Origin of the sequence: Aeromonas enteropelogenes (assembly GCF_000819845.1) — a bacterium.
In the GTDB taxonomy this organism is placed as follows: domain Bacteria; phylum Pseudomonadota; class Gammaproteobacteria; order Enterobacterales; family Aeromonadaceae; genus Aeromonas; species Aeromonas enteropelogenes.
In genome coordinates this window covers 181,521-296,863 of record NZ_CDCG01000037.1, presented here as the reverse complement: position 1 = coordinate 296,863, position 115,343 = coordinate 181,521, and the positions used below count along the sequence as shown (strand labels likewise).

Below are 115,343 nucleotides of genomic sequence, written 5' to 3'. Positions count from 1 at the left end.
AGGAGAGCAGGAAGGGCTCGATGCCCATGTCCCGCATTCGGGTGATGGCGCCGATGGCGGTGTTAGTGTGCAGGGTCGACATCACCAGGTGACCGGTCAGCGACGCCTGCACCGCGATCTGGGCGGTCTCGAGGTCACGAATTTCCCCCACCATCACCACGTCCGGATCCTGACGCAATATGGCGCGCAGGCCGCGGGCGAAGGTCATGTCCACCTTGCTGTTGACCTGGGTCTGGCCGACCCCTTCCAGGTCATATTCGATGGGGTCTTCCACCGTGAGGATGTTGCGATCCCGCGAGTTGATCTCGGAGAGCGCCGCATACAGGGTGGTGGACTTGCCCGAGCCGGTCGGGCCGGTCACCAGGATAATGCCGTGGGGCTTTCTGATAAGCTCGCTGATGATGGTGCGGTTGCGTTGGGTCATGCCAAGCTGCTTGAGCTCGAGGCGGATGGTGTTTTTGTCGAGCAGACGCAATACCACCCGCTCGCCGTAGCTTGACGGCATGGTGGAGACCCGCACGTCGACGGCGCGCCCGCCAATGCGCAGGGAGATGCGGCCATCTTGGGGCACCCGCTTCTCGGCAATGTCCATGCGCGACATCACCTTGATGCGCGATACCAGCAAGGAGGCGAGCTTGCGATGGGGGCGCAGGATCTCCCGCAGCACCCCATCGATGCGAAAACGAATGACCAGGGCGCGCTCGAAGGTCTCGATATGGATGTCCGATGCCTCCTCTTTGATCGCCTCGCTCAGCATGGCGTTGATGAGGCGGATGATGGGTGCATCGTCGTCGGCGTCCAGCAGATCTTCGCTTTGGGGCAGCTCTTCGGCGAGGGTGAAAAAGTCCATCTCGTTGCCGAGATCTTCCATCAGCTGGCGTGCCTCGGAGGAGTCGCGCTGGTAGTGGGCCATCAGCAACTCTTCGAAGGCGTCGCCATCGAGCATCTCCACCGCGAAGGGGACGCCGGCGACCCGGCGCACTTCGAGCAGGGCCTGCGGCGTGACCCCCTGACGGCACAGCAGCAGGGGGGCGCCATCACGCTCGGTCAGGATCACCCCGAAGTTGCGGGCAAACGCAAAGGGCAGCTCGGGCAGTGGCGGCGGCAGTTCGCTGTCGTCCAGCTGGTAGGCGCTCATCAGGGCTTGCTCTGCACAAAGGGAGTGGTGCTCTCGACCGTGCTTTGCTGACGAAGTTGCATCTGCTGGAGCTGCTTTTTCACCTCGGGGGAGACCATCACATCCTGACCGTATTCCGGCAGCACCTGGCGCTTGGGCGAGGTGAGGTAGGCATCCTGAGCGGCGGCTTCCAGCTGCTCGGCGCGGAACAGGGAGTACTTGTTGTTGGAGATGCCGGAGTAGACATTGGCATCACGCAGTATGGTTGGCCGGATAAAGACCATCAGGTTGCGCTTGGAGGTTGAGCTGGAGGTGGAACGGAACAGGTAGCCCAGTACAGGGATATCTCCCAGCAGGGGCACTTTCGAGACGCTCTCACTGGTTTTTTCGTCCATCAGGCCGCCCAGCACCACTGTCTCACCGCTTTTCACCAGCACGGCGTTTTTCACGGTACGGGTATCGAATGTAGGACCCAAGGTGGAAGTGCCTTCGGCTGGTTTGGTTGCCACGCTGGAGACCTCCTGCTCTATGCTGAGCAGCACCGAGTCCCCCTCGTTGATCTGGGGAGTGACCACCAGCTTGGTGCCCACCGTCTTGCGCTCTATGGTGTTGAAGATGTTGTCACCCGAGGTGGAGCTTTGCGAACCGGTCTGGACCGGCACCTCCTGACCCACGTTGAACGACGCCTCCTTGTTGTCCATGGTGACTATGCTCGGGGTGGAGAGGATATCGTTCTTGGTATTGGAGGCTATTGCTGTGGCCAGCATGCTCCAGTCGCCATGGTAGAAACCGGCAGCCATACCTGTGATGTTCTTCATTAGCGCAGCGCTGAGCTCTGGTTTACCCAGATCAAGCGCCTTGTCGGCAGCCACCTTGCTAGTGATCGGCACGTTGGTGCCGGGGAACTGCACCGTACCGTAGTCGGCGTGGTTCCACTGCACACCGAGATCGAGGCCGTCACCATCGGCCATCTCGACGATGATGGCTTCGACCAGCACCTGGGCACGGCGGATATCGAGCTTGGCGATCACCTGCTCGAGCTCCGCCATCACGTCAGGCTGGGCGGTGATGACCAGGGCATTGGTGGTCTCGTCGGCGGAGATGGCAAGCTTGCCACCGCCGATGCTGGCGCCCCCCGTGGTGGCCGCCGTGCCCCCCTTCTTGTCGGCCTCGATGCTGGAGCTGACCCCCTTGAGCACCTCGACCATATCCTTGGCCTTGCCATATTTGAGGTAGAAGACCCGGGTGTTGCCCTGGCTCTGGAGATCCCGATCAAGCTGGCGCACCATCTGGATGATGCGGGCGCGCGCCTTGGGTTCGCCGCTGACCACCACCGAGTTGGTGCGCTCGTCGGCCACCACCTTGGGGCTCAGCAGCAGGCTGGCGGTGCTTCCCTGGGGGTTGCCATCCTTGTTGAGGTTGGTCACCAGGCGCACCATTTCGCCGGCAGAGGCGTATTTCAGCTTGATGATGTCGACTTCCTGATCCCCGGCGCGGTCAACCCGGTTGACCACTTCCACCAAGCGATTGACCACGGCGGCGCGACCTGTGATGAGCAGCACGTTGGACGGGTCGTAGTGGACCACGTTGCCACCGCCTGCATTGTCGTTGAGCTGACGCAGCAGGGGGGCGAGTTCGCGCACCGAGACGTTGCGCACCGGCACCACTCGGGTCACCATTTCGTCGCCGGAGCCCGGGTTGCTGCCATCCACCACCGGAATGGCGGAGGTCTTGGCATCCCGTGAGCGCAGCACCTTGAGCACGCCGTTGTCCATGGGAACCACGGCAAAGCCGTAGACGTCGAGCACGCTCAGGAAGAACTGGTAGTACTGATCCTCGTTGAGCAGGTCATAGCTGCGCACGTTGATCTTGCCCCGCACCGACGGCTCTATGATGACGGTCCGGTTGAGGTTCTTGCTCACCGTGTTGATGAACTCTTCGATTTCGACGTTTTTGAAACTGGCCGCGTATTCGGTGGCCCAGGCACTGCCTGCCATCATCAGTGCCGCGGCCATGGTAGCCAGACGCCAGCCTTTCCCTTTAGTGCTCATTCTTGGTACGACTCCAAAATCATTATTCTGCCAGGCTCACATAGACGTCGAGCTGTTCGCCCTGACGCTCTATGGTTACCGTCATTTCCGTGGCGCCAGCCATCTGTTGCATCGCCTGCATGGCTTGCATGTTGTCTCGTAAATCCAGCCCGTTGATGGCGATGGCCAGATCATTGGCCTGCAGTCCGCTCTGGTTGAAGAGGGCCGGATTGCTGCCCGGATTGAGGCGATAGCCCGTCATCCGGCCATCCACCTGCACCGGTGAAACATTGAGGTAATCAGTGATCTTGCCCGGGTTGGCCATCAGCTCCTGGCGCAGGTCGGTGAGGGTATTGCCCGGTTTCTCCGGGGTCGGCAGCGGCTTGCCGTACTCTTCCCCGTCCAGCATCAGGGTCTCGTCACGGCCGTTGTGGGCGATGATGACCCGATCGGCAAAGATCTGGCGGATCTTGGCCTGGGTGCCGTCGATCATATCCCCGACCCCGTAGGAGTTCTGGCGCCCGGAGATGGCGATGATGGCGATCGATCTGGCCGGATCCGAGCTAGCCAGCACGCCGTTGAGCTGGGCATTGAGTTGGGTGCGGGGGGCATTGGCGGCCACGGCAGTGTTGTCCTGCGCCCTGGGCAGGGGCTTGCCAAAGAGGGCCAGCCGGCTGATGTCATCGAGCTCGATGCGCGGGCTGTCCGGGGTGGTAGTGGCGACCATGGCCGGTTGCCAGGGTTCGCTCTGCTGGGGGCTTGCCAGGGTGAGCAGACGCCAGGTCAGGCTGGCACTCTGCTGGGCCAGCATGAGCAGCAGCACCAGGAATACCAGCTGGGCAATCCTGGTCATGGGGAGGCGCCGGCACTGGACCAGCAGCCTGGTAAACATGTCGTCCCTGAATCGTAGCGTCATATTAATCAATCACTTCCAGGTTCCGGTGTGGTTGCGTATTGTGAACGGCCCGTTTGCATGACACAACAGGCATATGCATACAGGTGAGTATTTAATCATTTCGTCGCAAGGAGACACGGCGCCACTTGTACGCCAGGCGTCAGGGGTTGTCAGTTGTGACCCGTTTGGCATCCTCTTCATATCACAGCCCCGCGACCCGGGGTGAACGGTTTGCTTCATCACTCTGCTAACCATGCCAGTCCTGCAGTGCCTTGAGGGTGACGCTCTGCCCGCCCACATCCAGCACTATGTACTCCTGCGCGATGGCGACGAGGCGTACGCCGGGCGCCAGGTCACTTCCCTCCCGGTATTCACGGCCATTGAGCAACACGGTGCGTTTGGCCGGATTGGAGGAGAAGACATGGGAGCCGTACATCAGCGGCGGCACCTGCTGGCGCACCGCGGGCGGCGCCGCATTCAGGCTCATCAGCTGGCTCGGGGCGACCGCTGGCCCGCTGGCCCGGGGTTCCTGCAACGGTGTCTCATTGAGGGCGCGCAGCAACTGTTCGGCCAGACTCGGGGCCGGGTTGCCATTTTTAGCCACCGCCCTGGGTTGCTGCACCACGGGCTCCGGCAGGGGAGGCGGCAGCGGGCGGGTTATCATCGCCTTGGGCTCGACTCGCACGAAGGGGGGCCTGACCACTTCCTTTACCTCGACCTTCTCCTCGATGGGGCGATTGTGCAGTAGGTGCCAGCCATAGTTGGCGCCGGCGCCCAGCAGCAGGGCCAGCGGCGCGAGCAGCCAGCCGATGCGGCGAGGGTGACGCTCCTCCTCCCGGGGTAGCGGCAGCCCCATGGCGGGGATATGGGCCGGGATGGCCGGTTGTTCGGCGCGGCGCAGCGCCTTGAGCAGGGTAGACATCAGGAGGCCTCCTCCAGTCTGGGCATGGGCTCGCCGGAGAGGGCGTTGAGACGCAGTATGGTATTGCTGCCGGCGATGCCGTCTGGGGTCAGCCCCTGATCCCGCTGGAACTGCTGCAGTTTTTGCTTGAGCTCGCCATCGAAGCGGCGCACCTTGCGTTCCGGTTGTTGCAGGGCGCGGCTCAGGGCATTGTCGAGCCACTGGAGCTGGGATTGGCCGGCGTTGCTGCTGATGAGGCCCACGCCCCCTTTGGGCATGCGCCACAAGAGGGTGTAGCTGCCGCCCCAGTTATCCTGGAGCCATTGGCGCTCTACTTCCCAGCTCTGATCGCCGATCATCAGGCTGGCCTGCTTGGGACCCAGGGTCACCAGGGTGGCGTAGTAGATCCCGCCGGTCTCGTCGGTCAGGGTGATCATGGCGGGGTGCTGCAGGGCGCGCAGCTCCTCGAGGCTTGCTTCCCCCTCCTGGCAGCGCAGGCCGGCACGGGGGGCATTGGCACAGGTGGCGTCGTCCAGTTCGGGTTCATATCCCCATACCCGGTAGAGATTCTGCATAGCGCCGTCGGGATCGAGCGCCTGGTTGATCGCCTCGGTCAGCTGCTCCTGCTGCTCGGCGGTCTCGTCTATGGTGACCGGCACCTCGACCTTGACCACGGGGCGCTCGGGAAAAACGCCGAAAAATTGCCAGCCCCACCAGCCGGCAGCCACCAGCAGGGCGCCGGCCAGGGTCACGGTCAGCCCCGAGAGCCAGCTCCCTTCGTCCCGCACGCCGGTCACCTCGAAGGCCGCCTGGCTGATGTCGGCAGGGGCGACTTTGTAGCTGGCGCGGGCGAAGGCGGCGATCAGGGCGCGATCGCAGATGAGGTTGATGAGGCGGGGCACGCCGCCGCTCAGGCGATGCAGGGTCTGGATCGCACCCGGGGTAAAGATGGGCTGCACGCAACCGGCCACCTGCAGGCGGAACCTGACATAGGCATCCACGTCAGTGGCGGAGAGCGGCAACAGGTGGTAACGGGCGGTGATGCGCTGGGCCAGCTGGCGCAGCAGGGGCTGACGCAGCATCTGCTGCAGCTCCGGCTGGCCTATCAACACCACCTGCAACAGCTTCTTGTCGTCGGTTTCGAGGTTGGTCAGCAGGCGTAGTTGCTCCAGCACACCGGGCAGCAGGTGCTGCGCCTCGTCCACCAGTACCACGCTGCGTTTGCCCGCCGCCAGGTTGGCCAGCAGGTGATCGCGAATGAGGTCGAACAACGCCTTGATCCCGGCCTCTGCCCCATAGGCAAGCTGGAACTCGTCGCAGATGGCGGCCAGCAGATCCCGTTCGGTCAGGGAGGGGTTGAGGATGTAGGCGATCTCGGTCTCCTCCGGCAGCTGTTGCAACAGGCAGCGGGAGACTGTGGTCTTGCCGGTACCCACCTCGCCGGTCAGCAGCACGAAGCCGCCCCCATCCTGCAATCCGTAGGTGAGGTGAGCCAGGGCTTCGCCGTGGCGTTCACTCATATAGAGGTACTTTGGATTGGGGGAAATGGAGAACGGAGGTTCCGAGAGGCCGAAGAACTGTGTGTACATGGGTATTCTTTTGTGACCGGCGGCAGGTGATAAAGATTCAGGGATGATAACAAACCTGGCTCTGATTGGCAGTCATGATTGGCTCCTTTGGCCCCATATCGTCACTTTTATATCGCCTTGTGATCCAGGTTCCATAATTCTCGGGACCAAATGGCCAAAAAATGACACATTATTTAAAAATAATATATTTATCAGCTGGTTGTGTGTGAGTGAGGAAAACGTTAGCGCGCCTCTGAGGGCCATCAACCGCAGTGAATGAAGGGGATTATGGCGGCTGCGAAAGGGGAATGATGCCGGAGGGGGAGGGCCGCCATGTTGGCGGCCCCTTTGTCAGTGGCTGTCCTGAAAGCGGGCGGCAATCTGCTGGAAATTTGCCTCACAGGCGAGGAAGGCATCGACGATGGCAGGATCGAAATGGCTGCCGCGGCCCCGGACTATGATCGCCTTCGCCTCCTCATGGCTGAAGGCGGGCTTGTAGACCCGCTTCGAGATGAGGGCGTCGTAGACATCCGCCACCGCCATCAGTCGGCCGGAGAGGGGGATCGCCTCGCCGACCAGGCCGCTCGGATAACCGCTGCCATCCCACTTCTCGTGATGGGTGAGGGCAATTTCCCGCGCCAGGTGCAGGAAGGAGTTGGAGCCGAGCTGGGCCTCGGCGCTCGCCAGGGCATCGGCGCCTATCTGGGGGTGGCGCTTCATGATGGCGAACTCCTCGTCGGTGAGCTTGCCCGGTTTGAGCAGGATGGCATCGGGAATGCCCACCTTGCCCACATCGTGCAGGGGGGCCGACTTGAACAGCAGATCGATGGTGGCGTCGTCCAGCGGGTAGCGGGCCCGTTCGTGACGGCTCAGGTATTCGGCCAGCACCTTGACGTAGTGCTGGGTACGGATGATATGTGCGCCGGTCTCGTTGTCCCGGGTCTCCGCCAGGGAGGCGAGCCCCAGGATGGCCACATCCCGGGTCAGGTGCAGCTCGTCATGGCGCGCTTTCAGCTCCCCGATCATCTGATTGGTGCTGGCGGCAATCAGACCGAACTCATCATCCCGGATAACCGGCACCCGGGCATTGAGATCGCCGCACTGCACCCTGGCCATGGTGCGGGTCTGGTGCATCAGGGTCAGGGAGAGGTTGCGGCCATAGCCGTGAATGATCAGGGAGAGATAGCCGAAAGTCACCGCCATCACGAAGGCGATTTCCAGCAGTATGTAGTGCTGGGCTGCGAGGTGCGGCAAGGTCTCCCCGACCGTGATCAGCCACTCCAGATCCTTGTTGAACAGCAGGAAGAAGACGGCTCCCAACAGGGTCAGGGTCGCCAGGGCAAACAGGGAGAGCTTGCGCGAAACCGGCATCGCCAGCGGATGGCTCAGGGCAAAGGAGCCCTGCTGTTCCCGCTGTTTGGCACTGAGCCAGTCCCGGGCCAGGGTCAGGTCCGCCGCCACCAGAAAGCCCAGGGTCGTCATGCCCAGCAGGATCTTGAGATGACTCTCCAGCGGGAAGGTGTGCACCAGGGCATTGTAGGTGGAGATCATCAGGGCGCCCAGCAGGAAGAAGCCGACCTCGAGCCCGAAACCGCCCAGCCCCCGGGCGGTGAGGCGGCTGCGTGGCAGCAGCCAGTTGCGCATGACGAACATGAAGGTGAAGGCCACCAGGGTGGGCATAACCAGCTGGGGCAGGGTCAGGCTCTCGAGAAACGGGCAGACCTGCAGCCCGTAGAGACAAAAGAGTGACAGTGTCACGCCGTAGTGAAGGGCACAGCGCCCCGTGATCTTCTGCATAATGTCGCCCAAACAACGGATGATTGTTATGAGGGGCCAGGCCCCTTTTTACAGGCGCCGCAGCAGCAGGCTGCCGATGGAATAACCGGCTCCGAATGAGCAAAGCACACCGCAGGCCCCCGAAGGAAGGTCGCGATTGTACAGATGGAACGCGATAATGGAACCCGCAGAGCTGGTATTGCCGTAACTGTCGAGGATCACCGGGGCCTCCTGCTGGCTGGCATCGTGCCCCAGCAGCTTGCGGGCGATGAACTGGTTCATGGTGAGGTTGGCCTGATGAAGCCAGAGCCGGTTCAAGGCATCCGCCCTCCAACCCTGCTCGTCCAGCTGGTCGGCGATCAGGTCGCACACCATGGGCAGCACCTCCTTGAACACCTTGCGCCCCTGCTGGCGAAACAGCTTGTCATCGCCGTAGCGGGTGCGCGGGCTCAGCCGGTTTAAAAAGCCGAAGTTGTTGCGGATGTTGTTGGAGTACTGGGTCATCAGCTTGCTGGCCACCAGTTGCCAGGGGTTGGTCACCTTGCAATCGGTCTCCCGTTCCAGCAGCACGGCGGTGCAGGCGTCGCCGAAGATAAAGTGGCTGTCCCGATCGCGAAAGTTGAGGTGGCCCGAGCAGATCTCCGGGTTGACCACCAGCGCCAGTTTGGCTGTGCCTGCCGTCAGCATGTCCGCCGCCGTCTTGATGCCGAAGGTGGCGGAGGAGCAGGCCACGTTCATGTCAAAGGCCATGCCGCTCGCCCCCAGATAGTGTTGCAGCTCGATGGCGAGGGCCGGATAGGGGCGCGGCATATTGGAGGCAGCCACTATCACCAGATCTATCTCCCCCGGCTCGCGACCGGCGGCGATCAGCGCCTGCTCGGCGGCAGCCACCGCCATCTCCACCATGATGGAGGGCTTGTCATCGGGGCGCTCCGCCATCAATGGCTGCATGATGTCGGGATCCAGCACACCTTCCTTGCTCACCAGATAACGGCTCTTGATGCCGGAGGCCTTCTCGATGAATTCGCAGCTAGAATGCTGCCTGGCCGGCAGCTGGCCCGCATCGATGGCGGAGGCATTCTCCTCGTTGTAGAGATCCACATACTGGTTGAAGGCTGCCACCAGCTCTTCATTGCTGACGGCAAAGGGTGGGGTATAGAGGCCTGAGCCACTGATCACGATAGGGGTCATCTTTGCTCCTCGCCGGGTGCACTCCCGGCTTGTTGTCCGTTCGAGTAGAGAGGTTCATTACAGCTGGTCGATAGCTTGGGTGAGACCGGCCAGGGTCAGCGGGTGCATGCGCCCGCCGAGCAATTCGTTCATCAGCTTGATGGAGGGGTGCCAGAGCCACTCCCGGCGCGGTGTGGGGTTGATCCACACCAGCTTGGGGAAGTGCTGCTGCAGCCGGGCGAGCCACACCTGGCCGGGCTCCTCGTTCCAATACTCGACGCTGCCGCCGGGCCAGGTTATCTCGTAGGGGCCCATGGTGGCATCCCCCACCAGGATCACCCGGTAGTCGCTGCCATAGGTGCGCAGCAGCCGCAGGGTGTCGAAGCGCTCCTCGTGCCTGCGCGCGTTGTCTCGCCAGACAAAGTCGTAGAGACAGTTGTGAAAGTAGAAGTACTCCAGGTGCTTGAACTCGTGGCGCAGGGCGGAAAAGAGCCGTTGCACCTCGACCACGTGGGCATCCATGGAGCCCCCCACGTCGAAAAAGACCAAGAGCTTGACCCCGTTGTGACGCTCGGGGCGCAGCTTCACATCGAGCCAGCCTTGCCTGGCCGTGCTCTGGATGGTGTCGTCAAGATCCAGCTCGTCGGGGCTGCCCTGGCGCACCCAGCGCCTGAGTTTGCGCAGCGCCAGTTGGATGGCCCGCTGGCCCAAAGGCGAGTCGTCGCTGAAGTTGCGATAGTGACGCGCCTCCCACACCTTGACCGCCCGGCCGTGCTGTCCCTCTCCCCCCATGCGGATCCCTTCGGGGTGAAAACCGCCGTGGCCAAACGGGCTGCTGCCGCCGGTGCCGACCCACTTGTTGCCGCCGGCGTGACGCTCTTTCTGCTCCGCCAGGCGCTGGTTGAGGGTCTCCAGCAGCTGGTCGAGTCCGCCGAGGGACTTGAGCAACGCCTTCTCCTCGGGGCTCAGCAGCCGTTCGAACTCCTTGCGCAGCCAATCGTCGGGTAGCGCTTCGGGCAACAGGGGGGTGGCCTGCAGGCCGTCGTAGTATTCGGCGAAGGCGCGATCGAAGCGATCGAAATGGGCCTCGTCTTTCACCAGCAGGGTGCGGGCAAGCAGATAGAAGTCATCCATATCGACGCTGGCCAGGCGAGCCCCCAGGGCAGCGTGCAGGTCAAGCAGTTCACGCAGGTTGCAGGGAAGCTTGTGGCGGCGCAGGTGGGTAAAAAAATCGATCAGCATCTAGCTACCACGGCGGGCCAGAAAGGCGAGCTTCTCAAAGAGATGCAGATCCTGCTCTGTCTTGAGCAGGGCGCCGTAGAGAGCGGGCACCAGCTTGCCGGGCTCGTGGGTGCGCATCGCCTCCGGGGCGATATCGTCGGCCAAGAGCAGCCGGATCCAGTCCAGCAGCTCCGAGGTGGAGGGTTTCTTGCGCAGTCCTTCCACATCCCGCAGCTCGAAGAAGAGCGCCATGGCCTCTTCCAGCAACGCATCTTTCAACTTCGGATAGTGCAGCCTGACGATGGCCTGCATCTCGGCCTTGTCGGGGAAGCGGATGTAGTGAAAGAAGCAGCGGCGCAGGAAGGCATCCGGCAGCTCTTTTTCGTTGTTGGAGGTGATGATGACCACGGGGCGCTGGCGGGCCTTGACGCGCTCGCCGGTCTCATAGACGTCGAACTCCATGCGATCCAGCTCCAGCAGCAGATCGTTGGGAAACTCGATGTCTGCCTTGTCGATCTCGTCGATGAGCAGCACGGGGCGCTGGTCGGCGGTAAAGGCCTGCCACAGCTTGCCGCGGCGAATGTAGTGGTCGATGTTGGCGACGTTCGGATCGCCGAGCTGGGAGTCCCGCAGCCGGGCCACCGCATCGTATTCGTAGAGCCCCTGCTGGGCCTTGGTGGTGGACTTGATATGCCAGGCGATAAGTTCAGTGTCCAGATGGTCGGCGACCGCCTCGGCCAGCACCGTCTTGCCGGTGCCCGGCTCGCCTTTGATGAGCAGCGGCTTCTCCAGCACGATGGCGGCATTGACCGCCATGCTCAGTGCATCAGAGGCAAGATAGTGGCTGCTTCCTGAAAATCCCATAGCGTCCGATCCTTTGACGAGGGGAGGCCCGTGGTGATGGCGGGACTCAGTGAGAGAATAAGCTCTATATGTTGTAATAACATATTGTTATAACGATTCGTCACTTCTCATTCAGAAACCACAGGGTAATCTTGTTTCATCGCCTTAACAAACACAGGGATAGCACCATGAGCAAAATTTTCGAGGACAACAGCCAGACCATAGGCAACACCCCGCTGGTTCGTCTCAACCGTGTTACCAAGGGCCGCGTGCTGGCCAAGATAGAGAGTCGCAACCCGAGCTTCAGCGTCAAGTGCCGGATCGGCGCCAATCTCATCTGGGATGCCGAGAAGCGCGGCGTGCTGACCAAGGGCAAGGAGATCATCGAGCCCACCAGCGGCAACACGGGTATTGCTCTGGCCTTTGTGGCCGCTGCTCGTGGCTATCCCATCACCCTGACCATGCCGGCCACCATGAGCCTGGAGCGTCGCAAGCTGCTCAAGGCACTCGGTGCCAACCTGGTACTGACCGAGGGGCCGCTCGGCATGAAGGGTGCCATCGCCAAGGCCAACGAGATCCTCGAATCCGAGCCGGGCAAATATGTCCTGTTGCAGCAATTCGAAAACCCGGCCAACCCGGAAATCCATGAAAAAACCACTGGCCCCGAGATCTGGGACGCCACCGATGGTGAGGTGGACGTGTTCGTGGCCGGCGTCGGTACCGGCGGTACCATCACGGGTGTCTCCCGCTATCTGAAACAGACCAAAGGCAAGGCCGTGGTCTCCGTGGCCGTCGAGCCGGCCGAATCTCCCGTCATCAGCCAGAAACTGGCGGGGGAAGAGATCAAACCGGGCCCCCACAAGATCCAGGGCATCGGCGCCGGCTTCATCCCGGGCAACCTGGACCTGACCCTGCTGGACCGAGTCGAGCAGGTGACCAGCGACGAGGCCATCGAGATGGCGCGCCGTCTGATGGAAGAGGAGGGCATCCTGGCCGGGATAAGCTCGGGCGCCGCCGTGGTCGCAGCCAGTCGTCTGGCCGAGCTGCCGGAGTTTGAAGGCAAGACCATCGTCGTCATCCTGCCGAGCGCGGCGGAGCGTTACCTCTCCAGCGCCCTGTTTGCCGGGGTGTTCACCGAGCAGGAACTGCAGCAGTAAATGTACGGATCTTTTCAAAACAACGGCGCTCCTCGGAGCGCCGTTTTGTTATGGACTAGACTCAGCACTTGGCCGTGACGCGAGGGAGCGTCACTCGACCCTTATTTTTTGGGGTAAAATAACAAGCGTTGCCGCGACAAAAAAAGCAGACATTCTGTGATAAATCTCATATCCTGTGCGGCGTCACGCGGTTTTTGATGGCTAGGTATCACAAAGTAACAAAGTGTTATTTTTCGTTATAAATTAATTTCAGGCCAGTCCTGATGCGGCTTTCAGCCGGATAACGGAAAAACACCGGCCAACAAACCGATTACTGCACAGAAACTTGACCTGGATTAAACCATTGCGGGTCTGCTTTCGTTACTTTACAACATATCCATACTGACACGGTGGGGCGAATCGTTTGATAAACGCTCAATCCATCAAAAAATATCAATAATATGGGGTGAAACCATGTACGAGAAGTCTGTTGTTATTACTGCTGAAAACGGCCTGCACACCCGTCCGGCAGCTCAGTTCGTGAAAGAAGCCAAAGAATTCCAAAGCGAGATCACTGTGGTCTCCGGTGGCAAGTCCGCCAGCGCCAAGAGCCTGTTCAAGCTGCAGACCCTGGGCCTGACCAAAGGCACTAACGTGACCATCCAAGCCGAAGGTCCGGATGCTCAGCAAGCCGTTGAGAAGCTGGTTGCCCTGATGGACGAGCTGGAGTAATCCAGCTTTATTCCTCCCCCACAGTCGTTTTAATAGGAAGGATTATGATATCTGGCATTCTTGCGTCCCCCGGTATCGCATTCGGTAAGGCGCTTCTTCTGAAAGAAGATGAGATCGTTATCAATCAAGGCAAGATTTCCGCCGATCAGATTGATGCCGAGATCAACCGTTTCCTCGAAGCTCGCACCAAGTCAGCTGCCCAGCTGGAAGCCATCAAAGAGATGGCCGGTCGTACCTTCGGTGAGGAAAAAGAGGCCATCTTCGAAGGTCACATCATGCTGCTCGAAGATGAGGAGCTGGAAGGGGATATCAAATCCTTCATCAAAGACAACAAGGCTTCCGCCGACAAGGCGATTTACGAGGTTATCGAACAGTACGCCAAGATGATGGCCGAGCTGGACGACCCCTACCTGCGTGAGCGCGCCACCGATTTCCGTGACATCGGCACCCGTCTGGTCAAGAACGTACTGGGCATCGCCGTTGTCAACCTGAGCACCATCGACGAAGAGGTTATCCTGGTCGCCAAAGACCTGACCCCGTCCGAAACCGCTCAAATCAACCTGAAGTACGTGCTGGGCTTTGTCACCGACATCGGTGGCCGTACCTCCCACACCTCCATCATGGCCCGCTCCCTAGAGCTGCCGGCCATCGTGGGTACCAACGACATCACCGAGCGCGTCAAGAATGGTGACGTGCTGGTGCTGGATGCGATCAACAACCAGATCGTGATCAACCCGACCGCCGAGCAACTGGCCAAGTTCAAAGAGATCCAGGCCCAGTTCCAGGCCGAGAAGGACGAGCTGGCCAAGCTCAAGGATCTGCCTGCCATCACGCTGGATGGTCACCAGGTCGAAGTGTGCGCCAACATCGGTACCGTGAAGGATACCGAGGGTGCCATCCGTAATGGCGCCGAAGGCGTGGGTCTGTACCGTACTGAGTTCCTGTTCATGGATCGCGATGCGCTGCCGACCGAAGACGAGCAGTTCAAAGCCTACAAAGAAGTGGCCGAAGCGATGCCGGATCAGCCGATCATCGTGCGTACCATGGACATCGGCGGCGACAAAGAACTGCCGTACATGAATTTCCCGAAAGAGATGAACCCCTTCCTGGGCTGGCGTGCCGTGCGTATCTTCTTCGATCGCGCCGACATCATGAACGCCCAGCTGCGGGCCATTCTGCGTGCGTCTGCCTTCGGCAAACTGCGCATCATGTTCCCGATGATCATCTCCGTCGAAGAGTTCCGTAGCCTCAAAGCTACCGTAGAGACGCTGAAGGCCGAACTGCGTGCCGAAGGCAAAGCCTTTGATGAAGCCATCGAAGTGGGTATCATGATCGAGACCCCGGCTGCTGCCGTCATGGCTCATCATCTGGCCAAGGAAGTGGATTTCTTCAGTATCGGTACCAACGACCTGACCCAGTACACCCTGGCTGTCGACCGTGGTAACGAGATGATCTCCGCCATGTACAACCCGCTGTCACCCTCCGTCCTGACCCTGATCAAGATGGTTATCGATGCGTCCCACGCCGAAGGCAAGTGGACCGGTATGTGTGGTGAACTGGCTGGTGACGAGCGTGCCACCCTGCTGCTGCTGGGTATGGGTCTGGATGAGTTCTCCATGAGCGCCATCTCTGTACCGCGTATCAAGAAGCTTATCCGCAACACCAACTTCGAAGATGTGAAGGCGATGGCTGACCAAGCACTGAGCTTCGCCACTGCCGCAGAAATCGAAGCCTGTGTAGATAACTTTATTAAGCAGAAGGCAGTCTGCTAAGATCGGCTGCAAACAGCGACAAATCATCTCTAGGAGCTTTACTATGGGTCTGTTTGATAAACTGAAGAAACTGGTTTCCGACGATAGCTCTGATACCGGTGGCATCGAAATCTTTGCTCCGCTGTCAGGCGAAATCGTGCCGATCGAAGATGTGCCCGATGTTGTCTTCGCCGAGAAGATCGTGGGTGACGGTATTGCCATCAAGCCGGCTGGCAACAAGATGGTTGCTCCGTGCGACGGTACCATCGGCAAGATTTTCGAGACCAATCATGCGTTCTCTCTGGAATCCGACTCTGGTATCGAGCTGTTCGTTCATTTCGGTATCGACACCGTTGAGCTGAAAGGTGAAGGTTTCACCCGTATCGCTCAGGAAGGTCAACAGGTCAAGCGTGGCGACACCATCATCGAGTTCGATCTGGCCGTTCTGGAAGCGAAAGCCAAATCTACCCTGACTCCGGTGGTCATCTCCAACATGGACGAGATCAAAGAGCTGGTGAAGATGACTGGTGCCGTTGTTGTGGGCGAGACCCCGGTTATCCGCATCAAGAAATAATGCAGCGCTGGCCTGTGCCAGCCATTGCAGCAAAAAACCGAAGCCTTGTGCTTCGGTTTTTTTATGGCCGCAGCTCTGTGGTGCAGGGCGCTTTCAGCAAAGGAGAAGTGCGTTATTTCATCAGCCAGGTCATGAGTGTGAAACAGGAGGTCGCACTGACAGCTGCTCTACGTTCTACGTGAGCGCTCAGCGGCCTATGGTCTACGGTTGGCAACGGATCATATCCATAAGCGGGTGGAAGGCGTTGGCACCCTGATAGGGTGAGCAGAAGGCTACCAAGGGAGGTAACGCATCTGGCTGGCTCATTGCAGCTATGGGTTGTCCTCTTGTGCAGAACACAGAGAAGGGGTCTTGTCGTGGCCCTCCTCTGCCTTAGCAGGCATAAAAAAGCCGCTCACAGGGTGAGCGGCTTTTGTCATCGGCATGGCCGGCAAGAATTATCAGGCTGGCTGCTGGCCGGGCTCTGCAGGCGGCAGGCTGGAGTGGGACTCCAGCTTCTGCTCCTCTCCCTGCATGTTCTTGATGTAGACATCCATCTGGTTGAAGGCGATCTCGATGCCGTTTTCGCGGAACAGGGCATCGATCTTGCGGTTCAGTTCGTCGATGGCCGGGTTGCGATCCCCCAGTTCGCTCACGAAGAAGCGCAGCTCGTGATCCAGAGTGCTGGCGCCAAAGGTGAGGAAGAAGACGATGGGTTCCGGATCCTTGAGCACCCGGCTGTTCTCCATGGCCGCCTGCATCAGCAGGGTACGGGTCAGCTCGAGATCGGAGCCATAGGCCACCCCGACCCGCACGATGACGCGGGTGATGGTGTCGCTCAGGGACCAGTTGATCAGCCGTTCGGTCATCAACTGCTGGTTGGGGATGATCACCTCCTTGCGGTCGAAGTCGGTCAGGGTGGTAGCACGAATGCGGATCCTGGAGACGGTGCCGGAGAAGCTGCCGATGGTGACGGTGTCACCGATCCGTACCGGACGCTCGAACAGGATGATGATGCCGGAGACGAAGTTGGAGAGGATCTCCTTCATGCCAAAACCGATACCGACTGACAGGCCACCCGCTACCCACTGCAGCTTGTCCCACTGGACGCCCATCATGGAGAGGGCGGTCAGCGAGCCGACCCCGATCAGCACATAGTTGAGCATGGTGGTGATGGCGTAGGCGGTGCCCTGGGCCAGATTCAGCTTGGAGAGTACCAGCACCTCCAGCAGACCCGGCAGGTTGCGGGCCAGCGACCAGGCGCCCCCCAGCAGGAGGAAACCGATCAGCACATCGCTCAGGCTTATCGGGAAGAGCACGGCATTGGCGCCAGTCCCTTCACTGCGATGCCACAGCACCATGCTGTCGAGGTAGGCGAAGACCGCCACCAGATCGGACCAGAGCCAGTAGAAGGCGACGCCAAAGATCAGTAGCAGCACGGTGCGAGTCAGACGCAGGGACTGCTGGCTGACCTCTTCCAGATCCATGGGTTGCTCTTCAATGGATTCTCCCCCTTCCGCATCTTCTTGGGCCTTGTGCTCCCGCTTGGCCACGGCACGGCGGTAGGCCAGGCGGCGGGCCGCCAGCTCGAGGCCACGCAGGGCGGTGCGATAGACCAGGCTCCAGAGGATGAGCATGTAGAAGGATTCGATCAGGCGACCGGTCAGTTTCAATGCCGTGTAGTAGTAGCCCAGACCGACCAGTATGATCAGGGCCACGGGGGCCAGCGCCAGAGCCATGGCGACGATGGACTTCTGCATGCTCGTCTCGCCCTTCATGCGGGCGCGGGAGATGGGGAAGACCAGATAGGCTGTCAGGCCCAGTAGCGCCAGAGTGAGCGCCTGGCCGATCACGTCGTTGCCAAGGGTGGAGGGTTCAACTACCGCCTTGGTCGACAGCATGATGAGGGGCAGCAGCGGCAGCCACAGATAGTGCATGCTGTTGCGCTTGGCCTGCAGCTCGGCTTTCGGTATGCGGAAGTGGCTCTCGGCGATGCCGCCCGGACGCATCACGGAGAGGTAGACGCTGAACACCAGATAACCCAGTGCGAGGTTCAGGGTGATCTGGAAGATAAGCTTGGGCGTGAGCAGACCACAGTAGGTCAGCAGCAGGCCGATGGCGAGGATGAACAGGCTGCCCGGCAGGCGCTCCAGCACGGTATATAAGAGGGCCGCCGGGGTATGCCACTGGCTGTCCTGGCGGAAGCGGCCGAGATCCTTGGCGATCTTCTTCTGGCGCTCGATCAGGGTCGGGCGCTTCCAGATCAGCAGACCGGCGACCAGCATCAGGGGAAGGGAGAGCAGCGAGATGGGCAGCACCATTTCCCCCCAACCCTTCCAGTCAGGTTTCAGCACCCAGTCGGAGGCCTGTTTGAAGGCCTGGGCCGGCCAGCTGATGAACCACTTGCCGTCGATGGGCTTGTTGCTGCTTACCCAGAAGATATGTTGATGCAGGGTAAACTCGACCGAAGCATAGACCCGGCTCAGCTGCTGCTGGGTCAGCTGCAGGCTGATGGCATTGGTGAGCTGGCTGTCGAGCTGGCGGTTGAGCTGATCCAGCAGATTGATGCGGGTATCGAGCAGCTTGGAGAGGCTGGCCCTGTCTTCGGCAGTGACGGGATCAGGGCTCTGGGCGATGAGGTTGTCCAGATACTGGTTCTTCTGGAACAGCTGGTCGCGTTGCTGGCTCAGCTCGAACTGGGCCAGATGCAGGTCGGCAATCTGCTCTTCCAGGTTCTTGACGGCGACGGTCGGTGCCGCCTCCAGCTGCTGGTAGAGCTGATAGAGAATGCGCGAGAGCAGCAGATTGCCCTTGAGCATCTGCACCTGTTCATTGAGGTTGCGTTCGGTCTGGGTGCCGCGCTCCAGCCAGCTCTTGGCCTGCAGATTCTTCTGCACCAGCGAGTTGAGGTTGGTGGTGGCGCTGATTAGTTGCTGGCTGAGCTGGTGGTTGATCTCCTGCTCTCTTTGCACCAGCGGGCTGTCTTCGGTGGCCACCAGCTCGCCGGTCTGCTCGGCGGTTTTCTCGGTGTCACCCAGGCGCTTGGCGCTGCTCTGCTCCTGCAGCAGTTGCAGCTTTTGCTCTTCGCTGGCGAGACGGGCGCTCTGGTAGTCGCGCTGCTTGATCGCGAGATCCTGCATGCTGGTACGGTTGTCCAGCTCCTTCTGCAGATTGGCCAGCTGCAACTCGAGCAGTGCCAGCTCGGTATTGAGCTTCATCTTCTCGGCACTGCTGACACCCTCGCCGGTATTGAGGCGGCTGCGGATCTCCTGGCTGCGCAGGTAGACCCGGCTCATGCTGGTCTGGGCGCGCTCCGGCAGGGTCTGCAGGTTGGTGAGCTGGCTGGCGATGGCACCGAGGGCCTCCTGGGCGTTTTGCATGTTCGCCAGCACATCGGGCTGGCGGCTCTCCAGCTCGTTCAGGCTCATGCTGGCGTATTCGCTCTTGATCTGCTCCGCACTCTTGCCCTCGTTCAGGGCGTTGAGTTTGGCGCCGATGTCGCGGATCTCGGCCGGAAGTGCCCGGATCCGCTGAGCCTGGGCCTTGGCCTTCGCCTCTTCCTTGTCGATGCTGTCGAGCAGGCTGAGGGTGTCGGTCAGAAATTTCTGATCGGCTTGTTGCGAGACGGTGAGGGTCTCGGATTTACCCAGGCTGTCCAGGGCACGCTGGACGCTGGCGCGCTGGGGAACCTCTTGTGCCATGGCCTGCGCAGTGCAGAGGCTGGCGAGTAGACAGAGCAGCGGCAGCAGAGTGGCCGAGGCTCTTTTCAATCGTATTGAGAGCATAAAACTTCCGGGTTATTACTCGATGTACGGGGGATATCCCGCTTAAATTAAAACCGCGTGGATTCTATCATCGGGTTTGTCAGGGAAGCAGGGGGAGGGATAAAAAAAACGGCGCCCGCAGGCGCCGTTTTCAGCAGTTCGGTACGGATTACAGTACGTGAACAGAAGCGGTGTTGGTGGTGCCGCTCGGTACCAGAGCACCGGAAACCATGACAACCACGTCACCCTTCTGACCCATGCCGCTCTCCAGCGCCACTTCTTTACCGATGCGATAGAAATCGTCGGTAGAGGCGATGCTGTCAACCACGTGAGTCATGACACCCTTGGTCAGTACCAGCTGGGCAGCAGTCTTCTTGTTGGTGGTGATGGCCAGGATCCAGGCTTTCGGGAAGTACTTGCGGATGGCCTTGGCGGATTTGCCGCCTTCGGTGGCAACCACGATCAGCGGGGCATCCAGCTTCTCGGTGGTCTCTACCGCGCCCTTGCACACGGCTTCGGTGATGCGCAGCTTGTTGCTGTCGTTGGACGCAGACAGGTTGGACGGCATCACGGCATCGGTGCGCTCGCAGATGGTGGCCATGATGGTCACGGCTTCCAGCGGGTATTTACCCTTGGCGGATTCACCGGACAGCATGACCGCATCGGTACCGTCCAGGATGGCGTTGGCCACGTCGCCGGCTTCGGCGCGGGTCGGACGCGGGTTCTTGATCATGGAGTCCAGCATCTGGGTCGCAGTAATGACCACTTTGCGGGCCTTGTTGCACTTGGCGATGATCATCTTCTGGGCGAAGATCACCTCTTCAACCGGGATCTCTACACCCATGTCGCCACGAGCAACCATGATGCCGTCGGAAACAGCCAGGATGTCGTCGAAGTTGTCCAGGCCTTCCTGGTTTTCGATCTTGGAGATGATCTGGATGTTCTCGCCACCGTGGGCCTTCAGGTGCTCACGGATTTCCAGTACGTCTTCTTTCTTGCGGATGAAAGAAGCAGCAACGAAATCAACGCCCTGCTCGCAACCGAAGATCAGGTCGCGCTTGTCTTTCTCGGCCAGGGCCGGCAGCTTGATGGAGACGCCCGGCAGGTTGACGCCCTTGTTCTCGCCCAGGTCACCGTTGTTCAGCACTTTACAGACAACTTCGCGCTCGGTGATTTCGATGACGTCCAGACCGATCAGGCCGTCGTCAACCAGGATGCGGTTGCCGACGCGCAGGTCGTTGGCGAAACCCGGGTAGGTCACGGCGACCTTGTCCTTGTTGCCAACCACGGTCTGGTCGGTGGTGAAGGTGAAGGTCTGGCCGGCGACCAGGGCGACATCGTTGCCACCTTCCAGCTTCATGGTGCGGATTTCCGGACCCTTGGTGTCCAGCAGGATGGCGGCTTGCTTGCCGGTTTCGGCCATCACGGCACGCAGGTTGCTGATACGGGTACCGTGCTCTTCGTAGTCACCGTGGGAGAAGTTCAGGCGCATGACGTTCATGCCGGCATCCAGCATCTTGGCCAGCATTTCTTTGGATTCGGTCTTGGGACCGATGGTGCAGACGATTTTGGTCTTTTTCATGTCAGTCTTCATGGTTAAGGAGTTTCCGCCGAGCAATATACACCAGTTTTTGGATTCTTTTTATGATCCAGAAACAACGTTTTGACCAGATAACGTTTTCTTTTCAGGGATAACGTTTTCCTGATTGTCACTTTTCAGGGTATACACCTACTGGTCTGAGCTGACAGGGGACAAGTGTTTCCATCTGTGTCTTGGCGGCCGATTCGGGAGCAAATGTTGTAAAATGACAACTTGCTCAGTGTCACCGTCCTGTCACCCGCATGGGCAAGAATGTTAGTTCATTCGTCGGCATCTGAAGGGTTTCGGGATGAAAAACAGTGGATGGGCGGGGCCCGGGCTGTTTCTGCTGGGGGCCAGCCTGCTGGTGATGCAGGCGCTGCCAACGCGCTTTTGGCCAGGCAATCAAGGCTGGCTAAGCGGAGAGCCACGGCTCGAAAGTGCGCTGACACTGGGCTGGCGGGAATGGCAGGATCAGCAAGTTGCCACCAGGCTGGCCAGCCGTCTCCTGGTTGTGGGGGAGAGGGGCGCTGGTACCGATAAACGAAATGCCCCCTTGCCCACAGATCGGCAAGAGTGAAGCAGGGTTTTAGCTCCCGGTGATTATCAATAATTGGTAAACAGTGCTTATCCATTTCACCTGATTGTTAACCTGAAAGCGTGGGCAGATAATGTACTCCAACGGCGTTATTCCTTGTGAATAGCGCCACCCGATACCTTGTTGGAGTGACTGTCATGTCCCTTGCCCCTGTCTGGTTTATCTCCCACGGCGCCCCGGATCTGGTGCTGCGGGATCGCCCTGCCACCCGTTTCCTGAGCACCCTGCGACTGGGGGAACTCAAGGGGCTGGTGGTCATCTCCGCCCACTGGTTCAGCCGCGAGCTGGAGCTCAACGTCGAGCCGGCTCCGGCCCTGATGTACGACTTCTACGGCTTCCCCGAGCCGCTCTACCATATGCGCTGGCCTGCCAGCAGCCCGGCCTGGCTGCAGCAGGCCGTGGGTGACGAGCTGGCGGTGGCCGGATGGCAGGTCAGTACCGTGCGGCGGGAGCTGGACCACGGGGTCTGGTCACCCATGTTGCTGATCGACCCGGACAGCGAGATCCCGTTGGCGCAGGTATCCATCCCCGTGAACTTCACCCCGGCGCAGCTGTGGCAGCTCGGGGAAGCGCTGGGCCGGCTGCGCGAGCAGGGGATCGGCATCCTTGCCTCCGGCGCCATCACCCACAACCTGAGGGCACTCGGACCGGATCACTCCCCCACGGCCCCCTGGGCCCGGGAGTTTGTCCGCTGGCTCGAGCAGATGATGGCGCAAGGGGACAAGCAGGCGCTGCTCGACTATCGCCGGCTGGCCCCCGGGGCGGTGGAGTCCCATCCCCACGACGATCACCTGCGTCCCCTGTTTGTGGCGCTGGGGGCCGCCAGGGGGGCGAGCCCTGTCCGGCTGCACGAAAGCTGGGATCTGGGCAGTCTCTATATGGGGGCCTACCGCTTCGACTAAGGTGTTCGCTGTGGGCATGAACGACAAGGCCCCGCCATTTGGCGAGGCCTTTGTTGTGCAATCCCGGTACCGGTAGTGCCAGTCAGGGCACGATCACCCGGCTTTCGCCGCCGCCGAGAGCCTCGACTCTCACCTGCACCCCGATCCGCTCCACCAGGGTCTGTACATGGGAGATGACCCCGATCTGGCGACCGGCGGCCTGCAGGGAGTCGAGGCTGGCCAGCGCCAGATCCAGGCTGTCCGGATCCAGGGTGCCGAACCCCTCGTCGATGAAGAGCGACTCGACCTGGGTCTGGCGCGACGACAGGCTGGAGAGGGCCAGCGCCAGGGCCAGTGACACCAGGAAGCTCTCGCCACCGGAGAGGGAGTCCACCGAGCGCACCTCGTCCCCCATGTCGAGATCCACCACCTGGAGCGCGAGATCGGTGCCGGGCACCCGCTCCAGCCGGTAGCGGGGCGACAGCTCGCCGAGCTGGGCGTTGGCCTCCAGCAAGAGGCGCTCGAGCGTGAGGCTCTGGGCGAAGGTACGGAACTTGGCACCGTTGGCCTGGCCAATGAGATCGCACAGTTGCTGCCAGTGATCCGCCACCGCCTGCTGGCTCGCCAACTCCTCTTGCAGGCTGCCCGCCTTGAGGGCGGCGGCCTCCGCCTGGGCAAGGGTGCTGCGGCACTCGAACAGCTGCTCGTCGAGGGTGCGACACTGGTTCTCCAGCGCTGCCAGCCGTTCGCCGAGTGCCTGCTCGGTGAGGGCGGCCAGCTCGGGGTGATGTTCCTGATAACGCTCCCGCTTGCTCTGCTCCTGTGCCAGCGCTCGTTGCCGTTCGGTGAGGCGGGTACGGGCCTCGGCCAGGGCATCGTCCAGTGACTGCAGGGCGGCGCGGCGGGCCTTGAGTTCTTCCTGGCCGATAGCCAGCAGACGGCGCAGATCATATTCGGCGATGCCGAGAGTAGTGGCGTGAGCGGCCCAGCGACCAAGTACCTCGCGTTTGCGGCGGCTGCTTACCTGCTTTTCCTGCTCCACATGGGCAAGGCGGGTCTTGAGCTCGGTCAGTCGCTCCCGCAGGGTGCGCCCGGCACCGGCTGCTTCGTCGAGCTGGCTGGCGGCCAGCTGCAACCGCGTCTGCCAGCGAGCCTCGACCTGGGGGATCCCTTCACCTTCCAGACAGGCTGCACGGCTCGCCAGCAATCCCTGACGCTGCTGTTCGTGCTCCTTATAGTCACGCTCCAGCTTGTGCAGCCGCTCGCGCTGGGTCTGCAGGCGGGCCTCCTGGGCACTCAGGGTCGGGGTCAGGCTGGCAATCTCGCCGGCCAGTCGCTCCCACTCGCTCTGGCCGTGCAGATAGGCCTCGCAGGTCTGCTGCCACTCGCGCCACTGCTGACTGCCGAGCCACTGGCGCCAGGGTTGGCCGCCCATCTGCTCGTCGAGCCGGTTGGCCCCCTGTTCGAGGCGCTGGCGCAGGGTGCTCTCCTGCTCGCCCATCGCCTTCACTTCCCCTTCCCAGGCGATGCGCTGGCGGTCGGCCTCCTGCCACTGCTGATAAAATTGTTGATGGCGGGTGGCCAGCTGGCTGAGTTGCTGGCGGATGCCCTGCAACTGCTGCTGCCCCTGCTGGGCCTGACGCAGGGTCTGCTGGCTCTGGGCCAGCCCCTGTTCCAGCGCCTGGCCACGACCGAGGAGGGTGTCCAGCAGGTGCTCCCATTCGGCAGGGCTCTGGCGCAGCGGCAAGGGGGGGCCGAGCAGCGCCTCCCCACCGAGTTGTTGCCAGTGCTGGGTCAGCTGCTCGGATCTCGCCGCCAGCTCGGGCAGATGCTGACGACGCACCGCGAGCTGGCGGGTCAGCTCCTGGCGCTCCCCTTCGCCCTGCATGTGCTGGTGGTTGAGCCGCTCCCACTCCAGCTCCAGGCTGCGAGCTCGCTCCGCCAGCTGACCCAGGATCCCTGCCACCTGAGGCTGACTCTGGCTGTAGGGGTGCTCCTCGGCGCCGCAAAGGGGGCAGGGGGTGCCATCGCTCAGCACGTGGCGATACTGCTCGAAGCTCGCCACGGCGCGGGCCTGCTCCAGGGCGTGGCGCGCCTCGTCACGTTGCACCGCCAGCCGCTCCAGGGCGGGGGCCAGCTCCTGGCCCTGGCTGGCGAGCCGGGTCAGCGCTTGTTCCAGCTGGGCTATCTCTTGTTGCAGGCGATCGTGCTGCTCGCCGTGGTTGCGGCCATAGTTGGCGAGATCCAGCAGCTGGCGCAGCTGGCCCAGCTGTTCTGTCTGCAATTGCCACTGCTCCTGCGCCTTGGCAAGGCGGCTCTCCCACTGCTCCTCCTGCAGATCGTCCTGCAATTTTTGCAGCCGCTCCTGCTCCTGGCGCCAGTAGTCACGCTCCTGCCGGCCTTGCTCCAGCTGGTGTTGCAACTGCTGCAGCGCACGCACCTTGTGCTCGCGCAGGGTCAGCAATTGCTGCAGCTTGTCGGCATCCTCGGCCCAATCCTGCATCGCGGTGAGCAGGGGTTGCCACTGGCGAGCCTGGGGAGCCAGCTCCCTGTGCTCCTCGAGCCAGGCGCCCCACTGCTGATACTGGCTCTTGAGGGCGGTTACCTGTTGGCTCAGCTCCTGCCAGCTCTGCTCCAGGGTGAGCTGCACCTCGCGCTCCAGGCTTCCCTCCTGCTGGATCTTCTGCAACTGCTGCTGTTTTTCCAGCAGCCGGGTGTCGAGCTCCTGCGCTCGCTTGAGCTCGGGTTGCAGGGCGCCCCACTCCCGCTCGGCAGCGATCTTGTCCGCCAGCAACTGCTGCTCATGGAGCGCATTTTGTCTGGCCTGTTCCTCGAGGCGGTCCAGCTCCGGCCCAAGCTCGGCGATCACCTTCTCCTGCTGCTGCACCTCCAGGGTGAGGCGCGCCAGCTCGTCGTGATCGGCGCGAGCCACCTGGGCCTGCTCGGCCCGGGTAAACTCCTCCCGCTCGGGAGCTGCGGCATCGTGAGCCTGCCGGGCGGCGGTCAGCGCCTCTTCCCCCTCGTGGCACCCCTGCAAATGGGCGGCGATGCGGCCATCCAGCTCCCGCAGATCCTGCATCAGCTGGCGCTGCTGTTGTTCGTGCTTGAGGGTGGTGGAGAGGGTGAGCTGGCGAGCGATCCACGCTTCACGGGTCGCCTCGTCCATCAGCGCCACGTCGCCGAGGCGCTGCGCGATGGCGGCGAGCTTCTGCTGTTCTTCCCGCGCCCGTTCATAGGTCTGGATGGAGATGGCGGAATAGAGCTCGGTGCCCGTCATCCGCTCTAGCAGGGCGGAGCGCTCGTTGGCATCGGATTTGAGGAAGGCGGCAAACTCCCCCTGGGGCAGGATCACCGCACGGCGAAACTGCTCCCAGGAGAGCCCCACCAGCTCGTCGATGCGCTCTTGCAATTCCCGCTTGCTGCCAGAGAAAACCTGGTCCGACTCGACGTCGGTCAGGCTGCGCTCCTGGGCCTGAAAGCGCCCCTCGGCCCGGTTGCGGGCCCGGCGTACCGCCCAGCGGGCCAGCCAGGTGCGGCCGTCACAGCCGCGAAACTGCACCTCGGCAAAGCCGCTGGCGTGGCCGCGGCTGAGGATGCCGCGCACGTCGTTGGCCTTGAGCTTCTCCTCGTCGTCCGCGCGGCCCACTTCGGCCACGTTCTTGCGGTTGGCGACAAAGCGCGGCATTTCGTCATAGAGCGCCAGACAGATGGCGTCGAGCAAGGTGCTCTTGCCGGCTCCCGTGTTGCCCGTGATGGCGAACAGTCCGGTGGCGCCGAGGGCCCCTTTGGTAAAGTCGATAGTGAAGGGGCCGGTCAAGCTGGCCAGATTTTCACCTGACAGGGATAAAATTTTCATGCGTCGGCCTCCTTCACCTGCTCCAGGATCTCTTCAAACGAGGCAACCAGCCCGACCTCGGGCTCACCTTCAAACTGGCGTTGATAACAGAGACGAAATACCTCGGTGGGGGAGAGTTCATCCAGCCTGCGCCGCTCACGGCCATCGGCCAGCCCCTGTCCCGACCCCTGATACTGGGTGTTGATACGGGCGAGGCGCACCGGCTTGCCCGCCAGCGCCGCCAGAATGCGCTCGCGGATACGGGCCTCGGGCTTGGGCAGCAGCAGTCGCACCTCAAGGAAGGGTTGCGCCTCCTGCGGGCGATCCGGCAACTCAAGCGCGTCGATGGCGGCCAGTGCCTCGTCAAGGGAGCCCAGTGGCAGGCGGATCATCTCGACGCTGCGGGGCACCGGGATGGCTTCTACCGCTGCGAGCTGGCCGGCTTCCAGTGTCACCTCAAGTACCTGATGGCGGTAGCCGGTCTCGGTCAGCGACAGGGGCAGCGGCGAGCCGCTGTAGTGAATGCCTTCAGCCAGGCGCTGGGCCAGATGCAGGTGGCCCAGCGCCGTGTAGTCGGCGCCGGTGAAGGTGTCGGCGGGCAGGGCGTGCTGGTTGCCACCAAGCACCCGTCGCTCTGACAATTCCGAGAGCTGGCCCGCCGCCAGATAGGCATGGCCCATGGCGATCAGGGCCTGATCCTGCTCGCAGCGCTTGCGCCCCTCGGCGAGCACTTCTGCATAAATCTGACGCACCCCCTCGATGAGTCTGTCCTGCCCCTCGGCCAGCGGTTCGACCCGCAGATCGCTGCTGCGCAGAAACGGCACGGCGGCGCACCAGGCGGCCACCTTGCCTTCGTTGTCATGCAGCGGCACCAGCAGGCGATCGGTCTCAAGCTGGCCATCCTTGTCCCGGCTGATGCTGCCCACCAGATGCAGATCGAAGGCTCGCAGCAGTTCGTGGGGGGCATCGAGCTTGGAAGGGGAGTCGTGGTTGCCCCCGATCAGCACCATGTCGAGGTTGGGCATCTCGGCCCGCAGCCGCGCCAGAAAGCGGTAGAGCTGCTGCCAGGCGCTGGCGGGGGGATTGGCGGTATCGAACAGATCGCCTGCGACCAGCAGGGCGTCTATCTGGCGTGCCTTGAGGGTGTCGGTCAGCCAGTCGAGGAAGGCATCGTGTTCAAAACGGCGGTCATGGCCATGGAGTTGATGGCCAAGATGCCAGTCGGCGGTATGGAGGATTTTCATGAGAAAGCAACCCGGATCCTGGGACGGTGCCAGCGGCACCCGATGGAGACAAGATGAGGATCCCCCTCGCTTTTTTCAAGGGAAACTGGGCACCAGCTTGGCGTCAGGCGGGTATGCAGCGCATCCGGTATTGCGGGTGGCCGGTAAAGGGATCGGACTCCTCGCCCTCGATCATGAAGCCGTGGCGGCGGTAGAAGCGCACCGCTGGCTCGTTTTCCACGAACACCCTGGCATAGAGCGAAGCCCCCTGGCGTTTGGCCTCCTGCAACAGGGCATGACCCACGCCGCGCCCTTGCCGATCGGGGCGTACGAACAGGGCCGCCAGGTAGTCATCCACCAGCGCGATAAAGCCAAGCAAGTCACCGCGCTCCTCAAACACCCAGATGCGGGCACGATCCAGATAGCGGGAACGCAACTCCTCCTGGGCCTGCCACCAGCAGGAGGCATCGACGAAATCGTGGGCCTGCAGGGAGGCCAGCAGCCAGATTTCGACGATCTCTTCCATGTCTTTCGGGCTACTCGGCCGCAACATGCTTTGATCCTTGTTAACAATTCAAACATTCGCAGTCTAGGGGAGTTTGCCGATCGAGTCGGGGGCGAACATGACTCCCTGTGACGTCGATCGTCCTTTATTTAGCGAGAATGATTGGCTGATCACAAAGCGCCTCTCTAGTACAATGCCCGCCGGACAATCTAGAGACCGAGGACGCCATGTGGTTTAAAAACCTGCAGATTTATCGCTTTACCCGCCCCTTTGACCTGACCGTGGATCAGCTGGAGACCCAGCTCGAGGCCTGCGCCTTTACCCCGTGCGGCAGTCAGGATATGTCCCGTTTCGGGTGGGTCAAGCCTCTTGGCAAATTCGGTTCCACCCTGACCCACAGCGCCTCCGGTCACATCCTCATCTGTGCCCGCAAGGAGGAGAAAATGCTGCCGGGTACCGTGGTCAAGGAGATGCTGGCGGAGAAGGTAGAGGCGATCGAGTTCGAGCAGGGGCGTGCCCTCAAGAAGAAAGAGAAGGAAGCGCTCAAGGAGGAGATCCTCCACACCCTGCTGCCGCGCGCCTTCAGCCGCACCAGCCAGACCTTCGCCTGGATCAACCCGGCCGACAACCTGATGGTGGTGGATGCGGGCTCCGCCAAGAAGGCGGACGATCTGCTGGCTCTCTTGCGCAAGTCTATTGGTTCACTGCCGGTGGTGCCGGTGGCCCTGAAGAACCCGCCCGAGATCACCATGACCGAGTGGCTGAACGAAGGTAATCTGCCGGCCTCCTTCACCCTGGAGGACGAAGCCGAGCTGCGCAGCGCCATGGAGCACGGCGGCATCATCCGCTGCAAGCAGCAGGATCTGATGACCGACGAGATCAAGAACCACCTGGCCAACGACAAGCTGGTGACCAAGCTGGCCCTCAACTGGGGCGAGACCATCAGCTTCGTGCTGGGGGACGATCTCTCCATCAAGCGCCTCAAGTTCAGCGAAGAGCTGCGAGAGCAGAATGACGACATCACCAGCGAGGATCCGGCAGCCCGTCTGGACGCCGATTTCGCCCTGGTGACCGCCGAGCTGGCCCAGTTCATCCCGGCGCTGTTTGCCGCCATGGGCGGGGAAGAGCAGTCCATCTGATGCACTCCTTGTCAGCAAGAACCGCCTGCGGGCGGTTTTTTTATGGCCGCATGAGTCGGCTCAATCTGTTGATAAATGAGTAAAATATTGATTTGGCTAGGTAACTTGAGTCATCAGCGCCAATCGTGACATAGTCGTCCTTCATGGTCATAAAACAGACAAGGAGAGTGTCATGTTGCGCAAACCCCTGGGGCTAGCCATCGCCCTTGCCCTGCTGGCCGGCTGTGCCAGCGAACCGGGCTTTCACTATGCTGCGCCACCCCAGACCCTGATCGCTCCGGAGGCGGCCAGCGGCTGGCAGGAGAAACAGGGTTGGCAGGGCCGTGACTTCATGGTGGCTGCCGCCAACCCGCTGGCGGTGGATGCGGGCTACCAGATCATCAAGGCGGGTGGCAGCGCCGTGGATGCTGCCATCGCGGTGCAACTGGTATTAACCCTGGTGGAGCCGCAATCCTCCGGCATCGGTGGCGGCTCCCTGCTGCTGGTGTGGGATGGGAGCCAGGTCAGCGCGGTGGATGGCCGGGAGACGGCCCCCGCTGCGGCCACGGATCAGCTGTTCATGAAAGATGGCCAGCCGATGGCCTTCTACGATGGCGTGGTGGGCGGCCGCTCAGTCGGAGCGCCCGGCACTGTGCGTGCCCTGGCGCTGGCCCACGAGCGTTATGGCAAGCTGCCCTGGGCAAGTCTGTTCACGCCGGCCATCACCCTGGCGGAGCAGGGGTTTGTGATAAGCCCGCGCCTGGTCACCCAGCTGGCAAAAGATCCCTATCTCGCCAAAGACCCACAGGCGCGCGCCTACTTCTACCAGCCTGATGGCAGCCCCAAGCCAGCGGGTACACGGCTGACCAACCCGGCGCTGGCCAAGGTACTGAAAACACTGGCAGATCAGGGGGCTGATGCCTTCTATCAGGGGCCGCTGGCCGATGCCATGGTGGCCAAGGTGCGCGGTCATGCCACCAATCCCGGAGTGCTCAGCGCCGCCGATCTGGCCAGCTACCGGGCCCGGGTGAGTGACGGCCTCTGCTTTGACTATCGCCAGAGCAAGGTGTGCGGCTTCCCGACCCCCTCGTCGGGTACCATCGCGCTTGGCCAGATCTTCGGCATGCTGGAGAGTCGCAATATGGCGGCCCTCAAACCCGTCACCACCCCGGCAGGGGAGCTTGCCGCCTCGGCTGACGCCATCCATCTCTACAGCGAGGCAGCGCGCCTCGCCTTCGCCGATCGCAACCGGTATGTGGCCGACAGTCGTTTCGTATCGGTACCGCTGGCCGGCCTGCTCGATAAAGGCTATCTGGCCGAGCGCGGGCGGCTTATCGGCGAGCGCTCCATGGGGATAGCTCAACCGGGCACGCCGCCGCAGGCGCTGGCCATGGGCCGCGATGCCACCCCCGAGCTGCCGTCGACCAGCCACATCTCCATCGTCGACCCGAGCGGCATGGCGATCTCTATGACCAGTTCCATCGAGGATGGCTTCGGCTCGCGCCAGATGGTCAACGGCTATCTGCTCAACAACCAGCTCACCGACTTCTCCTTCACCTCGGTGGATGCTGCCGGCCTGCCGGTGGCCAACCGGGTGGAGCCCGGCAAGCGGCCGCGCTCCTCCATGTCGCCCCTGCTGGTGTTTGACAAGGCAAGCGGCGAGCTGGAGATGAGCCTGGGCTCCCCGGGTGGTTCGGCCATCATCAACTACGTGGGCAAGACGCTGCTGGGGACCCAGGATTGGGGGCTCAATTTGCAGCAGGCGATCAATCTGCCCAACTTCGGCAGTCGCAACGGTCCTACCGAGCTGGAAGCGGGGCGCACCCCGGATGCCGTGGTCGAGGGGCTGAAGGCGAGGGGGCACGAGGTGGTGCTCAATGAGCAGACTTCTGGCCTGCAGGGGGTAGAGCGCAACAAAGAGGGATGGTTTGGCGCCGCCGATCCGCGCCGCGAGGGGATCGCCAAGGGGGAGTGAGGTGTTCCCATCGCAACCGTTCCATCACAACAAGGCCAGCATGATGCTGGCCTTGTTGTTGGTGCGTGACGGGCTCGAAGAATGCGTTACTGGATGCCTGGCAGCTCCACGTCGAAGATCAGGACAGAATTGCTCAGCGGGATTTTGCCGGTGATGTGATTGCTACGGGCCAGCTTGTTATCGGTCCCGGAAGAGGCGTCACTGGATGCCTAGCAGCTCCACGTCGAAAATGAGTACCGAGCCGGGCGGGATCTTGCCAGCCGCGCGATCGCCATAGGCCAGGTTGGCGGGAATGTAGAAGCGGGTCTTCTCACCTTCCACCATCAGCTGTACCCCTTCGGTCCAGCCCGGGATCACCTGGTTGAGGCCAAATTCGATGGGCTCGCCACGAGCTACCGAGCTGTCAAATACGGTGCCATCCAGCAGTTTGCCCTCGTAGTGCACCTTCACCTTGCTGGTGGCGGTGGGGTGAACCGTGCCGCTGCCCTTGGTGAGCACCTCATACTGCAGGCCGGAGGCGGTGGTGGTCACCAGCGGGTTTTCCTTGTTGCCGGCCAGGAACTCGGCGCCGATGCGCACGTTTTCCGCGGCCAGCTTCTTGTTGTTGCTGCTGGTGTAGAAGTAGTAGGCGACACCGGCAACCAGCAGCGCGATCAGGACGAATTTCATCGATTTTCCCTTGTGAGAACGAGAGCGGCATCTTATCCCAGCCGGGGCGTCAGGGCGAGTCGGGGCGGGGCAGGATGTGACAGAACAGGCAAATGAGAAGGGGGAGGAGCCAGGCTCCTCCCCCTCGTCTTCATGATGAGCGTTACTTGGCGGCCACCATCATCAGGGCGGGCAGGGCGAAGAAGAGACCTGCCACGTAACCCAGAGCCAGCAGCTTGTTCTCGCTGCCAACCCGGGCCAGCCACTCGGCGGCGCGCACCGGCAGGTCGCGCAGGGCCGGGATGCCGTAGATGAAGATGACGGCGAAGACATTGAACAGCACGTGAACCAGGGCGATGGTCAGGGCCAGCTGGGCACCGGCGCCGCTGATGGCAGTGGCAGCCAGCAGGGCCGTGATGGTGGTACCGATATTGGCGCCCAGGGTGAAGGGATAGAGCTGACGGGTGCTGAACACGCCGCCGCCGGCCAGCGGGATCATCAGGCTGGTGGTGGTGGAGGAGGACTGCACCATGATGGTCACCAGGGCACCGGAGGCGATGCCGCTCATGGGGCCACGGCCCAGCGCCTTGTGCAGCACCTCTTTGGCGCGGCCGACCAGCACCTGTTGCAATACCTTGCCCAGATAGGTCACGCAGCCCAGGATCAGCAGGATACCGATGATGATGGTGGCGATGGAGGCACCCTTGCCCGGCAGGAAGGCGACGGCGCTGTCGATCAGCTGCTGGGCCGGGGCGGTCAGCGGCTTCATGAAATCCATCCCCTTCATCGACATGTCGGCGGAACCGGTGAAGAAGGTGGCCAGGGTCTCGGCGCTCTTTTGCAACAGGCCGAACATCAGCTCCAGGGGCAGGAAGATGGCCACGGCCATGAGATTGAAGAAGTCATGGACGGTGGCGGCGGCGAAGGCGCGGCGAAACTCCGCCCGATCCCGGATATGACCCAGGGAGACGATGGTGTTGGTGATGGTGGTGCCGAGGTTGGCGCCCATGACCATGGGAATGGCCATGCTGATGGGCAGGCCGCCGGCCACCAGGCCGACGATGACGGAGGTCACTGTGCTGGAGGATTGCACCAGGGCAGTGGCCAGAATGCCGAGCAGCAGGGCGACGAAGGGGTTGTTGGCAAACGCGAAGATCTGGGCGGCACCCTCGGCACCGCCGGAGAAGCCTTTGAAACCATGAGAAACGGCGCCGACGGCGACCAGGATCAGATAGACCAGTACGATAACACTCATCCAGTTGAACAGGGCGCGGGTCGCGGTCTGCTGCGGCAAGGAGTCATTGTGTTGCATAAAGCCTCTTGGGACGGTCGTTCCGTCTTGGGTAGTTGATGACAGGCGCATTTAAGCAAGGCTCCATGACAGAAATATGACAAAGTGACACTTTTATGATGGTTTGATGACATGACCCCGTGCGCTGGTTGACCGCCCGGGGAGATCTTTTTTGGCGAAATCGGTCAGAAACTGTCGGCTCCTCTTCCTGGGCCTGATGATGAAGGGCTCCGTTCGTATTCGTGCTTGTGCTTGGCCACCAGCGTTATATGCTGGCTGCTGTTTCTTCCATCAAAGAGAGTGGTGCTGTCATGCGTGCATGGATACTGTTTGTTTCCCTGGGGTTGCTGTCTGCCGGCGTGCAGGCCGAGTGCAATCTCGAAAAAGCGGCCAAAAACGAAGCCCTCAACGCGACCCTGGGGGTCAAGGGACGCTGTGATACCGACAAGCTGGTGGAGCAGAAGACCAAGGACGCCAAGAAAGAAGTGAAAGAGGTGAAGAAGAACACCGCCGAGACGATCGACAACAAGACAGATGGCCTCAAGGAGACGCGCGACGATATCAAGCAGACCAGCAAGGACGTGAAGAAGGTGGTGAAGGATCCGGTCAAGTCGGCCGCCACCGCCGTGGTCAACAAGGGCTAAGTGGCTGGGAGTCGCCAGCGGTATGCCGTGTAGCGCAAGAAAGGGAGCCAATGGCTCCCTTTTTGTTTGGCAGGTCATCGGCGCGTTAAAAACTGACGGAGAAAGCGGGCTCAGAGGAGCCTAAAGAGCATAAAGGAGCTATCCGGTGCCAAGGCCGGGCCTGGGAGGGTACACTGCTGCGTCATGTTATTAGCAATGGTGAGTCTGTCATGAAGCACTCTGTCATAAAACATTGGTCCCTTCTCCTCCTGCCTCTGGCGCTGGCCTCCCTGCCGTCCCAGGCCAATCTTCTTTCCTCCGGTTGCAGCGCCAAGGATGTGGCGATAGGTTCCGCGGTCAACAGCGCGACCGGCGTCAACAGCCGCTGCTCGGCGGCCAGCACCAAGCAGCGGGTCGAGAATGCGGTAGAGAACCCGGGGGATTACGCCAAGCGCAAGGCGGCCGAGGCGACCGGGGTCGATGAAGCCTACAACAAGGCGCGCAACACCAAGCAGCGGGTCGAGAATGCGGTAGAGAACCCGGGGGATTACGCCAAGCGCAAGGCGGCCGAGGCGGCCGGGGTCGATGAAGCCTACAACAGGGCACGCAACACCAAACAACGGGTCGAGAATGCGGTAGAGAACCCGGGGGATTACGCCAAGCGCAAGGCGGCCGAGGCGACCGGGGTGGATGAGGCCTACCACAAGGCACGCAACGCCAAGGATCGGGTCGATAACGTGGTGGATGATCCGCTCAAGGCGGCGGGCAAGGCAGTGCTGCGCCACACGGGAACATACTGACGGATAAGAGGCCGGGGAGCGCCGTCACCCAGGCCAGCGCATTAAAAAGGGGAGCCAGTCGCTCCCCTTTTGCTATCCGGTATCCGCGCCATTATTGAGCGTCGGTCGCCTCTTCGTACTGGCGGAACGGGATGCGGAACACCGCCAGACGCAGGAACAGGTAGGTGACGCCGAGGCCAGCCCAGATCAGACCCAGCTCCAGGGAGCTCTGCTCCAGGTTGATCCACAGGGCGCCGATGGTGGCGGCGCCAAGCAGCGGCAGCAGCAGGTAGATCAGGTGATCTTTCAGGCTCTTGTTGCGCTTTTCGCGGACCCAGAATTGGCCGATGACCGACAGGTTGACGAAGGTGAAGGCCACCAGGGCACCGAAGTTCACCAGCGCCAGCGCCATGTCCAGATCGAACGACACCGCGGAGAGGGCCAGGGCGCCCACCAGTAGCACGTTGATGGCCGGGGTGCGGTATTTGGGGTGAATGTAACCAAACACCCGCTCCGGGATCATGCGATCGCGGCCCATCACGTAGAGGATGCGGGAGACACCGGCGTGGGCCGCCATGCCGGAGGCCAGTACGGCGACCGTGGTGCACACCAGTACGATGCTCTGGAACAGGGTGCCGCCCACGTAGAGAGCGATCTCGGGCAGCACGGCGTCCGGCTCCTTGAAGCGGGCCAGATCCGGGAAATAGAGCTGCAGGCAGTAGGAGACCACCACGAAGATGACGCCACCGATGAGGGCGGTCAGCACGATCGCCTTGGGGATCACCTTGCCGGCGTTCGGGGTCTCTTCACTGAGGGAACTGAGGCCGTCGAAACCGAGGAAAGAGAAGCAGAGGATGGTCGCACCGGTAAAGAGTGGCACCATGCTGGCGCTCTCGAAGTGGAACGGCCGGCTGCTCATCAGGGTGGCGGCACCCTCTCCATGGTAGAGGCCCCAGCCCATCAGGCCAATGAAGACGACGATGATGGCGAGCTGGATAAAGACGATGGCGCCGTTGAAGTTGGCCACCAGGTTGATACCGCGCAGGTTGAGGAAGGTCATCACGGTCACCAGGCCGAAGATGAAGATCCAGGGATCGACACCCGGGAACATGGCGGTCAGGTAGATCTTGGCCAGCAGGATGTTGATCATCGGCATGAACATGTAGTCGAGCAGGGATGACCAACCGACCATGAAACCGACGTAGGGGTTGAACACCTTCTGGGCATAGGTATAGGCAGAGCCCGCGGAGGGGAATTTGCGCACCAGGTGGCCATAGCTGAGGGCGGTCAGCAGGATGCCGCCCAGCGCCAGCAGGTAGGCGGTGGCGACCCGGCCTTCGGTGATGTCACCGACGATGGCGAAGGTGTCGAATACGGCCATGGGGGTCAGATAGGCGAGACCCATTACGATAACCTGAGTCAGGGTCAGGGTCTTGAGCAGCTTGGCGCCTTGAGATGCCATTACGCTTTCTCCTCAATCAGTGCCGGAGCACATGCTTGCAACGCGCACAGGGAGACGAAAAATTCGCAGACCTGTACATCAAGGGCGCCGGGGAGGCGCATACCGGTGTTGGCCGGCAGGAAAGCATTGAAACGCCCCATTTTTTTCCTCTTAACGTCGGGAGATTGTTGGCAATCTCGGTATCACTTCCGGAAGGTTTCCGGCCTCTGTGGTTGGTTTGGTGTTCTGCCCAAAAGAAAGAACCGATGTTGCAAGGAACATCGGTTCTTCAATTGGCCGCGTATTTTGCATTCGTGGCCCCCCCGTGACAAGCAATAATGGGCGCCGGATCGCATTTTTTTGCACTCTGCTTTGACAGGTAAGCGATCACTCTCCCCCTGTTGCCATCATGCAGCCTTTCTCCCCGTTTTTCAGGTCACGTTGGATGAGGGAACCTCGCTCTCATCCAGTACGGAATCTCGCCATTTCGCCGCTGCAGGGCGCATTGACACAGGAAGAGGCGCCCGGGCCGGGTGGCCTCTTCCGGTTTGTTGGCAGGGGGCCTGTCTGGTGCATGGCCCCCGCTCTGGCGACCGGCACAAGGGAGGAGAGAGGCGCGAATAAATGGTCACTTTATCCGGGTGAACACCGTTTCTGGTCATGGGTGGTGGGGGCAAGAGGGGCAAGCCAGGGAATTGAGTACAAAGGGATTTTTTATCAGGCTTTCAATCAGGCATGAAAAAAGGAGCCTAAAGGCTCCTTTTGATTCAGTACATTCATGCTCGCACAGACTTACTGGGCCACCTCGACCTTGTCGGCGGTGTGCAGCGGAATGCGGAACACCACCAGACGCAGGAACAGGTAGAGGGCACCGAGCGCCGCCCAGATCAGCCCCAGCTCGAAGGAGGAGGGCTCGAGGTTGAGCCACAGTACCCCGATGCAGGCGGCGCCGCACAGGGGCATCACCAGGAACAGCAGGTGATCCTTCAGGGTCTTGTTGCGACCGAGCTTCACATAGAAGTGGGCAATGACCGCCAGGTTGACGAAGGTGAAGGCCACCAGGGCGCCGAAGTTGATCAGGGCCAGGGCGATCTCCAGATCAAACGACACGGCGGAGAGGGCCAGGGTGCCCACCAGCAGCACGTTGAGCGCCGGGGTCTGCCACTTCGGATGGATATAGGAGAAGAAGCGCGCAGGCAGGGCGCGATCCCGACCCATCACGTAGAGCAGGCGCGACACGCCGGCGTGGGAGGCCAGCCCCGAGGCCAGCACTGCCACTGTCGTGCACACCAGCACCACCGCCTGGAACAGCTTGCCACCCACGTAGAGGGCAATCTCGGGCAGGACCGCATCCGGTTGCTGGAAGCGGGAGATGTCCGGGAAGAACAGCTGCAGGAAGTAGGAGGTGGTGACGAACAGCACGCCGCCGATCAGCGCGGTCAGCACGATGGCGCGGGGGATCACCCGATCCGCGTCCGGGGTCTCTTCCGACAGGGTGCTGATGGCATCAAAACCCAGGAACGACAGACACAGGATGGAGGCGCCGGTCAGCAGGGGGTTGATGTGCATCTGCTCGGAGAAGAAGGGACGGCTGCTGGCCACGGTTCCCAACCCTTCACCGTTGTAGACGCCCCAGGCGATGAGGCCGATGAAGACGGCGATGATGCTGAACTGCATCATGACGATCAGGCTGTTGAAGTTGGCCACCAGCTTGATGCCGCGCAGGTTGAGGGCCGTCATCACGGCGGCCAGACCAAAGATGTAGGTCCAGGGCTCCACGTTCGGGAACAGGGCCTCCAGATAGATCTTGGCCAGCAGCATGTTGATCATCGGCATGAACATGTAGTCGAGCAGGGAGGTCCAGCCCACCATGAAGCCCACATAGGGGTGAAACACCTTCTGGGCATAGGTATAGGCAGAACCGGCCGACGGGAACTTGCGTACCAGATGGCCATAGCTCAGGGCGGTGAACAGCATGCCCATCAGGGCAAACAGATAGGCCGTCGGCACATGGCCGTCGGTGATCTCGGTGACGATGCCGAAGGTGTCGAACACTGCCATGGGAGTGAGGTAAGCCAGGCCCATGACCACGACCTGCCAGAGTTTCAGGGTCTTTTTCAGACCAACCGCCGGGGTTGTCATCATGCCTGTTCCTCACGCAGTGCCGGGGTGGCACGGTCCATCAACGAAACCGGGAGAGTGGCCCGGGGATCAAGGGCGCCAGGGTGGCGCGCACCGGCCAGGGCCGGCAGGAAAGCATTGACATGCCCCATGTTGTTCCTCACTAAGACTTGGTGTCGGGAGATTGCTGCCAATCTCGCTATCTTTTCCGGGGGTGATCCGGCCTCGTTTATGGATTTGTTCACTGTGAAAAAAGTACCGATGCCGCTGGGCTGCACCGGTACTTTCAGTGGCCGCGCATTGTGCATTTGCAGGGCCCCCTTGACAAGCGATAAAAGGGGCAAAATTGCATTTATTTGCACTGGTGAGCGGTCACTTTCATGCTGGTCAGTCCAGCACGGCCTCCAGTGACTTTTCAAGGATTTGCAGCCCTTCGTCAATCACGGACGCAGGGGCGGTCAGGGGGGCGAGAAAACGGATGACATTTGCGCGCACACCGCATGACAACAGGACCAGACCGCGCCTGCCCGCCTCGGTCACCAGACGCTTGGTGAGGTCGGGATCCGGCTGGGCGGCATCGCGCTGCTTCACCAGCTCCATGGCCACCATGGCGCCGGGGCCGCGAATTTGACCTATGCAGTCAAAACGCTCGGCTATGCGTTGCAGTCCTGCCTTGATCTGCTCGCCCTGGGCCTGCGCCTTCTGGTTGAGCTGCTCCTCTTCGATCACCTCCAGGACCGCCAGGGCGGCGGCGCAGGCGATGGGGGAGCCGGCATAGGTGCCGCCCAGGCCACCCGGCTTGGCCGAGTTCATGATGTCGGCCTTGCCTACCACGGCGGAGAGGGGGAAGCCGCCGGCCAGGCTCTTGGCCAGGGTCATGATGTCCGGCTCGATGCCGGCATACTCGGTGGCGAAGGTCTTGCCGGTGCGGCAGAAACCGCTCTGGATCTCGTCGCAGATCAGCAGGATGCCGTGCTGATCGCAGATGCGGCGCAGGCTCTGCATGAAGCGGGGGGAGGCGGGATAGAAGCCACCTTCACCCTGAACCGGTTCGAGGATGATGGCGGCCACCCGGTTCGGTTCGATGTCGGCGCTGAAGCAGAGGTCGAGGGCCTGCAGGGCATCCTCTTCACTCACCCCCAGATAGTCGGCGGGGAAGGGGATGTGGTAGACCTCGCCCGGGAAGGGGCCGAAGCCGGTCTTGTAGGGAACCACCTTGCCGGTCAGAGCCATGCCCATCATGGTGCGGCCGTGAAAGCCCCCCTTGAAGGCGATGGTACCGCTGCGGCCGGTGTGGGCGCGTGCGATCTTGATGGCGTTCTCCACCGCCTCGGCGCCGGTAGAGAGAAACAGGGTGCGCTTCGATGTGGAGCCGGGCACCAGGGCATTCAACTTTTCCGCCAGCTCGATATAGCCGGGGTAGGGGGTGACCTGGAAGCAGGTGTGGCTGAATTTCTCCAGTTGGGCCTGCACCGCCGCCACCACTTTCGGGTGGTTGTGGCCGGTGTTGAGCACGGCGATGCCGGAGGCGAAATCGATGTAGCGGTTGCCCTCGATGTCCCACAGCTCGGCATTCTGCGCCTTGTCGATAAAGACCGGTAGCAGGGTACCGACGCCGTTCACCACGGCGGCTTCACGGCGGGCCTGCCAGGCCTGGTTTGACTGGTTGTCTGAATGACTCATTTTTCCTCCCTGCGGGGGCGTTTGCCCCCTCTCTTGAGTGTTGGCGAGGCTCCCGGGCGGGAGCGCTCACTTCGTCCTTGAATAGTGTGGTGGCAAGCCTTGGCAGGCTGGCCAGACCCCGCCCATGCCCTTCCCATGGGGGGGAGGGCTGGGTTTGCTCCTTCCCTTGTGAAGGGAAGGTCAGTGGGGTGATCGTTATCCTGTCTAGCGGATGGCGCCAAAGCAGAGGTATTTGGTCTCGAGGTACTCCTCCAGCCCCTCGGCCGCCCCTTCGCGGCCCAGACCCGACTCCTTGATGCCGCCAAAGGGGGCCAGTTCGGTGGAGATGATCCCCTCGTTGATGCCCACCATGCCGTATTCGAGCCGCTCGGCAACTCGCCACACCCGGGCGATGTCGCGGCCATAGAAGTAGGCGGCCAGGCCATAGGGGGTGTCGTTGGCCAGCGCAATGGCCTGCTCTTCGCTGTCAAAGCGCACCAGCGGTGCCACCGGGCCGAAGATCTCCTCCTGCAGGATGGGGTTGTCCCTCTTCACCTCGCCGAGGATGGTGGGCTGATAGAAGAGCGGGCCGGCGGGGTGGGCTTCCCCCCCCAGCAGCACCCTGGCACCGGCGTCCCGGGCCTGGTTGACCAGTTCGGCCACCTTGCTGGCGGCGGCGGGGTTGATGAGGGGGCCAATCTGGGTGCCCTCGCTCATGCCATCCCCCACCTTGAAGGCTTTGACGGCGGCGGTCAGCTTCTCGGTGAAGGCGTCGTAGACGCTCGATTGCACCAGGATGCGGTTGGCGCAGACGCAGGTCTGGCCCGCATTGCGGTATTTGGAGGCCAGCGCCCCTGCTACGGCGGCATCGAGATCTGCGTCGTCAAAGACGATGAAGGGGGCGTTGCCGCCAAGTTCCAGCGACACCCGCTTCATGGTGTCGGCGCACTGGCGCATCAAGAGCTTGCCGATGCGGGTCGAGCCGGTGAACGAGAGCTTGCGTACCACAGGGTTCTGGCACAGCTCGTCACCCACCGCTGCCGCCTGATGGGAGGTGATGATGTTGATGACGCCGGCCGGGATGCCCGCCTCTTCGGCCAGTGCCGCCAGGGCGAGGGCGCACAGGGGGGTCTCGGCGGCAGGCTTGATGACGATGGTGCAACCGGCGGCCAGCGCCGGACCCGCCTTGCGGGTGATCATGGCGATGGGGAAGTTCCACGGGGTGATGGCGGCAACCACCCCCACTGGCTGCTTGATGGTGGCCAGACGGCGATCGCCGCTAAAACCCGGGATGGTGCGGCCGTAGGCGCGTTTGCCCTCCTCACTGAACCACTGGATGAAGCTGGCGCCGTAGGCCACTTCCCCCTTGGCTTCGGCCAGCGGCTTGCCCTGCTCGCAGGTCATGATGCGGGCCAGCTCGTCGGTGTGGGCAGTGATGGCGGCAAACCAGGCGTAAAGTTTGTTGCTGCGCTCCTTGGCGGTCAGGGCGGCCCAGGCCGGTTGGGCGGCCTTGGCGGCGTCGATGGCGCGGCGGGTATCCTCGGCATTCATGTCGGGCACCTGGGTAATCACGGCACCGCTGGCCGGATTGGTGACCTCGAAGGTGCGGCCGCTGGCGGCATCGCACCAGTGACCATCTATATAGGCGCGGGATTTGATCAAGCTGCTGTTGGGTGTAGTTCCTGACATGGGAAGCCTCGAGTGTGGATCCGGGCAGCAGGGGGCCGGTTACCCGACCCTCCCTGTGGTGCTGCCGTATAAAATAATAAGCACAGGGAGAACATAAAGTGAGCCGAAATGTTTTTCAAGTGTTAAATATATTTGAATTGTTGGTGTTTGGCATGCTAGAAAATGGGCTGTGACGCACGGTATATCCCATATGGTGCCACAGGATGGTATCAAGGGTGTGCAAAATAATGAACGCTCGCGCTGTGTAACATAGCAAACAGCCGGGGGGATGATTGGTCCGCTATTTTAACCAGCGGCGACAGGGAGGTTGATCATGTACCAAAGAGGCAAGAGCGAAGATACCCGGGGACTGCCATGAGCGGGTTGCCATACCAGAGCATGGGGGAGCGGCTGGCGGCGGTGCGCCATCAGCTGGGGCTCTCCCAGCGGCGAGCCGCCGAGCTGAGCGGCCTGACCCACGGCGCCATCTGCATGATAGAGCAGGACAAGGTGAGCCCGTCGGTGGCCTCCCTGCAAAAGCTGCTCACCGTCTACGGCCTGCCACTGTCGCGCTTTTTCGCCGAAGAGGAGCAGAGCGTGCCGGGCGTGGTGATCAAGGCCGAGCAGCTGATCGAGCTGGGCAGCCAGGGGGTCTCCATGAAGCTGGTGCACAACGGCAACAACCGCCGCCAGCTCGGCTTCATGCTGGAGACCTATCCCCCCGGCACCGACACCGGTGGCCAGGTCAAGCACCAGGGGGAGGAGGTCGGCACGGTGCTGGAGGGGTCGGTGACCCTGACGGTGGCAGGACAGAGTTATCAGCTGGAAGCGGGCGACAGCTATGTGATCGACACGGGCGAGCCCCACAGCTTCAGCAATCCGTCGGGGCAGACATGCCGCATCGTCAGCGCGCATACCCCGGCAAATTTCTAGTGACAGGCGATGCCTCGCTAGGGAAAAGAACCGGTAAGGAAACAGGGATCATGACCGAGCATGTAAACAGTTACTACGCAGCCAGCGCCAATCAACATGCGCCTTTTGCCACTCTGACCGAGCAACTGGAGTGCGATGTCTGCGTCATCGGGGCGGGTTATACCGGCCTCTCCAGTGCGCTCCACCTGGTGGAGAAGGGATACAAGGTGGTGGTGCTGGAGGCGGCCCGGGTCGGCTTTGGCGCCAGCGGTCGCAACGGCGGCCAGATCGTCAACTCCTACAGCCGTGACATCGACACCATAGAAGCGAACTGCCCGCCGGATCAGGCCAGGCTGCTCGGTTCCATGTTGTTTGAAGGGGGCCAGATCATCCGCGATCGCATCAAGCGCTACAACATCCAGTGCGATCTGCAGGAAGGGGGAGTGTTCGCCGCCGAGACCGAGAAGCAGCTGCACGAACTCAAGGCCCAGCAGGCCCGCTGGCAGAAGTGGGGCAATGACAAGCTGGAGCTGCTCGATGCCAAGGGGGTGCGTGAAGTGGTGGCGAGCGATCGCTACGTCGGCGCCCTGCTCGACAAGAGCGGCGGCCATATCCACCCCCTCAACCTGGCGCTGGGGGAGGCGGAGGCGATCCGCATGCAGGGGGGGCTTATTTTCGAACAATCCGCCGTCACCAGCATCACGCCGGGCCAGCCTGCGCTGGTGAAGACCGCCAAGGGGGCGGTCAAGGCGCGTTTCGTGATGGTGGCCGGCAACGCCTATCTCGGCAACCTGGTGCCCGAGCTCGCCGGCAAGAGCATGCCCTGTGGCACCCAAGTGATCACCACCGAAGTGCTGGGGGAGGAGCGGGCCCGTTCACTGCTGCCGCAAAACTACTGCGTGGAAGACTGCAACTACCTGCTCGACTACTACCGCACCAGCGCCGATCACCGGCTCATCTATGGCGGCGGTGTGGTTTACGGGGCGCGGGATCCGGCGGATATCGAGCGGCTGATCATCCCCAAGATGCGCAAAACCTTCCCCCAGCTTGCCGACGTCAAGGTGGAGTACACCTGGACCGGCAACTTCCTGCTGACCCTGTCGCGCCTGCCGCAGTTTGGTCGTATCGGCCCCAACATCTACTACATGCAGGGCTACAGCGGCCACGGCGTCACCTGTACCCATCTGGCGGGCAAGCTGCTCTCCGAGGTGTTGAGCGGTCAGGCGGAGCGCTTCGATGCGTTTGCCAAACTGCCCCACTACCCCTTCCCGGGGGGCCGCATGTTCCGCATTCCCTTCACCGCCGCCGGCGCTGCCTGGTACACCCTGCGCGATCGCCTGGGAGTGTAAGCGGCCCAGCGGGAGGCGATGCAAGGGCAAGGCTCTATCGTCAGCCCGGAATCACCCGAGGGAGGCATCATGCCTCCCTCATTGTTTGTTCCCCATAAAACCAGCCTCTCACACTCGGTCTGACTAGAAGCGGTAAGGAAAACGGATCCCGATACTGTAGTCGGGAGCATCCGTGGTGAGCCCTGCCGACCAGTTGACCACCATGGAGAGCCGGTCGGTGATGGCCCATGTCGAACCCATGCCAAAACTCGCCGCGTTGGCATCCGAGCCGATGACCTTCTCCATCCCGAACCCTTCCGCCCCCTGCTCGGACTCGCGGGTGATGCGCTGGTTGATGTTGAAGGAGAGGCTGAAACGCTCGTTTAGGGCGAATGCGACCCCGAGCCCGTATTCAAACCAGTCACCCAGTTGGACGCTGCCCGGTTGCTGCCCCGGTTGATAGGAGATGTCGTCAAAATCCTCCTTGAGGCTGTGGCCATAGTTGATGTTGGCGAACAGGATGGCGGGATCCAGGGTCCTGACCAGCGAGAAACCGGTCGACAGCTGCCAGAGCCCGTTGCCGGTGGCGAGCTCCTTCGGGGTCATCAGGTTGCCCGATGCCGAGGTGTCGAGCTCGATGCCATAGGGGTCCTTGCCGGTCGGTGCCTTGACCCTGACATTCCACACCAGATCCGGCCACTCCTCGTCTTCGGCCATGACCCGGTAGTAGACGGCGAGGCTGAGATCGCCGAGGCCCCCGTCGCTGACGCTCTGCTCCTCGAAACTGCGGCTGGAGTTATCCTTGCCGGTGCTCTGGTAGTTGCTGCTGCGAAACAGGTAGGGAATGGCGAGCTCCAGCTGCCAGCGATCGTTGAGGGTGTAGCGGGTCACCAGATCGGCACTGATCTGATCGGATCGCACCCTGTCCAGATTGATCTCGCCAAGAAAGATGGCATCCAGCGCGAGAAAGCCGCGCAGGGCGAGATCCTTGCGGTTGTAGTGCTGGTAGGAGAGGCCGAGGTCGAAGGTCAGGGCGCGATCGAAGACGTTGTGCTGCTCCAGCAGCAGATCTTCGGTGCTGCGACCGGGCTCCGGGCTGCGACGGTCCGGCTCCTGCGGTGCCTTGGCCGGTGTCACGGCAGCCGTGCCGGTGCCCGTCGCGGTTACTCCGCTGCTCTTGACGGCTTCCAGTCTGGCCTGCAGCTGGTGGAGCGCCTGGTTTTGCTGGATCAGCTGCTGGCGCAACTGATCCAGCTGTTGTTGCAACGCCTCTTCTTCTGCGGTGGCACCCCAGCAAGTCAGCGGGGTCAACATCATCAACAGCAGGGGGGACTGTTTCATGGGAGCGGATCCTTGTTGTCGTTTATCGTCCTTTTTTCGTGCCGTCAGGGGAGCAGAGGCTAGCGGGAGAACCAGATCCTCGTCTGGTTGAGGGTCTGCAAACCATCCCCCCTGACCCGATTGAGTTGCAGCAGGCCGCGACTGAAGTCCGTGCCCCGCAGGCTCTGCTCCAGCCGGACGCTGCCATCCGGGGTATTGAACTGCAGACCCGCGTAGTTGCCCGAGACGCTGTAACTGGCGGTGCCGAGCACGCTCTGCTGCTGATAATGGCCGGCGGAGACAAGCTCCCCGGCCATCTCGGGGGGCGTCGTCCCGATGCCGGTGAGGTTCACCGAGCGGTTGCCGCGCCCTTCCAGCTGCATCACCTGCACCAGCCCGGCCCCCTGCACAGGGGCGCTGGCCGGGGCCGTGGCGACCGCGCTGGCCCCCTCCTTGATGCGGATCTCCAGCCTGGGGGTGTGCTGCTCAACGCTCAAAGCCAGATTCATGGCTGCCGTCTGCCGGGATTGGGCCGTGGTCAGGGTGGAGATGAACTCGATGCCAAAATAGTGGATGCCGTGAGCGCTGACATAACGCCCCCGCAAGCCTTCCAGCTCGCCATCGGAGAGCTCCGGGGCAAACTGATCCGACAGCTGTGCCAGGGGATCGGATGTCGCCAGTAGCGGGAGGGGCAATACCCCCAGGCTGCAGACGAGGTAGAGGGCGGGTCGGATGTTCATGGTGACCTCACATTAGCTCTTTGTGCTGGAAGCCGAAGTCCAGCAGGGATGTTTCATTGACCGGGGCGAACAGCCCATCCCTGCCTCTGGCCGAGAACGGGGGGGAGGGGTTGGCCAGGGGAGCGTCCGGGCGATAGCCAGCACCGATCACGGCCAGCAGGATCCCGTTCCAGCTCTCCTTGAACTCCCTGAACGAGATGATGCGGTTGCCAAGGGCAGGGTCTGCCAGATAGACGCGGTCACGGCGGTCGATGGCGCGCAGCACGGCGAAGTGCTGATAGCCGCGAATGTTGAGCAGCACTATGGTCGGCACCCTTACCTGGCGCAGCTTGGTATCGCTCAGGCGGTAACCCCGGGCACGCATCCCCAGCATCTGCACGTACTGCTTCATGTCCAGCATGGAAAAGCCGTAGCGTTTGACCTGCGCCGGATCGGCCATGGCCATCATGCCGTCCATCACCCAGCGTTCATTGGTCGCCTGGCCATAGGCATGGCGCAGTATGGTGGCCACCGCCGCCGCGCCACAGCTGAAGTCGGTATGCTGGCGCTCGAGATTGGCATAGCGGCGCTCCTGGATGCTCTGTACCGGTTTGGCAAGCCCCCCCAGCGCCGGGAGATGCTCTCCCATCGGCAGGGTCGCCGACCAGACGACGGGGCTGAACAGCAACGGCAATAGCCAGCGCATTGACACCTCCTTGTGGGCAAAAAATGGGGGGCACACAGGCCCCCCAAGGGTGGATCACTTGGCAAATCCGGCTGCCAGCGAGAGGTTGTTCGCTTGCAGATTGTTGGTGCCAGACGCGACGTTCACCCCGATATTGCCCACGGCGCCATTGAAGGAGCCGCCGTCTATGGTGGCATGGTTGAAGGTCTCACGGGCGGTGTAGGTGTTGACCACAGGGATGTAGCCGGTCACCGAGCCGTGCAGTGTCATGTCACCCTCTTCCTTGAACTCGAACTTGGAGTCCTTGCTGCCGTCGTTGTCCAGATTGTCGTAGTCGATGTGACCCCAGAGGCTGCCGCCGTTGGGGTGATCACGATCCTGCCAGATCTCCGGATAGACATTGTTGGACTGCTTGCTCGTCCCCTCGTAATTACCCTTGGCATCGAGCTTGAGGTGAACCGGGGCGTTCTCCACCGTCCTGGTGGCGCTCAGGCTCTTGTTCTCGGTCAGGTTCTTGGACACATGCTGGCTGTTGGCCACGGTGGCCACCGCCATGGCGCCGGTGGATACCGAGGCGGCCAGGTTGTTGGCCTGCACGTTGCCGGAGCCGGAGGCCACGTTGGCGTTGATATTGCCTGCGGCATTCTTGAAGGCGCCACCACCGACACTCGCCCTGTTCTGGTGCCCCTGGTTGCTGGCCCAGTTCATGCTGGCGCTCTGGCTGGAGAAGATCTCGGCATCCGAAGAGCCACCCGTGCTGCCGTGAGGGTGGCCACCGCCCATGACAAACTCGGCATCGACCTGGTCATAGGCGGCCAGGGAGACGCTGTTGCCCTGCACGTTGGAGTCACCGGCCGCCACGTTGGCGCCGATGTTGCCGGATGCCCCCTGGAACGAGCCATCAATCTTGCTTGCGTTCTCCGTTCTGCTGTGGGCTGTGCCTATCATGGTGCTGGATTGCTGGTTGTCCACGACGGCCATGCCGAGCTTGTTGACGTTGACAAAGCCGCCGACCATCACCTTGCCTTCGTACTTCACATCGACCTCAGCCTTGACCTTCTTGGTCAAGGTTGCCCCTGTCTCATCCTTGTCACCGCGGTACTCGGCGGATGCGGTGCCGGACATCGCCATGATGACAGCGGCGGCTAATGAGCTGTAAATAAGTCCACGCATATTGAGTCTCTCCATTGAACTTTCTGGGGAAGATCCGCCCATCGGCAGGTGCTGCGCCCCCGGACTTCGCTTCCTGTCCCTGCGGCATCAGGGTGATGCCGTTACTGCGCCCGCCAGGGGCAGGGCAACCATGTTGACGGCCTGGTTGCCCTGTCCCGTGACCTGGTTCACCTGAATGACCCCTTTACTGCCGCTCAGGGCGTTGTCATCCAGATAGATGCTGGTTGTCATGCTTGCGGAGAGCTGGCCCGGGGAGGGGCTGGCGATACTGTTGCCCAGATTCACGTCGGTCACGACGCTTATCCCGTCGTCGCCCAGTGACAATGCGAAGCCATTGAGTTGCTGGTTGGCTTCACCCGCTGCCTGGTTGATGCTCAAAAGCCCCTGGGTCTGGCCAAGTGCCGCGCCATGGATAGCGACGCTCTGGTGACCGCCCGGGGTGATGCTGGATTGATTCTGTTGGCTGAACTGAATTACGGCCGGACCCGAGAGGGAAATAGATGCGAGGTTGCCTTGTTGGTTGTGATTGCCAGCAACCATATTGACGCCCAGGTTGCCACGAATATTGCCAAGCGCTTGCGACCCCAAATCAACACGATTCTCCGCTTGTGATGAGTTCATCAATTGGAGGAGTGAAAGGATCGCCAAGACAATATATTTCATCATGCTATCTCTATTGTTTGTCACTTGGGGTTTACAGATATAGCAATGGAGGTGCCAAAATTTAACCTATTGATTTAAATGATTTTTGTGTTTTCAGGTTGCACCGTTTTGTCTCAAATTTGAGACTGCATTTTTATGTCATCCACCAAGGTGTTGTTTATCAATGAATTTATTTTTCTCAGCCTAAGACTGACTTGTCTCAATATTGCTGCGCATCAGTCAATTAGGCGGGATGGTTTATAGTTATCGTCACCTGACGTGCTCAAATTAAGCTCTTTGATAATGAGAATTTCTATCAAAATAAAAACATGAACCTTGCGGGGTCAGGATTGGCACGCTTATAAGAAGCTCGAACAAGGAGGTTTCCATATGACAGCAACGGCATTATTGCTCATCAATTCATGTGCCGTACTGGAGAGTCTGCTGGTCAAAAGCGAGTGGCGGGTGGAGCAGGCAAGTTCACTGGCGATGGCAGAGAGAAAGTTGCAGGAGAAGGATTATCCCCTGGTACTGGTGGCCATCGAGCCTGATCAGCACGAGGCATTGTCAGCCTTGATCACGCAGCACGCGAGCAGCCTGTGGATTGGCCTGATCCAGCGTGATGCCCTCGCCAGTGAGGAGATGCGCAATTTGCTGGCCGCCTGTTTCCATGATTTTCACACCTTTCCCCTCGAGCGGATACGGCTCTCCCACAGCCTGGGCCATGCCCTCGGCATGGCCCGGCTGATCAGGCGCTATCGCCCGAAAATAGCGGAACAACCGCACTTCATTCAGGGGGAGAGTGCCCCCATTCGTCAGCTGCGTGAACAGATCCAGCGCTTGCAGCACTGTCGCCTGCCGGTGCTGGTGACCGGGCCGAGCGGTACCGGCAAGGAGCTGGTCGCCAGGGAGCTGCACTACAGCGCGTTTGGGGAAGATAGTCCCTTCGTGGCCGTCAACTGTGGCGCCATGCCCCACCAGCTGATCCAGTCCGAGCTGTTCGGTCACGTCAAGGGGGCCTTCACCGGAGCCCAGAGTCGCAAGATAGGCAGGATAGAAGCGGCCGATGGCGGCACCCTGTTCCTCGATGAGATAGGCGAACTGCCGCTCGAAGATCAGGCGACCCTGCTGCGTTTCTTGCAGGAGGAGAGCATAGAGGCGGTGGGCAGCCATGTGTCCCGCAGCGTCGATGTGAGGGTCATTGCCGCAACTAACATAGACGTAGAGCAGGCGGTAGCCAACGGCTCGTTTCGCATGGACCTTTACTATCGGCTCAATGTGGTGCGCCTGCGCACACCCGCGCTGCGTGAGCGAGCCGAAGACATCCAGCTGCTGGCGGACGAGGTCCTGGCCGAGGCGCGGGGCAATCGCATGATAAGCTTCACCCGCAAGGCGCGCCAGGCCATGCAGTCTTACGACTGGCCAGGCAATGTCAGGGAGCTGCGCAACCGGGTACAGCGGGCCGCCGTCATGTGTTCGGGCCCCTTTATCGATGCCCAGGATATGGAGCTGATCCACAGGGACTCCCAGCTGCTGAACATGAACAACTCTCTCAAGGCCGTGCGTGAAGCGGCGGAGCGTCAGGCGTTGCAACGGACCTTGACCCGTTTCCCGGATCAGCTGGAAGAGGTGGCGCGCCAGCTCGATATCTCCCGTGCGACCCTCTACCGCCTGCTGGACAAGCACGATTTGCTGTGAGCTGGCGAACCCGCCAGGGTGGCGTGAAGGAAGTGGCCTATACCAGCGGGAGTATGGGCGGCGGTGTTGCAACCCGTCCGTGGCTTGTCCGGAAGATGCCAGAAACAACAAGGCCACCCAATGGTGGCCTTGTTGTTCAGGCGAATAGTGCTCGGAAGCTCGAAGCTGGTCGCCGCATTATGTGGGCTATGGGGGGACAGAAGAGGTTATCCGGCAATACGGCCGGATTAAGCTCACCACTGCATGCCAGCCATGGCGTCGCTAGGCGGATTAGGTACTACTGTTGGCCACCTGCGATTAACCTCGTTGCCAATGCATGACGATTTCGGCGCGGCCGCTATGCTCGCACACCTGATGTTCACTCTCGGTAAAACCGTTACGGACATAGAAGCGCTGCGCAGCTTCATTCTCTGCATATACCTTCAAATCGAGGCGCTCATATTGTCCTTTGAGGTGCTCAAGCAGCTGGCGACCCAGCCCCTGTGACTGCTTGTCCGGGGTAATAAAGAGGGCTGCGAGTGCTCCCTGGTGATAGGAGACAAACCCCAGGAGCTGGCTACCTTCCTCATAGACCCAGCTTTCGCTGGCGGGCAGATAGATATCCCGCATTGCCGCCCGCTGTGCATACCAGAAAGAGGCGGGGATAAAGTGGTGAGCCCGTATGGATGCCTGATACCAGAGCTCTACCATGGCATCCAAATCGGCAGTAGATAATGGACGGATCATGGTTTCCTCAATAGTTAAAAATGGAGATGGAGTTGACTCGATGAGTCAAGCGTCATGGGGCGTTCGTGGACAGATGATGACTTTCTCGTAGCTGAAAATCATTCAGCTATCGTCACCGTATAATGGCGCTCTACGTTGGCCGTAATCTCTCCCCAATACGAGGATTTGACTCTGGCTTGGTGTGCTTGAAAGGCTATATTGTCGACAAACTCTTCATAGACATCGAATTGACATGGATTAGCGCTATCTTGAATTACCTCAAAGACAAGGCAACCGGGCTCAGTGCGAGTCAGTTGGATATGTCTGGCAAGCTCATCTTTAACCTGAGCTAAATCTGATGGAGGAACAATAATAAATCCCTTTAGTGTCACCTTGCTCACGGCTTCCCTCAAACAGAGATATTTTAATGTTGATAATAAACAGGGTAAACAACTGACATTTAAAAAATAAAAACGAGAATAAAACAAGTATATAATATGTGCTATTTTATTATGGCAGTAGATGTCTAATATTTTTTTAATTCTTCAATGTATATGTCTAAATGTTTCTTTGATAAGGCAATTGGGTATCCAGCACATGATGATACTAGAATGTCGTGATGATTAACCATAAATAGCCCTTCACTCTTTAAATAATTTCTATAATCATCAGCAGAAAAACTCTCCAATGTATGAACATCTACGGCCTCTACCAATTGATTTATTATTTGAGTTTTCTTCATAATAAAGAGCTTTTATAGGTATAAAGGATGCATATCCTTCAAGGTTTAACATTTGTCATCACGGATTACTCACTACGGTCATGCTACCGCCCCTGAGTTACAGCTCCCACACTGCTGTTATGAACCAATATGCTTCGGACAAAATCGGCATAGCTGAGAAGGCGCATGGCGAGCCTTTGGATGCGGTGCTTTGTCGAGCGACCATGATACCGAATGAAGCCTTTTCTGGAAGAGGCAATGGGCAATAATCAGTCGTTGATCAATAAATTAAACACGGGCTGGGTTGCTGCCTGAATGGGTCGGTGGGACGTCTGGATACGGTGAAAGGGGGAAGAGTAAAAACACTGCGGCCACCCGAAGGTGGCCGCAGTGTATGAAGGCCGAGCCTTATTTGCGGGTCAGCTTGTCCAGATAGCCCATGGCAAAGGCGGAGACGACAAAGGTGATATGGATCAACAGGTACCATTTGATCTTGTCATTGGGGATATTTTCGGCATTCATAAACACCTTGAGCAGGTGAATGGACGAGATGGCGACGATGGAGGCGGCCACCTTGTTCTTCAGGGAACCGGCGTCGAGCTTGCCGAGCCATACCAGCTTGTCGCTCTCATCCCCCACGTCGAGGCGCGAGACGAAGTTCTCATAACCGGAAAACATCACCATCACGATGAGCCCCCCCACCAGGGTGATATCGATCAGTGACAGGGTGACCAGCACCAGATCCACCTCTTTCATTGCGAAGATATTCGGCAGGATATGGATGATCTCCTGAAAGAACTTCAGGCCCAGTGCCAGCAGGATAAGGCTGAGTCCCAGGTAGATGGGGGCCATGATCCAGCGCGATGCATACATCAATCTTTCAAACATGTTTTCCATGGTGTGATAGCAAGTCCATCAAAGGGTTAACAGACAAAAACGCCCCCTAGCTTAACCGAGATGGGGCGCATCACAAGTATCTGAATGAAAACGGTGGAGGATTTGTGCGGTGGGCACACGACAGGCGCGAACCGCATTGCAGGAGGGGAAAGCAAGGGGCCCTGTGGCAGGGCCCCTGGGGGTCAGGGCAGGATCAGGGTAAAGCGGGCACCGCCAAGGGGCGATTCGTCCACCCGGATCTGGCCGCCGTAACTGTGGACTATCTCGGTCACGACCGCGAGGCCAATGCCTTGCCCCGGGGAGCTGTCGGCCCGCACGCCGCGCTGGAAGATCTGCTCCGATTTGGCCGGCTCTATGCCGGGGCCGTCATCTTCCACTTCGATGCGCAGCTGCTCGGCCTGACGGCGCACCGTCACATGCACCTCGCTGATGGCGAACTTGCAGGCATTGTCGAGCAGGTTGCCCATCAGCTCCATCAGATCCCCCTGCTCACCGTGAAACAGGGCGTCGTCATCGAAGTGAAACTGGGTCTGCAGCTTCTTGTGGCGATAGACCTTGGTCAGGCTGGCCAGCAGTTTCTCGATAAGGGGCACCGGCTCAGTGCCTTTGCTGGCGAGGCGCTGGCGGCCGGTGACGGCGCGCCTGAGCTGGTACTGGACCATCTGATCCATGGTGAGGATCTGCTCGTTGATGTTGTCGTGGATGTCGCGCCCGAGCTTGCTCTCCCGGGTGGTCATCTGGATCAGCGCCAGCCGGGTTTTCAGGCTGTGGGCGAGATCGTTGAGGGCGTGCTGGTAACGTTGGGTCTGCTGCCGCTCGTTCTCCAGCAACTGGTTGATGGAGTCGGTAAGGGGCGCCAGTTCCCGCTCGACATCGCTGGAGAGGGCGTCGAGCTTGCCGGCCCGGATCTCGTCGAGCTGGCGGGCGATGGTGCGCAGGGAGCTGAGGCTCCAGAAGGTGGTGAGCACCAGCATGCCCGCGAGCAGCATATAGGCCAGCAGCGCCTGGCGCGCGGTCTGGCTGAGGTAGGCGAGCGCCTGGGCGTGGTAGCGCTTGGCGGAATCTATCATCACCACGTAGTAGGCGGTGGTACCGGTGCCAGGGTTGCGAACAAAACGCAGGCTGTAGACGAAGTAGCTCTCGCCGTTTTGTATGGTGTGCTTCTTGAAGAAGTAGTCGAGATCCATCCCCCCCAGGTACTTCATCAGATCCCCGCAGATGGTCTGCTTGGTGTTGATCACCTCGGGCAGATGCAGGCTGGACCACACCAGGGCGCCATCGGCGCGGCAGATCAGGGTATCGAGGTTGCGATCCCCGGCATTGCGGGAGAGGTGGCCAAGATCGGCGGACTTGTTCTGGGAGGGCTCGGTGGAGGAGAAGAGCTTGGCCAGGTTCTCCTGCATCCGGGCGCTTGCCTTCTGGCTCAACTCCTCGACATGGGCAAGGTAGAGGGCATACACCGCAAAGCTCATGATAAGGGCGATCACCAGCAGCGAGCTGAGCAGCAGCTTGATGTGCAGGGAGCGGCGCAGCAGCTGCACGGGGCGCAGCAACAGGGGGAGCCGCATCAGTTGCACGACAGGTTGAAGATGTAGCCCTGGCGACGGATGGTGGAGATGGGTTGAATCGTCCCTTCCGGATCCAGCTTCTTGCGCAGCCGGCTCACCATCACCTCTATGGTATTGGGGTCCCCTTCGCCGTCGCCGTAGAGCTGATCGAGCAGCTGCTGCTTGGAAACCACCTGACGGGCATTGCGCATCAGGTATTCCAGAATGAGGTACTCGAAGCTGGTGAGTACCGCCACTTCGCCGGCGATGGTCAGCTCCTTGCGGGAGAGATCCAGCTCGTAATCACCGGCCTTCACCCGTGGGGAGATAAACCCGGCGCTGCGGCGCAGCAAAGCGTTGAGGCGAGCCAGCAGCTCGTCTTTCTGGAACGGCTTGACCAGGTAGTCATCGGCGCCCGCCTCCAGCCCCTCGACCTTGTCCTGCCAGTTGCCACGAGCGGTCAGGATCAGGATGGGGAAGGGGATCTGTTGTTCGCGCATCTGGCGGATCAGCTGCAGGCCGTCCATGTCCGGCAGGCCGAGATCGATGATGGCCACATCAATGGGATAGTCAGCGGCGTAGTGCAGCGCAATACCAGCCTGATCCGTGCTGTAGACCTGATTGTCGGCCTCGGTCAGCAGGGAGGAGAGGTGGTGATTGAGCAGCTTGTCATCTTCGACCAACAAAATTTTCATGATATGGGCGGTCATAGGAGGTCCAGGCTGCCAATTAGAAAGGGTTAGTCATGCAGAGTCAATCCGTATCCTAATGCGCCCCGCCTGTATCGGGACTGAATCAGCCCGACTTCAGACTTTTTGTCAACTGGTCGTTTAAACCGAACATGATGCTATTGATGGCATCCAGTCCGGTATCTTGCCGGCGGTTCATGCAGCAAGAGAGGGTGATGGATGAAAGATCAGCCCCGAAGATGGCGCGCCTGCCTGCAAGGCAGGGAGCGTAGCGACCTTCTTTATATCGTCTGGTTCTGCTGGGGAGCGGCCCTGCTGCTCTATGTGCTGGGGTCGGATAACTACTTATGGCCGGTGGCGCCCATGCCGCTGGTTTTGCTCATTTGGTTGATGGAGAGAGTCAGGATGTTTGGACGAAAACGTGCGAGTCAGTCCGGTGACAGCGCATCGGCGGGCACTACCGTGATCGCGGCGGGAGCCCGCTTCAAGGGAGATCTGCTGCTTGACGGTGACCTGGAGGTGCAGGGGCACGTCAACGGTACCATCGAAATTGGCAAGGGGGTGCTGCGCATCATGCAGGGAGGCTTTGTCGAAGGGGAGGTGAGTGCACCCAGGGTCGTCATCAATGGCCTGCTGGACGGCACCTGCAGCTCGCAAGAGGTGGAGATCCTGGAAAATGGCCGGATGCAGGGCGTATTCAAGGGAGGCACCCTCTCCATCTGCAAGGGAGGCAATTTTATTGGCCACTCCCAACCGGCGGAGAGGGCGACCATCGAGCCGCCAAATAACCCGCTGCCCGATAGCAAAAGCGGTAAGCCCAAGGCAAAAGAGCAGGCCCGGGGAGCCGGGGATAAAGTGGCTGAGACGCTTGTCGCGCAGGCTTGAACCGGTTTGCCAGAAAGAGAGAGGGGGCCTTGTTGGCCCCCTCTCTCGTCTGTGCTGATGATGTCAGTCGCGCTGCTGCGGCAGCATCATGGTCAGGGTGTTGTCCTTGCGCACATGGTGGTGATAGAGGGTCGCCGCCGCATGCAGGGCGATCAGGGCATAGCCGATATTGCCCAGGGTCTCGTGTATCTCCTTGAACCACTTCTTGAGTTCGGGATCCGGGGCGACCAGCGCCGGGAGCGTCATGCCGAAGAAGGGGACGGGTTTGCCGCCGGCGCTCAGCAGCAGCCAGCCAAACAGCGGGGTGAGGATGATAAAGCCGTAGAGCGCGATGGGCGCCAGCTTGGCCAGCAGGCTCAGCATGGGTGGCAACTCGGGCACGATGCGGGGCGTCGGGCTGATGGCGCGCAGAAAGAGGCGGACCCACACCAGGGCGAAGATGAGCAGCCCCAGCATGAAGTGCCACTGTTTCATCAGGTCCCGTCCCGGATCTCCCTTGGGGAAGATGTCACGAAATTCGATCAGGGCGTAGACGGCGATCATCAGCAACAGGGTCAGCCAGTGCAGCCCGATATTGAGGGCGCCGTAGCGTTGTTCGGTATTCATCAGCATGATTGGTTTCCTTCAGTGAGAGCGTCACATCCGTGTGGCATAGCCGGGCGCGAGGTCGGGCCGGTTCCATGGGCGGCAAACGGCGGGTGGGTACTGCAGCCGTGGGCGGCCGGGGAGAGGGTAGCACCTGACCACACCGTTTGCAGGGCCATTAGGCGCCCGGGTGCGTGAAATGTTCGTGAAACCGGGCGCTGATGGGGCTCTGTTAGCCTCAGGCGGCTTCGATGGCCAACACCTGGCAAGCGGGTTCGCTGATGCTAAAGCGCACGTTGCAGTCAAACAGTCGCACCCCGTACACCTTGTCATCCGGCTTGCCTTTCTTGTAGGCGGGGCGCGGATCCTGGGTCAGCACCTCGCTCACCAGCTGGCGCAGCTCGGGATGGGCCTTGAGCCAGGGCTGCAACTGCTGCTCCGCCTCTGGCGTGAAGCTCACGCACAGGGGCGGGGTGGGGGCATCCGGGGCGAAACCGCCACGGGCATCCGGCAGGCTGTCGGCATAGGGGATGTAGGGCTTGATGTCGACGATGGGGGTGCCATCGAGCAAGTCCACCGCCCCCAGCTCCAGCCACAGCTTGCCGCGCGAGCGGCCAACCCCGTGCAACTCGACCACGGAGAGGCCGAGGGGGTTGGGGCGGAAGGTGGAGCGGGTGGCAAACACCCCGACCCGCTCGTTGCCGCCGAGGCGCGGTGGGCGCACCGTCGGGTGCCAGCCCTGATCCATCGTCTGGTGAAACACGAAGCTGAGCCACAGGTGGGAGAACTGCTCGATGCCGCGCAGCACGTCCGGCTGATCGTAGGGGGGCAGCAGCTCGAGGCGGGCGCGGGCCGATTTGACCAGACCGGGCTGGCGCGGGATGGCGAACTTCTCCTTGTAGGGAGAGCGGATGATACCCAGGGTGTCGATTTCGAACTTCATGGCGGATCCTGACTGAAAACCCGGGCAATTTAGCACAACCGGCCCCAAAACGCAGGCATGACCCGATAGCATCCCTGCGCGTCTGCTGCCGTGATCCCCGTCCCATCCCGGCGCTGCGCAGGCTGTGTCTGGCTGCCAAGTTGCGTAGGGTAGGGGCAGACAAGGAGCCGGCAGGATGGCGGCGCGGTCAGTTTGCGCAACATCAGCCGCAGAGGATGAACAGATCGGTGGGGAGACGGGAGCGCCTGTGCCGATCAGGAGGGACATGGATGAAATTGCTGATCATCGGCGGCACCGGATTTCTCGGCCGCCATCTCACCGCGCTGGCACTGGACTGGGGGCACGAGGTGACCCTGTTCAATCGCGGCCACTACCAGCATCCGGACTGGCGGGATCTGGTTCAGCTCACCGGCGATCGGGACCGGGATTTGAGTGCGCTGCAAGGGGATGGCCTCTACTGGGATCTTGTCATCGACACCTGTTGCTACCACCCGGAGCAGGCGGCGCGCCTCTCGGCGGCCCTGCTCGGGCGCTGCGAGCGGCTGATCTTTATCTCCACCATCAGCGTCTATCGCGACTTTGCCCAACCAGAGATGGATGAGTCGGCGCCCCTGCACGAGATCAGCAAGGATGAATTCCCCACCGACTATGGTCCGCTCAAGGTATTGTGCGAAGCTGAATATCGTGCCCGCTGGGGGAAGCGGCTCTGCATCCTGCGTCCCGGTGTGCTGTGCGGCCCCTTTGACTCTACCGGGCGCATGGCCTGGTGGGTAAAACGGGTGCAGCAAGGGGGGCCCTGGCTACTGCCGGGGGATGGGCAGGATCGCTTGCAGTATCTCGACGTGCGCGACTGCGCCGAGTTTGCCCTGCGAGCCGCCGAGCGTCAGTTGGGGGGCGTCTTCAACCTGGTCAAGCCCGGCATCACGCTGGCGGACTGGGTGGAGCGGCTGGCTGCCAGGCTGATACCGGCCAAGGTGCTACAGCCCGAGTGGATGCCCTGGCAAGAGATGCTGGCGGCCGGGGTCGAGCCCTGGCAGAGCTATCCCACGCTTTTGCCCAACGGGCTGGCTGAGTATGCCGGCTATGGCCGCATCAGCGCCGAGGCGGCCATCGTGCAGGGGCTCAACTTCCGTCCGCTGGAGGAGACCGCCATCGATCTGGCCCATTGGCTCGCCGACAATGGGGCTGTGCCTTTGGACGGGATGACGACAGCAGAGGAGGCGGCGCTGCGCCAGCGCCTCAGCGTGACGCAATAGCGTTTGCCATGAAACCGGACCCATGCAAAAGAGGGCATCCTGCGGGATGCCCTCTTTATTTCGGGATGCTGATGATGGTGCCCAAGTGCTTGCTTATGGGCGCAAGCTGGCGCCGGCGGCGACCAGCAGCTCCTTCAAGATGGTGCGATGGCAGCGGGACTCCTGCTCGCAGTAGCAGCCCACCGACAGGTTGGTGGTGTGGGAGAGGGCGGCCAGGAGCGCCAGATCGTGTCTGGCGGCGGGCGTTGCCATCTCGGCCTTGTACTGCTTGCAAAACGCCGCCCACTGGGCCTGTGTCTCGGCGCCCTGACCCAGCTTCATGGTCTCGCTGCTGGGGGCAAGGTTGGGGAACCAGACGTCATACCAGTTCTGGCTGGCAAACTTGTCTTTGGGCACCCCGCGAGGTGGGCGGCGCACGGTACCCACCCGCAACCCCTCATCAGGGAGGCGGGGAGTGCCGAGGCGGACGATAGCCAGCGCCATGGCTTACTCCTCGGCGACTTTCAGTGCCTGGCCGTAGCAGATCACCTGCTTCAGGCAGCCCGGGGTGTCGCTGAATTCGGCGCACTTGTCGATGGTCACGCCATTGCCACCCATGTCGGCGGCGTGACGGCGGGCCTGGGTACGGGCATCGCCAGCATTGGGCTGCGGCTGGTTGGTATCGGCCTGGCAGGACTCCCCCTCGACGGTGCCAAGGTAGAGATAGTTGAGGTCGGCCAGCTCGTTTTGTTCGTAAATACGAACGCCGCCCGGCTTGAAATAGTCGTCGAAGTTCTCTTTATCCAGATTGCTGTTGAAGGCGTAGTTGGCACAGCCGGAGGCAATCAGGGGCATCATCAGGATCAGGCGTTTCATATCAGAATCTTGTCGAATAAGGAGAGGACATTATAGGGGCCAGTCGTCGGTGGCGACCAGCCCCCTCTCGCGCCACGGCGTCAGGGTGTGACCCCGGTCAGACCGGTGCCAGCCGCTGGTGCAGGCTGCGGTAATAATCGTCGGCCAGCAGGGCCTGATGGGGGGCGCACAGGCGGATCTGGCCCTCTTCCATCAGGGCGATCCTGTCCATCCGTTCCAGCCCCAGCAGGCGGTGGGAGATGAGCAGCAGGGTGCGATCCGCCCCCAGCTCGAACAGCAGCGCCATGATCTCCCGCTCGGTCTGGCTGTCGAGCCCTTCGGTCGGCTCGTCCAGCAACCAGAGTGGGGCGTCGTGCAGCAGGGCGCGGGCGATGCCGATGCGGCGCCGCTCACCGCCGGAGAGCGGTCGGCCGCCATCCCCGAGCCAGGCATTGAGGCCGGTATCGCTGAGGCCTTCGTCATCCTCCAGCAGGTTGCCAAGGCCGACCCGGTTCAGTACCTCGACCAGCTGTTCGTCGCTCGCGTCGGGGGCGGCGAGCTTGAGGTTGCCGCGCAAGGTATCGGCAAACAGGTGTACCCGCTGGCTCACCACCGAGATGGAGGCGCGCAGCGCCCCTTCGCTGTAAGCGGTCAGCGGCTTGCCATCGAGCAGGATCTTGCCCGCCTGCGGGCTCCATTCGCGGGTCAGCAGTCCCATTAGGGTGGACTTGCCGCAGCCGGTCTGGCCCAGCAGCGCCAGCTTCTCGCCAGCGTGCAGCTGCAGGGTGCAACCGCGCAGCACCGGATGGGGGTTGCCGGGGTAGCCGAAATAGAGGTCGTTGATCTGCAGGGCGCCCTGGGGAGCGTGACGCTCCTCATCCCCCCATTCGGGAGCCTTGGCCTCCTGCAGGATCTCGTTGAGGCGGCGGGCCGAGGTGAGGCTGGTGGAGAGGTGCTGGAAGGCGCCGGCGAGCGGCATCAGGGCCTCGAAGCTCGCCAGGGTGGCAAACACCATCAGCGCCGTGATGGGATCCGGCGTCGCTCCTGCCACACCATGGCCTGCCAGCCACAGCATCAGGGTCAGGGTCCAGCCGCTGAGCAGCTGCACCGAGGCATTGGCCAGTCCGCTCACCCTGGCCATGCGGGCCTGGGCGCGCAGCAGGGCCTGTTCTGCCTGTTGCAGCTCGCCAAGGGCCTTGGGAGCGGCGGCGAACATCTGCAGCTCGGCCTGACCGTCCAGATAGTCCACCATGCGGGTACGCAGACTCGATTTTTCGGCAATCAACGCCTGCCCGGGCTTGCGGCCGAGGAAGTAGAACACCAGCGGCAGGGCAATCATGCCAAACAGCAGGATGGCGCCCAGGGTGAGGGCCAGCTCGCTGTCAAAGAAGGAGAGGAAGAGCACCAGGCCGGCGCTGCTGAGCAGGGCCGCCCCTATGGGGGTGAGCAGGCGCAGGTAGACGTGGTCCATCGCATCGATGTCGGCCACCAGGCGGTTGAGCAGATCCGCCTGGCGAAAACCGGCCAGGGCGCCGGTGGCAAGGGGCGAGAGCTTTTGCCAGAACCAGACCCGCAACCGGGTCAGTACCCGGAAGGTGGCATCGTGGCTGACTACCCGCTCACCCCAGCGTCCGGCGGTGCGGATGATGGAGAAGAAGCGCACCCCGCCTGCCGGCGTCATGTAGTTGAAGTGATCGCGGGTGGCGACCGCCATCCCCGCCACGGCGGCGGCGGAGAGGAACCAGCCGGAGAGCGACAAGAGCCCCATCCCGGCCGCCAGGGTGACCAGCGCCAGCAACAGACCGATGGAGAGGCTGAGCCAGTGCTGGCGGTAAAGGCGCAGAAACGGCAAGAGATCAGTCATCGAGAGAACCCTCGTTACGTTGGGACAGCAGGCGGGCAAAGGGCCCCTGCGCGGTACTGAGTTGCTGGAAGCTGCCTTCTTCCACCAGCTTGCCGCGCTCCAGCACCAGGATCTTGTCCATCTTGGTGAGCTGATCGAGGCGGTGGGTGATCATCAACAGGGTCTGATCGGCCATGGCCTGCTCCAGCGTGGTCATGATGGCGCGCTCGGAGTGGCGATCCAGGCTGGCGGTGGGTTCATCCAGCACCATTAGCTGGGTGGATTTGAGCAGGGTACGGGCCAGCGCCAGGCGCTGGGCCTGACCGACGGAGAGGCCTCCGGCCTGATCCCCCACCGGATAGTCGAGCCCCTTCTCCATGGCAAATTCCCACGCCTGGGCCCGTTTCAGGGCATCTTCCAGCTCGGCGTCGCTGGTCGATGGCTTGGCCAGCAACAGGTTATCCCGCAAGGAGGCGTGGAACAGCTGGGGGTTTTGGGAGAGCCAACCCAGTTGCAGGCGCCACTGGCTCATGTCGAGGGTAGCCAGCTCCTGGTCGTTGACCTTGAGCTCGCCACGATAGGGGGCAAAGCCGAGCAGGGCGTTGACAAGCGAGCTCTTGCCCGCGCCGCTGACACCGATAAGGGCGGTGCGTGAACCCGCTTCCAGGGTGAAATCGATGGGGCCGACCAGCACCTTGCCCTCGGCGCTCAACACCTCGAGGGCGCGCGCCTCTACCCGGATGGGGTTGTCAGCATGGAAGGGCGCGTGACCGGAGGCCGGTTCACTCACTTCGGCCTCGAGAAATTCCAGCAGCTGTTCGGCGGCGCCGATGGCCTGCGCCTTGGCGTGATAGTGGGCGCCAAGCTCGCGCAGGGGCGCGTAGAACTCGGGGGCGAGGAACAGCACGAACAGGCCGGTAAAGAGGGTTACCTTGTTGCCATAGTGGCCGAAGTTCAGGTGATCGATATAGGAGAAGCCAAAGTAGACGGCCACCAGAGCCACCGAGAGGGCGGCAAAGAACTCCAGCACGGCGGTGCTGAGAAACGCCAGGCGCAGCACCTCCATGGTGCGCTCGCGAAAATCTTCCGAGGCATCGCGAATGGCTTCCCCTTCCGCCTGGGTGCGCATGAAGAGCTGCAGGGTGCGCAAGCCCTTGAGGCGATCGAGGAAGTGGCCGGAAAGACGGGCCAGTGCCTGGAAGTTGCGGCGGTTGGCATCGGCGGCGCCGACCCCCACCAGGATCATGAAGACCGGAATAAGCGGCGCCGTACCCAGCAGAATAAGGCCCGCGGCCCAGTTGACCGGGAACACGGCCACCAGGATCACTAAAGGTATAAAGACGGCGATAGCCATCTGCGGCAGATAGCGGGAGAAGAAATCCTGCATATTTTCAATCTGTTCCAGCAGCAAGCTGGCCCAGCTGCCGGCCGGGCGGCGCTGGATATAGGCAGGGCCGAGCCGGCCGAGGCGGGTGAGCACCAGCTCGCGGATGGTCTGGCGCACCGCGCTGCCCGCCTGGAAACTGGCCACCTCGCGACCATAGGCCAGCACCGCCTTGCCGAGGGTCACCAGCAGCAGGGTAATAAAGAGCGGGATGGATTGCTCCGGAGTCGACCCTTCGATGATGAAGCCATGCAACAGGGTCGCCAGCAGCCAGGCCTGCGCCACCATCAGCACGCCCTGGCCCAGGCCAAATGCGATGGAGAGGCCGATCCAGCGGCGACCGTGACTCGATTGCTTGCGCAACCAGCCATAGAGACGTTTTTGCGTTTTTTTATCCATTACCACCATCCTCGCGTCGAGTGGCGCAAGACTATCCTTGCCGTTTGGCCTTGGCAACCTTGTAAATTATCTGTGTTCTAAATGTTTGGCTGAAAAAGCAACCGCCTGTTCAATCCTTGTCCGAACAGATTGATTTATTGAAAAAATTGACGGAGGTAGCATTGCGCTCGGCGGCAAAATGCATATAGTAGGAGCCCTGACGCGGGTGTAGTTCAATGGTAGAACGGTAGCTTCCCAAGCTGCATACGTGGGTTCGATTCCCATCACCCGCTCCAAATTCCAGATGGCAGCCAAGACGGTTGTCACTCCAGCCAACAGGCTGTCTGTCGTGGGTCTTCCCTCACACCAGAACGAGTTTTGATGCCAGGCGGGCATCGTATAATGGCTATTACCTCAGCCTTCCAAGCTGATGATGCGGGTTCGATTCCCGCTGCCCGCTCCAGCTTCCAGTCAAAAGCCCACTCCTGCGAGTGGGCTTTTTGCTTTCTCTTCCATTGCTTCCAGACTTCACTGCCTGCCTTTTGGTCAGGGTGAACTATTTCCACTGATTGCTAGGTGGCGAAGGGATGAAATCCGTAGCGAAGAAATGAAAAAGGCGCCGAGGGCGCCTTTTCCGAATGCGTTGCAAAGAGCCTTATTCCTGCTCCAGCTCGCCACAGAAGCGGTAGCCTTCGCCATGGATGGTGGCGATGATCTCCGGGGTGTCGCCCACGCTCTCGAAGTGCTTGCGAATGCGGCGGATGGTCACGTCCACGGTACGGTCGTGGGGCTTGAGCTCGCGGCCGGTCATCTTCTTGAGCAGCTCGGCACGGGTCTGGATCTGGCCCGGGTTTTCGCAGAAGTGCAGCATGGCGCGGAACTCGGAGCGCGGCAGCTTGAACATGTCGCCGGTGGGGCTGACCAGGGCACGGCTGTTGATGTCCAGCGCCCAGCCGTTGAACAGGTAACGCTCGACCAGCTTTTTCTCTTCGCCGCCAGCGGCCACATTCATGGTGCGGCTCAGCAGGTTGCGGGCACGGATGGTCAGTTCGCGCGGGTTGAACGGCTTGGTGATATAGTCGTCGGCACCGGTCTCCAGACCCAGGATCTTGTCCACTTCGTTGTCGCGGCCAGTCAGGAACATCAGGGCGATGTTGTCGTTTTCACGCAGTTCACGGGCCAGCAACAGGCCATTCTTGCCCGGCAGGTTGATGTCCATGATCACCAGATTGATGGTGTGGGAAGTGAGGGCCTGGTGCATCTCGTCGCCATTGTTGGCCTCGAGCACGACATAACCTTCAGCCTCAAAGATGCTTTTCAGGGTGTTACGAGTGACCAGTTCGTCTTCGACGATCAGAATGTGTGGTGTTTGCATGAAAATTCCCAGATTCTTATCAGTTAATTATCTTAAATTTAACACTCTTTGGCGTATCAAGCCGAATTCCTGACTGATCCTGAAAATTAATTACGTCATCCTGGGTATGAGAGTCAGGTCGGAATATCGCGAATTTGGCATCAGCATTGGCAAACATCCCTGTGCCACATTTTGGCTCCCAACAAATCTGATAAAGAGAAGCCTGGAAAGGTCATCCATGACGGAAAGTTGCGGTATTTTATCAGTTAACAGGAGCATAACAACACTCTTTGCTGTCAGATAGCAACTTTTTAACTCTGTTTTGATATAGGTCAAACCCCAAGTTCACAGCATGATACTTGGCCTGATGACGATTTTTACCCCTATTAAATGTAATGGAATGTAACATGTGATTGACATGATTTTGTGGGAAAACTACAAGAAAATCCGCTTTATTGCGCCATTTGAGCCGCCTCCCTGGCCTGCTTATGCCATCATCACCGCCTGGAATCCGGCCAGTCAGCCGGTGAGTGAACGACGCAACCTGCGCCGTGAAAGAGCCTTGTGGCGACAACTGAAAGGGGAGAGCATCGCCGGCCCCTTGTGGGGATCTTCTCCTGATGAGCAGTGGCGCGAGTCATCGTTGGCGGTAGCGTTGCCGCTGGCGCGGGCCTGCGAGCTGGCGATCCGTTTCGGCCAGAATGCCCTCTACTGGGTAGAGGAAGGGCTGCTTTGGCTGGTACCAGTATTGATTGAAAACACAGCAGTTTGTTTGGGCAATATTGAATCCTACTGGATTGCCAGAATGCCAATCCGATGAAAGAATGAACACCTTCATGCATCTGAAAGGAATCAAATCATGCTGGATTTACTGCCCGACCTCTGCGATCAGCACGGTGATGTGCTGCAAGTGGCCGACCCCGTGTTTCAGGATTTTGGCGGCAAGGATATTTTTTACGGCCGCGCCGTTACCCTCTCCTGTTACGAAGACAACAGCTTGGTGCGGGAGCTGGTGACGCGCCCTGGCCAGGGGCAGGTGATGGTGATCGACGGTGGCGGCTCCTTGCGCCGCGCCCTGCTTGGGGATCAGCTGGCCATCAAGGCGGTGGAGCAGGGGTGGGAAGGCATTTTGATCCACGGTGCCGCGCGGGATGTGGGGACTCTGGCTACCCTGGCGCTCGGAGTCAAGGCGCTGGCGGCCTGTCCGGTCAAGACCGAGAAGCGGGGACTGGGAGAACTCGGCGCCGTGGTCAGTTTTGCCGGAGTGACCATTCACGAAGGGGATTATGTCTACGCGGATCGCAACGGCGTGGTAGTGAGTGCCACACCGCTGCTCTGACGATCAGAAGGTAAAGCCGACTCCCAAAGTAAGTGCCTGCTCGGCTGTAAAGGCGCCAATGCCATAGTTGGCGGTGAGGGAGAGTCTGGGGGTCAGCAGCAGGCTGGAGTTGAGTTCCAGCAGGGTGCTCTCTTGGTCGAGTGCCAAGTGGGTGATCTGGCTGCCAATATGGATGGAGGGGGAGAGCTGGTAGCGCACCCCCGAGCTCATGTTGAAGCCGGATTGGCGGTTCTGATCCGCCACCGCCGGGCCTGCCTCCATGAAAACTGTCATATCGTCCATCACCGGGTACTGATAGCCGCTGTTGACCAGCCAGAGATCAAAACTGTCGCTGTGATGAGCCTGCTGATTGAGCAGCACCCCGGAGTAGCTCTTCATGTAAAGCGCGGGATCCGACTCCTGCTTGAAGAGATCCCAGTCGGCGGCCTGAACGGCCATGCTGGCGCAGGATGCAAGCAGCGTGATGATGAGCGATCTGACCATTCGTTTCCCCTCCATGGGTCCGGAACTGGATCCAAGCATGGCACATGCCAGCTGTTAGTAAAGGGGACTCGGATCACAATAAATTTCGTTGGCCTGAGTCCCATACCGTGGTAAACAGGCGGTCGAATTGATGGTTCTAATCATTAAGAGGTGAATTCATGAGCAAGAAGCTGATATTACTGGCCGCTCTGGCCCTGGGAGGCTGCGCCGTGGCAACGGGTTCCAACATGGCTCAACTGCAGGCATCCGATTGGCAGTTGCAAGGTGCAACCGGCGATACCTTCACTTTGCATGTTGCAGACGGCAAGGTGGCGGGCAAGGGCGCCTGCAACCGCTTTTTTGGCGCCATCACCAAGCAGGGTGACGGTGTTCTGGCGCTGGGCCCCATGGGGGCTACCCGCATGATGTGCATCGGGGATCAGATGGGCAAGGAGATGGAGTACCTGCAGACTCTGGAGAAGGTTGCCAGCTACACCATCAATGGCAACCAGCTTACCCTGAGCGATGCCAACAAGGCGGAGCTGCTAACCTTCAACGCCGTGCCGGCCAAGTAACGACGCCGGTTTTTCGGCCGTGGCAACGCCCTCCTTTTGGAGGGCGTTGCTGTTTCTGGCATATCTCGTCGCAACTGGGCCGCTTTGTTTCCGCGATGAGAGTCTTGTTTGGTTGTGTCGGCAAATTGATCATTTCAATAATTCTTGTATAGTTGAAATGAAGATTGCAGCCGAGGGTTCAAGATGAACAGAGAAGTGGCCACCAAGGTATTCGAATCGCTCGCATCCGGCATCCGGCTCGATGTGTGGCGCCTGCTGGTCAAGGCCGGGCTGGAGGGAAAGGTGGCCGGAGAACTGGCCAGCGAGCTCGACATCGCCCCCAACACCTTGTCGTTTCATCTCAAGGCGATGCTCAATGCCGGCCTCTTGTCGGTGGAGCAGGAGGGGCGTTTTCTGCGCTACCGCGCCAATATTCCCCTGATGCTGGATCTTATCGGCTATCTCACCGAGGAGTGCTGCGCCGGCCACCCGGAGGCGTGCGGCGTGATGCGCGCCGAGTCCACTTGCTCCCCCCATGTTTTGCCCGCGCAGCCTTGCTGCAACAAGGAGTAATGCCATGTCAGTCATCCAGATTTTTGACCCAGCCTTCTGCTGTGCCAGCGGTGTCTGTGGCACCGAGGTCGATCAGGCCTTGGTTACCTTTGCCGCCGATCTGGCCTGGGCCAGGGAGCAGGGCGTTGCCATCGAGCGTTTCAATCTGGCCCAACAGCCGATGCAGTTCGCCGAGACCCCGGCGGTCTGCGCCTTCCTGACCCACGCCGGTGAGGAAGGGTTGCCGCTGGTGCTGGTGGATGGTCAGGTGGTACTGACCGGCCGTTATCCGAGCCGCAGCGAGCTGGCCCGCTATGCCGGGCTGCCCGCGCCGCAGGCCACCATCAAGGGCATAGTGAAAGGTGGCTGCCGTCCTGGCAGCGGTTGCTGCTAAACACAGAGAGTGCCGGAACCATGCCCTTGAGCCGACAGGAGAGTCTATGTACCAGTTTCTAAGCAGTCCGCCGCCGTTTCTCTTTTTCACCGGTAAGGGCGGGGTGGGCAAGACCTCGCTGGCCTGCGCCAGCGCAGTAGCCCTGTGCGATGCCGGCAAGCGGGTGCTGCTGGTGAGCACGGATCCCGCCTCCAACGTGGGGCAGGTGTTTGCCACCGACATCGGCAATCGCATTACCGCCATCGCCGCTGTGCCCGGTTTGTCGGCGCTGGAGATAGATCCCCCCGCTGCGGCCAAAGCCTATCGGGAGCGGATCGTCGGCCCGGTGCGCGGCAAGTTGCCCGAGCGCGTGGTGCGCAGCATAGAGGAGCAGCTCTCCGGCGCCTGTACCACAGAGATCGCCGCCTTTGACGAATTCACTGCCCTGCTCACCGACCAGGCGTTGCGCTCGGAGTATGACCACATCCTCTTCGACACCGCCCCCACCGGCCATACCATCCGCCTGTTGCAACTGCCGGGGGCCTGGAGCGAATTTCTGGAGCAGGGCAAGGGGGATGCCTCCTGCCTGGGCCCGTTGGCGGGACTGGAGAAGCAGCGCAGCCAGTATGCTGAGGCCGTCGCCGCGCTCTGTGACAGTACGCAAACCCGGCTGGTACTGGTGGCGCGGGCCCAGGGTTCGACCTTACGGGAAGTATCCCGCACCCATGAGGAGCTGGCGGCCATCGGTCTGGCAAACCAGCAGCTGGTGATCAATGGCCTCTTTCCGGAGTCGGCCATTGTTGGTGACGGGCTGGCGCAGGCTCTCTGGCAGCGCGAACAGCAGGCGCTTGCCGATATGCCGCAGGGGATAAAGGGGCTCGCCCGGGATCAGGTACCGCTGCTGGCCACCAATCTGGTGGGGCTAGAGAGCCTGCGCCAGCTGCTGCAGCCGCAGGTAGTTGGCGAGTTGGCCCCTGCTGCTTCATCCCCTCTCCAGGGCACCCGGCCTGAGCTCGGTACCCTGGTGGATGAGCTGGCCGCCGACGGTCACGGCCTCATCATGCTGATGGGCAAGGGCGGGGTGGGCAAGACTACCCTGGCCGCTGCGGTAGCGGTGGAGCTGGCAAGCCGCGGCTTGCCGGTTCACCTCACCACCTCCGATCCCGCCGCGCACCTGAGCGAGACGCTGGCTGGCACACTTCCCCATCTTGAGGTGAGCCGCATCGATCCCCACGTCGAGACCGAGCGTTATCGTGCCCAGGTGCTGGCCAGCAAGGGTGCTGCGCTGGACGAGCAGGGGAGGGCACTGCTGGAGGAGGACTTGCGCTCCCCCTGTACCGAGGAAATCGCCGTGTTTCAGGCCTTCTCGCGCATTATCCGCGAGGCGGGCAGACGCTTCGTGGTGATGGATACCGCCCCCACCGGCCACACCCTGCTGCTGCTCGACGCCACCGGCGCCTACCACAGGGAGATAGCCCGCCAGATGGGGGGCAAGGGGCTGCACTTTACCACCCCCATGATGCAGTTGCAGGACCCCAAGCAGACCAAGGTGCTGATCGTCACCCTGCCCGAGCCGACGCCAGTGCAGGAGGCGGCCAATCTGCAGGCCGATCTGCGCCGTGCCGGCATCGAGCCCTGGGCCTGGCTCATCAACCACAGTCTGCAGCAAGCCGCGGTCAGCTCGCCGCTGCTGCAACTGCGGGCCGAGCGCCAGCAGCCCCATGTCGAGGCGGTCGAGCGGCAGCATGCCAACCGCTATGCCGTGGTGCCGCTGCTTGCCGAGGAGCCGGTGGGGGCGGATGCCCTGCACCGCCTCTGCCAGCACCACTGAACAGTCAGCACCACTGAACAAGGGCCCCGGCCGCGTGGCCTGGGCTGATGAACATTTGTCGTTAACGAAAGAGATGCGGGATGACCGCATCGGGAGCCCTCATGTCTACAACCTGTGATGTCAAGAGCCAACCGGCGATTGGTTTTTTTGAACGTTACCTCACCGCTTGGGTAGCCCTCTGCATTCTGGTGGGGGTTGGACTCGGGCAGGGCCTGCCCGAGCTCTTCAAGGCCATCGGCGCCATGGAGGTGGCCAAGGTCAACCTGCCGGTGGGACTGCTCATCTGGGTGATGATCATCCCCATGCTGCTCAAGATCGACTTTGGCGCCCTGCATCAGGTGAAGGGGCACCTCAAGGGGATTGGGGTCACTCTCTTCATCAACTGGCTGGTCAAGCCCTTCTCCATGGCCTTCCTCGGCTGGCTCTTCATCCGGGTGCTGTTTGCCGACTGGCTGCCGGCGGATCAGCTCGACAGCTATGTGGCGGGGCTGATCCTGCTGGCGGCCGCCCCCTGCACCGCCATGGTGTTTGTCTGGAGTCGCCTCACCAACGGCGATCCCTACTTCACTCTCTCCCAGGTGGCGGTGAACGATCTCATCATGGTTTTTGCCTTCGCCCCGTTGGTGGCCCTGCTGCTCGGGGTCTCCAGCATCATGGTGCCTTGGGATACCCTGCTCACTTCTGTGGTGCTCTATATCGTCATTCCCGTCATCATCGCCCAGCTGCTGCGCAAGGCTTTGCTGAAAAAGGGAGAGGCCCATTTTGACAGCGTCATGTCTCGCATCCAGCCCTGGTCGGTGGCGGCCCTGCTGCTCACCCTGGTGCTGCTGTTCGCCTTCCAGGGCAATGCCATCATAGAGCAGCCGCTGGTCATCGCCCTGTTGGCGGTGCCGATCCTGATCCAGGTGCTGTTTAATTCGGGATTGGCTTACTGGCTTAACCGCAAGGTTGGGGAGAAGCACTCGGTGGCCTGTCCCTCTGCCCTTATCGGTGCCTCGAACTTCTTCGAGCTGGCGGTGGCCGCCGCCATCAGCCTGTTCGGCTTTCATTCCGGCGCCGCGCTCGCCACCGTGGTCGGGGTGCTGATCGAGGTGCCGATCATGCTGCTGGTGGTGCGCATCGTCAACGCCAGCAAACCCTGGTACGAAGCGGGCCTGCGCCGTTAACCCTTTTACCCACTTGAGTCATGAGAGACATGCCAATGAGTGCAATCACCATCTATCACAATCCGGAATGTGGCACCTCCCGCAACACCCTCGAGCTTATTCGCAACAGCGGGGTTGAGCCGACCGTCATCCACTATCTGCAGACGCCCCCCTCCCGCGATCAGCTGGTGGCCCTGATCGCCGCCATGGGGATGCCGGTGCGCGAGCTGCTGCGCAAGAACGTGCCCCCCTACGAGGCGCTGGGGCTGGCGGAAGATCGCTTCAGCGATGACGAGCTGATCGACGCCATGCTGGCCCACCCGATCCTGATCAACCGCCCCATCGTGGTCACTCCCCTCGGCACCAGACTGTGCCGCCCATCCGAGGTGGTGCTCGATATATTGCCCGATCAGCAAAAAGGGGCCTTTGCAAAGGAAGATGGCGAGCAGGTGGTGGACGAGCAGGGCAAGCGCCTCAAGTAACCCCTTAAACCCCTTCGACGGGCCGGGTTTTACCCTGTTTCGGGTGGGACCCGTGCCCTTTTTGAAAAAGTTGCCCCTGCCAATCGTTTTACCGCTTTTTCTGTGATGCCAATCACTGTACCATCGCCGCCCGACCTGCCACCCGGCCGCATTTCTCCTCGCGACGGCGCTGGCGTCACCCGATACATGCTGTCACCCGGAACGTGAATGACCCCAGGATGGGACCCGCCACTAACCTGTAGGTTTGTGGTCTGTGTGTCGCGTGGGTCGGCACGCCTCCCGCCTGACCGTCTCGCGACACCCGTCTGCAGACTTGCCGTATGAAACTCCTCTCTTCATAGGTGCAAGATGACACTGTTATTGAGTCTGGTCGGTATGCTGGCCCTGATGTTTATCGCCTGGCTGGCGAGTGAAAACCGCCGTGCCATCCGTTGGCGAACCGTGCTGGGGGCGCTTGCCCTGCAGACCGGTTTTGCCGCTCTGGTGCTCTATTTCCCCCCCGGTCAAATCATGCTCGGTGCCATGAGCAATGGCGTCTCCGCCCTGCTCGGTTTTGCCGACAGCGGCATCCGCTTCGTGTTCGGTGATCTCGCCAGCAACGGCTTTATCTTTGCCGTGCGGGTGCTGCCGCTCGTTATCTTCATCAGCGCGCTGATCGCCGTGCTCTATCACTTCGGCATCATGCAGTGGGTGATCCGGGTGCTGGGTGGCGGTATTCACCGCCTGCTCGGCACCAGCCGCGCCGAATCCCTGGTGGCCACCGGCAATATCTTCCTCTCGCAAGGGGAATCCCCGCTGCTTATTCGCCCCTTCCTGGCGGGCATGACTCGCTCCGAGCTCTTTGCAGTGATGACCTGCGGCATGGCCTCGGTGGCAGGCTCGGTGCTGGGCGGTTACGCCGGTCTTGGCGTGGAGCTTAAATACCTTATCGCAGCCTCCTTTATGGCGGCGCCGGGTGGCCTTTTAATGGCCAAGCTGCTGGTGCCGGAGCAGGAGCGGGTGCGCGAGCAGGACGAGATCACCCTCGACAAGAGCGACTACAGCAATGCCATCGATGCCCTGGCGGGTGGCGCCATGAACGGCATGAAGATCGCCGTGGCCATCGGCACCATCTTGCTGGCTTTCGTCAGCGTCATCACCATGATCAATGCGGGCCTCACCACGGTCGGCGAGTGGTTTGGCTGGAGCGCGCTCACCTTGCAGCAGCTGCTGGGTTACCTGTTTGCCCCGGTGGCCTGGCTGATTGGTGTGCCGGCTGACGAGATGATGGCGGCAGGATCGCTTATCGGTCAGAAGGTGATCATGAACGAGTTCGTCGCCTATCTGGACTTCGCCACCATCAAGGATCAGTTGAGCGCCCACTCCCAGATCATCATCACCTTCGCCCTGTGCGGCTTTGCCAACCTGGGATCGATTGCGGTGCAGCTTGGCTCCATCGGTACCCTGGCCCCTGAGCGCCGCCACGATGTGGCCAGCATGGGCCTGCGCGCCGTACTGGCTGCCACCCTGGCCAACCTGATGAGCGCCACTCTGGCGGGGATCTTCGTCTCCCTGGCCTGATAGAGTTGTGCGCTGCCACACCCCGCCCGTCACCCGACGCGGCGGGGTGTTGTTTTTAAGGGGGGAAGGGATTACTTGGCAATTGTCAGCGGGGAGAGGAGAGAGTAGCGTGACGGTGCTTCAGGCATTACCTAAGAAGGAAGTTTCCATGACCCGTCTCTCTCGCGCTTTTGCGATCTCCCTGCTGCTGGCTGGTGTTGCGCCGGCGTTTGCCGCCGCCACCTATACCTCGGATCTGCTGCTCTCGCCGGACTTCAAGGCCCCCTGGGCCAAGGCGACGGACGGCATCAAGAACCTGCCCAAGTGGGTGCGCACAGGCAGCGGTACCAGCTCCCCGCTCGAAGCAGTGGCCGGCACCCCCTATCAGAGCGGTTCGGTCTGCAAACCTCACGACTGCGCCAGCCACTACATGCAGCTGCTGGTGGATGCCAAGGCCAAGCGGGTGTGGGGCGTGCTGATCGACCTGCCGGATACCGATGCCGCCCGCGAAACCCCGTCGAAGTTTGCCCGCTACACCTGGCTCGGTCAGCCGGACAAGGGGATGCAGGCCGCCCTGATGAAGCAGGTTGAGGCCGACCCCAACTGGCAGTAAGCCTCGAAAAGAAAAAACCTCTGCCCGGGCAGAGGTTTTTTTATGGTGCACGGAACGACGCGGCGCTCGGTCTAGCGGCTCAGGATCCGCACCGACTTGATGCGGTTGTTGAAGTCGGTCGCCTCCTGCTCACCGCCCTTGCGGGTGTAGTAGCCGCCGCGAAAGTCGGTCTCCTCGAAAAAGCGCACCACCCAGCCATCTGGCACGGTGAAGGAGGAGATACGGTTGGCAAAGCCGTAGCGGGCCAGATCCGCAATATCCCGGTCGATGCTGAGAGACTCGCCGCGCTGGTGGGCGCCATCGAACACCAACAGGGTGCTGGCACCGTCGCTCTCGTCCAGCCTCTCATCGAGTGTGGTAGTGATGCAGCTTGCCTTGGCCGCCTCGCAGAACAGGCTGCCGTTGCCCTGTTTTTGCTGGCAGCGGCGGCTCACCTTCTGGCGCGCCAGCCACTCACTGCGCCCCGCATCGGCATAGACGCTGTTGAAGGGGGTCAGGGTACAGACGTGGATGCGCCCGCCCCCGTAACCCTGGCCACCATTGGCGACCACGATATTGGGGTTGATCAGGATATCGGCGCGGGCCATCCCCGCCAGGCTCAATAGCGTAAACAGGGTAAACAGCTTGTTCATGGAAAAGTCTTGAAACTGACAGAAGGGCGGCAAGGATTGCCGAGGCGCCAGAGCGATGCAAGAGGGACTTGGATGGGTTGCGACAACTCTTGCCCACCGCTTGGCGTGTCACAGGGGCCCTGAAACAAAACACCGGCGCAAGGCCGGTGTTTTGGGATCTCAGCCCCTTGTCAGGGGTGGAGCCATGGCGGGCTTAGGCGTAGAAAGCCTCGACCGTGCCCTTGACGGTGATCAGCATGGGGTTGCCGTAGCGATCCTTGGCCTTGGGGGAGGGGATCTTCACCCAACCTTCGCTGATGCAGTACTCCTCGACATTGGTGCGCTCCTTGCCGTTCACGCGAATGCCGATCTCGTGCTGGAAGCACTCCGCCACGTGGTGCGGGCTGCGCGGGTTGGCCGCCAGACGGTCGGGCAGGGCCGGTTTGTTGTCGCTCATTTTATTTACCTGAGTGTGATAAAAAGTGGGTCATTGTAGGCAATGCCCGTCATGGGCTCAAGGCTGGTGGCAAGCAACTTCACCTTCACTTCACCGAGCGAGGATAAGGTAGGCTCACGTTTTCAGTTGGAGCTTTTCGATATGCCCACCATAGTCACCCACGCCGCCATCCCCCTCTGCCTTGGTCTCGGGCTTGGCAGACAGATTATCCCGCCACGTCTGCTGCTGACGGGGGTTGCCATCGCCATGCTGCCCGATGCCGACGTGCTCGCTTTCAAGTTGGGGGTCGCCTACGGCCATGTCTTTGGCCACCGCGGCTTTACTCACTCACTGCTGTTCGCCTTTGCCCTGCCCACGCTGGCCATGCTGTTTCACCGCCAATTTCGGGCCAGTGCAGCCACCGTCTGGTCGTTTCTGCTGGTCTCGCTACTCTCCCACAGCCTGCTCGATTCGCTCACCACCGGCGGCAAGGGGGTTGGCTGGCTCTGGCCGTGGCGTGACGAGCGCTTCTTCGCCCCCTGGCAGGTGATCCGGGTTGCCCCCTTCAAGCTGGAGGCCTACCTCACCGCCCGAGGCGAAGCGGTAATCCTCTCCGAGCTCTACTGGGTCTGGCTGCCGGGGATTGTATTGATGCTGGTATTGATGGGATGGCGGGTCTGGGGCAGGAGACGGTCGTAGCGGGATTGGAAACTATTGTCGGGCATATCGTAGCTGAGCCAAAAATAAAAACTTGGACACCCATCTTTTGTAGTTTTCCTATGTATATCTTGCTGAGAAAGATAGGCATGCTAATTATTGCCTGCTGACATCCATTTATTGGTGATTTTTTAGGATAGTTTTCTGTTAACTTTCTCATCCTTTATGCAACGGTTGATAATGTCCACCGCCAGATGAATAAGATCTTCAGCCTCTTCTATCTCATATATTTTTTCAGGATGATCAGTGGGGTTTCTAAATCTGACTCGCAAGTGATCAAGATGTGCCATTAATGTATCGTCAGGTTTTGGATTTTTGGGTTTGTTCTTAAGCTCTGATGTAAGACACCCCCAGGCCCTACCTGAATCCCCTCTTGGGAAGTATGCTCTAAAAAGAATGCGTACACACTCTTCTATTGCACGAAGAATATGAAATGCGGCAGCTGTTGGGCACTCAAAAGCAATACATTTACATGCCTGATTGATGTCATATTGAGCTTGGACAGTTAGAAGGTCATAGACGCCCTTTCCCAATATTTCACCATGGTTCTCAAGTAGGTGGTTCAATATAAATCGTCTGGGGATTGGAGTTGCGATAATTCTTGTTTGTGCCTCGGCAAGAACAGTGTTTTCCATTTCAGCAATAGCATGTGTTAAATCGTTTGCTTGTTTTTCTGTAATTCTACCTTCACTTTCTTTATTGTTATAAAGTGTTTCTATCTCTAAAAGTTCTTTTTCTATAGGGAAAACTTTAAAATTGTAAAGATTTTTAGAAACAGTGAACCCAAGTTCGGATAGGTCTTTTTTGAACTCATTCAAATTGTCTAATATAAATCCATCACCAAAAACAAGATCTTGATTACTGCGGCCCATTAGATATCTCATTCTACCGCCGAGAGTCAAAAAACTTATGGGGTTCGTTATTTTCATAATCCATTCCTTATTTTATAGCGGCCACTTAAATGGTTGCGAAAATATCATCCAACATATGAGTTCTATATATTATTTTTTGTTTATTATTGAGTGAACTATAAATTGGTTGCTGGGTGGGCTGATATCAGTAAATGGTTTTATTTTTGATGGGTCAAAATCATCCAATATTATATTGTTTGTTTTTAGCAGTCTTTCCTCACATGGAGCATATATTTTTTCCCATTCATTACGGAATAGCTCTTCAATTTTATATTGAATCTCGAAATCGCACATATTTTTATAGACTTTCTCTTGTTTTGGCCAAAACTCAGAACCTTTCAACTCGGCCACCTGGTTTTTAGACCATTTTTCATCGTTTATTCTTTTGCTGAAGGCATTGTTAATACATGACTTTACTAATAAACTCTTAATTGATTTTGTTTCAATAAATGCTGCTTCCCATGCTTCAAAGTTTGGGGTTGGGCATATTAAGTTCATTTTGTGTTTTTTTATGCCATTCTTGTATTGAGAGTAAAGTTTATATTTTGCGGCTTGGTTGATACCTTTTGCTGATTTATACGACTCATATAGCCTGGCTAAGTTTTCATTTGCATGCTTCAAGGGGGATAAATATGTTTTTTCTAATTTTTCTTTAATAGATGCTTCATTTTCAAAATGAAATATGTCATATGATGAACCCGTGTTGTTTAATATTAAAATAAGATTGTCAGGTAATCTGGCTTTTCCTAATAAAGTCTCTTTATGTAGTTCTAAAAGGTCACTGGTTGCAACATTCACACTAGCTTTAGTCTTGACTAATTCAATATGGGTTTGATTATATTCACTTTTGATTTTATCAAGATTTGAACGTGATTTTTCTTTTTCTTGACTTAATTCTTCGATATCTAATAATAGTTGTTTTTTAGAGTCAATTAGTTTTTTTTAACTCTATGTTTTTTTGATCTATTTTATGGGTTGCCTCGTTGAGCTGTTTATCCCATGATTTCTTTTCTAACTCAAGTTCAGCAAGTTGCTCAGAAATTTGTTCTTTTTGAACTACTGGTAATACTGTATACATACCCATAAATAACTACAAGAAGCATGGCAACTTGCGACCAGTTAGCAAAAAACAATCCTAGTCTTTCATATTTTGGTTTCTGTTCTGCTAATCCACCTATCTGTTTTGATATTTTCTCTAATAATATCGTGGTTTCATTTTTAGTTTTTTTAAATGCCATTTTTTCTAAATTTAATCCTTGAGTTGAAATTTATTAGCAGGCGTGGATATTAAATCGATAGTAGGGGGTTTAATAAGGTTCCATACCGTTCTGATAATTGCCTATAAAGATTTGTTTTGATGGTCTCATATGCTTTGCTAAAAATCGTAGGTTGGTGCTGAACGAAGTGAAGCCCAACGTTTACCACGAAATGTATCTGTAAATCTGTTTTGTGGATCTGGCACGTCCTTGTTTATCCGGAGAGGGTTGGCGTAATAATGCTCGCCTGTTGGGCTTCGCTATGCTCTGCGCCAACCTACAAAAACCACGCTACCGCCCCTGAGTGACAGCCCCCAGTCCGCTGCTGTTAACCTGCGAGATAACAACCATCGCTGTCATGGCGTCCTTCCGAGAGGTTGATTGTCATTCGGATATCTTAAGGGCGCGGGTGGCGTGTTGAGAAGCGTGGTTTGGCGGGAATCTGTGTTGGATCAATAAATTAGTCATTAAGGCGTGGGCTGAGTGAGCATCTTGCTTGGCTGGAAATGCACCATCCCCTCACCCCAGCCCTCTCCCAAGGGGAGAGGGAGCATATTTGCTGTTAGACGGGGCTGTGGGTTGGCACGGTATTGATCCCCCTCTTATTCGCTGAGGCGAGTCCTCTTGTCCAGGCCGCGAGGCAGGATGCCGAGCGAGCGGCGTTGGGCCATGGACGGCCCATCGGCGCGTGCCGTTGGACAAGAGGGTGAGCCGAAGGTACCCGACGTCAGTCGGGTGAATAAGCGGGGGTGGCCTTTCTTTTGGTGACTTTTCTTTGGCCACGCAAAGAAAAGTCACTCGCCCACGCCCGAAGGGCGGGCGAAACCCCGTCGAGGGCGGAGCACTCGCGTCCCATGGGGCGAAGCCGCATCAAGGGGCTAACCGCCGGCTCTGGAATCCGGCGAGAGTCTGTCGTCGTGGAAAGGGAATTTGCTGCGGTGCAATGCGCTGCGCTTATTGCACCCTACGGTGTGCCACCGCGTGGCGAAGCCGCGCCACCACATCAACGTCGCGAACGTCTGATTACGCTTCGCTAATCAGACCTACAGAGAAGCCAACCGCTGACGCCGGATAACAAAAGGGAGCCTATCAGGCTCCCTTTCCGCACTCACGGTCAATGGCATTTGACCCATGCCGCCCCTTATCGATTGGTCGCGGCCTTCATCCCTTCCACAAACTCCTTCAGACGGGTGAGCATATGCTCCGGGTTCTGGTGGTGGGTCTCGATGATCTTCACCACGGCGGAGCCGGAGATGGCACCGGCGGCGCCAGCGGCTATCGCTTCACGTACCTGAGCCGGTTCGCTGATGCCAAAGCCGAGCAGGGCGGGGGGGGCGTTGAACTCGCGCAGGGTATTGATGAGACCTTCCACCGGCATGCCGGCCTTGGTCTCGGCGCCGGTCACACCGGCGCGGCTCACCAGATAGGTGTAACCATTGCCCAGCTCCGCCACCTGTTTCAGGGTCTCGGCGTCGCCATTGGGCGGGGCGATAAAGATGCTGTCGATGCCGAACTTGTCGGCCGCCGCCTTGTAGGGGGCGCACATCTGCACCGGCACGTCGGCGACCAGCACCGAATCCACGCCGGCCTGCTGGCACTTCTCGTAGAAGCCGTCGATCTTGCGCACATAAACGAGATTGGCGTAGACCAAGAGGCCAATGGGCAGTTGCGGGTACTTGGCGCGGATCTTGGCGAGCAGCGCAAAGCAGTCGTCCGGTGTAGTGTGGCTGGCAAAGGCGCGCAGGGCGGCACCCTGAATGGTGGGGCCGTCCGCTACCGGATCGGAGAAGGGAATGCCGAGTTCGAGGGCATCGGCGCCCCCTGCGACCAGCGCATCGACGATGGCCAGCGACAATTCGGGAGTCGGGTCACCCAGCATCACGAACGGCACAAAGGCGCCCTGATTGGCTTCATCCAGACGGGAGAAGAGTTGTGCGTAACGGTTCATGACAAGGTTCCTTCTTTTTCAAAAATGTCAGCCACGGTGAAGATATCTTTGTCGCCACGGCCGGAGAGGTTGACGATGAGCACCTGCTCTTTTTCCGGTTCACTGCGGGCCATCTTGAGGGCGTGGGCCAGTGCGTGGGAGGACTCTAGCGCTGGTATGATCCCTTCGGATTTGGCCAGCTCCTGGAAGGCGTCCAGCGCCTCCTTGTCGGTCACCGAGGGGTACTCGGCGCGGCCGATGGCGGCCAGGTGGGCGTGCTGCGGGCCGACGGAGGGGAAATCCAGCCCCGCCGAGACGGAGTAGGACTCCTGAATTTGGCCCTGATTGTCCTGCATCAGATAGGAGTGCATGCCAAAGAAGACCCCCTTGCTGCCGTGACCGAGCGGCGCGCCGTGCTCGCCACTCTCGATACCGTGACCACCCGGCTCGACACCGATAAGGCGCACCGACGGCTCATCGATAAAGTCGGCAAACATGCCGATGGCGTTGGACCCGCCGCCGACGCAGGCGATCACCGCATCGGGCAGTCGCTCTTCCTTCTCGAAGCACTGGGCCTTGGCCTCTTCGCCGATCATCTTCTGGAACTCCCGCACGATAGTGGGGAAGGGGTGCGGACCGGCGGCGGTGCCGAGCAGGTAGTGGGCCGACTCGTAGTTGGCGGCCCAGTCGCGCAGCGCCTCGTTGCAGGCATCTTTGAGGGTGGCGGAGCCCGAATGCACCGGAATGACGGTGGCGCCCATCAGCTTCATGCGAAAGACGTTGGGCTTCTGGCGCTCGCAATCCTTGGCACCCATATAGACCCGGCACTTGAGGCCGAGCAGGGCGCAGGCCAGCGCGGTAGCGACGCCATGCTGGCCGGCACCGGTCTCGGCGATGATCTCGTTCTTGCCCATCCGCTTGGCCAGCAGCGCCTGACCCAGCACCTGGTTGGTCTTGTGGGCGCCGCCGTGCAGCAGGTCTTCGCGCTTCAGATAGAGGCGGGTCTTGGTGCCCTTGGTCAGATTGCGAGTCAGGGTGAGCGGGGTCGGGCGACCGGCATACTCGGTCAGCAGGGACTGAAACTCGGCGATAAAGGCCGGATCATCCTTGGCATCGACGAAGGCCTTCTCCAGCTGGAGCAGGGCGGGGATGAGGATCTGGGGCACGTACATGCCGCCAAATTCACCAAAAAACGGGTTGAGCAGGGTCATGGTTTCTTCCTTGTATTTGCTAAATCGAAACATCAAAAAGGGGTTGCATTACAGGTTGCGCAGGGCGGCAAAGGCGGCCGCCAGCTTGTGGGCATCCTTCTGGCCCGGGGCACTCTCTACCCCGGAGTTGAAATCAAGGCCGAGGCAGCCCACTTGCGCGGCTTGCAAGGCGTTGTCAGGATTAAGGCCGCCCGCCAGCATCAGCTTGGCTTTATCGAGATTGGCCAGCAGGGCCCAGTCGAACGCCTGACCGGTACCGCCGCTCTGGCTGCCGACTTTTGTATCCAGCAGCAGGCGATCCGCCGGATAGTCGAGGGCGGGCAGCGGCTCGCCACTTGTGATTCCAATTGCTTTCCAGATCTGACAGCCAGCCGGCAGCAGTGGGCGCAGGGTCTCAATGTAGGCTGCATCTTCATCCCCATGCAGCTGCACCGCGGCGAGCCCCAGCGCCTCCACTGTCTTGGCGATAGTGGCGGGCTGGGCATTGCGAAATACCCCGACGTAAGAGAGCGGCGCCCCAGCCATCACGGCGCGGGCGGCGGGAATGTCCACATAGCGCGGGCTTTTCGCCACAAAGATAAGGCCGCCAAACACCGCGCCTGCCTGATGGGCGGCAACGGCGTCCTCGGGGCGGGTGAGGCCGCACACCTTGTTTTGGCCCAGGGTGAGCTTGCGCACCGCAGCCTCCAGATCCGGCTCGGCCATGAGGGATGAGCCCACCAGGAAGCCCTTGGCATGGTGGCGCAGATCCGCCACCTGGGCGCGGTGGTTGATGCCGGATTCGCTGATCACCACCCGATCGGCCGGGATGTCTGCGGCCAGCTGTTTGGTGCGGGCGAGATCGACGCTCAAATCCCGCAGATCCCGGTTGTTGATGCCAATCACCGGCGCCCCCAGCGCGATGGCGCGGGTCAGCTCCTCCTCGTTGCTCACCTCGGTCAGCACGCCGAGGCCGAGCTCCCTGGCGACCGCGAATAGGGCGCGATAGCCCTCGTCGGTGAGCACCGAGAGCATCAGGAGGATGGCGTCCGCCTGATAGTGGCGGGCCAGATAGACCTGATAGGGGTCAATCATGAAATCCTTGCAGAGCACCGGCTGGCTGACGCGGCTGCGCACCCGCGGCAAAAAGGCAAAATCCCCCTGAAAGAACTTCTCGTCGGTCAGCACCGAGATGGCGGTGGCGTATTTGCCGTAGATATCGGCGATGGCTTCCGGGCTGAAGTCGTCGCGGATCAGCCCCTTGGAGGGGGAGGCCTTCTTGCACTCCAGAATAAAGCGGGTGGAGCCCGCCTTGAGCGCGCCGACGAAATCCCGATCGCTTGGGATCAGCGCACTCTGGAAGCTCTCCAGCGGCTGGGCCAGCTTGCGGGCGGCGACCCACTCCTGTTTGGCCGCCACGATTTTGCCGAGAATGGTCTGGTTGATGGAGGCCATGTTGAGGAAACAGTCCGGCGAAATGGCGTGATCCTGCATTGTAGAGTCCTTGTTGCTAACGCTTGTCATGGGTCGCTCGGCGCTTATTGCTGTTCGGGTTGATGACTCAGGGTGGCCAGCCGAGCGGCGAGCTCCGCCGTCTTGCCGCTCGCCAGCACCGCCAGCACCTCGGCGGCGGCATTCTTGAGATCTTTCGCCTTGCCTGCCATCAGCAGCAGCGGGGCTACGTTGGCGGCGATGGCGGCGTTGTGGGCCGGGGTGCCACGCCCTTCCAGAATGGCGGCGGTGATGGCGCGGTTCTCTTCCGGCTCACCGCCCTGAATGGCGCTGACCGGATAGGTCTCGAGGCCAAAGTCAGCCGGGGTGATCAGAAACTCGCGGATCTCGCCGTCACGGATCTGGGCCACCTGGGTCGGGCCGTGGATGGCAATTTCATCCAGCCCGGCGCCGTGCACCACCATACCGGTTTTCAGCCCCAGTGCCAGCAGGGTTTCGGCGATGGGGCGCACCAGCTCGGGGGCATAGACCCCCATCAGCTGATAGGTGGGGCGAGCGGGGTTGATGAGCGGCCCCAGCACATTGAACAGGGTGCGGGTCTTGAGGGCCTGGCGTACCGGCATGGCGTGGCGCACCCCGGCGTGATACTGGGGGGCGAACAGGAAGCAGATGCCGAGCTCATCGAGGCAGCGGCGCGCCTGCGCCGGGCTCATGTCGAGCTTGATGCCCATCTTGTCCAGCAGATCGCTCGAACCCGACTTGCTCGAGACCGAGCGGTTGCCATGCTTGGCCACTTTCAGGCCGCAGGCGGCGGCGACCAGCGCCGAGGTGGTGGAGACGTTGATGGTGTTGAGACCATCGCCACCGGTGCCGACGATGTCGCAGAACTCATAGTCCGGATGCGGGAAGTCGCGGGCTTCTGCCAGCAGGGCCTCGGCGGCGCCGGCGATCTCCTCCGGGGTCTCCCCCTTGATCTTGAAGGCGGTCAAGAGACTGGCGAGAACGATGGGATCCACTTCGCCACGTACCACTTGGCCGAAGGCGTCACGGGCGGCGTCGCGGGTAAGAGACTGTCCCTGATAGAGGGTGTTGAGATGATGATGCATGGGGTCTCCTTACCTTAACGCACGCTGCTTTCGGGACGGGTGATATGGGCGAGCGCCTGGGTCAGCAGGCGGGCCCCTTCCGAGGTCATGATGGATTCCGGGTGGAACTGAAAGCCCAGTACCCGTTCGTCCGCCTGCTCGATGGCCATGGGCATGCCCTGATAGTGGGCAATCACCGTCAGCTCGTCCGGCACATAGGTGGCGACCAGCGAGTGATAGCGGGCCACCGGCAGCGGGGTCGGCAGACCGGCGAAGGCGCCGTGGCCGTTGTGCTCAATCAAAGAGCGCTTGCCGTGGACGATTTCGCCCGCCGCGCCGACGGTGCCGCCGTACGCTTCGCACAGTGCCTGATGACCGAGGCAGATGCCGAGGATGGGCACCTGGCCGCGGGCCAGCTTGATAAGGTCAATCAGGCAACCCGCTTCATGGGGGGCGCCCGGCCCCGGGGAGAGCACCAGCACGGCATCGCCCTCGCAGGCGGCGATCTCGCTCATGATGCGGCTCGCCGGCAGGCTGTTGCGGTAGATCCGCACCGGATAGCCGAGGGAGCGGAACTGATCCACCAGGTTGTAGGTGAATGAATCGAAATTATCGAGCAGGAAGATGTTAGTCATGACTCACGTCCTTGTGTTGTTCCTGCTGGGCGCTCAATGCTTGCAGGGAGGTGCCATGGCTGGCGGCGATGGCGGCCAGCACGGCCGTCGCCTTGGCGCGGGTCTCGTCCGCCTCGGCCTGGGGTTTGGAGTCATAGACCACGCCGGCGCCGGCCTGCACATGGGCCACGCCATCTTTGACGAAAGCGGAGCGGATGACGATGCAGGTATCCATCTCACCCGCGCCGTTCAGATAACCCACGGCGCCGCCGTAGCTGCCGCGGCGCTTGCCTTCCACCATGCGAATAAGCTCGCTGGCGCGGATCTTCGGCGCGCCGGTGAGGGTGCCCATGTTCATGCAGGCCTGATAGGCGTGCAGGGCGTCAAGGTCGGATCGCAGGGTGCCGACCACCTTGGAAACCAGGTGCATCACGTGGCTGTAGCGATCCACTTTCAGCAGCTCCTTGACGTAGCGGGTGCCCGGCTCCGAGATGCGGGCGATGTCGTTGCGGCCCAGATCCACCAGCATCAGGTGCTCGGCCACCTCTTTTTCGTCCTGACGCAGTTCCAGCTCAATGCGGCCGTCGAGATCCCGGTTGATGGTGCCATCCGGGTTGAAGCCGCGGCGGCGGGTACCGGCTATGGGGTACATCTCGACATCGCGGCTGGTGGCGCAGAATTTCACCGCGCTCTCGGGGGAGGCGCCAAACAGGGTGAAGCCCTCATCCTGCACGTAGAACATGTAGGGGCTGGGGTTGGTCTGCTTGAGGCGGCGATAGGCGGCGACGGGGCTGGGGCAGGGCAGGGAGAAGCAGCGTGACGGCACCACCTGGAAGATGTCGCCGCGGCGGATAAAGCCCTTGAGCTTCTCCACCTCGGCGCAGAACTGCTTGTCGCTCTTGTCCACCTGCATGCCGCCATGAATGCCCTCGACCGGGGGCTGGGGAGCAAGTGCCCGCTCGGCCGCTTGCTGGCAGGCCAGCTTGAACTGCTCGAGGCGATCGCTCAGGCGGTTGTAGCGCTCATCCAGCTCGCGCTCGTCGCTGTCGCCGCCGAAGATGCAGGCGAGCAGCGCCGTAGAGCGCGCGATATGGTCGATGGTGATGAGTGTCTCGGCTACGTAGAAGCAGTAGTCGGGGCAGTCGTTGCTCCCCTCGGGGACCTCCGGCAGATCCTCAAAGGAGGCGATGAGGTCGTAGGCAAAGCTGCCCGCCATAAAGAGCGCCTCTTTGCCCTGCTCGCACCCAAGCTCTTGCTGCAGGGTGCGCAGCACGTCCAGCACGCTGGTGCCCTTGAGGCGGCTGTCTTCATCGAGCGCCCGATCCGATACCGGGAAGTCGAGTTGCAGCTCGCCAGCCACTTCGCTCTGTTTGATGACGGTGCTGAGGCGCTCGCTCAGCAGGCGTTGCAGCTGGACGCCGTTGTCATTGAGGCTGCGTACCCGCACGGTGCGGCCGCGGCACTCGATGCGCAGGCAGGCATCCACCAGCAGCAGGCTCTGTTTGCCCGCCTTGGAGTCGATCTCCACCGATTCCAGCAGCAGGTTGTTGGGGCGGCCCTGACAGAGCTGGCTGTAGAGCGCCAGCGGGTCGGCCACATAGGGGGCGTTTAACTTGAGGGTATCGAATTCACCCAGTGGCAGGCGATACGTGGCTGTCATAGTGCGTTCCCTTGCGTGTGATGCGTGTTACCGATGTTCATGACGTCTAATACCTTTGAAAAATGCCTTTGAAATTGAAGGGGTCTGGTTGCGCTTGTCAGGGGCGCCATCGCCAGGTCGGTATGCTTGTCTGAATTCTCGGTTTCATCACAGGTCCATTTGCCGGATAATAAAAAAGCCCGCTGGGGTCAGCGGGCTTTTTCTTTGGTTCTTTGTTTGCTGTCAGATTACAGGTACAGCAACGACCACACGCCCGCATGTCAGGGAGTGTGCCACCACCAAATGGTCAGGATGGAAGTCGTTTGCATGATAAATTCCTGTAAAAAGATGTTTGCAATGAAGTGCCTACAGAAAACGATAAAGCCGCGGCCAAGTCAAGTCGCTTTTTAGCCTTCTTTTGCCGAATTACTACAAACAGTGACCTGACCACGAGAGCGGAATAATCTGATGAGATTCGATCTTCACTGCCATACCACGGCCTCCGACGGGGTGCTGAGCCCGGCCGATTTGGTGCGCCGCGCTGCCGAAAATGAGGTTGCGGTGTTAGCAGTTACTGACCACGACACCCTTGCCGGGCTTGATGAGGTGCGCCAGACCATCACCGCCGAGCAACTGCCGCTTCGGCTGGTGAGCGGGGTCGAAATTTCCACCGGCTGGGAGCACCACGAGATCCACATAGTGGCCCTCGGGGTGGATGAAAAAAATCCGCAGCTGGCCGCCTTTCTGGCCGGTCAGCTGGCCCGGCGCGAGGCGCGCGCCGAGGAGATCGGGCGCCGTCTGGAGAAGTGCCTCATCCCCGGTACCTATGAAGAGGCCAAACAACTGGCCGGCGACGCCGCCGTGACCCGGGCCCACTTTGCCCGGGTGCTGGTGGCGCGCGGGGTGGCCGACAACATGCAAAAGGTATTCAAAAAGTACCTGAGCCGCGGCAACAAGGGCTATGTGCCGGCCGAGTGGCCCGAGATGCGCGATGCCATCGCCGTCATTCACGACGCCGGCGGACTGGCGGTGCTGGCCCACCCGAGCCGCTACGATCTTACCGCCAAGTGGATCAAGCGGCTGCTGGTGGCCTTCAAGGCCGCTGGGGGAGACGCCATGGAGGTCTCGCTGCCCCAGCAGAGCCCCCAGGAGCGGGCCAATCTCGGCCAGTGGGCCAAAGATCAGGATCTCTATATCTCGGTGGGGTCCGATTTTCACTTCCCCTCCAACTGGACCGAGTTGGGTCGCCACCTCTGGCTGCCCAAGGAGGGCACGCCACTGTGGCTGGCCTATCCCGGCCACTTCGGCCTGAGCGCCGAGGAGCATGCCGGCCTGTTGGCCAGCCGTTAATGAAGCGGGCGCCGCAACGCCAAACAGATTAAGGTAGTGTCATGGGGTTGCGTCCATGACCATCAAGCGGGCAGATGTTGCTGCCCCCATTGCGAGAACATGTTATGAGTCAGCACTTTTACGTACATCCGGAAAACCCCCAGGCGCGTCTCGTCAGCCAGGCGGTGCAAATTCTGCAAAACGGCGGTGTCATCGTCTATCCCACCGATTCCGGCTATGCCCTGGGCTGCCAGATGGGTGACAAGGGGGCGCTGGAGCGTATCTGCCGCATCCGTCGCATCGATCCCAACCACGACTTCACCCTGGTGTGTCGGGATCTCTCCGAGATCGCCACCTACGCCAAGGTGGACAACAGCGCGTTTCGCCTGATCAAGAACAACACCCCGGGTGCCTACACCTTCATCTTCAAGGCCACCAAGGAGGTGCCGCGGCGCTTGATGAATGAGAAGAAGAAGAGCATCGGCATCCGGGTACCGGACAACAAGATCGCACAGGCGCTGCTCGAAGCCCTCGGTGAGCCGCTGCTCTCCACCACCCTGATCCTGCCCGATTCCGAGATGGCGGAGTTCGACCCCGAGGAGATCTTCGACAAGCTGGGCAAGCAGGTGGATCTGGTGGTCAACGGCGGTTATCTGGGCGAGCAGCCCACCACGGTCGTGGACTTCTCCGACGACGAGCCCGTGCTACGTCGTCGCGGTGCCGGGGATCCGACTCCGTTTGAGTGAGACCGCTGAACCCGTGTCCGTGACGGCCACGACGATTCCCGGCGAGACGGGGGAGGGGGCAGCAGCCCTCACCCCTATCGCGAAAGTCCTGGGGCAGCCCTATCACGAGCTGCCCCAGGATCTGTTCATTCCGCCCGATGCGCTGGAGGTGTTCCTCGATACCTTCGAGGGGCCGCTCGATCTCTTGCTCTATCTCATCCGGCGCCAGCAGCTCGATATCCTCAACCTGCCGATCCTGCAGATCACCGCCCAGTACATGGAGTACGTAGAGCTGATGCAGGGGCTCAATCTGGAGCTGGCGGCCGAGTACCTGCTGATGGCAGCCTGGCTGGCGGAGATAAAATCCCGCCTGCTGCTGCCCAAGGCGCCCGAGCTGGAAGATGATGAGGAGGGGGAAGATCCCCGCGTGACCCTGATCCGCCGCCTGCAGGAGTATGAGCGCTACAAGGTCGGCGCCGAGCGGGTGGACGCGCTGCCCAGGGTGGAGCGGGAGATCTTCATCGCCGCCGCTCTGCCGCCGGATTTTGGCTCCCTCAAGCCGCTGACTCCCGATGTTTCGCTGGTTGAGCTCGCCCTTTACATGCAAAGTGTGGTAAAACGCGCGACTCATTTTGAACATCACCAGATCCGCCGCGAGCAGATCCCGACCCGGGTGCGGATGGCGGAGATCCTCGCCATGCTCTCCCTGGGCCAGACCCTGCGCCTTGAACAGGTGCTGCGGGCCGAAGAGGGGCGCATGGGCGTGCTGGTGACGTTTCTGGCCCTGCTGGAGCTGTGCAAGGAACAACTGATCTGGATCCTGCAGGCAGAACCACTGGGTCCAATCCATTTCGCGTTGGCCGAGCAGAGCGAGGAGGGCAACCGTGGCGCTGCCCACTGAACGACTCAAGACGCTGATCGAGGCCGCCCTGTTTGTCGCAGGGCGCCCGCTCAATATCAGCGAGCTGAAAAACAGCGTGCTGGCCGACTATCCTGTCACCACCCGCTACGTGCAGCTGCTGCTGGCGGAGCTCAAACAGGATTACAGCGAGCGGGGGGTGGAGCTCAAGGAGGTCGCCTCCGGCTGGCGCTTTCAGGCCCGCCAGGATTACGCCGAGGAGCTTTCGCGCCTGTGGAGCGAGCGGGCCCCGCGCTATTCGCGCGCCGTGATGGAGACGCTGACGCTGATCGCCTATCGTCAACCCATCACCCGGGCCGAGATCGAGGCGATCCGCGGGGTGGCGGTGTCGAGCCAGATAGTGAACACGCTCAAGGATCGTGGCTGGGTGCGCAGCATCGGCCACAAGGAGGTGGTGGGGCGCCCCGAGCTGCTTGCCACTACCCGGGCATTTCTGGACTATTTCAACCTGCAGAGTCTGGAGCAGCTCCCCGAGCTGGATCCCGAACTGCAACCCTCGTTGGCCACCATGGTGGATGAGGGGAGCGAGCCTGATGTCGGCGACAAAAATGCTGACCGGGTCTCTTAATCATGCAAACGGTGGCGGACTGCCCGAAGGGCCCCGCCACAGTGACAACCGTTGCCCCCATGCCGGTGGGCAGCGATCAACAATCAGGTAACCCCGATGAGTGAAAAACTGCAAAAAGTGTTGGCCCGCGCGGGTCACGGCTCCCGTCGTGAGATGGAGGCCCTGATCACCGCAGGTCGGGTCAGTGTGGATGGCAAGGTCGCCACACTGGGGGATCGCGTCGAAGTGAACGCCGTGATCCGGGTGGATGGTCACCAGGTCAAGACCCGCGCCGCAGAGGAAGTGATCTGCCGCGTGCTGGCTTACCACAAGCCGGAAGGGGAGATGTGTACCCGTCACGATCCGGAAGGTCGCCCCACCGTGTTTGATCGTCTGCCCAAGATGGAAGGGGCCCGCTGGATTGCGGTAGGCCGCCTCGACGTCAACACCTCCGGTCTGCTGCTGTTCACCACCGATGGTGAACTGGCCAACCGCCTGATGCACCCGAGCCACGAAGTGGAGCGGGAATACGCGGTGCGGGTCTTTGGCGAGATCACCGAAGCCATGCTGCAGCGCCTGCGCAAGGGCGTGCAGCTGGAAGATGGCATGGCCAAGTTCAACAAGATCAAGCCGGCTGGCGGCGAAGGTCTGAACCAGTGGTTCAACGTTACCCTGACTGAAGGTCGCAACCGTGAAGTGCGCCGCCTGTGGGAATCCCAGGAAGTGCAGGTGAGCCGCCTGATGCGTATTCGCTACGGTGACGTCAAGCTGGATCGCGCCATCCCGCGCGGTGGCTGGCAGGAGCTCAAGCTGCCCGAGGTTAACTACCTGCGCGGCCTGGTCAATCTGCCGCCGGAGACCGAATCCAAGGTCGATCTGCAACAGGACGGCAAGAGCAGCCGTCACAAGCAGGCCGCCCAGATCCGCCGCGCCGTCAAGCGTCACAAGGAGATGCAGGGCAAGGAGCCGCGCGCCCGCGCCACCACCGCCCGTCGCAAGCCGACCTCCTCTACCCGCAATTCGGGTACCGGCAGCAAATAAGCGCCCGCCATGGCGCAGGTGGCCCGTCAGCTACCGGTGCCACCAGCAGTTATCAAAGCCCGCACCCCATGGTGCGGGCTTTTTTTCAGTGTCCGGCAGCGGCTCCTATCGGATATGCTGGTGATGTTATGCCTTTGTCAGAAAGATGGCTGTCCCAGTAATTGGTTGCAGAAGCTATCTCTACAGCTAAGCCAGGTGTGCAATTTACTGCTCCACGTAATCTGAATGAGCAAGTACTCTGGAATGTAGTTATTGATGCCCCGTCCTTGGGTCAGCCACTAAAAGGTATGAATAAAGATCTTCGTTTCCCTGCTGATGCTGGTTTTCAGAAAATGCAAGCTACACACCAGTTGCCTGATGGAACCAACATAACAATTCACTACCAGTATAACTTTAATACTGGTAAGGCTTACGATATGAAGATAACAACACCAGAGCGAAATAATCTTCAGCCAGGCAATTCAATTATGAAAGGTGACTAATGAAAATAAAGAAATCAGAAACAGAAGTGGCCGTTTTTGCTATTTATTGGCTCCATGGCAAAACATATTTTTATGGCCTTTCAAAAGGATATGATGGTTTGCTTGCATACGATGCAAGTGAAGTTGAGGTGTTAGATCCAGAATTAGGAAATGACTATATATATATGGATGATGGTGTTTTTTATAAACCATTGATTGAAGAGGATATTCTTGATGGATTGGTAGAGGCAGACCCAACCGCCTACCAGCGCTTTCTTGAGATACTTCGGTCCGTAGATTACAAAATTTAATTGAGCGCCGAGAATATACCATCGAAATTCTGGGAGAAATTCTGGGACACCCACTTTTTTAGTTAGCAGATGCCCCGTAAACCCTCGCCCAATCGGGCGGGGATATAAGGGGAGCTAATCTGGTGTGTTCTGCGAGGCGACATACGCCTTGAGCGTTTCGATAGTGGCCCCGAAATCTGGCGAAATCTGGGACACCCACCTTTTTGACAGTGGCGTAGTGCTGTTCTTGACTTGAGAGGTCACCGTTGAGGGATGCGCCATGACCATTGCCCGTTCACGTCAAATCAGCTTGCAGGATACGCCTTACTACCACGTGGTCAGCCGCTGTGTGCGGCGAGCCTTCCTGTGTGGTGACGATGCCCATTCAGGCCAGAGTTACGAGCATCGGCGTCAGTGGGTGGTCGACAAGTTGGGGCAACTATCGCGGTTGTTTGCTATCGGCATTTGTGCTTATGCGGTGATGAGCAATCACTATCATCTGGTGCTCAAGGTGGAGCCCGATACCGCAGCCAACTGGAGTGAGCGGGAGGTGGCCGAGCGCTGGGCTGCGCTTTTCCAGTGGCCGCTGTTGGTTAGGCGTTGGTATCAAGGGGAGATGTTGATCGAGCCTGAACTGGCTGTTGTGCAGCAATTGCTAGCCCAATGGCGGGAGCGGCTTCACTCCATCAGTTGGTTTATTCGGCTACTCAATGAAAATCTGGCCCGTCAGGCCAATCAGGAAGATGGTTGCAAAGGCCATTTCTGGGAGGGCCGCTTCAAGAGTCAGGCTTTGCTCACCGAATCAGCCTTGCTGGCCTGTATGGCGTATGTTGACCTCAATCCGATACGAGCCGCGTTGACCGAGCGGCTAGAGCTGAGTGACTACACCAGTATCAAGCAGCGCCTTGACGAGCCTGCTACGACTGAGGTTTTGCCACCCCTTTTGCTGCCGTTTGCCAGCCAGGGGAACCCTGAAAAATTGCCCTATGCCTTCACGGACTACCTAATGTTGGTTGATTGGACAGGTCGTGCAATTCGGCCCGACAAGCGTGGTCATATTCCGGCTCACCTTGGACCTATTCTGGAACGACTGGGCCTTGATGCTATCAGCTGGTTGAAGCAGGTGACGCTGTTTAGGCGACAAGGGATCAGAGTGGTGGGAGACAGAGAGCAATGCCAGCAGTTTGCTCGCCATTGTGGCCAGCGGCGATGCCATCAACCACGCCTTTGATTACTTGGCGTTCACCCTGTCGATAGCTCTGGGTATTGCACACAGTTCAGTGAATGACTGTGTAGGGGCTGTTGCTTTCTAAACCTGAAAATCTCTCTCACTAGCTGACTTTGCAGGTGTCAGTTCGAATTCACTCACCCTCATTGTGTCTGCAAGGTGTCTGCAAGCAGCCTGATAGTGGCTTACTCAAAAATGTGGGTGTCCTAATTGTTACTTTACCGCTAATTGCTACTTTCAAGGCCCACCTCTTCGGTGGGCCTTTTCGTTGGTCCCTGCTGCGTCCGTTATTGTTCAATGTGCAGGATTGCTGAATTAATGGGGCCGGGCGAGTGGCTGGTGGGGGTCGGGGTGGTTGCCCTGCCTGGGCGGGCTTGTTAGCCTTTGCGGCTCTGACAGAGGAGTGAACCATGAGCAAGGTACTGGACGAGCTGCTGGCGTTGCTGGCGCTCGAGAAAATCGAGGAGGGCCTGTTTCGGGGCCAGAGCCAGGATCTCGGCCTGCGGGCCGTGTTTGGCGGACAGGTGATGGGGCAGGCCTTGTCAGCCGCCAAGCAGACGGTCGCCGCCGATCGCCAGGTACACAGTTTCCACTCCTACTTCCTGCGCCCCGGCGATGCCAATCGCCCCATCGTCTACGACGTGGAGAACATCCGCGATGGCCAGACCGTCTCCACCCGCCGGGTCAAGGCCATTCAGGGCGGCAAACCCATCTTCTATCTCAACGCCTCGTTCCAGATTGAGGCCGAGGGGTTCGAGCACCAGGCGCAGATGCCGGCGGGGATCACCCCCCCCGATCAGCTCAAGAGTGAACTGGAGCTGGTGCGCCCCTACGAGCAGCAGATCCCGCCGGCGCTGCGGGACAAGATCATGTGCGAAAAGCCCATCGAAATTCGCCCTGTGACTCTGGTCGACCCGATCCGCCCGGATGTGCACGAGCCGCTGCGCCACGTCTGGTTCAAGGCCAATGGCCAGATGCCGGACGATTTGCGGGTACACAAATACCTGCTGGCCTATGCCTCCGATTTCCACTTCCTGTTCACCGCCCTGCAGCCCCACGGCGTCTCCTACTGGGAGCCGGACATGCAGGTGGCCACCATCGACCACTCCATGTGGTTCCACCGCGATTTCAGGCTGGATGACTGGCTGCTCTACGTGGTGGACAGCCCGAGCGCCAGCGGCGGGCGCGGCCTGGTACGCGGCCAGTTCTTCACCCGTGATGGGGTGCTGGTGGCCAGCACCATGCAGGAAGGGGTGATCCGCCGGCGCGGCAGCTAGGCGTCGTCAATGGCCGGACAACAGAAGGGGGTGGCATGGCCCCCCCCTTCTGTTATCGCCGTGAACAATGAGTGAGCCTGACCCCGTCATCCCCCGCGCTGGTATTTGAAACGCTTCTTGCGCCGGTAGGGGTAGACATCCTCGAACAGCCCCTCCTTGATATTGCCCTGCAGTTTTTGCCAGTAGCTGGCATCGAACAGCTCCTTGTGCAGCTGCATCATGATCTCCCGCACCTGGGGCTTTTGCAGCAGGAAGGTGGCGAACTCTTCGGGGAAGATGTCGTTGGGGGCCACCGAGTACCAGGGCTCGGCACTCCACTCGTCCTCCGGATAGCGCGGCGGCGGGATCTGGCGAAAGTTGCACTCCGTCATGTAGCAGATCTCGTCGTAGTCGTAGAACACCACACGGCCGTGACGGGTCACGCCAAAGTTCTTGAACAGCATGTCCCCCGGGAAGATGTTGGCCGCGGCCAACTGCTTGATGGCGTTGCCGTACTCCTCCAGTGCGAGCCGGGTCTGCTGCTCGTCCGCTTTGTCCAGATAGAGGTTGAGGGGGATCATCTTGCGCTCGGTGTAGAGGTGCTTGATCACCAGCTTGTCACTGGTGATGGTGAGCGCCGAGGGGGCCACCGCCTTGAGCTCGGCCAGTAGCTCCGGTGAAATGCGCTCCAGCGGAAACTCGAAGTTGGTGAACTCCTGGGTATCGGCCATGCGGCCGACCCTATCGTGCTGTTTCACCAGCCGGTATTTCTCTTTGACCTGGGCGTGGCTCACCTCCTTGGGGGGGGTGAACTCGTCCTTGATCACCTTGAACACCACGTCGTAGGAGGGGAGGGTAAACACGCTCATCACCATCCCCTTGATGCCAGGGGCGATGACGAACTGCTCCCGGCTCTGGGCCAGATGTTGCTGGTAGTGGCGGTAGAGCTCGGTCTTGCCGTGCTTCTGGCAGCCGATGGCGTTGTAGATCTCGTAGTCCGCCTTGTGGGGCATGATCTGGCGAAGGAAGATCACGAACAGGGCCGGCACGGGGGCATAGACCATGAAGTAGGCGCGGGCGAAACCGAACACGATGGAGGCGATGGCCGGCTCGAAGATGACGGTATCCACATAGATGCTCTGGCCCGTGCTGAGCAGGGGCAGGATAAAGGGCAACACCTGTCCCTTAACCCGGATAAGCCCCACCAGATAGGCCCCCTTGTTGCGATAGAACACCTCTTTGAGCAGCTCTATGGTGAAGGGTTCCTCATGGAGGATTTGTGGGCCGTTCTCGGCAAGATGGTGGTGGATGTCGACAATATCGCGCTGTTTGTCCTCATAGGGCAGGGTGAAGCTGTAATCCCCCAAGAGCTGGCTCAGGGTCTGAGGCAGATGGGCCAGATCGGTGCGATAGACCCGCAGCAGGCTGCCCAGATCCGGGTGCTCCCCCCGGCTGAGAAACGGGTGGATATAGAGGTTCTCGTCACGGATGTTGCGGTGGCGAAAGATCCGGCGATAGACGGAGTTGAAGAAGGACTCGGCCACCTCGAAGTTCTCGCAGTGGGGTAGCAGATCGCTGAAAGCCCCCTTCACCCGTTTGAGCAGCGCCTGGGTGGCGTGATGTTCCCCCATCATCTGGCGGATGGAGCTGGCGGTGGCGCCCACATGGTGATCATAGAGGCGGATCCGCTCCCGTCCTGCGAGCTGGACTCCCAGCCAATCACTGTTCTCGAAGCGGCTCTTGCTGCCGCGGGTGATCTCGAGAAAGCGGCTGTAAAACGACTCGAAGCGTTGCAAGATGGTCTCGGCGACGGCCTGTTCCAATGGCTGCGGCATCTCTCTCTTCCTTGTGCTGTGTCGGGCCGATAGCGCGGGCAAAGGTGCGCGTTTTCTGCGCACGTCTGGCCACTATGGCAACATTCAAACGTCTGTTCAAGTGGCAATTTTCGGGGATAAACGGTAGATTGCGCCCCTGTTTTACCGACTGTTTGCCGTCTGTTTTCGCAGCTCGGCCCGGCCCAAGAGGAAACCCAATGAAACTCTATTTTGTCCTGGTGGCACCCGCTCGCGCCGCGAACGTGGGGGCTGCCGCGCGCGCCATGAAAACCATGGGCTTTGACGCCATGCGACTGGTGGCGAGCCGGGTGCACGAGGAGGAAGAGGCGGGCTGGGTCGCGCACGGCGCGCAGGAGATTCTGACTAACGCCGAGGCCTTCGACACCCTGCCGGAAGCCCTGGTCGACATGGATCTGGTGATCGCCACCACCGCCCGTCAGCGCGGCCGCTATCAGCACTACCTCACTCCGGCGGAAATTCGCGATCAGATCCGCGCCAAGTCGTCGCTTCGCAAGGTCGCCATCGTGTTTGGCTGCGAGGAGTCGGGGCTTTCCAACGAGCAGCTCGCCCAGGTCGATCTCATCAGCTACCTGCCCCTCAAGGTGGGGTATCCATCGCTGAACCTCGGTCAGGCGATCATGCTGTATGCCTACGAGCTGAGTCAGCTGCTGGATGGGCCAGAGGCCGTAGCAGAAAAAGGGGATACCGTTGGGCAGGTTCGCGTGCTGAAACAAAAAACAGCAGAAATTCTGGGTGAACTCGGAGTTTCACAGGATGAAAAGCTGCATCAATGGGTGATGGACCGGGTACCCATGCTGCCGCAGCGGGATCTGAATATGCTCCATTTGCTCTGCAAAGACCTGATCCGCAAGTTTGGCCAAGAGGTTTAGGTTGACAGCCGGGCGCCCGGCGGGGTATTGCTAAAAGCCAGCTTCGTTCAAGAGAGTTCGTCATGCCCCTTTTCAGCCACATCACCACCACCACCATTATTACCGGTACCACCACAGGTGGCACTGGGGCCGGTTGATGCGCTGACGAACAAGCACAGAAATCTGAAAAGGCCCGTACCCACCCAGTACGGGCCTTTTTTGTTGGGTTATTTTCATACCGTTTTTCAAGGGATTACAGGGAGAGAGTGCGATGAGAGTGTTGAAGTTTGGCGGTTCGTCACTGGCCGACGCAGAGCGTTTTTTACGGGTAGCCGATATCGCGGTGAATACCCATGGCCAGTCTCAGGTCGCCCTGGTGCTGTCGGCTCCGGCCAAGGTGACCAACCACCTGGTGGCCCTGGTGGAGCAGACCAGTCGCGGCATGGATGCCACCAATACCCTGTTTGAAATCAACGGTATCTTCTCCCGCCTGCTGGCCGGATTGAAGGCCGCCTACCCGGCGCTCGACGAGAAGGCGCTGCAGGCCCGGCTGACCAGTGAGCTGGATCAGGTGGAGCGATTGATGCAGGGGATCCGTCTGCTGGGGCTGTGCCCTGACAACGTGCAGGCTCGCATCCTGAGCCGTGGCGAAAATCTCTCCATCGCCTTTATGCACGAGCTGTTGCGGGTGCGCGGCCTCGAACTGGATCTCATCGTGCCGGAGCAGCTGCTGGTGACCGACGGCGGTTATCTGGAAGCCCATGTCGATATCGAAGCCTCCCGCCTGCGCTTTGCCGCCAAGGGGCTGCGTTCTGACTGTCTCTACCTGATGCCGGGCTTTACCGGTGGCAGCGACAAGGGCGAAACCGTGCTGCTGGGGCGCAACGGCTCCGACTACTCCGCCGCCGTGCTGGCCGCCTGTGTCGACGCCGAGTGCTGCGAGATCTGGACCGATGTGGAAGGTTGCTACAACTGCGACCCACGCTTGGTGCCGGATGCCTATCTGCTGAAAACCCTCTCCTACAAGGAGGCGATGGAGCTCTCCTACTTCGGCGCCAAGGTGCTGCACCCGAAAACCATCGCCCCCGTGGCCCAGTTCCACATCCCCTGCCTTATCAAGAACAGCTTCAATCCCCAGGGGCCGGGCACCCTGATCGGGGTTGAGCAGGGGGATGATGATCTGAAAGTGAAGGCCATCTCGGATCTCTCCGGCATGTGCATGTTCAACGTCTCCGGCCCCGGCATGAAGGGCATGGTGGGCATGGCGGGTCGCATCTTCTCCGCCGTTTCCCGCGCCGGGGTCAGCATCGTCCTCATCACCCAATCATCTTCCGAGTACAGCGTCAGCTTCTGTATCCACAGTTACGATCTGGACAAGACCCGCAAGGTGCTGGAGCGCGAGTTCGAGCTGGAGTTCAAGAACCAGCTGCTCGATCCCCTCGAGATCATGCAGGATCTGGCCATCATCTCCCTCATCGGTGACGGCATGCGCACCAGCAAGGGGATGGCGGCGCGCTTCTTCACCTCGCTGGCGCAAGCCTCCATCAATATCGTCGCCATCGCGCAGGGCTCCAGCGAGCGCTCCATCTCTGCCGTGGTACGTGCCGGCAAGGTGGCGGAGGCCATCAAGGCCTGCCATCAGAACTTCTTTGGCAGCCAACAGTTCATCGATCTCTTCGTGGTCGGAGTCGGCGGTGTCGGCGCCGCCCTGGTGGATCAGATCGCGCGCCAGCAGCCGGTACTGGCCGAACAGGGCACTGGCCTGCGGGTAGTGGGTATCGCCAACAGCCGCCAGATGGCGGTCAACAAGGATGGGCTCAATCTTGCCAACTGGCGCGAGCAGCTGGTGGAAGCCCGCGACAGCTTCAGCCTGGAAGCGGTGCAGAAGCTGGTGGAAGACAGCCACCTTATCAACCCGGTGATCGTCGATTGCACATCAAGCGAGGCCATCGCGGTGCAGTATGCCGACTTCCTGGCCGCCGGTTTCCACGTGGTCACTCCGAACAAGAAGGCCAATACTGGGTCGCTCGATTACTACAAGGCGCTGCGCCGCACCGCCCGCCAGACTCGCCGCAAGTTCCTCTACGAGACCAACGTGGGTGCGGGCCTGCCGGTCATCGAGAACCTGCAGAACCTGATCAAGGCCGGCGACAAGCTGCGCGCCTTCGACGGCGTGCTGTCCGGTTCGCTCTCCTTTATCTTCGGCAAGCTGGACGAGGGAATGGCTTTCTCCGAAGCCACCCAGATCGCCCGCAGCAACGGCTTCACCGAGCCGGATCCCCGTGACGATCTCAACGGCATGGACGTGGCCCGCAAGCTGCTGATCCTGGCTCGTGAGGCCGGCATGGCGCTGGAGCTCTCCGACGTAGAGGTGGAGCAGGCGCTGCCGCCGGGCTTCGACGTCAGCGGCGACGTGGAAGCCTTTATGGCCCGCCTGCCCGAGGCTGACGGCTGGTTCCGCGATCAGTTCGCCCTGGCCCAGAGTGAAGGCAAGGTGCTGCGTTACGTGGGTTCCATCGAGGGTGGCAAGTGCAAGGTCGCCATCAAGGCGGTCGGCGCCGACGAGCCGCTGTTCAAGGTAAAAGACGGGGAGAACGCGCTCGCCTTCTTCTCTACCTATTACCAGCCGATCCCGCTGGTGTTGCGTGGCTATGGCGCCGGTACCGAGGTGACTGCCGCCGGCGTCTTTGCCGACGTGCTGCGCACCCAGAACTGGAAGCAGGAGCTGTAAGCATGAGCGCAGAGATGAAGCGAAATGAGAGCGTGGTGGCCTATGCGCCGGCCTCCAGCGCCAACCTGAGCGTAGGATTCGATGTGTTGGGGGCGGCGCTCGCCCCCGTTGATGGTTCCCTTTTGGGGGACAGGGTCCAGGTCAAACCGGCAGAAGTGCCGTTTGCCCTCTCGGCGGTGGGCCGCTATGCCCACAAGCTGCCGGATGATCCGAAAAAGAACATCCTCTATGACTGCTGGCTCGCCTATGGCGAGGCGCTGGAAAAACGCGGTCAGATCATGTTGCCGCTGGAGATGGTGCTGGAGAAGAGCCTGCCGGTGGGATCGGGCCTCGGTTCCAGCGCCTGCAGCGTGGTGGCGGCGCTGGAGGGCCTCAACGCCTTTCACGGCAACCCATTGAGCGAGCACGAATTACTGTTGCTGATGGGGGAGATGGAGGGCAAGATCTCCGGCTCCGTTCACTACGACAACGTGGCCCCCTGTTATCTCGGTGGCATGCAGCTGGTGGTGGAGGAGGGCGGCGTCATCAGCCAGGGCATCCCGGTGTTTGATGAATGGTACTGGGTGGTCTGCTACCCGGGCACCGTCGTCTCGACCGCCGCCGCCCGCGCCATCCTGCCGGCCCAGTATCGTCGTCAGGACTGCCTCACCTATGGCCGCCGCCTGGCTGCGTTCGTCCATGCCAGCTACACCGGTCAGGAGCCGTTGGCTGCCAGCGTCTTGAAAGACGTGATTGCCGAGCCCTACCGCGCGGCGCTGATCGAAGGCTTTAACGAGGTGCGGGCCCAGGCGGCCCAGAACGGGGCCCTGGCCACCGGTATCTCGGGCTCAGGTCCCACCGTGTTTGTGGTGATGAAGGATCTGGCCCAGGCCGAGCGGATGAAGGATTGGATGGAAGCGCATTTCGTGCGCAATGAAGATGGATTCGCCCGGGTTTGCAAACTCGATATGGCCGGGGCACGGGTAACAGGAAGCGAGCTATGAATCTTTACAATATCAAGGACAAGAGTGAACAGGTGAGCTTCGCCCAGGCGGTGCGTCAGGGTCTGGGCCGCGAACAGGGGCTCTTCTTTCCAGAAACCCTCGAGCCGCTGGCGGACGTCGATGCCCTGCTGGATCTGCCGCTGGTGGAGCGCTCCGCCCGCATCCTCAGCCACCTGCTGGGGGACGAAGTGGCCGCGGCCAAGGTACACGAGCTGGTCAGTGCCGCCTTCACCTTCCCGGCGCCGTTGGTGAAACTCAAAGACAATACCTATGCCCTGGAGCTGTTCCACGGCCCGACCCTGGCGTTCAAGGACTTCGGTGGCCGCTTTATGGCCCAGTGCCTCGCGGCCTTTAGAACCAACGACAAGATCACCATACTCACCGCCACCTCGGGCGACACCGGCGCCGCCGTGGCCCACGCCTTCTATGGTCTGGAGGGGATCGAGGTGGTGATCCTCTACCCCAAAGGCAAGATAAGCCCGCTGCAGGAGGCGCTGTTCTGCACCTTAGGGGGCAACATCCGCACCATCGCCATCGACGGCGACTTCGATGCCTGTCAGGCGCTGGTGAAGCAATCCTTCGATGACGAGGAGCTGAAAAAGGCGATCGGTCTGAACTCCGCCAACTCCATCAATATCAGCCGCTTGCTGGCCCAGGTCTGCTACTACTTCGAAGCCGTGGCTCAGTTGCCCAAAGCTCAACGCGCCAAGGCGGTTATCAGCGTGCCGTCCGGCAACTTTGGCAACCTCACCGCGGGTCTTATCGCCAAGGCGCTGGGGCTGCCGGTGAAGCGCTTTATCGCCGCCACCAACGCCAACGATACCGTGCCGCGCTACCTGAAAACCGGCCAGTGGGATCCGCACCAGACAGTGGCGACCCTTTCCAACGCCATGGACGTGAGCCGCCCCAACAACTGGCCTCGAGTAGAGGAGCTGTGCCGCCGCAAGGGCTGGGCGCTGGAGACCCTGGGCTCAGGCATGCGTGACGACGCCCTGACTCGCGATGCGTTACAGCGCCTGCACCAGCAGGATTACCTGTGCGAGCCCCACGGTGCCATTGCCTGGGATCTGCTGGGTGAGCAGCTGGCTGAGGACGAAGTGGGGATTTTCCTCTGCACCGCCCATCCGGCCAAGTTCAAGGAGTCGGTGGACGAGATCCTGAATCTCGATGTGCCACTACCCGGGCCGCTCGCCAAGCACGCCGCGCTGCCGCTGCTCTCTGTTAATTTGCCAGCAGAGTTTGCCCGGTTAAGAGCCTTTCTGTTGGCTTGAGCGCCTTTGCTACGACTTCACTGATACAAAATAAAAAACCCGCTAGCGGGTTTTTTATTTTCAGTATTTATACATTTCACAGTGGTTTATAAAGCATCATGAATCCATCTTTATAAGCTGTATGTTTTATTGCTTACGACTTAGCTAAATTGTTTTGAAAGAAAAATCATCATCTATTAGACAGTTAGTTCATTAAAAAATTGAACTGTAACCGGTATCTCACTACTTGAGTTATCGTGGGAAAGAGGAACAGTTTGCCTAAATAATAGCATCACCTTCAATTCACTTATAGATTCGAGATTCAAGTAATTCATTAGTTTGTCAATGTGTTTGTCCAAAATATGAAATCGATCTATATGCTTTCTTAGACGGTCAGGTTTACCATCTGATTTTATAACACCACGAAACTCATATATTTGCTTGGCTATTTCACCTTCAGTTTTGGAAAATTCTAAATCTTTACATTCAACTAGGTAGACAATCTTTTTGGAGGGGTGCCATGCCAGAACATCAACATCTCCAAAGTCTTTCTCAGTTCTTGTTTTAAGAATCTTACTGATTTTTACATCCGCTTCAACTTCCCAGCCAAAGCTACGAAACTTATCAGCGGCTTCATGGTTGAATCGGTGTCCTGATTTATTTCTTTGTTCTCCAATCCATTTTTTCATCGCGATTGTGTTGAAAAAAGAACCATCTAAAGTTGCATCAAATGAATTTGATAAGCAATATAAAATACCTTTTCGTATTAAACTTGGTGAAACAATGATGTCATCGCCAAGAACAATTAATGGCCTTGCTGTTAACGACAATCTACGTCGATATCTCCATGGAGATATATCGCTAACACGGAACTCTGAAGATAGTTTCATCCAGCCAGGTCTTTGTGGTAGGGTAAATCGGTTTAGAAAGGATTCTAACACTTGACTAGGTACACCGTGAGTATTCGAACGATAAAATAGTTCTGAGTAGGATATTTCATAGACAGCTTTATTTTTTTCAATCCCGATATCTTCAAATATATCTAAAATCTTTCTGGCTTCATCGATAGATATTCCAAATTCTTCACACCAAGCAGATTCGAACTCTTGACCTAGTAGGCCATCAACTTTTTCATGTATTTTAGGCTCAGAGAAATGATCATCATACTTTCCTGAGGCATGGTTCATCATCACTGTTTGAACGGATTTACCGTAAGGAGCTACTACAGTATCATATGCAGTGTGGTCGAATTGTACATCTCCATAAGTGGAAAGCCTTAGTAGGGGTTTAACCAACTCATACATTATTGCATCTGATAGATTTCCATATTGGAAAATAGCTGTTGCAAAAGTTATGAGCTTGGTTATATCCAGCTTATTTGGAACATTTCCTCCTTTGTCTAAGGATTCACAGATAGCCATTTCAATAAGAATTCTAGACCCTGTCAGTACAGAGTTATTTGATGCAATCCGATTCAGTGCGACTGAATAGACCTCGTTTTTATCATTATGAAGTCCTAACATAGCTTTGAAAGTTCGCTGCCAATACGTAATGTCTGCATCTACAGCAGCATGGTTTTTAAGCAAAAAAATAATTAACTCTTTTTTATTAAAAGATTTTAAATAGGACTGAATCTCCTTCCATAGATTTAAAGTTAAGTCTTGTAAATATTGTGTGCATTCAGTTTTTCCATAGATATGACAGGGTTCGGTATGAGAGTTAGATTTCCATGCTAAGCCGATCTTAATGGTGGCATCATCAAATCGGTCTAATACTAATGGTTTTGGTAGGCTAAATTTAACGTAATCAAGAAAAGACTGTGCAGTGAGCATATGCACTTCTTTACCATAGTTATCTGTAAAAACATGATTTAGAACAGTTTCAACTATCTTTTCATGATTATTACATGTGACGGACTCTTTGATAAAAGCCGTAAGCAATGACTTTATAATAGTTTTTTCGGCAATGTTATCTGCTCGATGAAATGCATGTAAATAGTTTTTCAAAAATTTACAGTTTATGTGTAAAATTCCGTTTTCTACGGATGTAGAATACTTTATTAACGTACTTAGGCTTTCAGGGTCAAGTGCGTGCGGCACGTGAGATGGGATGTCAATATCTTCAAAATCAATCGTTAAAAAAACTTTATCGTGTGATGAAGAGTAGCCAAGTTCAAATAAAGCTAAATCAGACCTGTATATCCAATTACAGACGCAACCCCACAATCTATATAAAAGATCTCTATTCTGGTTTTCATAGCATGAAGGAATACACCACCATGAACATAAATTACCTTCAATTAGACCAAGTAACTGACCATTTTCAACGTCATCTATTGATGCATAAATTGGTTTGAAACGATCTTCTTTAAAGTAACTGCTCGAATTCAATCTTCTAACAGAAACAAATTCACCATATGGATTGAAAGTTTTATGTGCATCTTCCTCATTTTGCACTTCCCAACGAACATCTAATAGGGCGTTTTGTGTGATCATCATGAATAATAATGGTGATTTTCCAAAATTTTCATCAAATGCTGAATGAGGGATAATGTTAAAATCATTCTCTTTAGCCCATCCATATAGATTGAGTAAGCCATTTATATTTTGGGTGTGGATACCTGCTTCAATAACACGGTGTTTAGCTTCAATCAATCGCCAGAAAGAAAATGGATCCATACTAGGGATGCGATTGAATGTATCGAAGTCAGGTGCGGGAACGAATTCTAAACGCCAGTTACTAGATTCTGGTTCGCATTCAAACGATATCATAACTGCGCGTCCCCAACCACAGCCGATAATAATGCTAAGGCCACTCTTAAAACCGTCTATTTTTGAAGAAAATCTATACGCCTTCTTAATTCTTTCTGTAATGGCATTTTTCAGATCAATGTTTGATTGAGATGTGCCATTAACGAGCCCTTTTTGATAGTCAAAAAAATCATCAAAAAACAATAAAAAATGCACGTACCTATGAGGATCAATGCCAACCAATGCATCTGCCCCGACAGTAATCCCATTGGAGTCTCTGAATGGTATAAAGGGGGTGTCTTTTATTTTTCCTAATAGGCATGATTTTTCACCAAATAAACTAACATATTTTACTTGCATAAGATGCAGTAGCTTATCTAATAATCCAAGACTATTTATCTGTTCGATTACAAAGAAGCGAATTGCAACACTTATTGCCGTTGGTAAAGCTAAGATATATGTACCATCTTGCGCCCTGTAAATAGGCTTACGTTCCAACGATGAACTTCCAAAAGCCTCATTAGGTAGTGCAATGAGATTTGGATTGTCAATAACAAATGGATTGAGGTCATTCTTATCTACGCCCAAGTCAGTTAGGTCTTCTAAGGAAAAAGTGGCTATATTAAAATTTGCATTAGATGTATAAGAATGAAAGTCCCATTCAGATTTTGGATAATCACTACCTTTTTGATAACGCTTCAATCTTTTCCTATTAATTGATTCGTTAGATAAGGTAAGTATTGCCCTTACTGCTCTCTTTATACCAAGAAACGGATTGATATCTGGCATTTCGTCTATCAGGTCGATAAATATTTGTGTGTAAAAATTGGAGCTTTCCCATAGCCCATTGAGGAACATATATGAGCCTTTAGCTGACTTTATTACACCAACCATCGTGTCTTCAGCTGGATCTTCCCATGAGCCAATATATGTAGAATGAATGCCATTAAATAATTGGCTTATATCGACATCAGTCATCACTTTCTGGCCATGTTGTGATAGGAAAAGCTGATGAATCATAGTTTCTGTAGTTACAAGATTGCTATGAAGCTCTTCCTCATATAGTAGGCCCACTATTTTTATAAGAGAATCTTCAAAGTTAAAATTATCAACTAGGTCACTGATATTGTAATCTGCTCTAAACTGGCCGAAAGTTGGTGTCATTATTTGATGGCTAGCACCCAATAGGTCTAAATCTGGAAAATCCATACTATCAATATTCATATACACAACTCTCAACTTTAATTATTAAAGTAACCATTTTTTAGCCTTCAGTGAAAACTAATGTTGATTAAGTATTTTAAGTTTTTCTCATGCATTGGAAATGGTTATTCGCATCTTTTGGTGATCGCTATATTCGATACCGACATACATATGTTGCCGTGTAAAACTCGTGCTACCGCCCCTGGATTACAGCTTCCAATGCGCTTCATGGACCCGCGGGCGGGGCCCGGATGGTGCTGTAGGCGCCGAATGGCCAGCATAGCCTCAAGCTTCATACGAAAACCAGTCGAAAATTGACGCAACTGTCGACAAGCGCTGAATTTTTGCGCCAGCTCACCAATCTAGCCTCTCGTCTCTTGGTGGATCGGGGGCGGGCAGGGGGAAGGAAGGCATCGCGTATGTTGGGCTAACATATGTAGGTTGGTGCTGAACGAAGTGAAGCCCAACGTTTACCGAGAAAGCTAAATTCGATTGTTGATTTTCTATTGCCATAATTCCTATCGTATATTGGGAATCATCTCTCCCATTTGTTGGGCTTCGCTGTGCTCAGCACCAACCTACACGAATTGAAGCCCAACGTTTACCAAGAAAGCTAAATTAGGTTGTTGATTTTATATTGTCATGATTCCAATCGTATTTTGGGAATCATATCTCTGATTTGTTGGGCTTCGCTGCGCTCAGCGCCAACCTACAAAATATCCCAAACCAATTATTCCAGACCCGAGTCACTATCAATGGCCCAATTCTGGTTAATCCATCCTGCGGCAATATGGCGATGGATGGAGGAATAAGGCCAATCGACCGGTTTGGCACAATAGCCATGTTTGACCGGATTGAAGTGGATGTAATCGACATGGGCTTGCAGATCCTTGTCGTCCTGGATCAGATGTTTCCAATAGCGGCGTTGCCAGATACCGCGTTCCCGTTTTCTGAGTCGGTTTTCCCGTATCCGCTCTGTTTTGGCGAGCTTTCGTGAAAATCCTGCCTTGATCAGAGACCAGCGCAGGGGATAGTCACTGTCATCCGGTGGTAGTTGCCAAATGGCATGGAGGTGATCCGGCATCACCACCATGGCAATGATCTCGAAGGGATGATGCTGTTTGACGTGGCGGATCACCTCGCGCAGCAGGTCGATATGGCGTATCAGCAGATCTTGCTTCCGGTCGGCCAGATTGACGGTGAAGAACCAGCATGCGCCGCTGGCAATGGCTCGGCGATAGCGCATGGCCCTCCTTATCCCATATCGGGGTGATGCATCCAATTTGTTCGGTTTCGCAGTGTGTGGCACCAATCGACAGAGGGCGCGATTGTTGGGCTTCGCTGCGCTCAGCACCAACCTACAAATTGCGTCTATCGCTTGCCAAAACCACGCTACCGCCCGTGGATTACAGCTTCCAATATGCTCCAGTGACCAGTGAGGGCAGTAACCCATCACCGTTCAATAGGCACCGAATGGCCATCATATGTCCTGGCTATGCTGACAAACCAGTCAGAAAGTGACGTAACCGTCAATAAGATCTGCGTTTTATGCGCCAGCTCAACATTTGGTATGGGGCGCGGCCTGGGTAGCCACTCGATGCCGATAGTCAGGGGCGAGTGGCGGCTGGTTGGTAAAAGGGGACAAGGGCAGGGCTGTAAATAGGAAGCTCTATCGCTGTATGGAGATTGGCATTGGATAGTGGCCCGCAGATGACTTGATGCCTGCCACGCAAAAGCCTTGGTGATGGGAAACATGTATCGATCCGACCAGCGACTCCGGCTTGGTCTGCGAGAGATTAAAACAGCGTCCTCTGCACCGGCTCTGCCACCAGATATTGCCTATCAACCCCCTCTATCCCGCCAATCAGAAAGGGGCTCCGGGGATCATGGCGTTGTTTGTGCTTGATAACCGATTCCTGGCTGTAGGTGGCGTAACAGTAGGCACAGCCATGCAGACAGGTATTGTAGGCGCCGATATCGATGCTCTTGACGCAGCCACAGGCCTCGCGTTGGCCGGGATCTTTTTTGCCGTCGACCCAGCGGTTGAACAGGGTGTGGATCAACTCATTATCGATACACTTGCCATGGGTTATGCCGAGATGGGTGAGGTCGATAGTTTCGGCACAGGTTTCTATGGTCATGCCGAAACGGGCGGCGGTCTGCGCCATAAAGGTTGCCAGCTCATCCAGCGCATCATGGTTGTCCAGGTTGTTATCCAGCAGGTCGTGAAAGACAAGGTTCTCGACCGCGCGCAGGTTCTTCTCTGTCTTCTTGTAAAGGTCGGCAAAGCTGATGACGACCCTGTGGGTCTTGCCGGCCAGGAGCGACGCAATCTTGTAAAAGAGCCGCTTGTGCTCGGCCAGATCGACCAGGTTGCACAGCAGTATGGGGTCGTAGCGCCAGATGACTTTGTGGGGGCCAATTCTGTCTGATAACTCACAAAAGGTCTTGATGGCGTTATGGGGTCTGGGAACCCGGCTCTCCAGGGCTTTGGGGTAGCCGGTCAGGGTGTATTGAAAATAGTAGCGATGGCCGAGGGCATCGAGTTCATCCAGGTGGTGCATCAGCATGGCTGGCTGCCGGGTCCAGAATACGATGGCATCGATCTCATCCGGATGCAGCGACACCCGGGTGATTTGGTGGGCATTGAATGGATTGCGGGTGAGTAAAAAACCGGCCCTTATCCGGTTCATCAACCAGGGGGTATAAAAGGCCGGGATATCAGTTCTTCTGCTTGCGCTGATGATCATGGCATTGCGGCTCTCGCCCCGGTGGTGAGGTTGGCAAGGAGACGATAGGCCGCTCCTTGCCAACCTGCGGGGCGCGAGGATCAGGCCCCGGATTCTGGCGGAGTGTGTTCTGGTGCGCCGCTTAGCAGATCCAGCCCCTCATCCTGACTCAGCACCAGGTAGCGCTCGTACTGGCGCAAGACATCGGCGCTCAGCTCGTCGCGGGTCAGGTACTGGATGTCGTAGCCTGCGCGGCCGTCGGCAAAGTAGGTGATGGGCTCGAAGATGCGGGCGTCCGGGTCATGGTTGTGGGCCGCCTCCAGCGGGTTGAAGGCGGGGGCGGGGCGGGCCTCGATGCGCACCCCGTAGCAGAAGTCGCGCCGCCCTTCCTGGGGCACCAGCAGGTGGCACTGATCCGCATCTTCCTGCACCACCCGGCTGGCGAGGCCGCGCGCCTCGAACTCGCGACACAAGGCGGTCAATGCAGGCAGGGCTGTATCACGCAGGAAGGTGTGAGCATCGGCCTCGGTGGAGGGGCGAAGCAGGTGATCCATGCGGGTACGCCACTGCTTGCCGTTCCAAAAATCGGTGGCGGGGGAGAGGCGGCGCGCCGAGTGCTCCCTGTCGGCGACCAGCCCGCGCCAGAGGCCCAGGCAGAGCAGCACCATGATGATGGCAAACGGCAGGGCGGCGATCAGCGTCATGGACTGCAGCGCCGCCAGCCCACCGGTGGCCATCAGGGTACCGGCGGTGATACCGAGCAGCACGGCCCAGAACAGGCGCTGCCAGATCGGGGAGCGCTCCTTGCCCTGGGTGGCGATGTTGTCGATGACGAAGGCCCCCGAGTCGGCGGAGGTGACGAAAAAGACGCTGATGAGGATCACCGCCAGCGCCGAGGTGATGTCGGATCCCGGCAAGAGGTCAAAGAAGTTGAACAAGAGGGTGTCAACGTTGCCGACCGAGCTGGTCAGGGTCTGCCCCCCGGCGCGCTGGCTGACCCAGATGGCGGCGTTGCCGAACACCGTCATCCACAGCAGGTTGAAGGCGGTGGGCACGAACAGGACGCCGAGGATGAACTCACGCAGGGTGCGCCCGCGGGAGATGCGGGCGATAAAGAGGCCGACGAAGGGAGACCAGGAGATCCACCAGGCCCAGTAGAGCAGGGTCCAGTTGCCGAACCAGCCCGCCTGGCTGGTTTCGCTGTAGGTAAAGGTGCGGAAGGTGAGCTGGGTCAGGGACGAGACATAGTTGCCGATGTTCTCGGACAGGGCCCCGAGCAGGTACTGGGTGGGGCCGGCCAGCAGCACGAACAGCAAAAGCACGATGGCGAGGAAGAGATTCAGCTCGGAGAGGCGCTTGACCCCCTTGTCGAGGCCGGTGACCGCCGACAGGGCGGCCAGGGCAATGACGGCGCCGATGAGGCCGAAGCGAAACAGCTCCCCCGAGGTGTCGATGCCGGTGAGCCGGGTGATCCCCGCCGAGAGCTGCAGCACCCCGTATCCCAGGGTGGTGGCGATACCGAAGATGGTGCCCACCAGGGCGAAGATGTCCACGGCGTGGCCGAGCGGCCCGCGGATCCGCTCCTTGAAGATGGGGTAGAGGCCGGAGCGGATAGTCAGCGGCAGGTTGTAGCGAAAGCCGAAGTAGGCCAGCACCAGGCCGACGATGGCGTAGATGGCCCAGGCGTGAAAGCCCCAGTGAAAGAAGGTGGTCACCATGGCTTCGCGGGCGGCGGCCGGGGTGAGGGGCGCCGCCTGGGGCGGCGAGACGAAGTGGGTCATGGGTTCGCCCACCCCGAAGTACATGAGACCTATGCCCATGCCGGCGGCAAACAGCATGGCGAGCCAGGAGGTGAAGCTGAACTCGGGGCGCGCGTCGTCCGGCCCGAGGCGGATGTTGCCGTAGTGGCTGAAGGCGAGCACCAGCAGCAGGATCAGGAACATGCCGACCACCAGCACGTAGAACCAGCTGAAGTGCTGGGCAATCCAGCTCTGGCCGTCGCCAAAGAAGCGGGCAGCCGCCTCCGGCGCCAGCGAGCAGACCGCCAGCAGGGTGATGATAAACAAGAGGCTTGGGATAAATATCGGTAAAGACAGTGTGCAGCGCGGTGTGTTCATGGGACACCTTTGAGTAGGGAGGGCTTTGTCAAGATACTATAAAGCCATAGCACGCCAAACAGACAAACCCTGATTAATCCTTGGTCACTGTCACACCTTGACGCTAATCGTGGGTTAACGGGGGAAGGTGGCTCACAGGTCCGCATAAAAAATCCGAAACTGCTTGAAGCGGTTTCGGATTTTTAGCGTTAAGGGGCACTGTACCTGCCGGCGGCAAATTCCCGGGAGGACATTTGCATTCCCGTGTCAGCTGCCGTCATGGCTGGTGTGTCGTGATCAGGCCAGCTCGTCCTGGCCGACGCGAATGACCAGCTTGCCGAAGTTTTTGCCTTCCAGCAGTCCCTTGAGCGCCTCGGGGGCGTTCTCCAGACCATCCACAATCTGCTCCAGATAGTGGATCTTGCCCTCACTCACCCACTTGCCCATCTGCTCGGCGAACTCGCCATAACGATGGCCGTAGTCATCGAAAATGATGAAGCCTTTCACGGTGGCCCGCTTAGTCAGGATGGTGGACCAGGCCCAGTCCAGATGATCGGGTCCCTGGGGCAGGGCGCTGGCGTTGTAGTTGGAAACGGTGCCGCACAGCGGGATGCGGGCTTTGGCATTGAGCAGGGGCAGCACGGCCTTGAGCACCCGGCCACCGACGTTCTCGAAGTAGATGTCGATGCCATCCGGGCAGGCGGCGGCCAGTTGCTGCTCGAAGTCGCTCGCTTTGTGGTTCAGGGCAACATCGGCGCCGAGCTCCTCGCGGGCCACCTGGCATTTCTCGTCGGATCCGGCGATGGCAACGACCCGGCAGCCCATGATCTTGCCGATCTGGGCGACGGTCGCGCCGACCGGGCCGGTCGCGGCGGCGACCACCAGGGTTTCACCGGCCTTGGGCTGGCCGATATCCATCAGCCCCATAAAAGCGGTGAAGCCCGGCATGCCGAGCACGCCGAGGGCGTGGCTGACGGGGGCCTGTGCGGGATCCAGCTTGAACAGGAAGCTGCCGTCGGAGACGCCGTAATCCTGCCAGCCCACCCCGTAGCTCAGGACCCAGTCCCCTTCCTGATAGTCGGGGTGGCGGGAGGTGACGACCCGGTTGATGGTGCCGCCCACCATGACGTCACCAATGGCCACGGGTTCGGCGTAGGAGTCGGCATCGCTCATGCGACCACGCATATAGGGGTCGAGGCTCAGGTAGACGGTTCTGAGCAGCAGTTGCCCCTCCGCTATGCTCGGGACTGGGGTGGTTTTGAGGGCGAAGTGTTCGGCACCCGGGGTGCCGACTGGGCGTGCGGCCAGGGTCATCTGGCGGTTTTCGGTTTGGCTCTGGTTCATGGTATTTCCTCACATTACTGAGTGTCAGTGCCATTGCGCAGCTGGTTTGCCCACAACGGCGCGAGTCGGGAAGGCGTCATCCTTATGACATGGTGAGCGCCTTCTTTTTGTAAAATTAGACCGGTCGTCTAGTGGCGATTGCCAAAAAAGCCCGACATCTATCGGGCCTGTTTATTCATGGGGCCAGCAGCTGGAGCGTCATGGTGTAGGCGTGTTCCAGCTGTTGCCCCTCTCGATCCAGTTTGCCAAGCAGGGCCGCCCCCAGCCAGAGCTGGTAGAGGTTGGTCGCCAGCGGCTGGGTCGCTCTGTGACTCAGGCTGCCATCGGCGATGGCCTCTTCGATGGCCAGCGCGAGGCGCCGCACGACCCTGTCTGTACCGGTCTTCAGGATGAGGCGCATAGTGTCGGAGAGATCCGCCACCTCGGCGCTCAGCTTGACGACCAGGCAGTCGCAACAGCTCCCTTTCCAGTGGGCAAAGTAGCGTAGCAGGCGTTCGCGTCCCGGTTTGTCCTGGCCACCGAGCAATGCCTCCATCTCCACCAGATAGCTGTCGATGTAGTGACTGAGCAGGGCTTCGCCAAACTGCTCTTTTGACTTGAAGTAGTGGTAGAAGGAGCCCTTGGGCACCCCGGCCTCTTGCAGCAAAAAGCTCAACCCCATGGCGTTGAAGCCGTGGGTGGTCAGTATGGTGCGGCCAGTGTCGAGCAGATGCTGGCGCGTGTCTTGGTATCTGTCGGTCATGGCGGCATGGTAGTGGTTACTAGACCGGTCGTCTAGAAAAAGATCGCCAATAACGCCTCTTTTTTGTTCAGGGTGTGGGCTCTGTATGTGAGCAAGCAGCCCTAACCCCTTGTTTGGGATGGCATTACCGGCGTATCAGGTCGAAACGAGAGGGCGGGGCTTTGTCTCGCTCGCTCCCGGTGATTTACGCCGATTCCCGCTTCTGCAGATTGGGGGTGATGATATGGCGATTGGGGGCGAGCTCGGGTTGCTGCATCCGGGTCAGCAGGCGCAGGGCGGCCTGGCGGCCTATCTCCCGGGCCGGAGAGCTGACGAAGGTGAGGGCGGGGGCGGTGAGCTCGGCCTCCGCCACGTCGTCAAAGCCGAGCAGGGCTACCTGCTGGCCGATGTAGTTGTCCTTGCCCACGGTGCGACCGCTGGCCTCCACCCCGTAGATGCCGCCGAGGGCCACCTCCGGATAGTGGCACAGAATGGCCGTCACCTTGGGATGCTGGTGCAGCAGCTGGGCTATGGTGTCGGCGGCGCTGCGCTGGGTGCGATCGCATTCGAGCACCCACTCGGGTTTGAAGGGCAGGCCGTATTGCAGCAGGCTGGCGCAGTAGCCGCCGATCCGCTCGGCGCGGGTCAGCGAGTCAGCCCGCCCCCCCACATAGGCGATATGGCGGTGGCCCTGATCGATGAGGTAGGTGGTGGCCTGCTGGGCGGCATGGGTGTTGTCCGGGCCGATAAAGTCCACGTCATCGCGATAATAGGAGCGGGCGGCGCACACCACGGGCAGCTCGGAGTCGAGCAGTGCCTCCATGGTTTTGGCGGCCGCGCCGCGCACCGGATTGAAGATGATGCCCGCTACCCCTTGGCGCGACAGGGACTGGATGCTCTGCTGCAACCGCTCCGGACTGTGGCCGCACTGGGTCAGAAACAGCAGATATCCCTGCTGCTCCAGCACCTCGCTCACCCCGGCAGTGACCTCGGTATAGAAGGGATCCGTGATGTCCCGCAAGATCAGTCCCACCAGGTTGGATTGCTGGCTGCGCAGGTTGGCGGCAGCGCTGTTGGGCACATAGTCGAGCTGCTTGATCGCCTGCTGCACCCGCTCTGTGGTGGCGGGGGAGATGCGCCCCTTGCCCCGCAGCACCATGGAGACGGTGGTGACCGAGACTCCCGCCAGCTGGGCAACGTCGGTGATCTTGGGGTTTTTCGACAAGAGCGGTTTGGGGGACATAGGCGAACGGGCGACAGCAGATGGATACCGAGGCCACAGCATACCCCCTCGTCTGCCTGAGTGAAACGTTACATCACCTTCGAGCCGATCTGGCTCACAGTTTCGCAACGCCTATCCTGCCAGCTCGGTCATTCTGTGATCATCTTGGCAATTACGAAGTGATAAAACGTTTTATCATCCAGCAAAACCTGATGGGGGGCTGTCGCCCTTGCTTGCCAGCAAGGGAGTGGACAACGGCGACAGTGACCGACATCGGGCGTGCCCTTAACCTTACAAGGATCAGACACATGGCCAAGTCACCCGCCAAATCCACGATATGGGAGTTCCTGCAAAGCCTCGGCAAGACCTTTATGCTGCCGGTCGCCCTGCTGGCCTTCTCCGGTATCCTGCTCGGTGTCGGCAGCTCGCTCACCAGCGATGCGGTCAAGCAGAGCATGCCCTTCCTCGACAACACCCTGCTGCAACTGCTCTTCCTCTGGATGACCAAGGTAGGGCTGGTGGCCTTTATCTATTTGCCGGTGATGTTCGCCGTCGCCATTCCTCTCGGGCTGGCGCGCGAGGAGAAAGGAGTGGCGGCTTTTGCCGGTTTCGTTGGTTACGCGGCCCTCAACCTCTCCATCAACTTCTACCTGACGGTCGCCAACGTCATCGGTGACGCCGCGGCGGAGAAGGCCTACGGGGTGAAAGCCATCCTAGGCATCAGCTCCATCGATACCGGTATTCTGGGGGCCATCATCGTCGGGGTGATCGTCGCCAAGCTTCACGCCCGTTTTTACACCTACAAGATGCCGGATGCGCTCGCCTTCTTCGGCGGTGCCCGCTTCGTGCCCATCATCACCGCATTGGTGCTGGGTGTCGTCGGTCTGGTGGTGCCCTTCGTCTGGCCCTGGTTCGCCGCCGGCATCAACGGCATTGGTGCGCTGATTTCCCACGCCGGCCCCTTCGGTCCCTTCCTGTTCGGTACCGGTGAGCGTCTGCTGTTGCCGCTGGGTCTGCACCACATCCTGGTGGCGCTCATTCGCTTTACCGAAGCGGGTGGTACTCAGCTTGTGTGCGGCAACGAGGTGAGTGGCGCCCTCAACATCTTCTATGCCGAGCTCTCCTGCGCCAATATCACCCAGTTCTCGGTCTCGGCCACCTCTTTCCTCTCCCAGGGCAAGATGCCGGCCTTCCTCGGCGGTTTGCCGGGGGCGGCGCTTGCCATGTATCACTGCGCCCGTCCGGAAAATCGCGGCAAGATCAAGGCGCTGCTGGTCTCCGGCGTGGTGGCTTGCGTCATCGGCGGGATCACAGAGCCGCTGGAGTTCCTGTTCCTGTTCGTGGCACCCGTGCTCTATTTCATCCACGCCATCCTGACTGGCCTGGGCTTTATGACCATGGGGCTGCTCGGCGTCACTATCGGCAACACCGACGGCAACCTCATCGATTTTCTGGTGTTCGGTGTGCTGCAGGGCACCGCCACCAAGTGGTATCTGGTGCCCGTGGTAGCGGGGATCTGGTTTGCCATCTACTACAGCGTGTTCCGCTTCGCCATCGTGCGCTTTAACCTCAAGACGCCCGGTCGTGAGATCGAGACCAGCGACGTCGCGCAGCCGACCGGCAAGAAGGCAGGCAACAGCGGTTACAACGGCGAGATCATCCTCAATGCCCTGGGCGGTGCCGACAATATCCTGGCGCTGGATAACTGCATCACCCGCCTGCGCATGTCGGTGCAGGACATGAGCCGGGTCGATGACAAGCTGCTCAAGGCCAACGGCGCCATCGGGGTGATCAAGCTCGACGAGCACAACCTGCAAGTGGTGATAGGGCCCCAGGTCCATCTGGTGAAAAACCAGCTGCAGAGCCTGATGGGGGCCTGATCCGGCCAGCCTTTTACCTTAATCCCCGGGGGCGTCACGCCCCCTTGTTCATTCGTATCTTTGCTGGCGAGAGAAAAAGAGATGTCCAACACTGAACCCTTTGATTTTGACCGCCAGGTCGATCGCCACGGCACCTACTGCACCCAGTGGGACTATGTGGCCGACCGCTTTGGCCACGCCGACCTGCTCCCCTTCACCATCTCCGACATGGATATCGAGACCGCCCCCTGCATTCGCCAGACCCTGGCCAAGCGCCTCGAACACGGGGTCTTCGGCTACAGCCGCTGGAACCACGACGACTTCAAGGGGGCGGTCACCGGCTGGTTCGCCCGCCGCTACGGGGCACGCCTCGACCCCGAGAGTCTGGTCTACGGTCCTTCCGTCATCTACATCATCGCCCAGCTGGTGAGCCTCTGGTCCAAACCGGGGGAGGGGGTGCTGGTGCACACCCCGGCTTACGACGCCTTTGGCAATATGCTCAGCGCCAACGATCGGGTGTTGCTCCCTTGTCCGCTGACAAAGGGGGAGGGGAGCTATCACATTGACTGGGCCTGCTTCGAGCGTCAGGCGGCCCGCCCCGATTGCCGCATCCTGCTGCTGTGCAGCCCCCACAACCCCACAGGGCGGGTCTGGACGCGCGACGAGCTGGGCCGGATGGCGGACATCTGCCAGCGCCACGGGGTCAGGGTGATCTCGGACGACATCCATATGGACATGAGTTTTGCCTCCTATCTGCCCTGGAGCGAGGTGACCCTGGATGATGGCTGGGCACTGGTGAGTTCGGGGTCGAAATCCTTCAACATTCCGGCGCTGGGTGGTGCCTACGCCTTTATCCCCAACGAGGGCGCGCGGGCGGATTATCTGCGGCAGCTCAAGGCTGCCCATGGCCTCTCGTCTCCCCCCATTCTCGGGGTGTTGGCCCATATCAGCGCCTATCGGGAGGGGGATGCGTGGCTCGATGCCCTGAAAACCTATCTGCACGGCAATCTGGCGCTGGTGGCGGCGCGGCTCAACGCCGCCTTCCCCGCCATCGACTATCGGGTGCCCGAGGGGACCTACCTCGCCTGGATTGATTTGAACGGGCTCGGTATCGACTCGGCCGAGCGGATGGATGTGCTGCAACGCTTGCTGGTGGAAAAATACAGGGTCGCCATTATGCGCGGCGACACCTATGGCCCCGAGGGCAGGGGTTTTATCCGCTTGAACGTCGGTTGCTCCCGCCACAAGGTGGAGCAGGGGCTAGCTGCCTTGGTCGGGGCGCTGGAGGAACTGGTAGCAAAATAAAGCCCCGCCGATTGGCGGGG

At 59.6% G+C, this 115,343-nt stretch carries 98 protein-coding genes, 2 tRNA genes and 1 other annotated feature (1 of these 101 only partly in view); of the genes, 42 read left to right on the top strand and 58 right to left on the bottom strand.

The genetic code is table 11. From position 1 onward, the window contains the following. The 9 genes from gspE to BN1123_RS14100 all read right to left on the bottom strand — a co-directional run. Positions 1–1,138, bottom strand: the 5' portion of a protein-coding gene (gspE, locus tag BN1123_RS14140; RefSeq protein ID WP_042027734.1) for a type II secretion system ATPase GspE. It extends 368 nt beyond the left edge of the window; 1,138 of the gene's 1,506 nt are visible here — the first part of the coding sequence; its start codon is at positions 1,136–1,138; the stop codon falls past the left edge of the window. Next, positions 1,138–3,168 (bottom strand): GspD family T2SS secretin variant ExeD, encoded by a 2,031-nt coding sequence (gene exeD / locus BN1123_RS14135; protein WP_042027731.1) that lies wholly within the window; start codon positions 3,166–3,168, stop codon positions 1,138–1,140. Before exeD ends, gspE begins: the two co-directional genes overlap by 1 nt. Before the next feature lie 22 nt (positions 3,169–3,190). Then, positions 3,191–4,063: a GspC family type II secretion system variant ExeC gene (gene exeC, locus BN1123_RS14130; RefSeq protein ID WP_042027729.1), complete on the bottom strand. Its 873-nt coding sequence runs from the start codon at positions 4,061–4,063 to the stop codon at positions 3,191–3,193. Positions 4,064–4,289: 226 nt separating this feature from the next. Then, complete coding sequence (exeB, locus tag BN1123_RS14125) at positions 4,290–4,964, bottom strand: GspB family T2SS assembly factor variant ExeB (protein ID WP_042027727.1); 675 nt, start codon at positions 4,962–4,964, stop codon at positions 4,290–4,292. After that, on the bottom strand, positions 4,964–6,532 hold the full coding sequence (locus BN1123_RS14120; protein ID WP_042027725.1) for an ExeA family protein: 1,569 nt from the start codon (positions 6,530–6,532) through the stop codon (positions 4,964–4,966). The genes exeB and BN1123_RS14120 overlap by 1 nt, the downstream gene beginning before the upstream one ends. Before the next feature lie 330 nt (positions 6,533–6,862). Further along, positions 6,863–8,308: an HD domain-containing phosphohydrolase gene (locus tag BN1123_RS14115; protein WP_042028204.1), complete on the bottom strand. Its 1,446-nt coding sequence runs from the start codon at positions 8,306–8,308 to the stop codon at positions 6,863–6,865. A 48-nt stretch (positions 8,309–8,356) separates the two neighbouring features. Then, positions 8,357–9,478: a beta-ketoacyl-ACP synthase III gene (locus tag BN1123_RS14110; protein ID WP_042027723.1), complete on the bottom strand. Its 1,122-nt coding sequence runs from the start codon at positions 9,476–9,478 to the stop codon at positions 8,357–8,359. 57 nt (positions 9,479–9,535) lie between these two features. After that, entirely contained in the window at positions 9,536–10,699 is a 1,164-nt protein-coding gene (locus BN1123_RS14105; RefSeq protein ID WP_042027722.1) for a vWA domain-containing protein, read from the bottom strand. Further along, complete coding sequence (locus BN1123_RS14100; protein ID WP_042027721.1) at positions 10,700–11,542, bottom strand: AAA family ATPase; 843 nt, start codon at positions 11,540–11,542, stop codon at positions 10,700–10,702. A 167-nt stretch (positions 11,543–11,709) separates the two neighbouring features. Here BN1123_RS14100 and cysK point away from each other — a divergent pair, with 167 nt between their 5' ends. The 4 genes from cysK to crr all read left to right on the top strand — a co-directional run bounded on the left by cysK (position 11,710) and on the right by crr (position 15,714). Next, a complete protein-coding gene (gene cysK, locus BN1123_RS14095) occupies positions 11,710–12,678 on the top strand; it encodes a cysteine synthase A (protein ID WP_042027719.1) in 969 nt (322 codons plus the stop codon). Positions 12,679–13,131: 453 nt separating this feature from the next. Beyond that, positions 13,132–13,389 carry an HPr family phosphocarrier protein gene (locus BN1123_RS14090; protein ID WP_026457936.1) on the top strand — a complete coding sequence of 86 codons (258 nt, stop codon included), beginning with the start codon at positions 13,132–13,134 and terminating at the stop codon, positions 13,387–13,389. Positions 13,390–13,433: 44 nt separating this feature from the next. Continuing rightward, entirely contained in the window at positions 13,434–15,161 is a 1,728-nt protein-coding gene (ptsI, locus tag BN1123_RS14085; protein WP_042027718.1) for a phosphoenolpyruvate-protein phosphotransferase PtsI, read from the top strand. 43 nt (positions 15,162–15,204) lie between these two features. After that, positions 15,205–15,714 carry a PTS glucose transporter subunit IIA gene (gene crr / locus BN1123_RS14080; RefSeq protein WP_026456550.1) on the top strand — a complete coding sequence of 170 codons (510 nt, stop codon included), beginning with the start codon at positions 15,205–15,207 and terminating at the stop codon, positions 15,712–15,714. A gap of 440 nt (positions 15,715–16,154) precedes the next feature. Here the strand turns inward: crr and mscK are convergent, their stop codons facing one another. Next, on the bottom strand, positions 16,155–19,478 hold the full coding sequence (gene mscK / locus BN1123_RS14075) for a mechanosensitive channel MscK (RefSeq protein ID WP_042027716.1): 3,324 nt from the start codon (positions 19,476–19,478) through the stop codon (positions 16,155–16,157). Positions 19,479–19,626: 148 nt separating this feature from the next. Next, positions 19,627–21,039: a pyruvate kinase PykF gene (gene pykF, locus BN1123_RS14070; protein WP_042027715.1), complete on the bottom strand. Its 1,413-nt coding sequence runs from the start codon at positions 21,037–21,039 to the stop codon at positions 19,627–19,629. Positions 21,040–21,771: 732 nt separating this feature from the next. Here pykF and BN1123_RS14060 point away from each other — a divergent pair. Beyond that, positions 21,772–22,536: a DODA-type extradiol aromatic ring-opening family dioxygenase gene (locus BN1123_RS14060; protein ID WP_042027713.1), complete on the top strand. Its 765-nt coding sequence runs from the start codon at positions 21,772–21,774 to the stop codon at positions 22,534–22,536. Positions 22,537–22,618: 82 nt separating this feature from the next. Here the strand turns inward: BN1123_RS14060 and BN1123_RS14055 are convergent, their stop codons facing one another. The 3 genes from BN1123_RS14055 to BN1123_RS14045 form a co-directional block, all read right to left on the bottom strand. Further along, complete coding sequence (locus tag BN1123_RS14055; RefSeq protein ID WP_042027711.1) at positions 22,619–26,371, bottom strand: AAA family ATPase; 3,753 nt, start codon at positions 26,369–26,371, stop codon at positions 22,619–22,621. Then, positions 26,368–27,594 (bottom strand): exonuclease SbcCD subunit D C-terminal domain-containing protein, encoded by a 1,227-nt coding sequence (locus BN1123_RS14050; RefSeq protein ID WP_042027710.1) that lies wholly within the window; start codon positions 27,592–27,594, stop codon positions 26,368–26,370. The genes BN1123_RS14055 and BN1123_RS14050 overlap by 4 nt, the downstream gene beginning before the upstream one ends. 103 nt (positions 27,595–27,697) lie before the next feature. Then, positions 27,698–28,126: a GNAT family N-acetyltransferase gene (locus tag BN1123_RS14045; RefSeq protein WP_026456882.1), complete on the bottom strand. Its 429-nt coding sequence runs from the start codon at positions 28,124–28,126 to the stop codon at positions 27,698–27,700. A 179-nt stretch (positions 28,127–28,305) separates the two neighbouring features. On the opposite strand from BN1123_RS14045, the gene rdgC reads away from it, so the two are divergent. Then, positions 28,306–29,217 (top strand): recombination-associated protein RdgC, encoded by a 912-nt coding sequence (gene rdgC / locus BN1123_RS14040; protein ID WP_026456883.1) that lies wholly within the window; start codon positions 28,306–28,308, stop codon positions 29,215–29,217. Between the two features lie 172 nt (positions 29,218–29,389). Further along, positions 29,390–31,171: a gamma-glutamyltransferase family protein gene (locus BN1123_RS14035; RefSeq protein ID WP_042027709.1), complete on the top strand. Its 1,782-nt coding sequence runs from the start codon at positions 29,390–29,392 to the stop codon at positions 31,169–31,171. A 198-nt stretch (positions 31,172–31,369) separates the two neighbouring features. Here the strand turns inward: BN1123_RS14035 and BN1123_RS14030 are convergent, their stop codons facing one another. Together BN1123_RS14030 and BN1123_RS14025 are read right to left on the bottom strand one after the other, a co-directional pair. Beyond that, positions 31,370–31,840, bottom strand: a complete 471-nt coding sequence (locus BN1123_RS14030) for a BamJ family beta-barrel-assembly machinery protein (protein WP_042027707.1) — start codon at positions 31,838–31,840, stop codon at positions 31,370–31,372. Positions 31,841–31,982: 142 nt separating this feature from the next. Then, a complete protein-coding gene (locus BN1123_RS14025; RefSeq protein WP_042027705.1) occupies positions 31,983–33,131 on the bottom strand; it encodes a sodium:phosphate symporter in 1,149 nt (382 codons plus the stop codon). A gap of 290 nt (positions 33,132–33,421) precedes the next feature. Between BN1123_RS14025 and BN1123_RS14020 the strand changes: the two genes are divergently transcribed. Then, a complete protein-coding gene (locus BN1123_RS14020) occupies positions 33,422–33,754 on the top strand; it encodes a hypothetical protein (protein ID WP_042027703.1) in 333 nt (110 codons plus the stop codon). Positions 33,755–33,963: 209 nt separating this feature from the next. Then, positions 33,964–34,533, top strand: a complete 570-nt coding sequence (locus BN1123_RS14015) for a hypothetical protein (RefSeq protein WP_042027701.1) — start codon at positions 33,964–33,966, stop codon at positions 34,531–34,533. Positions 34,534–34,624: 91 nt separating this feature from the next. On the opposite strand, the gene BN1123_RS14010 is transcribed toward BN1123_RS14015, so the two are convergent. The 5 genes from BN1123_RS14010 to BN1123_RS13990 form a co-directional block, all read right to left on the bottom strand. Then, complete coding sequence (locus BN1123_RS14010) at positions 34,625–35,974, bottom strand: APC family permease (protein ID WP_042027699.1); 1,350 nt, start codon at positions 35,972–35,974, stop codon at positions 34,625–34,627. Further along, a complete protein-coding gene (locus BN1123_RS21705; protein WP_197064518.1) occupies positions 35,974–36,114 on the bottom strand; it encodes a hypothetical protein in 141 nt (46 codons plus the stop codon). Before BN1123_RS21705 ends, BN1123_RS14010 begins: the two co-directional genes overlap by 1 nt. Positions 36,115–36,745: 631 nt before the next feature. Next, the gene (locus BN1123_RS14005; RefSeq protein ID WP_026457272.1) at positions 36,746–38,095 is read right to left on the bottom strand and encodes an APC family permease; all 1,350 of its coding nucleotides are present in this window, start codon (positions 38,093–38,095) and stop codon (positions 36,746–36,748) included. 366 nt (positions 38,096–38,461) lie between these two features. Continuing rightward, the gene (gene gabT / locus BN1123_RS13995) at positions 38,462–39,757 is read right to left on the bottom strand and encodes a 4-aminobutyrate--2-oxoglutarate transaminase (protein WP_042027696.1); all 1,296 of its coding nucleotides are present in this window, start codon (positions 39,755–39,757) and stop codon (positions 38,462–38,464) included. Positions 39,758–39,961: 204 nt separating this feature from the next. Further along, entirely contained in the window at positions 39,962–41,425 is a 1,464-nt protein-coding gene (locus BN1123_RS13990) for an NAD-dependent succinate-semialdehyde dehydrogenase (RefSeq protein WP_042027695.1), read from the bottom strand. A gap of 354 nt (positions 41,426–41,779) precedes the next feature. On the opposite strand from BN1123_RS13990, the gene puuR reads away from it, so the two are divergent. Both puuR and BN1123_RS13980 read left to right on the top strand, forming a co-directional pair. Beyond that, complete coding sequence (gene puuR / locus BN1123_RS13985; RefSeq protein ID WP_042027694.1) at positions 41,780–42,337, top strand: HTH-type transcriptional regulator PuuR; 558 nt, start codon at positions 41,780–41,782, stop codon at positions 42,335–42,337. Between the two features lie 50 nt (positions 42,338–42,387). After that, the gene (locus tag BN1123_RS13980) at positions 42,388–43,665 is read left to right on the top strand and encodes an NAD(P)/FAD-dependent oxidoreductase (protein ID WP_042027692.1); all 1,278 of its coding nucleotides are present in this window, start codon (positions 42,388–42,390) and stop codon (positions 43,663–43,665) included. A gap of 123 nt (positions 43,666–43,788) precedes the next feature. Here the strand turns inward: BN1123_RS13980 and BN1123_RS13975 are convergent, their stop codons facing one another. From BN1123_RS13975 to BN1123_RS13955, 5 genes are all read right to left on the bottom strand, one after another. Next, positions 43,789–44,985 (bottom strand): transporter, encoded by a 1,197-nt coding sequence (locus BN1123_RS13975; RefSeq protein WP_042027691.1) that lies wholly within the window; start codon positions 44,983–44,985, stop codon positions 43,789–43,791. Positions 44,986–45,044: 59 nt separating this feature from the next. Beyond that, on the bottom strand, positions 45,045–45,704 hold the full coding sequence (locus tag BN1123_RS13970) for a hypothetical protein (protein WP_042027689.1): 660 nt from the start codon (positions 45,702–45,704) through the stop codon (positions 45,045–45,047). Between the two features lie 7 nt (positions 45,705–45,711). Continuing rightward, a complete protein-coding gene (locus BN1123_RS13965; protein WP_042027687.1) occupies positions 45,712–46,389 on the bottom strand; it encodes a C39 family peptidase in 678 nt (225 codons plus the stop codon). 54 nt (positions 46,390–46,443) lie between these two features. Continuing rightward, positions 46,444–47,541: a hypothetical protein gene (locus tag BN1123_RS13960; protein WP_042027686.1), complete on the bottom strand. Its 1,098-nt coding sequence runs from the start codon at positions 47,539–47,541 to the stop codon at positions 46,444–46,446. Between the two features lie 87 nt (positions 47,542–47,628). Then, positions 47,629–48,207, bottom strand: coding sequence for a hypothetical protein (locus BN1123_RS13955; protein WP_224212347.1), 579 nt, complete (start codon positions 48,205–48,207; stop codon positions 47,629–47,631). A 366-nt stretch (positions 48,208–48,573) separates the two neighbouring features. On the opposite strand from BN1123_RS13955, the gene BN1123_RS13950 reads away from it, so the two are divergent. Beyond that, the gene (locus BN1123_RS13950) at positions 48,574–49,881 is read left to right on the top strand and encodes a sigma-54-dependent transcriptional regulator (protein ID WP_042027684.1); all 1,308 of its coding nucleotides are present in this window, start codon (positions 48,574–48,576) and stop codon (positions 49,879–49,881) included. A 297-nt stretch (positions 49,882–50,178) separates the two neighbouring features. Here BN1123_RS13950 and BN1123_RS13945 read toward each other — a convergent pair whose 3' ends face one another. From BN1123_RS13945 to BN1123_RS13930, 5 genes are all read right to left on the bottom strand, one after another. After that, positions 50,179–50,607, bottom strand: coding sequence for an N-acetyltransferase (locus BN1123_RS13945; RefSeq protein WP_042027682.1), 429 nt, complete (start codon positions 50,605–50,607; stop codon positions 50,179–50,181). A gap of 98 nt (positions 50,608–50,705) precedes the next feature. Continuing rightward, a complete protein-coding gene (locus tag BN1123_RS20995) occupies positions 50,706–50,987 on the bottom strand; it encodes a putative quinol monooxygenase (protein ID WP_082037547.1) in 282 nt (93 codons plus the stop codon). Between the two features lie 728 nt (positions 50,988–51,715). Beyond that, positions 51,716–52,195, bottom strand: a complete 480-nt coding sequence (locus tag BN1123_RS13940) for a TIGR00645 family protein (RefSeq protein ID WP_224210078.1) — start codon at positions 52,193–52,195, stop codon at positions 51,716–51,718. A 191-nt stretch (positions 52,196–52,386) separates the two neighbouring features. Next, a complete protein-coding gene (locus BN1123_RS13935) occupies positions 52,387–53,772 on the bottom strand; it encodes an ATP-binding protein (RefSeq protein ID WP_042027680.1) in 1,386 nt (461 codons plus the stop codon). Beyond that, entirely contained in the window at positions 53,772–54,446 is a 675-nt protein-coding gene (locus BN1123_RS13930) for a response regulator (RefSeq protein WP_042028195.1), read from the bottom strand. The genes BN1123_RS13935 and BN1123_RS13930 overlap by 1 nt, the downstream gene beginning before the upstream one ends. Before the next feature lie 399 nt (positions 54,447–54,845). Between BN1123_RS13930 and BN1123_RS13925 the strand changes: the two genes are divergently transcribed. Continuing rightward, positions 54,846–55,325 (top strand): bactofilin family protein, encoded by a 480-nt coding sequence (locus BN1123_RS13925; RefSeq protein ID WP_223378539.1) that lies wholly within the window; start codon positions 54,846–54,848, stop codon positions 55,323–55,325. Between the two features lie 63 nt (positions 55,326–55,388). Here the strand turns inward: BN1123_RS13925 and BN1123_RS13920 are convergent, their stop codons facing one another. Further along, positions 55,389–55,937, bottom strand: coding sequence for a cytochrome b (locus BN1123_RS13920; RefSeq protein ID WP_042027676.1), 549 nt, complete (start codon positions 55,935–55,937; stop codon positions 55,389–55,391). Positions 55,938–56,148: 211 nt separating this feature from the next. Then, positions 56,149–56,853: a tRNA (N6-threonylcarbamoyladenosine(37)-N6)-methyltransferase TrmO gene (tsaA, locus tag BN1123_RS13915; protein ID WP_042027674.1), complete on the bottom strand. Its 705-nt coding sequence runs from the start codon at positions 56,851–56,853 to the stop codon at positions 56,149–56,151. A gap of 269 nt (positions 56,854–57,122) precedes the next feature. Between tsaA and BN1123_RS13910 the strand changes: the two genes are divergently transcribed. Then, positions 57,123–58,109 carry an NAD-dependent epimerase/dehydratase family protein gene (locus tag BN1123_RS13910; protein ID WP_042027673.1) on the top strand — a complete coding sequence of 329 codons (987 nt, stop codon included), beginning with the start codon at positions 57,123–57,125 and terminating at the stop codon, positions 58,107–58,109. A 93-nt stretch (positions 58,110–58,202) separates the two neighbouring features. Here BN1123_RS13910 and BN1123_RS13905 read toward each other — a convergent pair whose 3' ends face one another. The 4 genes from BN1123_RS13905 to cydD form a co-directional block, all read right to left on the bottom strand. Further along, positions 58,203–58,592, bottom strand: coding sequence for a DUF488 domain-containing protein (locus BN1123_RS13905; RefSeq protein ID WP_042027672.1), 390 nt, complete (start codon positions 58,590–58,592; stop codon positions 58,203–58,205). Between the two features lie 3 nt (positions 58,593–58,595). Then, positions 58,596–58,964: an Rcs stress response system protein RcsF gene (gene rcsF / locus BN1123_RS13900; protein WP_026456265.1), complete on the bottom strand. Its 369-nt coding sequence runs from the start codon at positions 58,962–58,964 to the stop codon at positions 58,596–58,598. 97 nt (positions 58,965–59,061) lie between these two features. Further along, on the bottom strand, positions 59,062–60,807 hold the full coding sequence (cydC, locus tag BN1123_RS13895) for a heme ABC transporter ATP-binding protein/permease CydC (protein WP_042027671.1): 1,746 nt from the start codon (positions 60,805–60,807) through the stop codon (positions 59,062–59,064). Further along, on the bottom strand, positions 60,800–62,569 hold the full coding sequence (gene cydD / locus BN1123_RS13890) for a heme ABC transporter permease/ATP-binding protein CydD (RefSeq protein WP_042027669.1): 1,770 nt from the start codon (positions 62,567–62,569) through the stop codon (positions 60,800–60,802). The genes cydC and cydD overlap by 8 nt, the downstream gene beginning before the upstream one ends. 201 nt (positions 62,570–62,770) lie before the next feature. On the opposite strand from cydD, the gene BN1123_RS13885 reads away from it, so the two are divergent. Next, positions 62,771–62,844 (top strand) — tRNA-Gly (locus tag BN1123_RS13885). A 92-nt stretch (positions 62,845–62,936) separates the two neighbouring features. Continuing rightward, a tRNA-Gly gene (locus BN1123_RS13880) sits at positions 62,937–63,011 on the top strand. Positions 63,012–63,203: 192 nt separating this feature from the next. On the opposite strand, the gene arcA is transcribed toward BN1123_RS13880, so the two are convergent. Then, positions 63,204–63,923, bottom strand: coding sequence for a two-component system response regulator ArcA (arcA, locus tag BN1123_RS13875; RefSeq protein ID WP_042027668.1), 720 nt, complete (start codon positions 63,921–63,923; stop codon positions 63,204–63,206). A 397-nt stretch (positions 63,924–64,320) separates the two neighbouring features. Between arcA and BN1123_RS13870 the strand changes: the two genes are divergently transcribed. After that, entirely contained in the window at positions 64,321–64,722 is a 402-nt protein-coding gene (locus tag BN1123_RS13870; protein ID WP_082037557.1) for a DUF3293 domain-containing protein, read from the top strand. 39 nt (positions 64,723–64,761) lie between these two features. After that, a complete protein-coding gene (locus tag BN1123_RS13865; protein WP_042027665.1) occupies positions 64,762–65,241 on the top strand; it encodes a putative 4-hydroxy-4-methyl-2-oxoglutarate aldolase in 480 nt (159 codons plus the stop codon). Between the two features lie 3 nt (positions 65,242–65,244). Here BN1123_RS13865 and BN1123_RS13860 read toward each other — a convergent pair whose 3' ends face one another. Beyond that, on the bottom strand, positions 65,245–65,724 hold the full coding sequence (locus tag BN1123_RS13860) for a hypothetical protein (RefSeq protein WP_042027664.1): 480 nt from the start codon (positions 65,722–65,724) through the stop codon (positions 65,245–65,247). Between the two features lie 158 nt (positions 65,725–65,882). Here BN1123_RS13860 and BN1123_RS13855 point away from each other — a divergent pair, with 158 nt between their 5' ends. The 8 genes from BN1123_RS13855 (at position 65,883) to BN1123_RS13820 (ending at position 72,792) form a co-directional block, all read left to right on the top strand. Continuing rightward, positions 65,883–66,278, top strand: coding sequence for an META domain-containing protein (locus BN1123_RS13855; protein WP_042027662.1), 396 nt, complete (start codon positions 65,883–65,885; stop codon positions 66,276–66,278). Positions 66,279–66,461: 183 nt separating this feature from the next. Then, a complete protein-coding gene (locus BN1123_RS13850) occupies positions 66,462–66,830 on the top strand; it encodes an ArsR/SmtB family transcription factor (RefSeq protein ID WP_042027661.1) in 369 nt (122 codons plus the stop codon). Positions 66,831–66,834: 4 nt separating this feature from the next. Beyond that, on the top strand, positions 66,835–67,203 hold the full coding sequence (gene arsD, locus BN1123_RS13845) for an arsenite efflux transporter metallochaperone ArsD (protein WP_042027658.1): 369 nt from the start codon (positions 66,835–66,837) through the stop codon (positions 67,201–67,203). A gap of 46 nt (positions 67,204–67,249) precedes the next feature. Continuing rightward, positions 67,250–69,013, top strand: a complete 1,764-nt coding sequence (arsA, locus tag BN1123_RS13840; protein WP_042027656.1) for an arsenical pump-driving ATPase — start codon at positions 67,250–67,252, stop codon at positions 69,011–69,013. A gap of 101 nt (positions 69,014–69,114) precedes the next feature. Further along, positions 69,115–70,179 carry an ACR3 family arsenite efflux transporter gene (gene arsB, locus BN1123_RS13835; RefSeq protein ID WP_042028194.1) on the top strand — a complete coding sequence of 355 codons (1,065 nt, stop codon included), beginning with the start codon at positions 69,115–69,117 and terminating at the stop codon, positions 70,177–70,179. Positions 70,180–70,214: 35 nt separating this feature from the next. After that, on the top strand, positions 70,215–70,640 hold the full coding sequence (gene arsC, locus BN1123_RS13830; RefSeq protein WP_197064517.1) for a glutaredoxin-dependent arsenate reductase: 426 nt from the start codon (positions 70,215–70,217) through the stop codon (positions 70,638–70,640). A gap of 348 nt (positions 70,641–70,988) precedes the next feature. Continuing rightward, the gene (locus BN1123_RS13825; RefSeq protein ID WP_042027654.1) at positions 70,989–72,200 is read left to right on the top strand and encodes a NupC/NupG family nucleoside CNT transporter; all 1,212 of its coding nucleotides are present in this window, start codon (positions 70,989–70,991) and stop codon (positions 72,198–72,200) included. Positions 72,201–72,348: 148 nt separating this feature from the next. Next, positions 72,349–72,792, top strand: coding sequence for an inhibitor of vertebrate lysozyme family protein (locus tag BN1123_RS13820; protein ID WP_042027653.1), 444 nt, complete (start codon positions 72,349–72,351; stop codon positions 72,790–72,792). A 71-nt stretch (positions 72,793–72,863) separates the two neighbouring features. Here the strand turns inward: BN1123_RS13820 and BN1123_RS13815 are convergent, their stop codons facing one another. Then, entirely contained in the window at positions 72,864–73,424 is a 561-nt protein-coding gene (locus BN1123_RS13815) for a beta/gamma crystallin-related protein (RefSeq protein WP_042027651.1), read from the bottom strand. A 193-nt stretch (positions 73,425–73,617) separates the two neighbouring features. Beyond that, positions 73,618–73,860 (bottom strand): DUF3297 family protein, encoded by a 243-nt coding sequence (locus tag BN1123_RS13810; protein WP_005302916.1) that lies wholly within the window; start codon positions 73,858–73,860, stop codon positions 73,618–73,620. A gap of 141 nt (positions 73,861–74,001) precedes the next feature. Here BN1123_RS13810 and BN1123_RS13805 point away from each other — a divergent pair, with 141 nt between their 5' ends. Next, positions 74,002–74,538, top strand: a complete 537-nt coding sequence (locus BN1123_RS13805) for a metal-dependent hydrolase (protein WP_042028193.1) — start codon at positions 74,002–74,004, stop codon at positions 74,536–74,538. A 149-nt stretch (positions 74,539–74,687) separates the two neighbouring features. Here BN1123_RS13805 and BN1123_RS13800 read toward each other — a convergent pair whose 3' ends face one another. From BN1123_RS13800 to BN1123_RS13770, 9 genes are all read right to left on the bottom strand, one after another. Further along, a complete protein-coding gene (locus BN1123_RS13800; protein WP_042027650.1) occupies positions 74,688–75,485 on the bottom strand; it encodes a HEPN domain-containing protein in 798 nt (265 codons plus the stop codon). 72 nt (positions 75,486–75,557) lie between these two features. Further along, positions 75,558–76,265, bottom strand: coding sequence for a hypothetical protein (locus tag BN1123_RS21470; protein WP_156130602.1), 708 nt, complete (start codon positions 76,263–76,265; stop codon positions 75,558–75,560). Positions 76,266–76,395: 130 nt separating this feature from the next. Continuing rightward, complete coding sequence (locus tag BN1123_RS21465; protein ID WP_156130600.1) at positions 76,396–76,551, bottom strand: hypothetical protein; 156 nt, start codon at positions 76,549–76,551, stop codon at positions 76,396–76,398. A 1,313-nt stretch (positions 76,552–77,864) separates the two neighbouring features. Next, complete coding sequence (gene trpA, locus BN1123_RS13795; RefSeq protein WP_042027647.1) at positions 77,865–78,671, bottom strand: tryptophan synthase subunit alpha; 807 nt, start codon at positions 78,669–78,671, stop codon at positions 77,865–77,867. Further along, on the bottom strand, positions 78,668–79,861 hold the full coding sequence (gene trpB / locus BN1123_RS13790) for a tryptophan synthase subunit beta (RefSeq protein WP_042027646.1): 1,194 nt from the start codon (positions 79,859–79,861) through the stop codon (positions 78,668–78,670). The genes trpA and trpB overlap by 4 nt, the downstream gene beginning before the upstream one ends. Before the next feature lie 48 nt (positions 79,862–79,909). After that, a complete protein-coding gene (gene trpCF / locus BN1123_RS13785) occupies positions 79,910–81,364 on the bottom strand; it encodes a bifunctional indole-3-glycerol-phosphate synthase TrpC/phosphoribosylanthranilate isomerase TrpF (RefSeq protein ID WP_042027645.1) in 1,455 nt (484 codons plus the stop codon). Between the two features lie 14 nt (positions 81,365–81,378). After that, complete coding sequence (gene trpD / locus BN1123_RS13780) at positions 81,379–82,398, bottom strand: anthranilate phosphoribosyltransferase (protein WP_042027644.1); 1,020 nt, start codon at positions 82,396–82,398, stop codon at positions 81,379–81,381. Between the two features lie 14 nt (positions 82,399–82,412). Further along, the gene (locus tag BN1123_RS13775; protein WP_042027643.1) at positions 82,413–83,012 is read right to left on the bottom strand and encodes an aminodeoxychorismate/anthranilate synthase component II; all 600 of its coding nucleotides are present in this window, start codon (positions 83,010–83,012) and stop codon (positions 82,413–82,415) included. Next, entirely contained in the window at positions 83,005–84,651 is a 1,647-nt protein-coding gene (locus BN1123_RS13770; protein WP_042027640.1) for an anthranilate synthase component 1, read from the bottom strand. The genes BN1123_RS13775 and BN1123_RS13770 overlap by 8 nt, the downstream gene beginning before the upstream one ends. Before the next feature lie 447 nt (positions 84,652–85,098). On the opposite strand from BN1123_RS13770, the gene rnm reads away from it, so the two are divergent. The 9 genes from rnm to tesB all read left to right on the top strand — a co-directional run bounded on the left by rnm (position 85,099) and on the right by tesB (position 92,447). Then, the gene (rnm, locus tag BN1123_RS13765) at positions 85,099–85,980 is read left to right on the top strand and encodes an RNase RNM (protein WP_042027638.1); all 882 of its coding nucleotides are present in this window, start codon (positions 85,099–85,101) and stop codon (positions 85,978–85,980) included. A gap of 104 nt (positions 85,981–86,084) precedes the next feature. Then, entirely contained in the window at positions 86,085–86,705 is a 621-nt protein-coding gene (locus tag BN1123_RS13760) for an L-threonylcarbamoyladenylate synthase (RefSeq protein ID WP_026457056.1), read from the top strand. Continuing rightward, positions 86,698–87,585 (top strand): segregation and condensation protein A, encoded by an 888-nt coding sequence (locus BN1123_RS13755; protein WP_042027636.1) that lies wholly within the window; start codon positions 86,698–86,700, stop codon positions 87,583–87,585. The genes BN1123_RS13760 and BN1123_RS13755 overlap by 8 nt, the downstream gene beginning before the upstream one ends. Next, on the top strand, positions 87,569–88,171 hold the full coding sequence (gene scpB, locus BN1123_RS13750; RefSeq protein ID WP_042027635.1) for an SMC-Scp complex subunit ScpB: 603 nt from the start codon (positions 87,569–87,571) through the stop codon (positions 88,169–88,171). Before BN1123_RS13755 ends, scpB begins: the two co-directional genes overlap by 17 nt. Positions 88,172–88,267: 96 nt before the next feature. Beyond that, positions 88,268–89,191, top strand: a complete 924-nt coding sequence (gene rluB, locus BN1123_RS13745) for a 23S rRNA pseudouridine(2605) synthase RluB (protein WP_026458107.1) — start codon at positions 88,268–88,270, stop codon at positions 89,189–89,191. A 161-nt stretch (positions 89,192–89,352) separates the two neighbouring features. Next, entirely contained in the window at positions 89,353–89,673 is a 321-nt protein-coding gene (locus tag BN1123_RS20985; RefSeq protein ID WP_197064516.1) for a hypothetical protein, read from the top strand. Further along, complete coding sequence (locus tag BN1123_RS13740; RefSeq protein ID WP_042027633.1) at positions 89,673–89,963, top strand: hypothetical protein; 291 nt, start codon at positions 89,673–89,675, stop codon at positions 89,961–89,963. Before BN1123_RS20985 ends, BN1123_RS13740 begins: the two co-directional genes overlap by 1 nt. Before the next feature lie 259 nt (positions 89,964–90,222). Continuing rightward, the gene (locus BN1123_RS13735) at positions 90,223–91,173 is read left to right on the top strand and encodes a transposase (protein WP_042027631.1); all 951 of its coding nucleotides are present in this window, start codon (positions 90,223–90,225) and stop codon (positions 91,171–91,173) included. A gap of 407 nt (positions 91,174–91,580) precedes the next feature. Next, a complete protein-coding gene (gene tesB / locus BN1123_RS13730) occupies positions 91,581–92,447 on the top strand; it encodes an acyl-CoA thioesterase II (RefSeq protein ID WP_042027629.1) in 867 nt (288 codons plus the stop codon). Between the two features lie 86 nt (positions 92,448–92,533). On the opposite strand, the gene aceK is transcribed toward tesB, so the two are convergent. Then, positions 92,534–94,261, bottom strand: a complete 1,728-nt coding sequence (gene aceK / locus BN1123_RS13725; protein ID WP_042027627.1) for a bifunctional isocitrate dehydrogenase kinase/phosphatase — start codon at positions 94,259–94,261, stop codon at positions 92,534–92,536. 197 nt (positions 94,262–94,458) lie between these two features. On the opposite strand from aceK, the gene BN1123_RS13720 reads away from it, so the two are divergent. From BN1123_RS13720 to thrC, 4 genes are all read left to right on the top strand, one after another. Further along, the gene (locus BN1123_RS13720) at positions 94,459–95,151 is read left to right on the top strand and encodes a tRNA/rRNA methyltransferase (RefSeq protein ID WP_042027625.1); all 693 of its coding nucleotides are present in this window, start codon (positions 94,459–94,461) and stop codon (positions 95,149–95,151) included. A gap of 69 nt (positions 95,152–95,220) precedes the next feature. Further along, positions 95,221–95,353 (top strand) — a sequence feature (Thr leader region). A 48-nt stretch (positions 95,354–95,401) separates the two neighbouring features. Continuing rightward, positions 95,402–97,861, top strand: a complete 2,460-nt coding sequence (gene thrA / locus BN1123_RS13715) for a bifunctional aspartate kinase/homoserine dehydrogenase I (RefSeq protein WP_042027621.1) — start codon at positions 95,402–95,404, stop codon at positions 97,859–97,861. Positions 97,862–97,875: 14 nt separating this feature from the next. Continuing rightward, positions 97,876–98,844 carry a homoserine kinase gene (thrB, locus tag BN1123_RS13710; RefSeq protein ID WP_371172360.1) on the top strand — a complete coding sequence of 323 codons (969 nt, stop codon included), beginning with the start codon at positions 97,876–97,878 and terminating at the stop codon, positions 98,842–98,844. Beyond that, entirely contained in the window at positions 98,841–100,115 is a 1,275-nt protein-coding gene (thrC, locus tag BN1123_RS13705) for a threonine synthase (protein ID WP_042027619.1), read from the top strand. The genes thrB and thrC overlap by 4 nt, the downstream gene beginning before the upstream one ends. A 176-nt stretch (positions 100,116–100,291) precedes the next feature. Here the strand turns inward: thrC and BN1123_RS21455 are convergent, their stop codons facing one another. The 7 genes from BN1123_RS21455 to BN1123_RS13675 form a co-directional block, all read right to left on the bottom strand. Further along, positions 100,292–104,068 (bottom strand): hypothetical protein, encoded by a 3,777-nt coding sequence (locus BN1123_RS21455; protein ID WP_156130596.1) that lies wholly within the window; start codon positions 104,066–104,068, stop codon positions 100,292–100,294. Positions 104,069–104,777: 709 nt separating this feature from the next. Beyond that, positions 104,778–105,293 (bottom strand): REP-associated tyrosine transposase, encoded by a 516-nt coding sequence (locus tag BN1123_RS13700; protein ID WP_042027618.1) that lies wholly within the window; start codon positions 105,291–105,293, stop codon positions 104,778–104,780. A gap of 550 nt (positions 105,294–105,843) precedes the next feature. Further along, positions 105,844–106,797, bottom strand: a complete 954-nt coding sequence (locus BN1123_RS13695) for a DUF1848 domain-containing protein (RefSeq protein ID WP_042027617.1) — start codon at positions 106,795–106,797, stop codon at positions 105,844–105,846. Positions 106,798–106,877: 80 nt separating this feature from the next. After that, complete coding sequence (locus BN1123_RS13690; RefSeq protein ID WP_042027616.1) at positions 106,878–108,893, bottom strand: BCCT family transporter; 2,016 nt, start codon at positions 108,891–108,893, stop codon at positions 106,878–106,880. Positions 108,894–109,169: 276 nt separating this feature from the next. After that, complete coding sequence (locus BN1123_RS13685) at positions 109,170–110,216, bottom strand: NADP-dependent oxidoreductase (RefSeq protein ID WP_042027614.1); 1,047 nt, start codon at positions 110,214–110,216, stop codon at positions 109,170–109,172. 175 nt (positions 110,217–110,391) lie between these two features. After that, on the bottom strand, positions 110,392–110,958 hold the full coding sequence (locus tag BN1123_RS13680; RefSeq protein WP_026457158.1) for a TetR/AcrR family transcriptional regulator: 567 nt from the start codon (positions 110,956–110,958) through the stop codon (positions 110,392–110,394). Positions 110,959–111,142: 184 nt separating this feature from the next. Next, positions 111,143–112,180: a Mal regulon transcriptional regulator MalI gene (locus BN1123_RS13675; RefSeq protein WP_042027613.1), complete on the bottom strand. Its 1,038-nt coding sequence runs from the start codon at positions 112,178–112,180 to the stop codon at positions 111,143–111,145. A 287-nt stretch (positions 112,181–112,467) separates the two neighbouring features. Between BN1123_RS13675 and malX the strand changes: the two genes are divergently transcribed. Both malX and BN1123_RS13665 read left to right on the top strand, forming a co-directional pair. Next, complete coding sequence (malX, locus tag BN1123_RS13670) at positions 112,468–114,039, top strand: maltose/glucose-specific PTS transporter subunit IIBC (protein ID WP_042027611.1); 1,572 nt, start codon at positions 112,468–112,470, stop codon at positions 114,037–114,039. An 81-nt stretch (positions 114,040–114,120) separates the two neighbouring features. Then, positions 114,121–115,323, top strand: coding sequence for a MalY/PatB family protein (locus BN1123_RS13665; RefSeq protein ID WP_042027610.1), 1,203 nt, complete (start codon positions 114,121–114,123; stop codon positions 115,321–115,323). The last annotated feature ends 20 nt before the right edge of the window (positions 115,324–115,343 follow it).

Coding starts and splice junctions, on each gene's coding strand:
- exeD (WP_042027731.1), bottom strand. CDS start 3,168: ATGAGCACTAAAGGGAAAGGCTGGCGTCTGGCTACCATGGCCGCGGCA.
- exeC (WP_042027729.1), bottom strand. CDS start 4,063: ATGACGCTACGATTCAGGGACGACATGTTTACCAGGCTGCTGGTCCAG.
- exeB (WP_042027727.1), bottom strand. CDS start 4,964: ATGTCTACCCTGCTCAAGGCGCTGCGCCGCGCCGAACAACCGGCCATC.
- BN1123_RS14120 (WP_042027725.1), bottom strand. CDS start 6,532: ATGTACACACAGTTCTTCGGCCTCTCGGAACCTCCGTTCTCCATTTCC.
- BN1123_RS14115 (WP_042028204.1), bottom strand. CDS start 8,308: ATGCAGAAGATCACGGGGCGCTGTGCCCTTCACTACGGCGTGACACTG.
- BN1123_RS14110 (WP_042027723.1), bottom strand. CDS start 9,478: ATGACCCCTATCGTGATCAGTGGCTCAGGCCTCTATACCCCACCCTTT.
- BN1123_RS14105 (WP_042027722.1), bottom strand. CDS start 10,699: ATGCTGATCGATTTTTTTACCCACCTGCGCCGCCACAAGCTTCCCTGC.
- BN1123_RS14100 (WP_042027721.1), bottom strand. CDS start 11,542: ATGGGATTTTCAGGAAGCAGCCACTATCTTGCCTCTGATGCACTGAGC.
- cysK (WP_042027719.1), top strand. CDS start 11,710: ATGAGCAAAATTTTCGAGGACAACAGCCAGACCATAGGCAACACCCCG.
- BN1123_RS14090 (WP_026457936.1), top strand. CDS start 13,132: ATGTACGAGAAGTCTGTTGTTATTACTGCTGAAAACGGCCTGCACACC.
- ptsI (WP_042027718.1), top strand. CDS start 13,434: ATGATATCTGGCATTCTTGCGTCCCCCGGTATCGCATTCGGTAAGGCG.
- crr (WP_026456550.1), top strand. CDS start 15,205: ATGGGTCTGTTTGATAAACTGAAGAAACTGGTTTCCGACGATAGCTCT.
- mscK (WP_042027716.1), bottom strand. CDS start 19,478: ATGCTCTCAATACGATTGAAAAGAGCCTCGGCCACTCTGCTGCCGCTG.
- pykF (WP_042027715.1), bottom strand. CDS start 21,039: ATGAAAAAGACCAAAATCGTCTGCACCATCGGTCCCAAGACCGAATCC.
- BN1123_RS14060 (WP_042027713.1), top strand. CDS start 21,772: ATGTCCCTTGCCCCTGTCTGGTTTATCTCCCACGGCGCCCCGGATCTG.
- BN1123_RS14055 (WP_042027711.1), bottom strand. CDS start 26,371: ATGAAAATTTTATCCCTGTCAGGTGAAAATCTGGCCAGCTTGACCGGC.
- BN1123_RS14050 (WP_042027710.1), bottom strand. CDS start 27,594: ATGAAAATCCTCCATACCGCCGACTGGCATCTTGGCCATCAACTCCAT.
- BN1123_RS14045 (WP_026456882.1), bottom strand. CDS start 28,126: ATGTTGCGGCCGAGTAGCCCGAAAGACATGGAAGAGATCGTCGAAATC.
- rdgC (WP_026456883.1), top strand. CDS start 28,306: ATGTGGTTTAAAAACCTGCAGATTTATCGCTTTACCCGCCCCTTTGAC.
- BN1123_RS14035 (WP_042027709.1), top strand. CDS start 29,390: ATGTTGCGCAAACCCCTGGGGCTAGCCATCGCCCTTGCCCTGCTGGCC.
- BN1123_RS14030 (WP_042027707.1), bottom strand. CDS start 31,840: ATGAAATTCGTCCTGATCGCGCTGCTGGTTGCCGGTGTCGCCTACTAC.
- BN1123_RS14025 (WP_042027705.1), bottom strand. CDS start 33,131: ATGCAACACAATGACTCCTTGCCGCAGCAGACCGCGACCCGCGCCCTG.
- BN1123_RS14020 (WP_042027703.1), top strand. CDS start 33,422: ATGCGTGCATGGATACTGTTTGTTTCCCTGGGGTTGCTGTCTGCCGGC.
- BN1123_RS14015 (WP_042027701.1), top strand. CDS start 33,964: ATGAAGCACTCTGTCATAAAACATTGGTCCCTTCTCCTCCTGCCTCTG.
- BN1123_RS14010 (WP_042027699.1), bottom strand. CDS start 35,974: ATGGCATCTCAAGGCGCCAAGCTGCTCAAGACCCTGACCCTGACTCAG.
- BN1123_RS21705 (WP_197064518.1), bottom strand. CDS start 36,114: ATGGGGCGTTTCAATGCTTTCCTGCCGGCCAACACCGGTATGCGCCTC.
- BN1123_RS14005 (WP_026457272.1), bottom strand. CDS start 38,095: ATGACAACCCCGGCGGTTGGTCTGAAAAAGACCCTGAAACTCTGGCAG.
- gabT (WP_042027696.1), bottom strand. CDS start 39,757: ATGAGTCATTCAGACAACCAGTCAAACCAGGCCTGGCAGGCCCGCCGT.
- BN1123_RS13990 (WP_042027695.1), bottom strand. CDS start 41,425: ATGTCAGGAACTACACCCAACAGCAGCTTGATCAAATCCCGCGCCTAT.
- puuR (WP_042027694.1), top strand. CDS start 41,780: ATGAGCGGGTTGCCATACCAGAGCATGGGGGAGCGGCTGGCGGCGGTG.
- BN1123_RS13980 (WP_042027692.1), top strand. CDS start 42,388: ATGACCGAGCATGTAAACAGTTACTACGCAGCCAGCGCCAATCAACAT.
- BN1123_RS13975 (WP_042027691.1), bottom strand. CDS start 44,985: ATGAAACAGTCCCCCCTGCTGTTGATGATGTTGACCCCGCTGACTTGC.
- BN1123_RS13970 (WP_042027689.1), bottom strand. CDS start 45,704: ATGAACATCCGACCCGCCCTCTACCTCGTCTGCAGCCTGGGGGTATTG.
- BN1123_RS13965 (WP_042027687.1), bottom strand. CDS start 46,389: ATGCGCTGGCTATTGCCGTTGCTGTTCAGCCCCGTCGTCTGGTCGGCG.
- BN1123_RS13960 (WP_042027686.1), bottom strand. CDS start 47,541: ATGCGTGGACTTATTTACAGCTCATTAGCCGCCGCTGTCATCATGGCG.
- BN1123_RS13955 (WP_224212347.1), bottom strand. CDS start 48,207: ATGATGAAATATATTGTCTTGGCGATCCTTTCACTCCTCCAATTGATG.
- BN1123_RS13950 (WP_042027684.1), top strand. CDS start 48,574: ATGACAGCAACGGCATTATTGCTCATCAATTCATGTGCCGTACTGGAG.
- BN1123_RS13945 (WP_042027682.1), bottom strand. CDS start 50,607: ATGATCCGTCCATTATCTACTGCCGATTTGGATGCCATGGTAGAGCTC.
- BN1123_RS13940 (WP_224210078.1), bottom strand. CDS start 52,195: ATGTTTGAAAGATTGATGTATGCATCGCGCTGGATCATGGCCCCCATC.
- BN1123_RS13935 (WP_042027680.1), bottom strand. CDS start 53,772: ATGCGGCTCCCCCTGTTGCTGCGCCCCGTGCAGCTGCTGCGCCGCTCC.
- BN1123_RS13930 (WP_042028195.1), bottom strand. CDS start 54,446: ATGAAAATTTTGTTGGTCGAAGATGACAAGCTGCTCAATCACCACCTC.
- BN1123_RS13925 (WP_223378539.1), top strand. CDS start 54,846: ATGTTTGGACGAAAACGTGCGAGTCAGTCCGGTGACAGCGCATCGGCG.
- BN1123_RS13920 (WP_042027676.1), bottom strand. CDS start 55,937: ATGCTGATGAATACCGAACAACGCTACGGCGCCCTCAATATCGGGCTG.
- tsaA (WP_042027674.1), bottom strand. CDS start 56,853: ATGAAGTTCGAAATCGACACCCTGGGTATCATCCGCTCTCCCTACAAG.
- BN1123_RS13910 (WP_042027673.1), top strand. CDS start 57,123: ATGAAATTGCTGATCATCGGCGGCACCGGATTTCTCGGCCGCCATCTC.
- BN1123_RS13905 (WP_042027672.1), bottom strand. CDS start 58,592: ATGGCGCTGGCTATCGTCCGCCTCGGCACTCCCCGCCTCCCTGATGAG.
- rcsF (WP_026456265.1), bottom strand. CDS start 58,964: ATGAAACGCCTGATCCTGATGATGCCCCTGATTGCCTCCGGCTGTGCC.
- cydC (WP_042027671.1), bottom strand. CDS start 60,807: ATGACTGATCTCTTGCCGTTTCTGCGCCTTTACCGCCAGCACTGGCTC.
- cydD (WP_042027669.1), bottom strand. CDS start 62,569: ATGGATAAAAAAACGCAAAAACGTCTCTATGGCTGGTTGCGCAAGCAA.
- arcA (WP_042027668.1), bottom strand. CDS start 63,923: ATGCAAACACCACACATTCTGATCGTCGAAGACGAACTGGTCACTCGT.
- BN1123_RS13870 (WP_082037557.1), top strand. CDS start 64,321: ATGATTTTGTGGGAAAACTACAAGAAAATCCGCTTTATTGCGCCATTT.
- BN1123_RS13865 (WP_042027665.1), top strand. CDS start 64,762: ATGCTGGATTTACTGCCCGACCTCTGCGATCAGCACGGTGATGTGCTG.
- BN1123_RS13860 (WP_042027664.1), bottom strand. CDS start 65,724: ATGGTCAGATCGCTCATCATCACGCTGCTTGCATCCTGCGCCAGCATG.
- BN1123_RS13855 (WP_042027662.1), top strand. CDS start 65,883: ATGAGCAAGAAGCTGATATTACTGGCCGCTCTGGCCCTGGGAGGCTGC.
- BN1123_RS13850 (WP_042027661.1), top strand. CDS start 66,462: ATGAACAGAGAAGTGGCCACCAAGGTATTCGAATCGCTCGCATCCGGC.
- arsD (WP_042027658.1), top strand. CDS start 66,835: ATGTCAGTCATCCAGATTTTTGACCCAGCCTTCTGCTGTGCCAGCGGT.
- arsA (WP_042027656.1), top strand. CDS start 67,250: ATGTACCAGTTTCTAAGCAGTCCGCCGCCGTTTCTCTTTTTCACCGGT.
- arsB (WP_042028194.1), top strand. CDS start 69,115: ATGTCTACAACCTGTGATGTCAAGAGCCAACCGGCGATTGGTTTTTTT.
- arsC (WP_197064517.1), top strand. CDS start 70,215: ATGAGTGCAATCACCATCTATCACAATCCGGAATGTGGCACCTCCCGC.
- BN1123_RS13825 (WP_042027654.1), top strand. CDS start 70,989: ATGACACTGTTATTGAGTCTGGTCGGTATGCTGGCCCTGATGTTTATC.
- BN1123_RS13820 (WP_042027653.1), top strand. CDS start 72,349: ATGACCCGTCTCTCTCGCGCTTTTGCGATCTCCCTGCTGCTGGCTGGT.
- BN1123_RS13815 (WP_042027651.1), bottom strand. CDS start 73,424: ATGAACAAGCTGTTTACCCTGTTTACGCTATTGAGCCTGGCGGGGATG.
- BN1123_RS13810 (WP_005302916.1), bottom strand. CDS start 73,860: ATGAGCGACAACAAACCGGCCCTGCCCGACCGTCTGGCGGCCAACCCG.
- BN1123_RS13805 (WP_042028193.1), top strand. CDS start 74,002: ATGCCCACCATAGTCACCCACGCCGCCATCCCCCTCTGCCTTGGTCTC.
- BN1123_RS13800 (WP_042027650.1), bottom strand. CDS start 75,485: ATGAAAATAACGAACCCCATAAGTTTTTTGACTCTCGGCGGTAGAATG.
- BN1123_RS21465 (WP_156130600.1), bottom strand. CDS start 76,551: ATGGGTATGTATACAGTATTACCAGTAGTTCAAAAAGAACAAATTTCT.
- trpA (WP_042027647.1), bottom strand. CDS start 78,671: ATGAACCGTTACGCACAACTCTTCTCCCGTCTGGATGAAGCCAATCAG.
- trpB (WP_042027646.1), bottom strand. CDS start 79,861: ATGACCCTGCTCAACCCGTTTTTTGGTGAATTTGGCGGCATGTACGTG.
- trpCF (WP_042027645.1), bottom strand. CDS start 81,364: ATGACAAGCGTTAGCAACAAGGACTCTACAATGCAGGATCACGCCATT.
- trpD (WP_042027644.1), bottom strand. CDS start 82,398: ATGCATCATCATCTCAACACCCTCTATCAGGGACAGTCTCTTACCCGC.
- BN1123_RS13775 (WP_042027643.1), bottom strand. CDS start 83,012: ATGACTAACATCTTCCTGCTCGATAATTTCGATTCATTCACCTACAAC.
- BN1123_RS13770 (WP_042027640.1), bottom strand. CDS start 84,651: ATGACAGCCACGTATCGCCTGCCACTGGGTGAATTCGATACCCTCAAG.
- rnm (WP_042027638.1), top strand. CDS start 85,099: ATGAGATTCGATCTTCACTGCCATACCACGGCCTCCGACGGGGTGCTG.
- BN1123_RS13760 (WP_026457056.1), top strand. CDS start 86,085: ATGAGTCAGCACTTTTACGTACATCCGGAAAACCCCCAGGCGCGTCTC.
- rluB (WP_026458107.1), top strand. CDS start 88,268: ATGAGTGAAAAACTGCAAAAAGTGTTGGCCCGCGCGGGTCACGGCTCC.
- BN1123_RS13740 (WP_042027633.1), top strand. CDS start 89,673: ATGAAAATAAAGAAATCAGAAACAGAAGTGGCCGTTTTTGCTATTTAT.
- BN1123_RS13735 (WP_042027631.1), top strand. CDS start 90,223: ATGACCATTGCCCGTTCACGTCAAATCAGCTTGCAGGATACGCCTTAC.
- tesB (WP_042027629.1), top strand. CDS start 91,581: ATGAGCAAGGTACTGGACGAGCTGCTGGCGTTGCTGGCGCTCGAGAAA.
- aceK (WP_042027627.1), bottom strand. CDS start 94,261: ATGCCGCAGCCATTGGAACAGGCCGTCGCCGAGACCATCTTGCAACGC.
- BN1123_RS13720 (WP_042027625.1), top strand. CDS start 94,459: ATGAAACTCTATTTTGTCCTGGTGGCACCCGCTCGCGCCGCGAACGTG.
- thrA (WP_042027621.1), top strand. CDS start 95,402: ATGAGAGTGTTGAAGTTTGGCGGTTCGTCACTGGCCGACGCAGAGCGT.
- thrB (WP_371172360.1), top strand. CDS start 97,876: ATGAAGCGAAATGAGAGCGTGGTGGCCTATGCGCCGGCCTCCAGCGCC.
- thrC (WP_042027619.1), top strand. CDS start 98,841: ATGAATCTTTACAATATCAAGGACAAGAGTGAACAGGTGAGCTTCGCC.
- BN1123_RS21455 (WP_156130596.1), bottom strand. CDS start 104,068: ATGAATATTGATAGTATGGATTTTCCAGATTTAGACCTATTGGGTGCT.
- BN1123_RS13700 (WP_042027618.1), bottom strand. CDS start 105,293: ATGCGCTATCGCCGAGCCATTGCCAGCGGCGCATGCTGGTTCTTCACC.
- BN1123_RS13695 (WP_042027617.1), bottom strand. CDS start 106,797: ATGATCATCAGCGCAAGCAGAAGAACTGATATCCCGGCCTTTTATACC.
- BN1123_RS13690 (WP_042027616.1), bottom strand. CDS start 108,893: ATGAACACACCGCGCTGCACACTGTCTTTACCGATATTTATCCCAAGC.
- BN1123_RS13685 (WP_042027614.1), bottom strand. CDS start 110,216: ATGAACCAGAGCCAAACCGAAAACCGCCAGATGACCCTGGCCGCACGC.
- BN1123_RS13680 (WP_026457158.1), bottom strand. CDS start 110,958: ATGACCGACAGATACCAAGACACGCGCCAGCATCTGCTCGACACTGGC.
- BN1123_RS13675 (WP_042027613.1), bottom strand. CDS start 112,180: ATGTCCCCCAAACCGCTCTTGTCGAAAAACCCCAAGATCACCGACGTT.
- malX (WP_042027611.1), top strand. CDS start 112,468: ATGGCCAAGTCACCCGCCAAATCCACGATATGGGAGTTCCTGCAAAGC.
- BN1123_RS13665 (WP_042027610.1), top strand. CDS start 114,121: ATGTCCAACACTGAACCCTTTGATTTTGACCGCCAGGTCGATCGCCAC.